A 115343-nucleotide genomic window follows, 5' to 3' on the forward strand; every position below is an offset into this window, starting at 1 on the left:
AACTGCGCTATATCTGGGAGGTCGCCCACCATGACCTCAACGTTTCAGCCACAGCGCAGAGCCTTTACACTTCCCAGCCCGGTATCAGTAAACAAATTCGATTACTTGAAGATGAACTCGGTGTTGAAGTGTTTGCCCGCAGCGGTAAGCATTTGACGAGAATCACACCTGCAGGCGAAAAGATCATTGATACTGCCGGTGAAATTCTGAGAAAAGTCGAAAGCATCAAACAGGTGGCCCAGGAGTTCAGCGATGAACGTAAAGGGAGTCTGTCTATTGCCACGACCCACACTCAGGCCCGTTATGCGCTGCCTGACATCATCAACAAATTTATTGCCCAATACCCGGATGTTTCACTGCATATGCATCAGGGAACACCTATCCAGATTGCCGAAATGGCCGCGGATGGTACCGTTGACTTTGCCATTGCCACGGAAGCTCTGGAGCTGTTCAACGATTTGGTCATGATGCCCTGTTATCGTTGGAATCGTTGCGTCCTTGTACCCAAAGACCATCCTCTCACCCAGGTATCGGAGCTGACACTTCAGGATGTTGCCCGTTACCCGCTGGTGACTTATGTATTTGGTTTTACCGGTCGCTCCAAGCTGGATGAAGCTTTCATGAACGAAGGGCTGTCGCCCAGAGTCGTATTTACTGCGACCGATGCGGATGTCATTAAAACCTATGTTCGCCTGAATCTCGGAGTCGGCATTATTGCCGGTATGGCCTATGACCCGGAACTCGATTCAGATCTGGTTCCCCTGAATGCCAGCCATCTGTTCGAACCCAGTGTCACCAAGATTGGTTTCCGCAGAGGTACTTTCCTGCGTGGCTTTATGTACGATTTCATCCAGCAGTTTGCACCACACCTGACAAAAGAGGTGGTGCAGGATGCGATTTCCCGTCATAATAAAGCTGAAGTGGATGAACTGTTTTCCGGTGTGCAGTTACCGACTCATTAAACACAATTCATTAAAACAAGATATCAGGATAAAAACGGCGGCTATCAAGCCGCCGTTTTTTCAAGAACATCCTTTACCAGTTTGAAGTAAATGGTATAAATCCGTGCTTCTTTGCCTTCCTCTTCAACGATAAAGAAGGGGGCTTTATCCACCTGGTAATAGTCAGCCAGCAGAGCACCTTCGCTGCCTGCATCGTTTTCAACATAATCCGCAAAATGGGTTATCCGGCTGACAAACCCTGATTCTTCCAGTCGCTTTTGAACATCAATACATTTTTTGCAGTGTAATCCATCTGCCATTCTTTTTTTTACCATTGTGATACGCATAGTGACTCCTCATTTTTAATGAGAGATTTTAACAGCTACCGTTATGAGCTTATTATCTAAAGTTAGAATAACTTCATCTATTATTAGTCACTTGTGGTATATTCCGTCGATCAATAAACACAATAGCCGCAGGAAAGAAGAAGATGGAAGTGGTTTGTCTGGACCTTGAAGGGGTATTGGTTCCGGAAATATGGATCGAATTTGCCAAACATACCGGCATTGATGAACTGAAAGCGACTACCCGTGATATTTCGGATTACGATGAGTTGATGTCAATGCGTCTGGGTGTACTCAAAAAACACGGGCTGGGGCTCGCTGAAATTCAGCTGGTGATTGCTACGTTGTCGCCACTACCGGGTGCTAAAGATTTTTTGGACTGGGTTCGTGAACGTTATCAACTGATTATTCTGTCTGATACTTTTTATGAATTTGCTGATCCGCTGATGGTGCAGCTGGGACGACCCACCCTGTTTTGTCACAGGCTGGAGATTGACCAGCAGGGTATGGTGGCAGGCTACAGGCTCAGGCAGGAAGATCCCAAACGTTGTTCAGTCAAAGCACTGAAGTCACTTAACTATCGGGTGATTGCCGCTGGTGATTCCTACAATGACACCACCATGTTAAGTGAAGCCGACGCCGGTTTTCTGTTCCATGCACCTGATAATGTCATCAGGGAGTTTCCGCAGTTTCCAGCCATCCACAGTTATGAAGCGTTGCAGCAGGCATTTCTTGATGTGAAGTTTGGCTGATGGAACCTGACAGACCGGATCAGCGGTCTGTCGTTCATCACATGTTTTCCAACCCGTGCATCAGGTTTTTAACTTTGGTCACGGACTCCTGATATTCCTGTTCACAGTCAGAGTCAGCCACAATCGCACCGCCGCCCCAGCAGTGTAAACGATTGTTCTGGGCAATCAGTGACCGGATGGTAATGCTGGTATCCATCTGACCGTCAGTGCTGATGTAACCAATAGAGCCACAATAAATATTGCGTGCAGAGGCTTCCAGTTCACGAATGATTTCCATGGAACGAATTTTGGGTGCGCCGGTGATGGAACCGCCGGGAAAGGCGTGGAACAGAGCATCCAGAGCCTGATGCTCTTCATCCAGTTCGCCGGTGACAGTGCTGACCAGATGATGGACGTTGGCATAGCTCTCAAGCCCGAACAGCCTGGGTACTTTTATGCTGCCGGTTTTACAGATTTTGCCCAGATCATTGCGTAGCAGATCAACAATCATAAGATTTTCTGCACGATCCTTTTCACAGGCCAGTAGCTCCTCGGCATGCTGCCTGTCTTCCTGGTCGGAAGTTCCCCGTGGACGGGTACCTTTGATCGGATGAGTTTCCACATGTCGATCCAGCACTTTGATGAATCGCTCCGGGGAGTGACTGAGAATGTCAAAATCAGGGTGTGACAGATAGGCAGAATAAGGAGCAGGACTGACTTTTCGAAGTTTTTTATAAGCTGCCCAGCTTTGCCCCTGATAGCTGGCAGTAAATTCCTGAGTCAGATTCACTTCATAACAGTCACCGGCCAGAATGTAGTCCTGAATACGGTTGAAAGCCTGCTCATACTCAGCCTTGGTGATGGAAGGTTTAAAATTGCTGGTTAGTTTAAACGTCGCTGACTGGTTATCGGGCTGCTGGTCAATCAGTGCCAGAACTTTCTCTCTGTCGGGTTTTGAACAGTCCGGATGAAATACAATGTGTGTTTTTTTCAGTTCATGGTCCGTGATCAGTGCCCAGTGGTATAAGCCGACACTCATTAGCGGTGTTTGCATTTCGCGACTGGCGATACGCCTTGATTCCAGCACCGATGCCAGTTCGTAACCCCAGAACCCCATGGCTCCACCGGTAAAGGGCAGATGACTGCCGGAAACGGGTGTCATCTGTTCCAGCAGTTGCGAGAGCAGCTCAAAACAGCACTGCTGATCATGTCGGGTGACTGTATTGGTTTTGTGATATGTGACGTTTGTCTGGCCTTGATTATCGACCGCTACAACAGCCCAGGGGTTTGCAGAAATAATATCGTAACGACTGTGCGATTCTGAATAACCAGAACCGCCACTGTCGAGAAAGCAGGGCAGGCGCTCATTCAGAAAGCGTTCGAACCAGAGGCTGGAATCAGCCAGATAGTCCAGATCAACGATGATCAGTTCGTTCATATAGGCCATAAAGTAGCGTGAAAATGAGCTATCAAAGATAGCGGGCAAAATGTGCAGGCATTCTACCTGTAGTCAGGGCTGACCGCTACGGAGAATACCTGCCAGCGTGCCTGATCACGGATGGATACAGTCCCAACGTTTAAATGGGTTCAAAAGTAATATTGTCTACAATATTCTTGTAAAAGATGCTTTTCAGGTGTATAAAATGGCAAAAATTATAATAACTGTAAACAATATCCGTTTATATCTCCATGAATAGCCCTGTGACAGCTGATCAGCAGACTGCTGGCAAAACCATTGCTCAGGAAGTGACCACTGTACTTGTCAATGACATCGTGACAGGGGTATTGCCACAGGGCAGTAAAATTTCTGAACCCGATTTATCCAGACGCTATCAGGTAGGCAGAGGTCCGTTGCGTGAAGCGATACTGCGCCTGGAAGGCATGGGGCTGGTGGTGAGAGCAGCCCATATTGGTGCGCGTGTGGTCACCCTCACTCCTGCAGACCTGTCTGATATTTTTTCTCTTCGTGAAGCTCTGGAAGGTATGGCAGCCCGACTGGCCGCAGAGTCTATGTCACAACATGAGCTGGATGATCTCGAACAGTTGTTGGATAAACATGCCGACTATCTGCACCGGCATGACGGTCAGGAATACATCGAGCAGCAGGGAGAGTACGACTTTCATTACCGTGTCATTCAGGGGTCTGATAATCAGAGATTGATACAGTCTCTGTGCAACGAACTTTATCATCTGGTACGACTTTATCGACACTCCAGTGGTCGTAAAGGAAGGCCTGAACAGGCTCTGGACGAACATCGAATGATTTTGAAAGCCTTGCAGGATCGTGATGGCGAACTGGCCGAGATGCTGATGCGTCGCCATATTGCCCGTTCCCGAAAGGCGATTGAACAGGCTTTGGGTTCCGGCCTGGCGTAATTTCACAAAGGAATACGCACAAGCGGGTTCTGATCTTAACAATAACTATTCCGAGGAGAGCGTTTTATGTCAGTGACCGATAAAGACAACGCCCTGAATCGCCTGATTCTTGAGCAGGGTATTGTGACTGCCCCGGGCGTTTACGATGGCCTTTCGACCCGGCTTGCTGAAGAAGCGGGCTTTTCTGCCCTTTATGCCAGTGGTGGTGCCATTGCCCGCAGCACCGGAGTGCCCGATATTGGCCTGCTGACACTGACAGAAGTGGTGGACCGGGTTCGGCAGATTTGCGAAGCCACTGCATTGCCCGTCATAGCGGATGCCGATACCGGGTTTGGCAACGAGGTGAATGTAAAGCGCACGGTTGAGTTGTTTAAAAATGCCGGCGTGTCAGCCTTTCATCTTGAAGATCAGGAATTTCCCAAGCGTTGCGGTCATCTCGATGGCAAATCTCTGGTGTCAGCGGAAGAGATGTGTAAGAAGATTGAAGTCGCCAGCAAATACGCTGCTGATGTGATGGTCATTGCCCGGACGGATGCCATAGCGGTGACCGGTTTTGACGATGCCATTGCACGAGCCGTTGCCTATGTTGAGGCAGGTGCAGATATGCTGTTTGTTGAAGCGCCACAAACCGTTCAACAGATTGAAGCCATTGCAAAACAGGCTCCGGGTCCCAAGCTAATCAATATGTTTTATGGTGGTAAAACGCCTCTGGTACCAGCAGCAGATCTGAAGGCCATGGGATATCAGTTGATTATCATTCCATCGGATCTTCAGCGTGCTGCCATGACGGCAATGAAAGAAGTACTCGATGTCATCAGGCGTGACGGTGACAGTGGGGCAATTGCCGATGACATGCTGACGTTTCAGGATCGTGAGCGACTGGTTAAAACAAAAGACTTTTTAAATCCATAATAATCAGATAATTAAGATGCATTTTTAATGTGTTTTCTAGCTAATGTAATAACAACATCCATAACAAGAATGGAGTAACACCATGGCTGAGAAGAAACTGGGTGGCGCAGGTTTGCGTGGTCAGAGTGCAGGTTCAACAGCTCTGTGTACTGTGGGGCAATCCGGCACCGGGCTGACTTACTGTGGTTATGATATTTCCGAACTGGCCGAGCACGCTACGTTCGAAGAAGTGGCTTACCTGCTGTTCAATGGTGAGCTGCCTGATGCGGGTGAACTGTCCGGTTATAAAGAACGACTGAAAGCGTTTCGGGGTCTGCCAGAACCTTTGAAAATCTGTCTGGAACAGATTCCTGCGGATGCTCACCCCATGGATGTCCTTCGTACCGGCACATCGGTGCTTGGCAATCTGGAAACCGAGAAAAACTTCGGCGAACAACAGGATGTTGCTGACCGACTGTTGGGTGCTTTGCCGTCAATGCTTCTGTATTGGTATCACTTCAGTCACAACGGTGAGCGGATTGAAACTGAAGTCGGGGACGATTCCATTGCGGGTCACTTCCTCACCATGCTCCATGGCAAAGAACCTTCAGCGGATCATCGGCGTTGTCTGGATGTCTCCCTGATTCTTTATGCCGAGCATGAATTTAACGCTTCTACCTTTACCGCCAGAGTCTGCGCATCCACGTTGTCTGATATGCATTCCTGCGTCACTGGCGCCATTGGTTCTCTGCGTGGCCCACTGCATGGCGGTGCTAACGAAGCGGCCATGGATATGATTGAGCAGTTCAGCTCCGTTGAAGAAGCGGTGGAAGGTGTGAAAGGCATGTTAGCCCGTAAGGATAAGATCATGGGCTTTGGTCATGCCATTTACCGTGAGTCAGACCCTCGTAACGCGATTATCAAACAGTGGTCGAAAAAGTTGGGTGCAGAAGTGGGCGACCGGGTGCTGTACCCGGTATCGGAAGCCATTGAACAACTGATGTGGGACGAAAAGAAGCTGTTCTGTAATGCTGACTTCTTCCATGCTTCGGCTTATAACTTTATGGGTATCCCCACCAAACTGTTTACCCCGATCTTTGTCTGCTCAAGGGTGTCCGGCTGGACCGCTCATGTGATGGAGCAGCGTGCTAACAACAGGATTATCAGACCTTCTGCGGATTATGTGGGTGCAGAGCCTCGTAGCTGGATTCCTCTGGAAGACCGTTAACTGAAAACATGCCGCCATTGCATCCATTGTCATTCGCAGTGGCGGACTTCTTCTCTGCTATCCGGTGGATTCATTAGTGATGAGTACGGTCATGAACACTGCCTATCGAAAACCATTACCAGACACTGATCTGGATTACTATGACACTCAGGCTGCCATTGATGCGATTCAGCCGGGTGCCTATTCAAAACTACCTTATACCTCTCGCGTGTTGGCTGAAAATCTGGTGCGCCGCTGCGATCCTGCCACGCTGACAGACTCCCTTAAACAGATTATTGAGCGGAAGCGGGAGCTGGATTTCCCCTGGTATCCGGCCAGAGTTGTTTGTCACGATATTCTTGGGCAGACAGCGCTGGTGGATCTTGCGGGTTTGCGAGACGCCATTGCCGAACAGGGCGGCGATCCGGCAGAGATTAACCCTGTAGTACCCACCCAGTTGATCGTGGATCATTCTCTGGCGGTGGAGCACGGTGGTTACGACAAAGAAGCGTTTAATAAAAACCGTGCTATTGAAGACCGGCGCAATGAAGACCGCTTTCATTTTATTAACTGGACGAAAGATGCGTTTCAGAATGTGGATGTTATTCCGCCGGGCAATGGCATTTTGCACCAGATCAATCTGGAAAAGATGTCGCCGGTGGTTCAGTCCCGTGACGGCGTAGCCTTTCCGGACACGCTGGTGGGCACCGACAGTCACACACCCCATGTGGATGCGCTGGGAGTGATTGCCATCGGTGTTGGAGGACTGGAAGCCGAAAGTGTGATGCTGGGAAGAGCTTCCTGGATGCGTCTGCCCGATATTATTGGTGTAGAAATCGTGGGCAAACGTCAACCGGGCATCACGGCGACAGACATTGTACTGGCCATCACTGAATTTCTTCGCAATAAGAAAGTGGTGTCGTCTTATCTGGAATTTTACGGTGAAGGTGTTGCCGATCTGACGCTAGGGGATCGCGCCACTATTTCCAACATGACGCCGGAGTTTGGTGCCTCTGCGGGTATGTTCTATATCGATCAGCAGACCATTGACTACCTGAAGCTCACTGGTCGGGACGATAAACAAGTCAAACTGGTTGAGCATTATGCAAAAACGACGGGGCTGTGGGCGGACAGTCTGGAGCAGGCTGAATATGAACGGGTTCTGACGTTCGATCTTTCCAGTGTCGGTCGTAATCTTGCCGGACCTTCCAACCCTCATCGTCGTGTATCAACCTCGGATCTGGCGCAGCAGGGTATTGCCGGTAAGGTAGAAAACGAACCGGGTCTGATGCCGGACGGTGCCATTATCATTGCGGCTATTACCAGCTGCACCAATACCTCTAACCCAAGAAACATTGTGGCTGCCGGGTTGCTGGCGAAAAAAGCTAATGAGCTGGGGCTGGTTCGTAAACCCTGGGTGAAAACCTCTTTTGCACCGGGTTCGAAAGCGGCGCAGTTGTATCTTGAATCGGCGGATTTACTGCCTGAGCTTGAACAGCTTGGTTTTGGCATTGTTGGTTTTGCCTGCACCACCTGTAATGGTATGAGTGGTGCGCTTGATCCGGTGATTCAGCAGGAGGTGGTTGATCGTGACCTTTACGCAACGGCTGTTCTGTCGGGTAACCGTAACTTTGATGGGCGTATTCATCCCTTCGCCAAACAAGCATTTCTGGCATCACCCCCCTTAGTGGTGGCCTATGCCATTGCCGGTACCATTCGCTTTGATATTGAAAAGGATGTGCTGGGAACGGACGCTCAGGGCAATCCCGTGACCCTGAAGGATCTCTGGCCCACGGATGAAGAGATCGATGCCATCATCCGTGAGCATGTGAAGCCTGAGCAATTCCGTGAAGTGTATATCCCGATGTTTGATCTTGCATCAGACCGTACGGAGCGCATTGATCCGCTTTATCAGTGGCGTCCCCAAAGTACCTATATTCGCCGGCCTCCCTATTGGGAAGGTGCCTTAGCGGGTGAGCGGACCATGAAAGGTATGCGGCCTTTAGCCGTTCTGGGCGATAACATCACAACGGATCACCTGTCACCGTCCAACGCTATTTTAGCTGGCAGTGCTGCAGGAGAATATCTGGCGAAGATGGGACTGCCGGAAGAAGACTTCAACTCTTATGCAACCCATCGGGGCGATCACCTTACGGCGCAGAGAGCCACCTTTGCTAACCCCAAACTGCTCAACGAAATGGTGACGGACAAGGGCGAGGTGGTTCAGGGTTCATTGGCAAGGGTTGAGCCGGAGAGCAAGGTGACCCGTATGTGGGAAGCCATTGAAACCTATATGGAACGACAACAGCCGCTGATTATCATTGCCGGTGCAGATTACGGGCAGGGGTCTTCCCGTGACTGGGCGGCGAAAGGCGTTCGGCTTGCGGGGGTGGAAGTGATCGTTGCAGAAGGCTTTGAACGGATTCACCGTACCAATCTGGTGGGAATGGGTGTATTACCGCTGGAGTTCAAACCAGACGTTACCCGCAAGACGCTGGGAATAGATGGCACAGAAACCTTTGATGTGAAAGGGGACAGGACACCCGGCACAACATTGACTCTGTTGATCCATCGTCGTGATGGCAGTACTGAGGAAGTACCTGTGACCTGTCGTCTTGATACGGCTGAAGAAGTATCCATTTATGAAGCCGGTGGTGTATTGCAGCGCTTTGCCAGTGACTTTCTTAATAAGGAGAGTCTCAACAAAGAGAGTCTCAGTCAGGATGCGTCATCGGAAGATGCCGTGGCATAAGGAGGTTGTATGAGTTTTGTACCTCAGGTAAAAATACCGGCGACGTATATGCGTGGCGGAACCAGTAAAGGGGTGTTCTTCAGTCTTGAAGAACTTCCCGAATCGGCGCAGGTTGCTGGTGAAGCCAGAGACAAGCTGTTGTTACGGGTGATTGGTAGTCCCGATCCTTATGGTAAGCACACCGATGGCATGGGGGGAGCGACCTCCAGTACCAGCAAAACCGTCATTGTTGCCAGTAGTGAGCAGCCTGATCACGATGTGGATTATCTGTTTGGTCAGGTTGCCATTGATAAACCCTTTGTGGACTGGAGTGGCAACTGTGGCAATTTGACTGCAGCCGTGGGCTCTTTTGCCATCAGCAAAGGTCTCGTTGATCCTGACCGGATTCCGGAAAATGGTGTAGCGATCGTTCGGATCTGGCAGGTCAATATTCAGAAAACCATTGTTGCCCATGTTCCTGTCACCAATGGACAGGTACAGGAAACCGGTGATTTTGAACTGGATGGTGTGACTTTTCCTGCGGCAGAAGTGCAGGTGGAGTTTCTAAAGCCGGTGGATGCTTCTGAAGCCATGTTTCCAACCGGACGGCTGGTGGATGAACTGGATGTACCTGGCGTGGGTGTTCTACGGGCCACCATGATCAATGCCGGTATTCCTACCATCTTTCTGAATGCCGAAGAGATTGGCTATACCGGTACCGAGTTGCAGGCAGCGATTAATGGTGATGACGCAGCGTTAGCGCGGTTTGAAACCATTCGGGCTTATGGTGCTGTGAAAATGGGGCTGATAGATCAGGTTGATCAGGCGGCACAGAGGCAGCATACGCCAAAGGTCGCTTTTGTAAATAAGCCTGCAGACTACGAAACCTCCAGTGGCAAAGTGGTGCACAAGGACGATATTGATCTGCTCGTCAGGGCGTTATCCATGGGGAAATTGCACCATGCCATGATGGGCACTGCTGCCGTAGCGATAGGAACAGCTGCCGCGATTCCCGGAACGCTGGTAAATCAGGCAGCGGGTGGTGGCGAGCTTCAGGCCGTTCGCTTTGGTCATCCGTCGGGCACATTAAAAGTGGGCGCAGAAGCCATCATTGATGATGGTGAGTGGCGTGTTAACAAGGCGGTCATGAGTCGAAGCGCCAGAGTGTTGATGGAAGGCTGGGTTCGTGTTCCGGGCGATGCTTTCTAACGTTGCTTCTGAGTAACTCCCCATGAGCTCGCCGGTTAGCAAGCCCCTAACCGACAGCAGTTTCAACCGGCGTTAATGTGAAGCCCATATCTTTAGCCTTCTGCTTCAGGGTTTTTAAAACTCTTTCTCTGTAACGCTGCTCAAAGTATTCCTGACCTTCATCTACATACTGGCTCCCATGCTTGAGCATACTGTAAACCAGCCTTGCCAGCTTATGCGCTGTTGCCGTAATCGCCTTTGGAGCACCAAGCTTGCTTCGCATTCTTCGGTAATAAGCACCCAAAGCACTTTTTGATCTGGTCAGTGAATAAGCCGCCAACCTGAATGCTGTTGCGGCTGCGCCTGGCAAACGCTTGGTTTTCCGGTTCAGAACTTTACCACCGGATATTTTGGTTCCGGGGCAGAGCCCTAACCAGGAGGCAAAATGTTTAGCGGAAGGCCATCGACTCATATCCAGACCGATTTCTGAAACAATCTTCAGAGCCGTATTTTCGTCGATGCCGTCGATATCAGTCAGATCGACACCGCTCACCCGGTTGAGCTCTGAACGCACATCAAAGTCTGGAGCGCAACGGGACTTCCGTTTTTTTGAAGGCTTATCTGGCGTAGAAGGCTTTTGAGAGTCTTTATCATCTTTGCTGTCAAATGTGTTGAGCTTCTGTTCCAGAGCTTTGTCACAAGCCCTGATTTTTTCATCATAAGTATCGTAAAGTTCAACAGCTTGCCGCAGAGCAAATACATGCTCATCCCGGTAATGCCCCTTCAGGGATTTGGCGATTTCTTCCTCGGATTTTTTGCAGTGCTTGTCACGATATCTGGCCAGCTCCACAGGATTCCGCTGCCCATTCAGTATGGCGCGGATAATAGTCATACCGGTTTTTCCGGTAATATCAGTCACCACATTATCCAGTAACAGATTCATCTGTCGAAGTGCCTTTTGCATATGCTGGATGTGGGAAGCACGGTAGCCAACAAGAGTGTCACGTTGTCGTCTATAGGATCGCAATGAACAAACCTGTTCATCCGGGCGGAACGCGCCATTGAGCAATCCGTAAGTATGTAGCTGCAAAAGCCATTGGCAGTCCAGAACATCAGACTTACGTCCGGCAACATTCTTTACATGTCGTGCATTGACCAGCTTTACGTCAAGTCCCCGGGATTCCAGTATTTCAAACGCAGGTATCCAGTAAATCCCGGTTGACTCCATCACAACGGTGGTAATGCCAAGCTTTACGAGCCAGTCAGCCATAGCTTCAAGGTCTGCGGTAAAACAGCCAAATGAACGCACCGGTTGTTCATCTAACTCTTCTGGCACTGCAACAAAGTGTGACTCTGACCCGATATCAATACCGGCGGCAAAGAGATTGATTTTCTCCAGATGTCCAGCAATACGCTTTTTGACTCTGTCAGAATGGGAACGGTTGGATTTGCTGCGGCGAGACATGGTTTACCCTCTATACTTCCGTGCGAAGGCATATCCGGATATGGGGCTGTCGATGATTCGCATTCTTCCGAACGAGATCGCATATTGCGTCATCAGTGATGTTGTCGCCAGCTCCCCGACCACGCTTTCAAACGGGCAAAAGGCACCAGTGTGTTTACGGTCTCTGGTCCGGATATGTCTTCCTTTCTATCATAGGCATGTAGGCAGTAGTTGGGAGAAAAGTTACTCATAGATGTTCAGCCGGGGGCCCGGCTTGGAGCGCTTTCAAGATGCTACGTTGTTGTCGGCGTTCGCTCACCCCGATCACCTACTACTCGTAGGCTCACGGGGCTTCGTTCACTTGTCGCCTAGTAGCATCTTGAAATCCAATAGGTATATCCTCTACAGCTTTAACTTGAAGCCTTCATGGGAATCCACAAACCCCAGGTTTCGATAGAACTTCAATGCTTCAGGCCGTTGTTTGTCTGAAGTCAGTTGCACCAGATTGCACTGCCTTTCTCTGGCGCGTTCGATGGACCATTGCACAAATTCTGTGCCCAGACCCCGACCTCTGAAGTCACTGTGAACCCGCACACTTTCTATCAGACAGCGCCAGGAACCGGTATGGCTCAGGTAGGGGATAAAGGTCAGCTGCAGCATGCCTGCAATCCGCTGGTTGTATTCAACCACCATCAGTTCATTATTGGGGTCTTCAAGAATGGCTTTCAGTACCGCCTGATACCGGGGATTGACCGGTGATGAGGTGTCTTCCCGCAGTTGCCCCAGTTTGTCATCGGCCAGCATGGCAATGAGGTCAGGCAGATCGCTGGTTTCAGCATGTCTATAGCTAAGGCGATAGCTATGTTTTTCGCTCAATGTATCGTTCGGTTTCATGCGCGCTCCCTGTTACAGCCGGAACAGGTTACCTTTATTTCAACCGTCTTTCTAATTCGGTCAGCGCCATGATTCGGGTGGCGATTTCTTCTACCGAGTAATCCGTACTGTTGATGGATGGAATTCGTTCCTGACGGTACATCTGTTCAACGTTTGCCACTTCGAACTGACACTGTTGCCTTGAGGCATAACGGCTGTTGGGTTTTCGTTCGTGGCGAATGCCGGCCAGCCGACCGGGGTGAATGGTCAGCCCGAACAGTTTATGACGGTGGGGTTCCAGTGACTTTGGCAGCTGGGTGCCGGATTCAAGGTCTTCTTCGGTGATGGGGTAGTTCGCGGCATAAATGCCAAATTGCAGGCCCAGATAAATGCAGGTCGGGGTTTTGCCCGAGCGAGACACCCCCAGCAGGATAATATCGGCTTTGTCGTAACTTCGGGTTCGGCAGCCGTCGTCATTATCCAGGGCAAACTGCACCGCTTCAATACGACGATGATAACTGTTGTTGCTCTGGGTCGAACGTTTCTGTCCGGCCTGATACAGCGGATGCTGACCAAACTGTCGCTCAAGCCCCGGTAAAAAGGCCTGGAACAGGTCAATCACATAAGCACCACTGGCATGCATCATGCTACTCACTTCTTCATTAAGGACGGTCATAAAGAGTATGGGCTGGGTTTGCCCGTTTTCTCTTGATTGGTCAATCAGTTCCAGTGCCTGTTCGGCTTTTTTAACGGTGTCCACATAAGGGAGGGTGACATGCCTGAATTCAGGGCTGGTGAATTGCGCCAGCAGGCTCTGCCCAAAAGACTCGGCAGTGATGCCGGTGCCATCAGAAATAAAAAATACGTTGCGATGCACAAAAAATACTCTTTTAGTCGGTTCAGGGTATTTCAATTAATAACAAAATCGCACATATTATACCGATGTCGAGGTGCTGAGTGTAGATTCCGTTGCCTTAGAAGCTGTTCACGATCTTATTGAGGGCTGCAAATGTCGATAAATTGCCCCTGTTTTTTGATCTCATTCGTTGCGTAGCACCACTACGCGCCTCATGAGATCAAAAAACAGCAACAATTTCTCACCATTTTCGCTTTCCTCAAAAGATCATGAACAGCTTCTTAAAGGGTTGTTCGAGCGCATTTTTCTGTGGTTTGTGACTGGCAGAAACAAAGTGAACAGCGTTTAAGGCTTCTGGGTTGTATCGGGAATAAGTGAAACAGCAACCGCGTGTTTACAGGGGAAACGCGCCAGAGGAAAACGATTGTGGCTAGTTCTTCAAACAGTTCGATAGAGAGTCCATTTAATAATTTCGTTGCCAGTCTGGATTCATTGGGTGCCAACGATGTAGAGCGGGTGGGCGGCAAGAATGCATCACTGGGTGAAATGATCAGCAACCTGAGTGGTGTCGGGGTCAGAGTGCCGGGGGGCTTTGCCACTACTGCAGAAGCGTATTGTGACTTTCTTGAAAGTAATGGACTGTATGACCGAATCCATGACGTTCTTGATGACCTGGACATTAATAATATCCGGGCGCTGGCCACAGCCGGTGCACAAATCCGGCACTGGATTATGTCCGAACCATTTCGCCCTGAGCTTGAGCATGCGATTATTGAGTCTTACCAGTTATTGTGTGGTGAGCAGGCCGATCTTCCGGTCGCAGTACGTTCATCGGCAACGGCAGAAGATTTGCCGGATGCTTCGTTTGCCGGCCAGCAGGAAACGTTTCTGAACATCCGTGGCGCCAAAAACGTGTTGCACGCGGTAAGAGAGGTGTTTGCTTCCCTGTTTAATGACCGGGCCATTGCTTACCGGGTGCATCAGGGCTTTGATCATCGCAATGTCGCGTTGTCTGCGGGTATTCAGCGCATGGTTCGTAGTGAAACCGGTGCTGCCGGCGTCATGTTTACCCTGGATACCGAATCAGGATTTGAAGAGGCTGTATTTATTACGTCGTCTTACGGACTGGGTGAAACCGTGGTGCAGGGAGCCGTGAATCCTGACGAGTTTTACGTTTATAAAGAAGCGCTGAGAAAAGGTCGTCCGGCAATACTCAGACGTAATCTGGGCAGCAAGGCCATCAAGATGATTTATGGACGAACCGGTACGGCTGGACTGTCAGTGAATACCGTGGATGTTGATTTGTCCGACCGCGATCGTTTCTCCATCAATGATGAAGATGTGTTGGAACTGGCCCGTCAGGCTATGACCATTGAGCAGCACTACGGTTGCCCAATGGATATTGAGTGGGCAAAGGGCGGCGATGATGGCTTGCTGTATATCGTTCAGGCACGTCCGGAAACGGTTCAGAGTCGTTCAGGCAACCGGCTGGAAAGCTATCGTCTGCTGGAAAAAGCTGAACCATTGGTGGAAGGCCGCAGTATTGGTCAGCTTATTGGTCAGGGACGGGCACGGTTGATTTCCGACCTGAACGATATGGATTTGTTACAGGAAGGCGATGTACTGGTCACCGATATGACCGACCCGGACTGGGAGCCGGTGATGAAGCGTGCTTCAGCCATTGTCACGAATCGGGGTGGACGAACCTGTCATGCGGCCATTATTGCCAGAGAACTGGGTATTCCCGCCGTAGTGGGCTGTGGCGATGCCACCAGAGCGGTTGAAGAGGGTAAGGATATCACCGTGTCTTGTGCGGAAGGCGACATCGGATTTATTTATCCGGGGTTGTTGAATTTCGAACACAATGTGCGTGATCTTCAGCAGATGCCGGAATTGCCTTTTAAATTGATGATGAATGTGGGGAATCCGGATCGGGCATTCAGCTTCTCCCGTTTGTCTAACAGTGGTGTTGGTTTGGCAAGGCTGGAATTTATTATTAATAAAATGATCGGGGTGCACCCGAAGGCATTACTGAATTTCGAGACTCTGCCCGATAATGTGAAGCGAATTGTTTCCGAGCGCATAGCTGGTTACAAAGACCCTGTCTCTTTCTATATAGACAAACTGGTAGAAGGTGTAGCTTCTATTGCAGCCGCGTTTGCTCCGGAAAAAGTGATTGTGCGGTTGTCTGATTTTAAGTCCAATGAGTATGCCAACCTGATTGGCGGCTCTCTCTATGAACCCGATGAAGAAAACCCGATGCTCGGTTTTCGAGGTGCTTCGCGTTATATCTCCGAGTCTTTCCGGGACTGCTTTGAGCTGGAATGTATTGCCATGAAGCGGGTGCGGGAAGAGTTGGGGCTGGATAATGTCGAGCTGATGGTGCCTTTTGTTCGCACGCCGGATGAAGCCAGACAAGTGGTGGAGCTTATGGAAGGCTTTGGCTTGAAAAGGGGTGAGAATGGTTTGCGCCTGATCATGATGTGTGAATTGCCCTCCAATGCCCTGATGGCTGACGAATTTCTGCAATACTTTGATGGCTTCTCCATTGGTTCCAACGATATGACCCAGCTGACCCTCGGGCTGGATCGGGACTCCGGCTTGATCGCCCACCTGTTTGATGAGCGTAACAGTGCGGTGAAGCAACTGTTGTCCATGGCGATCAAGGCCTGTCGTGAGCAAGGCAAATACATTGGTATTTGTGGCCAGGGGCCGAGCGATCATCCTGATCTTGCCCGCTGGCTGATGGAGCAGGGTATCGAGACCGTTTCCCTGAATCCTGACTCGGTGGTTGAGACCTGGTTATATCTTGCGGGTCAATCGAACTAGGCGCCCTGTTTCAATCGTTTTCTTTTCTGGTCTTTTTTCAGCGTGTCCTCAGGGGCACGCTGCCTCTTAAAATCCCTCCCTATAAATTCTGCTTACGGTGCCGCTAATTTAGGTAAGTTCCTTCCTGCAGGTCAGACACCAATGAAAGGTGTGATATTTACTGAGTTTATGGAAATGGTCGAAGACCGTTTCTCGGTAGAAGTGGCAGAAGAGATTCTTTCGGCTGCGAATCTTGAATCCAATGGTGAATACACTTCTCTGGGTACCTATTCCCATGAGGAAGTGTTGAATCTGGTGACGTTGCTCAGTGAAAAAAGCGGGCTTGCAGTGGGGGATCTGGTACTGGCCTTTGGTGAGTATCTGTTTGGTCGTTTTGCAACGATCCATGCAGAGTTCTTTGATGGTGTTACTTCCGGTTTTGATTTCATGGAAAAAGTGGAGGATTACATTCATATTGAAGTTCAGAAACTTTACCCGGATGCTAACCCACCCAAGCTGACATGCACCCGTGATGATGATAAGAAAATGCAGCTTCACTATCGCTCTCATCGTCCTTTTGCGTCAGTGGCTGAAGGTCTGATTAAAGGCTGTGCTGTTCATTTTAAAGAAGATATTGCGATTGACCGTCAGGATCTTCCGGGCACAGGGCCGGGAACGGAGGCGGTGTTTGTGATGGAAAGACGATCCTGATTCCTTGCGCAGGAGCGATACTTGGTCATGGATGCTGAAGCCTGGAAAAAACGTTATCAGCGTGAAAAAACTGCCCGCAAGGCGGCTGAAAGTATTGCCGAAGAAAAAACACGGGAAATATTCTTCCGAAATCAGGAGCTGACGAAACTGGCAGCCAGCCTGGAAGAGGCCGTTAAAGAAAGAACCAGTGAGCTGGAAGAGAAAAATATTAATCTGGAAGAGCATCGGGATAAACTGAAGAAGCAGCGGGAAATGTTGCAGGAAGCTAATCAGGCACTGGAAGAAAAAGCCGCTGAACTGGAAAAAATCAGTCGATATAAGTCCGAGTTTCTTGCCAATGTCTCCCACGAGTTACGAACGCCATTAAACAGTACCATCATTCTTTCCAAACTGATGGTTGAGAATGCCGAGGGCAGCCTCAGTGCCGAAGACCAGCAATCTATATCAATCATTTATAACAATGCCAATGAATTATTGGAGATCATTGAAGACATTCTGGACATGTCAAAGGTTCAGGCGGGTGAGTTGAGTATCCATATGGAAGACGTTTCTATCAGGGAGTTGTGTCAGGCGCTTGAAGACCAGTTCAGACCGCTAGCCGACGAAAAGTCACAACAATTCAGTATTGACGTTGATGAGAATCTTGGGGAATGGATCAACACTGATCGAAAGCGATTGAAGCAGATTCTTAAAAACCTGCTGTCCAATGCCTGTAAATTTACGCCAGAGAAAGGGCAGGTGAAGCTTCGGGTTTTTAAAGATGTTTGGAATCCTGACACAGACTATACCTCAGAGAGTCTGAACTTTTCGGTCTCTGACACAGGCATCGGCATCCCTCTGGATAAGCAGAAAACCGTTTTCCAGATGTTTAAGCAAGCCGATGGCAGTACCAGTCGGCAGTATGGTGGTACCGGGCTTGGTCTGGCTATTTGTCGTAAACTGGCCGATTTGATGGATTCACAGCTGACTCTGGTCAGTGACCAGGGGCAGGGTGCAACCTTTACCCTTTCGCTTCCGCCTGGCTCTTTACTGCCTGATATTGATGAACATCGCTCTTTGGGCGGCGACAGTCAGTTTTTTATCAATGCTGATGAATTCGAGCCGGAAGAAGGGGTTGAATTCAACGAAGAAACAGTATTGCTGGTGGATGACGACCTCCGAAACAGCTTCGCACTGTCGCAACTGCTTCAGAAGTACGGGCTGAAGGTGTTGCTGTCCGAAAACGGGAAGCAAGCCCTTGACCTGATGGAAACGGAACGACAGGTTGATCTTGTGCTTCTGGACTTAATGATGCCGACGATGGACGGCTTTGCCATGCTGGAACAGTTAAGAGGTCGCTATGAATACCGGATGCTGCCTGTGATAATGCTGACGGCCAGCACCGATGATGCTGATGAAAAACGCTGCAGACTGGCAGGTGCAGACGACTACCTGACCAAACCAGTGGCTGTTTCAGAACTTCTTGATTGTCTCAATCGCTGGCTGAGTGTCTGATACCTACTTATTCATGAGTTCCAGAAACAGCCCCTTATCTATGTTACCTCCTGTTGCAATAACAACAACAGACTGCCCATTGAATTGCAGGGGATATTGCAACAATGCGCCCAGAGCGATAGCGCCACTGGGCTCGAGTACCAGTTTCAGTTCTTCAAACGCCATCTGAACGGCTTCAACAACATAGTGCTCTGACACTTGTAACCCTTTAACCCCGGTCTGACGAACCACCTCAAAATTAGCTTTTCCCGGGCTTCGGGACAGCAGTGCATCGCAATGACTCAGGTTTTTTCCCGGTGCGCGACTGAGCTGGTCAACCAATAGGGACTGATTCATGCCGGCGTAGCCCTCCGGTTCAATGCCATAGACCTGTGTTCCCGTATTAAAGGTATCAAACAGAAGGCTGCAACCAGCGACCAGACTGCCACCACCCACCGGACAGAGTAAACTTTGGCACCGGGCCTGTTTTTCCTGAAGCTGATGCACCAGCTCAACACCTACTGCACTCTGTCCCTTGATGATTTCCGGGTCATCAAAGGGGTGCAGTAACACCGAACCATTCTGTGCTGCGATGTCTTCCGACAGTTTCTGAGCTGCTTCTTCTCTGGAGGGTTCAATTTGTTGGCAGAGAACGACCTGAGCACCGAGTTTTCTGGCACTGCAGATTTTATTCTCGGGAGCATCGGCAGGCATGACCAGTGTGACTTTGACGTTGAGTATTTTACCTGCGGCTGCCAGCCCTCTGGCAAAATTGCCGGATGAATAGGCGGTGACGCCCTGTTGCCTCTGCTCGGGTGTCATTTGCAGTAGTCGATAAATGGCACCTCTGAATTTGAATGCACCTGTTTTCTGCAGTGATTCTGCCTTAACCAACACTTCGCCATGGATCAGTTTTGACAGTGACTCTGCGACCAGTAGTGGTGTGACGCGGGTATAAGGCTGTTGCTGTTGATAGATCTTTCTAAGCAAGTCTGATGCTGGCAGAGCAATTTGTGTTGAAGATATAGTTGAAGGCATAGTTGGAGGCATAGTGCAAACATTGGAACAAGCATTGGAACAAGATGAATGAAAGATAGACCCTGATGGAGGTAAATGAATGTCTTCTGACCAGAAACATGAAATCAATGTAATTGCTCAACAACATGGTTGATTGAAAATGTTATAGGATGTTAATATGTGTTTGCGTTCAGTCGGTGTTCTTGAAAGTTTAAAGTAGTACTTCTGTTTAAGATGGCTGGGTAAGTTGTTGAAATAAAACCAGAGAATCAGCCTGGATTTTAAGGCAGTCAATCAAGTTCCACCGAAAGGTATAGAAAAATAATGAACTGGCTCACAAACCTGAACAAGGATCATTCGCTGTACAAAGTAGCCGATGAGTGTCTGCAAAGGGTAATGGAAAGTTACTATCTGATTCAGACTGAGCAGAAAGAAGTGCAGGACAAGAAAGAGGACTGAGAGGATTTATTGTCTGTTGTCCCTCATTATGAAGAAGGCTGCCTGATGATTCAGGCAGCCTTCTTGCTGTTCAGACTTTACCAATTATCAGATAGCGTTGGCCTGATCAACCGCGTTGCCAATGTAAGTGGCTGGCGTCATGGCTTTCAGCTCTTCCTTCACAGTCGCTGGAAGTTCCAGACCGTCAATAAAGGTAGCCAGTGTGGCTTTGGTGATACCGTCTTGACCGCGAGTCAGAGCCTTGAGTTTTTCGTAAGGCTGGTCAATACCATAGCGACGCATAACGGTCTGAATTGGTTCCGCCAGAACTTCCCAGGCGTTGTCAAGATCCGCATTCAATACGTCGGCATTAACCTGTAGCTTGCTGATGCCTTTCAGGCTGGAAGCATAGGCAATAAGGCTGTAGCCCAGACCAGTGCCCAGATTGCGCAGAACGGTTGAGTCGGTCAGGTCACGTTGCCAGCGGGAAACGGGCAGTTTTGCTGCCAGATGTTGCATCAGTGCGTTGGCGATACCCAGGTTGCCTTCAGAGTTTTCGAAGTCAATGGGGTTTACCTTGTGCGGCATGGTGGAAGAACCCACTTCACCGGCAATGGTTTTCTGCTTGAAGTAACCCAGTGAGATGTAACCCCAGACGTCACGATCAAAGTCGATCAGAATGGTGTTGAATCGACAGATAGCATCGTACAGTTCGGCGATGTAATCATGAGGTTCAATCTGGGTGGTGTAAGGGTTGAATGTCAGCCCCAGACTGGTCACGAACTGCCTGGCATGTTCCTGCCAGTTGATTTCAGGGTAGGCAGACAGGTGAGCATTGTAGTTACCTACGGCTCCATTGACTTTACCCAGTGGGGAAATAGCCTTGATCTGCTCAACCTGACGACGCAGACGATAAGCAACGTTAGCCATCTCTTTGCCCAGAGTGGTTGGTGAGGCAGTCTGGCCATGGGTGCGGGACAGCATTGGCTGAGTTGCATGCTCGCGCGCCAGCTTTTCAATATCGGTGACCAGCTCTTGCATTACAGGCAGAACGGCTTCTTCCATGCCGGCCTTCAGCATCAGGCCGTGAGACAGGTTGTTGATGTCTTCCGAGGTACAGGCGAAGTGCACGAATTCGCTGATAGCAGCGAGTTCTGCATGGTCCTGCATCTTTTCCTTGATCAGGTATTCAACGGCTTTTACATCGTGGTTGGTAGTACGTTCGATACCCTTGACGCGCTCGGCATCTGCCAGAGAAAAATCGTCAACCAGCTGATTCAGAACCGCATTGGCTTCTTCAGACAGGGCAGGAACTTCGGTGATTTGAGGATGAGCCGCCAGAGCCTGCAGCCACTTTACTTCAACAGTAACGCGGAAGCGGATCAGGCCGTACTCGCTGAAAATGGTTCTGAGACTTTCGGTTTTAGACCCATAACGACCGTCGATTGGGGATACGGCAGTCAGTGCAGTCAGCTCCATGTTTAAACGCCTTATGATCGCAGAAAGGGCGCATCATACCGGAAAAACGGCAGTGTTTCAGGTGTGATGCATGAAAAAAAGAGTAGAAATCGGTCAGTATTCTTAGGAGCCTGTCGGACTTAGCCGACCGTAGCGAGAAAATGTCCAAATCCGGCTTTTTCGCAGTAGGTCAGTGGTAAGTCCGACAGGCTCCTAGACGCGCGTTAAAGCTGCTTCAGACCTTCGAGCAATTTTTTGCGGCTCAGTAGCAGTTGCCAGCGGCTGCCGCCGGTCTGACGCCACAGAATGGCAGAACGGATGCCCGCCAGCAGGATGGCCCGGATTTTTTCGGCATTGCTTTTGATTTGCAGATGGCGCATATCACCCGACACCTGAACCCGGGTTTTGAAGGTGCTGATGGTATCGAGATAGATCCCGGCCAGGCCGGCAATGACATTTTCGTGCAGCAGGCCAAAATGTGACACCTGTTCTCCGGCACGGGACAGGCGTTGACTGATTTCCTGCAACATATTGCCATTCCGACTGAGCTTTCGCTCAAGATGAATCAGGGTGAGAGCGTAACGAACGGTGTCGCCCTGAATGGCATCGCTCTGACGTTCCAGTACGCTTTTCAGGGTTTTGCGCCCGAGAGCCAGCGAGTCATAGCCCTGAAAGATATCCTCGACAGAATCCGGATTAGTCACGAATACGCTGTGGATGGAAGGTGTTATGTCTTCATCCGTCAGCTGGCCGGTTCTTGCCAGTTGTTCAACTAACGCGGCTGCCTGAAAAATGCCGGCCAGCGCAGCGGCCTGTTCCTTTGCTGTGTATTGCACCAGTAATTCTCTGTTCCGTTCAGCGGGTCTGCAGCCTGGTTGGTGAGACATTGAGTGACCACAGACCCATTGGCTTATGCAGCTCTGGCGTCTTCTACGGTCTTGTGCCGTCCGTCAATCACGCCACCACCCAGACAAATATCATCGCTGTAGAATACCACGGACTGACCCGGAGTGACGGCTCTTTGTGCGTCGTCAAACACCACAAGATAGCGACCATCGTCCATTTTAGACAGAGTGCAGGCCTGGTCCTGCTGGCGATAACGAACTTTGGCGGTCAGTTGTGCAGGCATTTCAGGCGCTTTTCCTGAAATCCAGAAAATGTCACTGGCGGTTAAGGCCTCAGAAAACAGCAATGGGTTGTCGTTGCCTTGGCCAACGATCAGCACATTATTTCTCAGGTCTTTGTCCACCACATACCACGGCGACTCGGAAGCCCCTTTCAGGCCACCAATACCCAGACCCTGACGCTGACCAATGGTGTGATACATCAGGCCGGAATGCTTGCCAATGGTTTCACCTTCTTCGGTGATGATGTCACCGGGCTGAGCAGGCAGGTATTGCTTCAGAAAGTCACGGAAACGGCGTTCGCCAATAAAGCAGATACCGGTACTGTCTTTCTTGTTGTGGGTAATAAGGTCGTGCTGTTCAGCCAGACGGCGGACTTCCGGTTTTTCCAGTTCTCCGACTGGAAACAGGGTGCGTGCCAGTTGTTCTGTACCGACCTGGTGCAGGAAATAGGTTTGGTCTTTATTGTTGTCGAGACCTTTTTTCAGAACGGCCTGACCGTCAACCATGCCGCCTCTGGCGTAATGTCCCATGGCAATAAAATCGGCATCCAGGTGTTGGGCGTAATCGAGGAATGCCTTGAATTTGATTTCTTTATTGCAGAGGATATCCGGGTTCGGAGTACGGCCGTTGCGGTATTCATTGAGGAAGTGTTCAAAGACGTTGTCCCAGTACTCTGCCGCGAAGTTGGCCTTGTGCAGTTTGATGCCCAGCTTGTCGCACACTGCCTGCGCGTCAGCCAGATCTTCCATGGCGGTACAGTATTCGGTACCGTCATCTTCTTCCCAGTTTTTCATGAACAGACCTTCTACCTGGTAGCCCTGCTGTTTGAGCAGAAGCGCAGAGACAGAAGAATCGACACCGCCGGACATACCGACAATGACTCTGGTATCGGAAGGTTGTTTCATAGGACCTTGTTAGTCAGGAAATAGTAGCTTGTAAGCTATGAACGTAGGAATCTGCTTCGGCGTTTTCATTATAAAAGACGAAGCGGTTTCCATGATAAAAAAATAACTGGCGGCTATTCTACCTTTGGTCGGGTGCGACTTCTATATCCAGCCGGATGCGGCAGTGGTTGAGATGTTACTTACAAAAATAAGTAAAATTACACTATCGTCGCATTTATTCCCTGCCCGTGTTGGTATATCTTAGTAGCGCCTTTACACGGGGAATGGTTTTTCACTGGTTGCCCGGTGACCATAAGTAATAATAACGCCAAATGATGATCTTTTTTCTCAGGGTTACCACCCGGAATATGACAGTGAGAGTCTTACGTTGACAGGCTCCATGTGTCAATTGGAAGTGTCTTTTGGAGTCAGGAATAAACTATGACAACAGCCAAGATTATTTATACCGAGACTGACGAAGCCCCAGCCCTTGCTACTTACTCACTCCTTCCCATCGTTCAAGCCTTTGCCTCTGTTGCTGATGTCACCGTTGAAACCCGCGACATTTCTCTGGCCGGACGTATTATTGCCAATTTTCCCGAAAACCTGACGGATGGTCAGAAGATGGGTGATGCACTGGCAGAGCTGGGTGAAATGGCAAAAACGCCGGAAGCCAATATCATCAAACTGCCGAATATCAGTGCCTCGATACCACAGCTTAATGCAGCGATCAAAGAACTGCAGGCACACGGGTACGATGTACCTGATTACCCTGAAGAGCCCAAAAATCAGGCAGAAGAAGCGATAAAAGTCCGCTATTCCAAGGTGCTGGGCAGTGCTGTGAATCCGGTTTTACGAGAAGGTAACTCCGATCGTCGGGTGGCCGGGCCGGTTAAGGAATATGCAAGAAAAAATCCTCACTCCATGGGGGAGTGGAACCCGGAATCAAAGTCCCATGTTGCACACATGAGTGATGGGGATTTTTACAGCAGCGAGCAGTCTGTAGTGATGGAAGCAGCTGATAGCGTTTCTATCCAGCTGACGGATAAGAATGGCTCGGTTACGGTTCTGAAAGACGGGTTGTCTTTGCAGGCAGGCGAAGTGATTGATTCGGCGGTGATGAGCAGCGCGGCTCTCTCTGCTTTTTATGAAGCTCAGATCGAAGAAGCAAGGAAGCAGGGGGTTCTGCTCTCTCTGCATCTGAAAGCCACCATGATGAAGGTGTCTGATCCGATCATGTTTGGGCTGGCTGTTGAGGCGTACTATAAAGATGTCTTCACAAAACATGCTGAACTGTTTGAGTCTCTGGGGGTGGATGCCAGTAATGGTATTGGTGACGTTTACGCCCGCATTGAGAGCTTGCCTGCTGATCAGAAGGCTGAGGTAGAAGCGGATCTGATGAAGGTGTATGACACCCGCCCGTCTCTGGCGATGGTCGATTCAGATCGCGGTATTACCAATCTTCATGTGCCCAGCGATATTATTATTGATGCCTCCATGCCTGCTGCGATTCGCTCATCAGGCAAGATGTGGGGACCTGATGGCAAGCTTCATGATACCAAAGCAATGATTCCTGATCGTTGTTATGCCGGTGTTTATCAGGAAGTGATTCAGTTTTGCAAAGAACATGGTGCCTTTGATGTAACCACCATGGGTAATGTTTCCAATGTTGGCTTGATGGCGCAGAAAGCAGAAGAGTACGGCTCCCACGACAAAACGTTCAGGATTGCACAGGCAGGTACTGTCAGTGTTGTGAATGCTTCTGGTCATACCTTGATGGAACACAAGGTAGAGAAGGGCGATATCTGGAGAATGTGCCAGACCAAAGATGAGCCGGTTCGGGACTGGGTGAAACTGGCCGTTAACCGTGCCAGAGCAACGGGTTCTGTTGCGATTTTCTGGCTGGACGAACAGCGGGCGCACGATGCCAGCCTGATTGCTAAGGTCAATCTCTACCTCAAAGATCACGATACTGCCGGTCTTGATATCCGCATTCTGCCACCGGTTGAAGCCGTTAAAACCAGCATGGCACTGATCAGTACAGGTAAAGATACCATTTCTGTGACGGGTAATGTGCTCAGAGACTATCTGACCGATCTGTTCCCGATTCTGGAACTGGGTACCAGTGCCAAGATGCTCTCCATTGTGCCTCTGTTGGCCGGTGGTGGCCTTTATGAAACCGGTGCAGGCGGTTCAGCCCCGAAGCATGTACAGCAGTTCGTTAAGGAAAATCACCTGCGTTGGGATTCTCTTGGTGAGTTTCTGGCGCTGGCTGTTTCTCTGGAAGATCTTGCCAGCAAAACCGGTAACAGCCGGGCAAAAGTGCTGGCGTCGGCTTTGAATAAAGCGAATGGTCAGTTCCTTGAGTCCAACAAGTCTCCATCGAGAAAAGTTAACGAGCTGGATAATCGCGGTAGTCATTTTTATCTGGCGCTTTACTGGGCTGAAGCCTTGGCTGAGCAGGATGAAGATGCTGCGTTGAAAGATCGTTTTGCAGCTCTTTCTGGTAACCTGAAAGCCAATGAAGCTCAGATTATTGAAGAGCTGAATGCTGTTCAGGGTGTTACAGTCGAAATGGGTGGCTACTACCATCCCGATCCTGAACTACTGGCAAAAGCCATGCGTCCTTCTCAAGTGTTTAATGAGACGCTGGCGGCTTTATAGCTATCAGGCTGAATAGTCATCAGGCTAAACAGTCACCAGATAAAAAGTCATCAGATTAAAACGAACCCGTCTATTTCTCCCCGCAAAGCCGATACGTAACAGTATCGGCTTTTTTTCAGGCAACATCGGACTAAAGCCGATCGCACAGGCAGAACTGATTCACAGCTTCCCAAGATTAATGAAGCGCATCCGTCAATTCCTGCCAACTCTCCATTGTTCTTTTCTGCAACTTATTTAGAATGGATAGGTGGCGTTGTGCTTTTGACATACTTATTTAGTATTATTTTGTCGTTTAATGCCTGTGCCGGATTATACCGGGTCTAATGAAATACGCTGTAATACACGTGGAAAACAGTGCTATGCAGCAGACAGCAGTTCATCAATCTATGAGTAAATTTGAGCAGTTTCGTCTAAGCTTAGAGAAGGAAGGCAGAGAGCTGGAAGGTGACCATGATGTCGCTTTGCTCCCTGAGAAAGTACAGCTGAAGCCGCCTTCAATGTATCAGGTAATCATCCTGAATGACGATTTTACACCAATGGATTTTGTAGTTGAGGTCCTGGAGGTTTTTTTCAATATGACCACTGAACAGGCTACACAAGTCATGTTGAAAGTTCATACGCAGGGAAAAGCAATATGTGGCACGTTCAGCAAAGATGTTGCTGAAACCAAAGCGTCACAGGTGAATGAATACTCCAGAGAATTCCAGCATCCCCTGTTGTGCAAAACAGTTAAAGCCGATTAGCGTTCTCAGGGTACATTTTTATGCTCAATAAAGACCTCGAACTCACACTCAACAGTGCCTTCCGTGATGCGAGAAGCAAGCGTCATGAATTCATGACAGTAGAACACCTGCTTCTGGCACTGCTTGATAATGAATCCGCTTCCAGAGTGCTCGTTGCCTGTGGTGTTGACCTGGAGCGGTTGCAGCGGGAACTGAGTGAGTTTGTCGATTCTACGACCCCTCTTATTGCTTCCGAAGATACAGAACGGGAAACCCAGCCCACACTGGGCTTTCAGCGCGTACTCCAGCGTGCCGTTTTTCATGTTCAGAGTTCGGGTAAAAAAGAAGTCACCGGTGCGAATGTTCTGGTGGCTATTTTTAGTGAGCAGGAAAGTCAGGCTGTTTTCTTTCTTAAACAGCAGGATGTGGCCAGAATTGATGTTGTGAATTACATTGCCCACGGTATTGCAAAAATGCCGGGGCAGGAGCTTGAGGAAATCAGCAATGAGCTGGTGGAGGATGGCGAGTCCGAGTCATCCGGTAAAGACCCGTTAAAAACCTATGCTGCGAATCTGAATGAACAGGCTCGTCAGGGTAAGATTGATCCGCTGGTGGGTAGAGCTGAAGAAGTAGAACGTGTTTGCCAGATTCTCACTCGTCGCCGTAAAAATAACCCGTTACTGGTGGGAGAAGCCGGGGTTGGTAAAACAGCCGTTGCAGAAGGCCTCGCGAAACGGATAGTGGATGGAGAGGTCCCCGAGGTTCTTTCCAAGGCGGTTGTTTACTCTCTTGACCTTGGATCATTGCTGGCTGGTACCAAGTATCGTGGTGATTTTGAGAAGCGTTTCAAGAAGTTACTAAGCGAACTTAAACGTCTTGATAATGCCATTCTGTTCATAGACGAGATCCATACCATCATCGGTGCAGGTGCTGCTTCCGGCGGTGTAATGGATGCTTCCAACCTTTTGAAGCCATTGTTAACCTCCGGTGAGTTACGCTGTATCGGCTCAACCACCTTTCAGGAGTTTCGTGGCATTTTTGAAAAAGACAGGGCGCTGGCTCGTCGTTTCCAGAAAGTGGATATCATTGAGCCTAACGTTGAAGACACCATTGAAATTCTCCGCGGCCTGAAGCAGCGATTCGAAGAACATCATGCCATTAAGTATGAAGATGACTCCCTGCGTGCAGCCGCTGAGCTGGCGGATCGTTATATCAATGACCGGCATATGCCCGACAAGGCAATAGACGTTATTGACGAGGCGGGAGCCTATCAGCAATTGCAGTCTGAGGAAGATCGTAAAGAAGTCATTGAGGTCTCTGATGTCGAGACCATCGTTGCCAAGATGTCACGAATCCCTCCAAAGTCTGTCTCCTCTTCGGATAAAGAGCTTTTGTCCAAGCTGGAACGCAATCTTAAAATGGTCGTGTTTGGTCAGGATGATGCGATTACTTCCTTGTCTACAGCGATTAAATTGTCGCGGGCAGGTCTGAAAGCGCCAGAGAAGCCCGTGGGTTCCTTCCTGTTCTCGGGGCCTACCGGGGTCGGTAAGACAGAAGTTTGTAAACAGCTGGCGAAATCACTGGGTATCGAGTTAGTTCGCTTTGATATGTCGGAGTACATGGAAGCGCATACTGTATCGCGTTTGATTGGTGCGCCTCCGGGTTATGTGGGATACGATCAGGGAGGGTTGTTGACCGAGGCTATCAATAAAACCCCTCATTGTGTGCTGCTGCTGGATGAGATCGAAAAAGGTCATCCCGATGTCTTTAACCTTCTGCTCCAGGTCATGGATCATGGCACACTGACGGACAACAACGGCCGGAAGGCGGACTTCCGTAATATCATTCTTATTATGACCACCAATGCCGGTGCAGAAACCATGACCCGCAGTTCTATTGGTTTCACCGAGCAGGATCATACCAGTGATGGTATGAGCGTCATTAAGAAGACGTTCACACCAGAGTTCCGAAATCGTCTGGATTCCATTATTCCGTTTGAGGCACTCAAGGAAGACACCATCAAGTTCGTGGTGGATAAGTTCCTGACGGAACTGCAGGCTCAACTGGATGAGCGCAGGGTTCAGCTGGACGTTGATGATAAGGCCAGAGAGTGGCTTGCCGAGAAAGGTTATGATCGTCAAATGGGTGCCCGACCCATGGGCAGAACCATTCAGGAGCATCTTAAAAAGCCGATGGCCGAGCAGATTCTGTTTGGTAAACTGGCGGAGAATGGCGGTTTTGTTCGCGTGACTGTGAAAAAAGATGAGTTACATCTTAAGTTTGAGGCGGCCAAGAGCAAAACGTCTGATCTTGAAATTGTCGATGGGAAGTAATTCAGGATAAAAGCTGGCAGGGGCGTTTGCCCCTGATCAGACAAACCTTTCAGTTAACATTTCTTCAGGTCGTCTACAGGGGCACGCTGCGCACTTAGCGGGAGCGGTAGGTGATACGACCTTTGGTCAGATCGTAAGGGGTCAGTTCGACCTTAACCTTGTCACCAGTCAGAATACGGATGTAGTTCTTGCGCATTTTGCCGGAGATGTGGGCAGTCACGACGTGACCGTTTTCCAGCTCTACACGGAACATAGTGTTAGGCAGGGTGTCGATCACCACGCCTTCCATTTCAAGGCTTTCTTCTTTCGCCATTAAGTATTGACCTCAGGGCAAACGATGTTGGAGGAATAGAAATTTGGCTGGCATTCTGCCCTAAATCCAGCGTCAAAGCAAAGGTAACTGCTTGTTATCAAGCCAATTTGAGCAACAATCAGCAGATCACTGCTCATTTCAGGGTAACCCATCGATTATTGATGTAAATCTCCAACGGCCGGTATTGAATTTTATAATTCATCTTCTGGCAGTCTTTAATCCAGTAGCCCAGGTGCAGGTAGTCAAACCCCATTTTGCGTGTTTGCTCAATCTGCCAGAGGATGCAGTAACGACCGAGACTGCGTCTGGGGTGGTTCGGGCTATAAAAGGTGTAGATGGCCGAAAGTCCGTGCTTGAGCTTGTCTGTCACTGCTACTGCCACTAACTCATCGCCCAGCCGGAATTTATAAAAAGTACAAAAATCAGGACATTGAACCAGAAATGACTCAAACTGCTCCTGACTGGCAGGGTACATATCGCCGTCTTTATGCTGGGTATTAATGTAGGACTGATAAAGCCGGTAGGTTTCATCATCATTGACTGCCTTATGAGCGGTTACCACCAGATCCTGATTTTTATTCCAGTTTTTTTTCTGGGTTCGCCTGCGATTGAACTGTTTAACGGCGACACGGGCAGGTATGCAGGCGTTGCAGCCATTACAGCGTGGGCGGTAAATATGTCTGCCACTGCGTCGGAAACCGATATCGGACAGGTGGCTGTAAAGGCCGGAGTCCAGCTCTGTGGCCGGATCCATAAACAGAGTAATGGCCTGTCGATCCGGCAGGTAGCTGCATGCATGGGGCTGGGTTGCGTAGAATTTAAGATCTTTCAGAACACTCATTGTGTCTGGCCATCCATTGCCATTCTTAATTCCAGTTTGCAACGGATTCTGTGCTTCGGCAATATCTTTTCAAATATTTCATGAACAGGTGTCGGGGTATTCGAATTGCTCCCAGAGACTCCAGATGCGGGTTGGGAACCTGGCAGTCCAGTATCTTTATTCCCTGTTCGGCCAGAAAGCGACAGAGGTAGATAATAGCGAGTTTGGAGGCGTTGGTTTTTTTACTGAACATGGATTCACCGAAAAACATCCGGTCCATCGCCAGACCGTAAATCCCGCCAACCAGCTCTCCGTCATCCGTGATTTCAACAGAATGCGCATAACCTTCCCGGTGTAACTGGTTGTAGGCGGCCTCCATCTGGTTCGTAATCCAGGTGCCTTCTGCATGCTCCCGAAGCACCCTGCATTGATGCATGACTCCGGAGAAGTTCTGATCGATGGTTATCTGGTAATTGTGTCGGCGCAGCTCTTTTTTCATAGATCGGGAGATATGAAGGCTCTCCGGCCGGATAATCATTCTGGGATCCGGGCTCCACCACAGAATGGGCTCGCCTTCATTAAACCAGGGAAATATACCCTGCTGATAGGCAGTGAGCAGAGTAGGGGTATTGAGAGTGCCGGCAAAGGCCAGTAAGCCATTAGGTTGCTCCAGTGCTTCACTGACCGGCGGGAAGTCAGCTTTAACAGGGTTTAACTGGTGTAAGAAAATATCCATACTCAGCTTTATATTACAGAGTGACTGAAAGTTTTGAACTTTAAAAACGATAAGGTGTATTGTATTCAGGAGCAAACATTGATCCAGATGCTTGCAATAAGTTCCATTTATATCTGTGTTTAGTGGTATGCCTCAAAAAAAAATGGCAATGCATCAGCTAATGATGTAAATTTAACTTTTCTTCAGGGAGATGTTGTATTAGGATGCGACCCCGTCTACCGTCAGTCTGCTTCTACCAGTCGTTGAATGAAGAACAATTCAGTTCAAAAATCAAAACTTCGATCTCATTGTAGTTACTCAATGTGTAGCTCCACATCTTGTGGTTACGCATCTTGTGGTTACGCTTTGTGGGTGGGAGCTGCTTCTATTAAACCTTTCATTACCTTTTTCAGAGGCTAGTATATCTATGGGTACCCTTAACGTGGGAGGCCATTTCGCTAATACCGAAGAGATGGACATTATCGAGCAACAGCGTCTTGCTGCTCTGATTGAAATCACCGAACAGCACACTAAGGAAGTGACTCAACTGAAGTCTCGTCTGGATGCTGCTGAACAGAAAGCAGAGAAGCTCGACAAGCTGGTTAAGAGTTCTGAAAACGAACTGAAAAACCTGCGTGCCAGCAACCCTGATCGTCTGAAGAAACAGGTTAAGCGTCTGCAAGAGCAGAACCGTGGCCTGACCGGTGAAAACAACACCCTGAAGTCCAAGCAGAAGCAACTGACTCAGCAGCTGAACAGCAGCAAGCAGGAAGTTGAACAGCTGCAGGCAGAGCTGAAAGACAAAGAAGAGAAGAGCAGCGAAGACTAAACGCTTCGGCCTGATCCTTTTTCTTATGGCAGGCGTTCTTGCTCTGTAGGCATAGGGCTGTGCAGCACAGCGTACTGACCGCTTTGATGGCACCTTGAGTGCACAAACTGTATGGCCACTGCCGATCAACCTGGTAATATTTCAATCCATATATCATCAGTAAAACCTTTCGGGGGCGCTCTGACGACACTGACCGATTTATTACTGTCTGGCTCTTATTCAGCCGCCCGTGACTTACGTTATTTCTGCTATTTTTCTACACTGTCTCTAGCTTGTCGAGAACAGCTGTTTAACAGGAGATATCCATGAGCGACTGGACTGTCTGTATTTACGACGGTGTTGAGCATATTGAAAAACGTTTCCCGTTCAAAAAATACTCCAGATCACTGGCGTTTTTTAATGCCGTTGCCGGTTTGGCTGAAACCTATATTCACCATCCTCGTATGGTGCTGGAATGGGGCAGCCTGACAATTGCCTGGGGAACACACGAGTCAGAGGATGGTTCTGGTGTTTTTGCAGTCGATCGTGAGCTGGCTGAAAAGTGTGATCAGCTCTATGAGTTGTTGAAAAAGCAGAGCTAACTGTCTAGCTTCTGAGCCTGCCTGCTCGCTTTCTGGGCAGGCGCTTCCCTGTATTCTGTCAATTCAGAGGCAGTGTAAACCAGAACGTTGACCCTACTGTCTGATTTTCCAGACCGACCTCTCCTCCCATCAGCGTGACCAGCTGTTTCGCAATACTCAATCCAAGCCCTGAGCCTTCACTGTCCTGAAATCGAGTCCGGCTTCCCTGTGCAAAAGATTTAAACAGATACTCCTGTTCGTTGGGGTTTATGCATGGTCCGGTATCACGGACGGAAATTATAAGAAATGGCTTTTTCTCGGCACTGATCCGTTGGGCGGACACATAGACAAAGCCACTATCGGTAAATTTAATAGCGTTGCTGAGCAGGTTGATTAGCACCTGTTGAACCCTTGTAGCGTCCCCTGAAATCGAGGCCGGGATTTCCGGACTTATTGCAAAGTCCAGCTCCAGCCCCTTCTTTTTGGCTGCGGGCTCAAACATTCTTACGGTATGCTGAACAACCTTATGGGGTGAAAAGGGCTCATGGTTAATCGTCAGTTTTCCGGTAGTCAGTCTGGAGTGATCGAGAATATCATCGAGTATTTTTAACAGGCTTTCTCCGGACTCCTGCATAGTGTTGACATATCGGTGCTGGGTTTTGTCGAGTCGGGATTCCGCCAGCAGCTCTGCCATCCCTAATATTCCATTCAGTGGCGTCCGTATTTCATGGCTGACCCGGGCAAGAATGGCGCTTTTTGCCCGGTTCTGGCTGCGTGCTTCTATGGCTTCCTGCTGAAGTTGTACCTCAGATAAGTTGTACAATCCTGAACTGGTTTAGGGCAAAAAAGCGTATTCCAGCGGCATTGTTGAGGGTCTGAATACCAAGATAAAACTCACTACGAGAAAATCTTACGGTTTCAGAACCTATAAATGTGTAGAAATCGCTTTATATCATGCACTGGATAAGCTACCCGAACCGGAAATGACCCACAGATTTTACTGACGAGGCAATCAAGGAGGTTGAGAAAATTCAGGAGCATTTTCAGGAGACTCAGGCAATTTCTCCAGCAGTGTTGAATCAATGGTAAATGTCGTATAAGAGGGATACATTGGCGCATAGTCATAGACTGCCGCGACAGAATAAAAGTAGCTTAACATATAATACAAATAGTCAAGATATGATGAGGAGTTTTTATGGAAAGCGTAAAATCTTTGAGCGCTTCGCCTTAAGCTTCCCTTTTTATTATCTGAATAACCCTTTCTGTACATAACCTGACTTATTCTTGGGCTTTTACTCCGGGCATCGCCAAGCTTGGCATAATACCGGGCCTCAGAGTTGACTGATTTGTCTAACTCCTTCTCTCCAGCCCATTTAGTTGACGAGCCTCTGACCACCCGAGTCATCATTTCAGGGTTAAAAGAATTGCTGCTGATATGAGAGACGGCAATCATTGGTTCCGTATATGATATATGACGCTCCAATGAGGGCTTTATTCCTTCTTCCATACAAATGTCCCAATTATTGCGACCAACCTTCAAATTCAAAGGATCAACCCCTTGATCCGGGCTGGCAGCAATCATCATTTTCAAACCGACATCATCAAAACGTACAGTTAAAAGCATTGAGTGATAAAAATTTAAATTCAAGTCGTCATTTAAATCCAAGTTGTCATCAGGACTTCGCATATTACAGGCTCTATATTCATTTGGAACGGGGCGCAGAAACCGGATGGGTAACAGGCTGATAACGGCAATTTCATCCATGTGGATATAGTGACTGAATGTGTATGGAGTTGAAACCCCCGTCTTTTCTCCTAAAAAGGCAGAATTTTGACATCTTTCATTGAGTGGAAGGAGTTGCTCAGGGTCTCCCAGTTCATTGGTAATGGCTTTACAGAAAGACTGCCATTGTTTTTGATTTTTGCTTTTAAGTTCAAAAAATTCCGTACCTGTAAAAACCAGTATGTTAGGATTTAATTTATTGCTACGCAGGTGACTTGTCAGATCTGATTGAATATGTTCCAACTGGGCGCTTGCACTTTTATATGAGCTGCCAGAGGCAAGATGCCAGTGAAAAAGTCGAACCCTGACCTTATCATTCTGCTGACTGAGGGAACCGGGGGAACCGGTATCAGTGAAAGTATCAGTTGATTTGCAGGTCCGATGGCAAGCAATCATGTTTAACAATTGCGATAACATGGGATTAGCTGAGTTATGGGTGGGGTAGCAATGATGGATATTAGCGTGCTCATGAGGGACTATTTTGTCTTTTACCAACACCCAGCCCCGTTTAGGTTCAGCGCAGGGGCCTTCATAAAAAACATCCCAAAAAGCTTTGTCTGCAGCCTCCTGGTCTGTTGCAGCTGAGATACCAGCGTACCCCCTTGAGCATAAGCAAACTATTAACAGAAACCCCGTTAGCAACACTACTTGAAACATTATCAAACGCTCCTACTTTGACATCCACCCATCGCTAAAGCGATGAGATTCCTTCTACAAGACGGCGATACCCCGCGCAGTTTATAACAATTCCATCTTTTAAGTAGGTAAAGCACTGCACAAAATACGTCGTAAAGATCAATGGTACGGGGCTTGGTTATTTTACGAGCACTTCTGAGTAACTCCCCATGAGCTCGCCGGTTGCTAAAACAACCCTAACCGACGGCGGTTTCAACCGGCGTTAATGTGAAGCCCATATCTTTAGCCTTCTGCTTCAGGGTTTTCAAAACTCTTTCTCTGTACCGCTGCTCAAAGTATTCCTGACCTTCATCTACATACTGGCTCCCATGCTTGAGCATACTGTAAACCAGCCTTGCCAGCTTATGCGCTGTTGCCGTAATCGCCTTTGGAGCACCAAGCTTGCTTCGCATTCTTCGGTAATAAGCACCCAAAGCACTTTTTGATCTGGTCAGTGAATAAGCCGCCAACCTGAATGCTGTTGCGGCTGCGCCTGGCAAACGCTTGGTTTTCCGGTTCAGAACTTTACCACCGGATATTTTGGTTCCGGGACAGAGCCCTAACCAGGAGGCAAAATGTTTAGCGGAAGGCCATCGACTCATATCCAGACCGATTTCTGAAACAATCTTCAGAGCCGTATTTTCATCAATGCCATCGATATCAGTCAGATCGACACCACTCACCCGGTTGAGCTCTGAACGCACATCAAAGTCTGGAGCGCAACGGGACTTCCGTTTTTTTGAAGGCTTATCTGGCGTAGAAGGCTTTTGAGAGTCTTTATCATCTTTGCTGTCAAATGTGTTGAGCTTCTGTTCCAGAGCTTTGTCACAAGCCCTGATTTTTTCATCATAAGTATCGTAAAGTTCAACAGCTTGCCGCAGAGCAAATACATGCTCATCCCGGTAATGCCCCTTCAGGGATTTGGCGATTTCTTCCTCGGATTTTTTGCAGTGCTTGTCACGATATTTAGCCAACTCCACAGGATTCCGCTGCCCATTCAGTATGGCGCGGATAATAGTCATACCGGTTTTTCCGGTAATATCAGTCACCACATTATCCAGTAACAGATTCATCTGTCGAAGTGCCTTTTGCATATGCTGGATGTGGGAAGCACGGTAGCCAACAAGAGTGTCACGTTGTCGTCTATAAGATCGTAAAGAGCAAACCTGCTCATCAGGGCGGAACGCGCCATTGAGCAACCCGTAAGTATGTAACTGCAAAAGCCATTGGCAGTCCAGAACATCATACTTACGTCCGGCAACATTCTTTACATGTCGTGCATTGACCAGCTTTACATCAAGTCCCCGGGATTCCAGTATTTCAAACGCAGGTATCCAGTAAATTCCGGTTGACTCCATCACAACGGTGGTAATGCCAAGCTTTACGAGCCAGTCAGCCATAGCTTCAAGGTCTGCGGTAAAACAGCCAAACGAACGCACCGGTTGTTCATCTAACTCTTCTGGCACAGCAACAAAATGTGACTCTGACCCGATATCAATACCAGCAGCAAAGAGATTGATTTTCTCCAGATGTCCAGCAATACGCTTTTTGACTCTGTCAGAATGGGAACGGTTGGATTTGCTGCGGCGAGACATGGTTTACCCTCTATACTTCTGTGCGAAGGCATATCCGGATATGGGGCTGTCGATGATTCGCATTCTTCCGAACGAGATCGCATATTGCGTCATCAGTGATGTTGTCGCCAGCTCCCCGACCACGCTTTCAAACGGGCAAAAGGCACCAGTGTGTTTACGGTCTCTGGTCCGGATATGTCTTCCTTTCTATCATAGGCATGTAGGCAGTAGTTGGGAGAAAAGTTACTCATAGATGTTCAGCCGGGGGCCCGGCTTGGAGCGCTTTCAAGAATCGGAAGAATAGGCTCAAATTGCTTACGGCTGATATTGCTGGGGTACGTCTGTCTCATTAGTAAAATTATGACGGAGACAAAAGATCATGAACAGCTTCTAAATTTGCAACTCTGGTCATTAGCCTGATATTACTGTCGTTTATTGTAGCAACACTGAAGCGATATCTGGCTCATGCAACGGGATGCTGAAATATTGACCCATAAAGTGGCGAAATGTGGCACTCATCTTTTCGGAAATGTCATGAAGTCGCTAATGAAAAAAAGCCGGTGCTTGTCTCGTGACCTGAAAAACCTGATTTCATTCCGGGAGAAGAGTGCAAAGGGTGAACACCCGGCCAGAGATAGGCAAACCGGGTGTTCTGTATTAGGGTTGGTCTCAGGCGGTGCTGCTTAATGCCGTCCCTATGAATGAACAATAAACTGCAGTGCCTCATTCGATTATTGCTTTTGTTTTGTCTGTTAAACAGCCATCAGGCTGTAGCAGGTGACCTTGAACCCTTTACCTCGGACGGTTGTAGCTGGTTTCCGGATGGAAACCTCCGGCACAGAACACTGTGGCTGGATTGCTGTATTGCCCATGATTATGCCTACTGGAAAGGGGGCACCCGGGAGCAGCGGGCAGAAGCCGACAGGGCGCTGAAGTCTTGTGTTACTGATCTTGGGGAGCCGGTTATAGGCTGGTTTATGGAGTTCGGTGTTCGAATGGGCGGAACGCCGTTACTGCCGACCTCTTTTCGATGGGGTTACGGTTGGCCTTACCCAAGGCAGTACCGGGCTCTTACAGAAGAAGAATTGAAGCAGGTTAAGGAACAATTTAGGCAACAATCGCAGGGATATAAACCAAAGTAAAAACTGTCCGGAGTGATTTTCAGGACAGTTTTTATCGAGCCTTTGTTCAACCGTTATCGAGATTCAGTCCCGGCAGCAAACCCAGAACAGGTTCTGGCGGGTTAAACGCATCAATTTCCGGCAATAGTGGATCATCGGGTCGGTCATAGGGCGTCAGTTTGATCAGAACGCCTAACACCGGGCTGTCCAGATATTGAGTTTGTCGGGTATTACGAATCCGGCGACTTTCCTGCAAATGGAAATTGCGGGTAATCTTCATTGGTGTGCCGGAAGGGTCCATGATCAGCTGCAGATCACGGCGAATATCCGGTTTGGACTGACCATTCCCTTGTTTCTTACTGTCCTGACTGTCGTCCATCAGGCTTATCGACTGATCAGTCTCCATCAGTTGATTTGAAAGTGCTTCCCGACTCAGCTCGCTGTACCAGAGGTTAACATCTGCGTGTAGAAAACGGCTGGCACTGATGCTGACGGAACCTTCCAGGAGATTGGGGTTGCCTGTATTGTTGTAAGCTCGGATTTTGATGGGTTTACTGCGTGAGTCATCCTGCAGAGGCATTAACCACGCCATTCGGCTGATGACCTTATAGCCATTGGCCGCATCAATGGTATTGCCCTGCTTGAGTAGCACCTGGGCTTCTCGTGGCAGTGCAATAAAGGCATCCCGTTCAAGGTCGGGCAGAATATTTCTCTTTTCCCGCTTTTCCAGGTTCAACAGGTCACTGAGTCCCGGTGTGGAATTGGGAGCATCGGGATTGCGCAGTTTTATCGCATTGGTGGGTAGGGTGTGCGGGCTGATTTGCGGCCATTGCTCAGTCCCATTCATACTGTTTTGGTTAATAAAAACAACCATGTCAGCCTGAAACCACCGGGGTGGTTCGGCATCACTGGCATGGCCGATGGCTGGCAGTGAGGAGGCCAGTATCAGCAAAGGTTTCAGGGCAGTTTTGAACATTCGTATCATTAACGGGTTTCCGTGAGTTACTGCTGACAGGGTTAACCTGCCAGCCTCTGCAACAGACTTTCAACGCCAGCAAAACGTTGCTCAGGTTGTTCCATCGCTCCACTATTAGGGGCACTGTACTTGAAGACACTGCTTCCTTCCAGTTTGTAGAGGTGCGGATCGGCCTGAATCATCTGGATGATGGCCAGCGGGTCGATCTTGGGCTGTTCTTCAAACTCAATACGAATGCTGCCTTCGCCAGCATCCAGTTTGATAATGCCCAGTTTTTCGGCTGTCAGACGAAGGCGGGTTTGTCGAAACAGGTTCTTGGCCTGTTCCGGTAGCAGACCAAAGCGGTCTATCAATTCCACCTGCAGCGCTTTCAGATCGTTATTCGAGTTGGCAGCGGCGATGCGCTTATAAAGAATCAGTCGATTGTGAACATCGTGAATATAATCTTCCGGCAACAGGGCAGGGAGTCGTAAATTGACTTCGGTTCCTTGTTGCAGGGGCTTATCGAGGTTGGGTGTTTCACCACGGCGGATAGCATTCACCGCTTTTTCCAGCATTTCGGTATACAGTGTAAAGCCAACACTTTGAATCTGACCGCTCTGGTCTTCGCCCAGCAGTTCACCCGCGCCACGAATTTCCAAGTCGTTGGACGCCAGCATGAACCCGGCGCCGAGATCCTGGGCTTCGGAAATGGCATCCAGCCGTTTGGTGGCATCTTTGGTCATGGATTTAGGCGAAGGTGTCATCAGGTAGGCATAAGCCTGATGATGGGAACGACCGACCCGGCCTCTGAGCTGGTGCAGTTGCGCCAGACCAAACTTGTCAGCCCGGTGAATAACAATGGTGTTGGCGCTCGGTACATCAATACCGGTTTCAATAATGGTGGTGCACACCAGAATGTTGTAGCGCTTATGGTAAAAGTCGGACATCACCTGTTCCAGCTCCCGTTCGCGCATCTGTCCGTGACCAATACCAATTCGGGCTTCGGGGATCAGGGATTGTAAGTCTTCAGCGGCTTTTTCAATGCTGGATACTTCATTATGCAGATAGTAAACCTGTCCACCACGGAGCAGTTCACGCAGAACCGCTTCCTTGATTAGCTGATCATCGTGTTGGCGCACAAAAGTTTTGACCGACAAACGTTTGGCTGGTGGCGTGGCAATAATCGACAGATCACGAATGCCGGACATCGCCATATTCAGGGTTCTGGGAATCGGAGTAGCAGTCAGGGTCAGTATATCGACTTCGGAGCGCAGGGATTTCAGTTTTTCCTTGTGACGCACACCAAAGCGATGTTCTTCATCAATAATCAGCAACCCGAGGTTCTTGAATTGCAGGTCACCCTGCAGAATTTTATGGGTGCCGATGATGATATCAATTTTACCTTCCTGCAGTTTTTCTTTCAGTCCCTGCACCTGTTTGGCTGAACGGAAGCGGGAGACCACATCAATTTCCATCGGCCAGTCAGCAAAGCGATCCCTGAAGCTTTCATAATGTTGTTGTGCCAGCAAAGTGGTGGGAACCAGAATGGCCACCTGTTTGCCACTTTGAACCGCTATAAAGGCCGCCCTCATGGCAACTTCGGTTTTACCAAAGCCGACATCACCACAGACCAACCGGTCCATGGGCTGGCTGGCGGTCATATCGTTGATGACGGATTCAATGGCCTGTTGTTGATCCGGTGTTTCCTCGAACGGGAAACCGGCACTGAAGGCATGGTAGTGTTGGTCGGGGGAGTCAAAGGCAAAGCCTTGAAGGGCTTCACGACGAGCGTAAATATCCAGCAGTTCGGCTGCAGCATCCCGGGCTTTTTCAGCGGCTTTGCGGCGGGCTTTGCTCCATTGCTCACTGCCCAGACGATGTAAAGGGGCCAGTTCATCGTCGGTGCCGGTGTAGCGGGCGACCAGGTGCAAGGATGCAACAGGAACGTAGAGTTTAGCCTCACTGGCGTACTCCAGAGTCAGGAATTCGGCTTCCTGTGCATCAATAGAGAGTGTCTGTAAACCACGATAACGACCTACACCATGATCAATATGCACCACCGGTGCACCTTCCCGGAGTTCTGTCAGGTTGCGGATAACCTGATCGGACTGGTACTCACTGTCGCCGCGACGGCGACGTTTCTGCATCACCCGCTGACCAAGCAACAGGGCTTCGGGAATCAGGGCAATATTATGTTCTGCAAGGTGGAGGCCTGCTTCCAGCGAACCCAGAGTGATGCCCAGCGATTCGCTGTGACCCAGGAAGGTTGACCAGTTAGCAAATTCAACCGGTTTGATCTGGTTCTGTGCCAGCATTTCCAGAAGCACTTCGCGGCGACCGGCACTCTCTGCCACCACCAGAATACGCGGGCCTGAGGCAATAAAGGTTTCCAGCGGTGCTAACGGATTATCGGCTCTGGCATTTAATGTCAGCTCAGGCAACGGCAGGCGACTGAGGTTGTAACGACCCTGCTTAGCTTGTACTTCTGCTGTTTCTAAACGCGCTTTACCATAGTCAAGCAGCTTCGCGTTCAGTTCTTCCGGTGGCATCATCACCCGATGAGGCGGAAGCAAAGGACGGAGTGGATCTACTTTACGGTTTTCGTAACGGTCGTTGACGTCTTTCCAGAAATGCTGAAGGGCATCCTGAACCCCCTGGCACTGTACGACAATGGTTTTTTCAGGCAGGTGGTCGAGCAGGGTGGCTGTTTCTTCAAAGAACAGGGGCAGATAATACTCAATCCCCGGACTGGCCATGCCCTGACCAATATCCTGATACATCGGACATTCCCGGTGATCCACATCAAAGGTGTCGCGGAAACGACTGCGGAACTGGTCACGGGATGCTTTATCCATAGGGAATTCATGGCCGGGCAACAGTTCAATACTGTCTACCTGTTCCGTAGAGCGCTGGGTTTCGGGATCAAAAGCTCTCAGGGTGTCGATTTCATCGTCAAACAGGTCGATACGAAACGGTTGATCAGCGCCCATGGGGAATATGTCCATCAGCGCACCACGGATGGCAAATTCACCGTGCTCATAAACAGTATCAACGCAGCGATACCCTGCCTGCTCCAACTGTTGCCGACGTTGTTCCAGCAGAAACTGATCGCCCCGACTGATCATCAGGCAGTTGGATTCCAGATAGCTGCGCGGGCTCATTCGGTGCAACAGGGTGGTAATGGAAATGATCAGGATCGAGTGATGACAACGGGGCAGGCGATACAGGGTTTCGAGGCGTTGGGAAACAATATCCTGATGCGGTGAAAAGGCATCGTACGGCAAAATCTCCCAGTCAGGGAAATGCATGATTTCAACCTGGTTATTGCCGTTGAGAAAAAAATTCAGTTCTTCTTCAAGACTGTTGGCTCTGTTTGAGTCAGGGGTAATCACCAGCAGAGGCTTGCTACTGTCTCTGGCCGCACTGGCTATGGCATAGGCACTGGCGGTTTGATCGAGATTGGCCCAGATAATTTTGTCACCCGCGTGGGTGGGCAGAGGAAGGCTTGCCTGCGACATAAGTCTACGGTACGTCCTGATTGATATAATTGCATCGGTAAAAGCGCATTGTAGCTATTCAGTCGTCTTTGTCACAGTCTGAAGCATGGAATTTAATCAGGGCTGTTCAAGTTTGTGAAACGATGTTGCCAGAATATTGCTTATTAGCGTTGTGGTCAGGATAATAGCCACGAACAGTCTCATGGGAGCCTGTGGACTCCCAGAGACGCGATAAAGACAAGAAGTATAAACAGCAGGATCAACACTGTGGTAGATAAACATTTTCAGGACTGGAAGGAACGAGAGGCACTGGCGGAATCCATGATTCCCCTGATTGGCCATCTGTATCGTGATAAGAATGTCGTGACAACGGTGTATGGCCAGTCCATCATCAATCGTTCTGTCATTGAAATTTTGAAATCCCATAAGTTTGTCCGGCAGTTAAAAGAAAGTGGATTAACCGTCAGGGATACTTTTCCGATTCTGGAAGCACTTAGCGGGATGAGTCTGGCTCCTTGTCGTATTGATATTGGCAAGCTGGCCACCGGTTATAATAGTTCAGACCGTCAACAATCCGTTGCCGATTATATTCGTCGGGAACTGGGTGATTTAGCCACCAGTGGTCAACCTGCAGCAGCGTCCGGACAGGACGTCGTGTTGTATGGTTTCGGGCGAATTGGGCGACTGATGGCACGCATCCTCATTGAGCGTGCTGGCGGTGGTGTAGGACTGAACCTGAAGGCTATTGTCGTCCGTAAGGGCAAGGCCGAGAATGACCTGCAAAAGCGCGCGAGCCTGTTACGTCGCGACTCGGTTCACGGGTCTTTCCGTGGAACGATCACCGTTGATGAAGATAACGAGCGGATATACGCTAACGGTTTGGGCATTCAGGTCATTTATGTAAACTCGCCAAGCTCTGTTGATTACACCCGTTATGGCATTAAAGATGCCATTATTGTCGATAACACGGGCGTTTGGCGAGATGAAGCAGGTCTTGGCCAGCATCTTGAGTGTAAGGGCGTCAGTAAGGTGCTTCTGACGGCTCCGGGCAAAGGCAATCTGAAAAATATTGTTTATGGTGTCAACCATCACGATATTGATCCGGAAGACAACATTATTTCTGCGGCTTCCTGTACGACCAATGCGATCACACCGGTGCTCAAGGCCATCCATGATCAGTATGGTGTCGTTAACGGGCATGTGGAAACGGTTCACTCCTATACCAATGACCAGAATCTTATTGATAACTATCATAAAGGTTCCCGCCGCGGTCGCAGCGCTGCCCTGAATATGGTCATTACCGAAACCGGTGCCGCCAAAGCCGTTGCCAAAGCCCTGCCAGAACTGAAAGGTAAGTTGACGGGTAGCGCGATTCGGGTACCGACGCCAAATGTTTCTCTGGCCATTCTTAACCTGAATCTGGGGCAGACAACCACCCTTGAAGCGTTGAATGCCTATCTCAGGGATACCTCTTTGTATTCATCGCTGCAGAAGCAGGTCGATTTTGTGAACTCTACGGAAGTGGTGTCCAGCGACTTTGTGGGTAATCGCAAGGCTGGCATTGTCGATAGCAAAGCCACCATTGTAGACGACAATCGTTGTGTGCTCTATGTCTGGTACGACAATGAGTATGGTTACAGCTGTCAGGTGAATCGTATTCTGAGACAGATTTCCGGCGTGAATTATCCGATAGTGCCCGCCTGATTATTGCCCTTCCTTTTGAATACGCAGTTTCCATTGACGTTGCTCGATGGAAACTGCTGTCACGTTATTTGTATTGTCAGCTGCCTGAACGATTAATTTAAGTTTATGGCGAATGCTGAAGTTAGGTGCTATAAATTTTCCGCAATGTAACTGTTAGCCAGCTTTAGATTATGCCTCCCTGAACCATCAATTAAGAAAACAATACCGATCTACTGCTGAATGTCATGAGAGTAACGCCCGTATCTATGGCTGTACTCCATCTTTGTCAGCGTCATAAGCAGGTCGTAAGGCATTAAGGGAGTGACTAATTGAGCCGTGAGTGGTCATCGAACTAACAAAAAACATCCTGAGGTCATTTCTGTTTATGATCAGACGCCTGTTATCAATGTCAGTCTTCATCTGTAGTATTTTCACAGACGAAGGTCTTGCTGAATCTTTCAAGTTTATGGCAATACAAAGCTTGAAACATCCGAATGATATTATTATTTCTCACACGGGTCACTCAGGTGCAATCAATCAACCAGCTGCCATAATATCTTCAGCGGCAAAATCGCGAGCGGCGTTATTGTCAGAAGCACATGGCGATGCCACTTCTTTGTTCTCTGGCCAAAGCTGGTCAGCTGAATTATCAGACTTCAACTGGCAACCGTTTTTTCGTGTCAGTGGCCTGTTCGTGGGTTATTGGTTCCAAGTAGAAGTAAAAGAAGCGAAAGGAATTTCATACTGGATGGTAGCGGGCTTAGCAGCCATCAATTATCTGCTATCGACTAATTACAAGGTGTCTGATCAACCTGTTCAGGTACCGGCTACCGAAGGTGGAAGTGCCGGAGCCGGGAAGAGTCGTATTTGTGTAATTACTTCTGATAGAAATGGCGTGTCCCATCTCCGTATGATTTCACCACCGCTGTTAAAGAGACACTGGCTTGAAGATGATAAACCTCCTGAAGAAGATACTCATGGTCATTCCGGGGGAGATGTCTGCTCACATCCCGATTGCTTTGGTAAAGGGCGTTGCAAAAAGGCAGGTGAAATAGAACAACAGTTTGGTGGTCAGCAATACTATACCTCGCAGGATTTTTCTGGATATAACTTTGAAGGGTTTGAAATGATGGGAAATCCTTATGAAGGCCAGAATGATGTGTGTGGGGAGGTAGAGGAAAAGACTGGAACAAGCCAAAACTTTCCTGGGTTTAGATACGATGTTAACGGCGACGTAGGTATTGATGTTGATGGTCAGGAATCAAGTGGCTCATGGTGGCATTACGGTGAAAACGACCTTGCAGCAGAACTATTTCCCGAGCTTGGAGTCTTTTCGATCTGTGATCCCGGAAGTGACAATATGACTAGCACATTAGATCATGGCAGCGGCCCTGAATCACTGGAATCACTGGAATCACAGATCTCCGTAGATTCAGGATTCGGTGGAAATGCACCGGAGCCGATGGATCTTGCAACGGGACAGTCAGTGAATGATTCAACAAATCAGGTTTCACGTCTGGAACATGGAGAAGATCAGGGTTTCATTGATGTAGAAGGAGGTACTTTTAATCCTACAGAGCCTCAGGATCAAAGCTCTGGTGAAGAGGTGATTTCTGATGAGGATGGTATACCCGTAGCTTCAGGCGAAGTTAGCCAAAAAGAGCTACGCAATCAGCAAGAACGTACGCGCCGCAGTGAGATGAAACAGCTCTTTGCTGATCTGGCCGAAGAAGCCAAGCTGGAAAAAGACGGCTCTGGCCGAATGCCCGCCAAAAATTCTATACTGACAGAGGCGAAAGCGATAGTTGAAGAGTTACAAAGACAAGACAAGCAGCTTCAAAAACAAAAGGAGGAGGAAACTAATAAGCGCAGACTTTTACTTAATAGGGTAAAAACTTTAACACAATGGCTGCTTAGGCCGGAGCCAGTGAAAAATTAAAGTCTGATCATTGCTACTGCCGTTCTGGGGTGGAGTGTTTTCAGAAAGTTAACGGACTCATATTGGAGCCGCTAAATTGAATTTTTGGCGTTCAGGGCATGGCGCATCTGGTGCAGCAATGCTATACACCCCCAAAAGGATGGTAGGCAACAGTCTTAAATTCGAGTTTAACCCGTTCAGAAAGAGATTCTCAGAGGGCTATTGTTGCGTATGAACAACCTGTTGTTTCTGGTTATTTTTTCTGCCTTGTTATCGGAACAGGCTTTTGCACGGACTTTTGAGTTTTATGCTTTTCACGATCTGAGATTTCCAAATCACGTCCTTATTTCTCAGGAGGGCTACTCGGAAGGATTCCACAAAAGCATAGGGCAGTTGTCAGATTTGACCGGGACGAAGACAGCATCGATAGAAACCGAGAAAGATACATTCAGGTTAAAACAGCATGGGTTGAGCCGGGCTTCAGAGCTAAATGGCTTTGCATGGCATCAGATCTTTAGTGTTGATGACAGCTTTGTCGGATATAAGTTTCTGGTAGAGATAGGAGGTTGTGTAAACAGCCTTGTGCCAGAATGGTTGGCAGCAGGGCTCAGTGCTGCAGTGTTTCTGGTTGATTCAATGAGTAGTGACAAACCTGTAATGCCTGAAGACGAAATCAGTCATGCTCCGATAAGCAGCAGGAGTGGTCCCGGTTCTGCAGCTTCGGACAATACGGTCTATTTTACGCCTTACTCAGGCAACGGTTTATCGTCACCTCACCAGTTGACGATAAACCCACAAGGTTTTTATAACAATAACAACAGACCCCCGGAAGACAACCACCACATTCATACCAGAGGCAATGTTTGCCATCATTTGGACTGTAAAGGCAAGAGATGCATTGAAGCGACGGACATCACTGGTGAATGTCATATTCCCAGAGATTTACAGTCTGTACCATCAATTGCGATGGCGGCTGGCATTGGTACTTGGTATACCGACATTCCAGATGGAAAGTGGCCAGATATTCAACTCACCAATGACGAGTTACCCTGGTTGGGGCCTCATGACGCAGATATCGCAGAGCTTCTCGAAGGCGTCACTGATTTCCCGGACTTCTTGTTAACCTTCCAGAATGCGCAGGCTGCTGGCGATAAAGAAGACACTTCGGGTTCTCCGGATTCACTGAGATCGACGACATCGGAGGATCCAGGTTTTTTATCGGATGATCCTTTGGGCACAGGAAAAACAAACTCCTCATCAGAAAAAGACATCAGTCAAACTGAAAATGATGGAACAACCCCATTGGACGGGTGTGCTGCCTAATTAATGTACTGGAGGAAGGTTGTGTGTGACAGGGAATCCGTAACGGCTCATTTTTGACCAAAATGCATTCCAGGATCCGGATGTGCAAACCAGTGCCCTTAACGTCAGCAACATCGATGCTCCCTGCTCCTTCCAGCGCATTCCTGAACGGCACATTCTCTGTTTCACCAATGTTTTACAGCCTGCTTCAGTCACTCCCGAACCTATCGGCAAGTTCTGCTCTCTCGCTTGCGGATAAATCATCTGATGCCAATGATTTTTGAAATACGTTCTGGCACTGATTAACTTTTCCAGAGACGCAGTACGGTTGTTGCCTGGCTTTGCACTATCAAGCTCTTCCTGAAGTCTTTTGGCTGCACCCTTTTCATGTTTCAAGTCGTGTAGTTTCTGCTTCAACCATGCATGCCTCTCCTGTGATGCTTTTTTGCCGGGATAAAGAGCCTCAGCAGCCCCGGCAACATATTCAGAGACATGGTAAAAGTCCAGCACCTGCACGGTTGTAAAGGGCTCTAAAAAAGTCCAGTTATCCGCTGCTCCGTCAGCAATTCCCACATAAACTGCATCAGGATATCGCGCTTTAACCTTGTTGATTTCTCTTGAAAATCTGCTTTTAAAGGTTCCCTTGCCGTATTCTGGTGCCTCTGCACAATAGATGGTATGGAGCCGCTCCCCTTCGTCATCATAAAGGCTTATCGTGCCACACATGGCTTCACGATAGCCTTCGTAATAAAGAAGGTTGGCTCCATCAAGGCCGATGCCTATTGTTTTTACTGCCTTAGGCAAATCGGGTATGTCGTATGCCCATTTTTCTTCTTTTGCCTGAGCGATGCTTGCTACGACATCAGCCAGATCTCTAAGCGTCGAACGACTACTCTTGCGGCCATGGTTTTGTAGTAAGTCTTCTTCTACCTGGGGAGCAGCCATTTGTGCATATTTCCAACTGACGAGCCGGGCAAAAGCAGGAGTCGAGTTGACAATGATTCGCGCATTCTGATCCAGGGGACAAAAGGTTTCACCACCCTGACTGCTTTGATATACATAGCGTGCCAACTTAACGGAACCCCATGAAGTTTCATACACTTTGGGTTCTTTTTTGTGCTTGCTGCTCATGGTAATCCCGCCTACTTTTATAGGCGAACCATCGGTGTCCATGGCTTCAAGCTGTTTTTCTACCCCAAGCACGCCTGCTTCGTTGAGGCTACCCTGAAGAGCAGTCTCAAAGTCAAGCATTGAGTCACCATGCTGGATGGTAATCAGGATCTGCGTTTCGTTGTTTTCTGAAGAGATAACTTGAGCGGGCATATGGTGAAGGCTGTAAGATTTTCAATATCTTAAAATAGACAGAAAATGTTGTTTCTTCCTACATTAATTACCGCTTACACCCCATTGGACGTTGACAGTGATTTGGACACTGAGGTTGTGGATTATAAGGAAGATCAGGGTGCAACAGCTTCTTCTTCAAAACAAACTTATCTTAACGCTTCTGAGCGTTGGCGTCGCGCTATTTTGAAAGACAGTTTTGATCGTCTACGGGAGGAGCTAGAACTTGAACCTCACGCCACCTATAAAATGATACTTTATGTGGCCGTGCATCAAATTAAGTTACTGACCCAAGATGATACAAGGCTTGAGGCTGAAAAGGAAAGGCTTGAGGCTGAAAAGAAAAAGTTGCGTAAAGACGTTGAAAACCAAGGATAAACATCAGGACAGGTAATTTTTCACGCTAGGAGGCTGTCCGAGAATAGCGCCCGTAGCGAGGATGGCAGAAAATTTAGGATGAAAAAGCGGTTTTGCGAGGAGAATAGCGAGCTATTTGACGAACAAAAGTGATTTTTCAGACCAATTTGCTGCCACCGCACGACGGTATGGATGCCGGAGCTATAGGGCTACGCAGGAGCAATTGCCGGTAGGGCAGGCTATTCCAGGACAGCTTCCTAGTTACAAGATCAGCAACCACAACGTGACCAGTCCGTTTGTTATCGGTTTACACCACTTAACAACAGAGGGCTGGGACTGCATTTCATTAGAGCGTTTCCGACCTTCCGACCGTCAATTGTGTTTCAAAAGCCGCCGCCAGAAGCTCCTGAGTGTATGGCTGTTGTGGATGATGAAAAATATCATCGGTGTTGCCCTGTTCCACCACCTGACCGTCTTTCATTACCATAATCCGGTGACTCATGGCTTTTACAACCGCCAGATCATGGCTGATAAAGAGATAGCTCAGGTTGTATTTCATTTGCAGCTGTCGAAGCAGTTCAATGACCTGTGACTGCACCGTTCGATCAAGGGCTGATGTTGGCTCGTCCAGAATGATCAGCCTGGGTTTAAGTATCAGTGCCCGGGCAATAGCAATCCGTTGTCGTTGACCGCCTGAAAATTCATGGGGATAACGGTGCCTGAAGTCCGGATCAAGGCCAACGTCTTTCATAGCGGTAATCACTTCCTGTTTGCGCGCTTGCGGACTGCTGACACCGTGAATATCCAGACCTTCGGCAATAATGTCTTCAATGGTCATACGCGGGCTAAGACTGCCATAAGGGTCCTGAAACACCACCTGCATTTCCCGTCGGTAGGGCTGGCAGGCTTTTTGATTCAGGTTATGGAGCGCCTTGTCCATAAAAAAAATCTCTCCTTCACTGGACTGGAGGCGTAACAGTGCCATGCCGAGGGTGGTTTTACCGGAACCTGATTCACCCACTATACCCAGAGTTTCTCCCTGCTGAAGAGACATGCTGAGGTCGGTCACGGCTTTGACATGATCCACAGTTTTACGGAAAAAGCCCTGTTTAATGGGAAACCAGACTTTCAGGTTTTTGCACTGAATCAGGGTTTGCTCCGAATCCGGTACCGACTCCGGTGCGCCAGCAGGTTCTGCATTGAGCAGGTCTATGGTGTAAGGGTGTTTCGGGTTGCTGAACAACGTTTCAGTCTGCTCCTGCTCCACCAGACAGCCGTCTTTCATTACGCAGATGCGATCGGAAACATGTCGGATCAGGTTCAGGTCATGGCTGATGAACAGTATGGCCATGCCGAGTTTTTCCTGAAGCTCTGCCAGCAGTTTCAAAATCTGACGTTGTACCGTGACATCGAGCGCCGTGGTGGGTTCATCGGCAATAAGCAGTTTGGGCTCACAGGCCAGAGCCATGGCAATCATTACCCGCTGTCGCTGGCCGCCTGAGAGTTCGTGGGGATAAGCGTTGATTTTGCTGGTGGGCTGTGGAATACCAACCAGCTCCAGTAGTTCCAGAGCCCGGGTTTTCGCTTCGCCGTTGTTCAGCCCAAGATGCAGGGTGAGCACCTCGATAATCTGTTTACCGATGTTGTGCAGCGGGTTCAGTGCCGTCATGGGCTCCTGAAAGATCATACTGATCTGGTGACCACGGATCTGGCGAATTTTGTGATGATCAGCTTGGTTCAGGTTTTCACCATTGAACAGAATGTCGCCCTGATAACGGGCGTTGCTGGGCAGCAGTTTAAGAATACTCAGTGCAGAGATGGATTTGCCGGAACCCGACTCGCCGACCAGACCCAGTGTTTCACCGGGATGGATATCAAAACTCACCCGGTTTACGGCTTGATGGGTTTGCTCTCCCTGCACGAATTGAACCTGAAGGTCTTTAATGCTCAGAAGCGGCGGTTGAGTGGCAGAATGCATGTCGCTCATTGTTTACGCTCCTGTGTGGTATTTGCGTGGGTCGAGTGCATCACGGGTGGCTTCACCAATAAACACCAACAGTGTCAGCATGACAGACATAACCATAAAGGCTGTAATACCCAGCCAAGGTGCCTGAAGGTTGTTCTTGCCCTGGGCGATCAGTTCACCCAGGGAAGGTGATCCGGCAGGCAGACCAAACCCCAGAAAGTCCAGCGAGGTCAGTGTGGTAATGGCACCGGTCAGAATAAAGGGCATAAAGGTGACGGTGGCAATCATGGCGTTGGGCAGAATATGGCGGTACATCAGGCGTCCGTCGCTCATACCCAGTGCTCTGGCCGCCCGGACATATTCAAGGTTACGACCGCGTAGAAACTCGGCCCGAACCACATCCACCAGAGTCATCCACTGGAACAACAGCATAATGCCCAGCAACCACCAGAAGCCGGGTTCAACAAAACTGGACAGGATGATCAGCAGGTAGAGACTGGGCATACCCGACCAGATTTCAATAAAGCGTTGCCCGAACAGGTCAATTTTGCCGCCATGAAAACCTTGTAAGGCGCCGACACCCACACCGATGATGGTGCTGAAGAAGGTCAGTGCCAGACCAAAGAGTACAGAAATACGAAAGCCGTAAATGACTCTGGCCAGTACATCCCGTCCCTGGTCATCCGTACCCAGAAGGTTATCCAGTGAGGGTGGTGCTGGGGCAATACGGGCATAATTGATGGTATCGTAGCTGTAATGAATGGGTGGCCAGAGCATCCAGCCATGGGGTTCAATAAGCTCTTTTGCATAGTCCTGCCGGTAATCCATTTCCAGTTCAAACTCGCCGCCGAACGTTGTTTCAGGGTAGATATGAAATACCGGCGTATAGTATTCACCTTTAAACTGAATCAGCAGCGGCTTGTCGTTGGCAATAAATTCGGCACAGAGTGTGGTGAAAAACAGAAAGCCGAACAGCCACAGGGAGAAGTAACCCCGGCGGTTGCTTTTAAAATTCTCCCAGCGACGCTGGTTAAGGGGTGTCATAGCGAGTGGTATTGATAGTGCCATATTTTGTTAGCCCCGCGCCTCGAAATCGATTCGTGGGTCCACCATGACGTAGGTCAGATCACCAATCAGTTTGATCACCATGCCAATCAGGGTAAAGATGAACAGCGAGCCAAATACGACCGGGTAATCGCGGTTAATGGCTGCTTCGTAGCCCAGTAATCCCAGGCCATCGAGGGAGAAGATAATTTCAATCAGCAGTGAATTGGTAAACAAAATACCGATCAGCGCTGCCGGAAAACCGGAGATGACCAGCAGCATGGCGTTGCGGAAAATATGCCCGTAAAGCACCTTGCCTTCATCCAGTCCTTTTGCCCTTGCGGTTTGCACATACTGGCGATGGATCTCGTCAAGAAAGGAGTTCTTGGTCAGCATGGTCAGTGTGGCAAAGCCGCCTATTACCATACAGAAAATGGGCAAGATCATATGCCAGGCGTAATCCATGAGTTGCCCAAGGGTAGACAGGTCATCAAAGTTATCGGAGGTCAGTCCGCGCAGAGGGAAAATATTCCAGTAACTGCCACCGGCAAACAGGACAATCAGCAGAATCGCCAGTAGAAAGCTTGGAATAGCATAGCCGGTGGTGATAATGGCACTGGTCCAGATATCAAACTTTGAGCCATGGCGAACCGCCTTGCGAATCCCCATAGGAATAGAGATCAGATAGATAATCAGTGTGCTCCACAATCCCAGCGAGATGGAAACCGGCAATTTCTCAACAATCAGGTCAACCACTTTGGCATCCCGAAAAAACGAGTCGCCGAAGTCGAAACGCAGGTAGTTACCGACCATCAGGAAGAAACGCTCGTAGGCGGGTTTATCAAAACCGTAGAGCTTTTCGATATCTTTGATCAGTTCCGGGTCAAGACCACGCCGACCTCGGTATTCACCGGATTCATCCAGAGAAAACTGTTGCACTTCAGCACTGCTGGAGCCACCAATACGACTGATGGCGTTAATTTCAAACCCTTCCAGCTTGGCAATCATCTGCTCTACAGGGCCGCCGGGGGCGGCCTGTATGATGACAAAGTTCAGTAGCATGATACCAAACAGGGTGGGGATCATCAGCACCAGACGGCGCATTATGTAACTGTACATAAAAGAAACTCGTGTTAAGCGTTCTTCTTGCTCTTTCTCTTATTAAGAGTTTGTTTAAGAGTCCAGCCACCCAGTCCTGTCATCAGCAGAAGTACCAGCCACCAGAGTTTGTTGCCAGAGGTGTCGGTATCCGATGCGTCGGTATCAAAGGTGGTTTGCGTTTTATCGTCTGATGTTGCAACCGGCGTCACCTCGGTTCCCATCCACCAACTGTCGAGGTCAAAATTATAAAGCTCTGGTGCTTTGGAACCTTCAACAGTGGGTTTAAACGGGTGCTCCAATGGCTGCCAGTAAGCGACGCGGACGCTGGGGTAGTAGAATTGTGGAATCATGTACTCGCCCCACAGTAACACCCGGTCAAGGGCTTTGGTGGCCGTTTCCAGTTCTTCGCGGGAATCGGCATTGATCAGGGTTTCAACCAGCTGGTCCACCACCGGATTCTTGATGCCGACATAGTTTCGGGAGCCCGGAACATCGGCGGATTCACTGCCCCAGAAATCCCGCTGTTCATTACCCGGAGAGCTGGACTGTCCATAACGGGCGACAATCATGTCGTAATCAAATTTGCGCAGCCGGTTGATGTATTGGGAAGCATCGACGACCCGAATGCTGGCATCGATGCCGAGTTGTTCAAGGTTCTTTTTAAAGGGCAGTGCAACCCGTTCCATGGAGGACTGCATCAGCAGAATTTCAAACCGGAAGGGTTCGCCTGTTTCATTTTTAAGCACGCCGCCTTCAAGATTCCAGCCAGCTTCTGACAGCAGGCTTAAGGAATTTCTTATCTGGCTGCGAATCTGACCGGAACCGTCATAGACAGGTAATGTATAAGGTTCAGTGAACAGGGCTTTTGGTAATTGATCGCGGAAAGGTTCCAGAAGCGCCAGCTCGTCGCCTTCAGGAATGCCGGTGGCACTCATGGTGGAATTGGCGAAGTAGCTGTTGGTTCGGTAGTAAGAGTCGAAGAACAGGTTGGTGTTTAGCCATTCGAAATCCAGTGCGGCCATCAGGGCTTTCCGGACTTTGGGGTTCTGGAACAGTTCATGACGGGTATTGTAGGCAAACCCCTGCATACCCTGGGGTGAGAGTGTTTTAATACTTTCCAGTTTTAATTCACCGGCTCGTGTTGCGGGAATATCGTAGGCGGTTGCCCAGTTCAGCGCTGAGTATTCAAAACGCAGGTTGTATCTACCCGCTTTCATTGCCTGCAAAGCGACGTTTTCATCGCGGAAGTAGTCAAATTGTATCGTATCAAAGTTATACCGGCCGACATTGGCGGGCAGGTCTTTTGCCCAGTAGTCTTTCACGCGTTCATAAACAATACTGCGCCCGGAATCCACCGACCTTACCTTATAAGGGCCGCTGCCAAGGGGGACATTCATGTTGGCGGCTTCAAAATCGTTTTCTTCTTTTTCCCAGAAATGTTTAGGCAGAATGGTCAGCTGACTGATAATCAGTGGCAGTTCATAGTTGTCATTATGTTTGAACACAAAGCGGACGCTGTATTTGGACAAGGCTTCTGCTTTTTCTATATCGCCATAGTAAGCACGATAAAACGGAGCACCTTTTTCCAACAGAACATTCAGCGAAAACACAACGTCTTCAGCGGTGACAGGGTGTCCGTCATGAAAACGGGCTTCAGGGTTAAGATGAAAAGTGATGCTGCTGTTATCCGCAGCACGCTCGACGTACTTCGCCAGTAACGGGTACATGGTAAAGGGCTCATCGTAGCTGTTCGTCATCAGCGTATCGTAAAGATAACCCGTTGCCGCTACCGAGGTGCCTTTTTCAATGAATGGATTCAGGCTGTCGAAGGTTCCCATGGCCGACATGCGAAGGTCGCCCCCTTTGGGAGCATCCGGATTAACGTAATCGTAATGCTTGAAACCTTCCTGATATTTGGGCGAGCCGTGCATGATCATGCTGGTCTGGCTGCCTTCCGGCCGTTCAAGCGTTGCCTCTGCAGAAAAAGCTGACAGCCCCAGGGTAAGAGCCAGACAGGTATGCACAAGCGCATTCCTGATGGGCAACAACCGGAGTGGAAATCTGTGCCGATGAATCATAGTGGTCCTGAATGTATGGTCAGAGACATTTTGTCTTATATTGGAGAGGTTGTGCGTTAAAGAATGCCCTCTCGGACAGCTTCCCGGACAAGTAACCTCAATGATGTCTACGTATTAAAATGCAGTTCTAAGAATGCTTTAGAATGTGAGATGGTGCAAGCTGATAAGGGTTTCTCGCATGTAAATAGTGTTTACATTGATTGCCACCACCAGGTATCCAGACCACTTGCGTATTCTGGCGGTATTTTTGGATGTTTTAACCCTTTTTTATAGATAAAAGGCCAGTAGGGCAGATACCACTGGGGAATGGTGGCGTAATGCCACAGCACAACCCGATCCAGGGCGCGGACTATGTCGATCAGCTCGTTTCGGTTTTCGGCCTTGATGGCTTTTTCGATCAGCGCATCCAGAACAGGCAGGCTGATGCCGGAAATATTCTTTCCTGCATGGGCTTTGGCGCTTTCGCTGCCCCAAAAACTTTTTAACTCGGTGGTGGGGGATATTCCGGGATAAAACCCGTGTATCACCATGTCGAAATCAAATTCACGCAGACGGTTAATATACTGCGAGGTATCAATGGTGCTGATGCGCGCATGAATGCCCAGCAGTTTGAGGTTGTTGGCGAAAGGAAGGGCAAAACGCTCAAATTCCGGCTGTGAAAGAAGAATTTCAAACGTCATGGGCTCATTGGTTTGTCGATGCTTCAGTTTGCCGTCTTTTAATACCCAGCCAGCGTCCTTCAATAACTGTAACGCCAGTCGTTGATTATTGCGCCAGTTGCCACTGCCGTCTGTCCTGGCGGGTTGAAATACCCGGGTAAACACTTCTTCTGGCAATTCTTTATGCCAGGGTGACAGCAGTTTTATTTCATTGGCCGAGGGCAGGGCATCGGCGGCCAGTTCGGAGTTAGAGAATAAGCTGTAAGCCTGTTTGTAAGTATCGTAATACAGGTGCTTGTTAATCCATTGGAAGTCCAGTGCCAGACTGATGGCCTGTCTCAGGCGCCGGTCGGCAAACTTTGCTTTTCTCAAATTGAACACAAAGGCACGCATGCCCAGGGAACTGTTTGGGACCGCTTCCTGAATGATTTCTCCTTTGTCCAGTCGCTTGCCTTTGTAGCCTTCCACCCAGTTTTTCGGGTTGCCATCCACCCTCAGGTCATAGGCTCCCTGTTTGAATGCTTCCAGAGCTATCTGATCGTCACGGTAATAATCGATGCGGACTTCATCGAAGTTATGGCGGCCTTTGTTAACGGGCAAATTTGCAGCCCAGTAATGTTTCACGCGCTCATAAGTTACCTGATGTCCTGCCTGAAAGTCTTTGATTTTAAAAGGACCACTGGCTAATGGAGGGTTAAGGTCGGCAATGGCAATATTATTGTCTGGTCTAGTCCAGAAATGCTTTGGCAGCACCCTTAACTGGGACAATCTCAACAACAATGGCTTGCTCTGGGGACGGGAAAAACGAAACTCTACCCGGTGTCGGCTGGTGGCTTTTACGGATGAAACATCGGCATAAAGATGTCGGTAATGGGGAGGGCCTTTTTCTCTGAGCGTTTCAAAGGTATACACGACATCGTCCGCTGTTATTGGAGCATTGTCGTGAAATCGGGCGTCTGGATGAAGGTTGTAGGCGACCCAGCTAAGGTCTTGCGGGTATTCAATGGACTGAGCGATCAGCCCGTAAACAGTGTAAGGTTCGTCACCGGCACGCACCATCAGAGAGTCATAAAGAAAGTAGCTGTCGGCTGCCCAGTTACCTTTAGGGGCAAAGGTATTGAATGTATCAAATGAACCGGTAGCGGCTTTTCGCAGCGTTCCACCTTTGGGGGCATCAGGGTTGGTGTAGCCAAAGTGCGTAAAATTGGCAGGATATTTAAATTCATCGTACATACTCATGGCATGGGAACGAGTGACTTTTTCGTTTGCCTGCAATGTGTTTGGGACAAGGGCTGTTAACAATAGCCACCCATAGACCAAGGAGGCGGGTAGAAAAAAAACAATGTTCATTGGCAGAGTCCTGACCGGTGCGTTCAGGCTTTACATCGGCTTTCTGTGCGCATTTTGTAGAGAAACTTGTGATTCGTAGAAATACGTAACGCTAAAGGGTGATGTTGGTATCTGACGCAGCTTGTTGATCTGTGACAAATAAATATTTTCAGGTATGGGTAATGTTGAGCCCAACAAGAAAGGGAACAGAGGTTCTCTTTTTATAAAAGTTGAATGTAACCGGTTAGGCTGGCGTGGTTATGCAAAATTCGACGGTTTGCCAGAACATACCCGGTTTATCTGGCAGGTTGAAACCGGCTATGTTGATCCATCTTTCAGCCCAAGATCCGGTTCCTATTTTGGTGAGCGTGATACGTTTGTAGGCTTTGACAGTCAGAAATTCGGTCTGGTCCGCGCAGGTCGGGTGTTAACACCAATATACGAGCTGGTTGACTGGCCCGGATCAAACCCGGGTTTGGGTGATGTCTGGGACTGGGGTGGATACATCGGTGGTCGTAAGCATAATGATCGTCAGTCCGATACAATTCGCTGGATTTGCTCTGCGGCAAGCTGTTGAACTTTACGATACTTATGATGAAAAAATCAGGGCTTGTGACAAAGCTCTGGAACAGAAGCTCAACACATTTGACAGCAAAGATGATAAAGACTCTCAAAAGCCTTCTACGCCAGATAAGCCTTCAAAAAAACGGAAGTCCCGTTGCGCTCCAGACTTTGATGTGCGTTCAGAGCTCAACCGGGTGAGCGGTGTCGATCTGACTGATATCGACGGCATCGACGAAATTACGGCTCTGAAGATTGTTTCAGAAATCGGTTTGGATATGAGTCGATGGCCTTCCGCTAAACATTTTGCCTCCTGGTTAGGGCTCTGTCCCGGAACCAAAATATCCGGTGGTAAAGTTCTGAACCGGAAAACCAAGCGTTTGCCAGGCGCAGCCGCAACAGCATTCAGGTTGGCGGCTTATGCACTGGCCAACTCAAAAAGCGCCCTGGGTGCCTATTACCGTAGAATGCGAAGCAAGCTTGGTGCTCCAAAGGCGATTACGGCAACAGCACATAAGCTGGCAAGGCTGGTTTACAGTATGCTCAAACATGGGAGTCAGTATGTAGATGAAGGTCAGGAATATTTTGAGCAGCGTTACAGAGAAAGAGTTTTAAAAACCCTGAAGCAGAAGGCTAAAGATATGGGCTTCACATTAACGCCGGTTGAAACCGCCGTCGGTTAGGGTTGTTTTAGCAACCGGCGAGCTCATGGGGAGTTACTCAGAAGTGCGGGATTAGCTGATATATATAACTTCTTGCAAATTTTTAGATATTGATTTTATCCAATCATATTAATAGAGAATATAATCTTGATCCGTAACTTTCTTAAAATGATGGACTGATTGTTAATCAGTCCGCTATCTGGATAGAGGTTTTGAGAAACCAAATAGGCAGAGGGAATAGGCTTAGTGCCTGTGGGATCAGCATTATCCTGCTATTCAGTGGCTGTTATTGTGTGATACAAGTACGAAAGTCAAAACAAGTGTCATATCAGGTATTATTTTTTGAGCAATACCAAGCAGGTTGTGCAGCAAGGCTTTGTGCTTAACCGGAACAGCTGGGACAGCAAAGGACATACTGTCATCTCGCTGTGGGTCATTACTGACAGTGGGCCTGCCCGACTGGTGATAGAACATGAAAAACCAGTCTTCTTCATAGAATCCATCAATCAGAACACTGCGAGTGATGTATTGCAGACTGAAGGAACAGCTCATGATTCGAAGCCCCTGAGCCTGACCACCTTCGAACATCAGCCAGTCACAGCCTTCTATTTTTATACTCTCGATGCTTTTTATCGTGGACAGGAACACATCAAAAGAAACGGTATCACGGTGTTGGAAGGTGATATTCGTCTGCATGAGCGTTATCTGATGGAACGGTTTGTTTACGGCAGTCTTTGTTTTGTGGGAACTCCGGTTAACAGGCAAGATTTCACTGAGTACCGTGATGTACGCATCAAACCTTCCGAATACCGTCCGGCATTCAAGGTTATCTCGCTGGATTTAGAGTGTTCTGCAAAGGGGGAGTTGTATTCTATCGGTTTATCAGGCTGCCAGTCTGATAGTGGCATTACCCCCTGTGTCAGCATAGTTGTCACCTCTTCTGATTTTTAAAAATCTCACAGGGGACGGTCAGTGAGCAATCAATGGCCAGCTATTCAGAAGAGTTGAAGCAGTCCGTCATTCAGAAGATGATGCCACCTAATAATACGCCTGTATCGCAGTTGGTTCGTGAAACAGGTATCTCTAACTGGACTCTATACAGTTGGCGAAAAAAAGCGTTATCGCAAGGAGTGCCCGTGCCTGGCAACGGTAAAAATCCAGACCTATGGACACCTGAAAATCAGTTAGCTGTCATCATTGAAACAGCGGCATTAAATCAAGCTGAACTGGCTGAATACTGTCGTAAGAAAGGCCTGTTTGCTGAACAAATCCAACAGTGGAAAGAAGGCTTTATCAATCGTAGCCCGGCACAACCTGAAAGTCAGTCGAGTCAGCGTAAAAAGCTGTCTGACGAACACAAAAAAGACAAGCAAACGATTAAAAAACTGGAACGCGAACTCAAGCGCAAGGACAAGGCGTTAGCAGAGACTGCTGCCTTGCTGGTACTCACAAAAAAGGCCCAAGAGATCTGGGGGGAGCCAGAGGACGATTAGTTTCCCTTCCGGATCGACAGAACGCAGTAAAACTGATTGAGCATGCCGTCAGTGATGGTGCTCGCCAATCAAAAGCTTGTCAGGTTATCGGGCTGTCAGAAAGAACCATTCAGCGATGGACGCAGGAGGGTACAGTGATACCTGACAACCGAAAAAATGCCGACAGGCCAGAACCAGCGAATAAGCTTTCAGATGCTGAGCGACAGGCGATCATAGATGTCTCTAACAGCGAGCGTTTCAAGAGCCTTCCTCCCAGTCAGATTGTTCCTGCACTGGCTGATGAAGGTGAGTACCTTGCGTCTGAGCGGACATTTTACCGAGTGCTCCATGAAGCGGGCCAGCAGAATCGCCGTGGGAAGGCTGCCAGACCTAATCGACATAAGCCGACCTCTTATTGTGCAACAGGCCCTAATCAGGTGTGGACCTGGGATATCACGTATTTAAGGTCTCCGGTAAGGGGCCAGTTCTACTACCTGTATCTCGTGATAGACATCTATAGCCGTATGATTGTCACTTGGGAAGTTCATGAAGTTGAGTCAGCTGAGTATGCATCCGAAATGATCACGAAAGCTTGTATAAAACGGGGTATCGGGCGATGGAGTCACCGTTGGTTTTACACTCTGATAATGGCAGTGCAATGAAGGGCGGAACGATGCTGTCAACGCTGCAAAGTCTGGGCGTGGTGACCTCTTTCAGTCGCCCACGGGTCAGTGATGACAATCCATATTCTGAGGCTATATTCAGAACATTGAAGTACCGGCCTGGTTACCCCCGAAGTCCGTTTGCAGATCTGGAAGCTGCACGCAACTGGGTACATGGCTTCACTCAGTGGTACAACGAAGAGCATAAGCACAGCGGGCTGAAATTTCTGACACCAGCCCAGAGACACAGGGGAGAAGCGAATGAGCTTCTAAATAATCGTAAAGAGGTTTACGAACTTGCAAAGCAGCGTCATCCGGAGCGTTGGGGAAAGCGTTCAACAAGAGACTGGAATCTTGACTGTGAAGTCTGGTTGAATCCGGACAGGTCGATCACTGGTCAACAAAAGGAAGTTGCGTAAGATGAGGCGACAACTTTGTTGACAAATACCGATTATGGATAGTGGCATTATTGATCGTGTCATTATGATTGGTGAGCCACAACCGGATAGTCCGGACTGGATTCAATGGGTCAATGATGAATTATCTCTGCTGAAGTCCTTTGAGCAGGCTATTGAACAGCGTGACCCGGATATTATTATTGGCTGGAATGTTATTAACTTTGACTGTCGTCTGTTATTAAAGCGATCTGGAAAATACGGCATTACCCTCAAGATTGGCAGGAATCGACAGGCTGCCCGCTGGCGTGAACGTAGCGAAACACAGCAGGGGTTTATTACTGTTCCCGGGCGGATAGTCATCGATGGCATTGATGCCTTAAAGTCTGCCACTTACCAGTTTGATAGTTTCAGTCTGGAAGCAGTTGCAAGGCAGTTGTTGGCTAAAGGCAAGGATACGGAAGATGTTGATAACCGAATGGCTATCATCGAACACGACTTTCACCACAACAAAGTCAAACTGGCAAACTATAACCTTCAAGACTGTCGCTTGGTAGAAGAAATATTCGACCACACCCGTGTACTGGATTTTCTTCGCCTGCGTAGCCAGCTAACTGGACTGGAGCTGGATCGTTTGGGTGGCTCAGTAGCAGCATTTAGCAATCAGTACCTGCCCAAGCTACACAGGGCTGGGTACATTGCGCCCAATTTACCCGAAAACGGAGGACTCGCCAGCCCGGGTGGTTATGTGATGGATTCAAGGCCGGGTCTGTATAGAAATGTTCTGGTTCTCGATTTCAAAAGCCTTTATCCCTCCATTATCAGAACATTTAAAATTGATCCTGTAGGATTGGTCGAAGGATTAAAAAATCCTGATGATACGATTCCCGGTTTTCGTGGTGCCCGCTTTTCCAGAGATAACCACTTTCTGCCCGGCATCATTACTTCTCTGTGGCTACAACGAGACGAAGCAAAAAAACAAAAAGACTCCGCTCGCTCACAGGCAATCAAGATTCTGATGAATTCGTTCTATGGTGTTCTTGGTTCTGGTGGTTGCCGGTTTTACGACACGCGTCTAGCCAGTTCAATAACGCTGCGTGGGCATGAAATTATGCAGCAAACCGCTCGCTGGATAGAGGCGGCCGGATATCAGGTGATCTATGGCGATACAGATTCAACGTTTGTTTTACTTGAAGCTTCATTATCACCTGAAGAAGCCGAGAAGACAGGGCAATCTCTGGCCAGAAGTATCAATGATTACTGGCAACAGACAATCGGGATAGGGTGGAGCCTCGCGGCTCCACTCCTCCCACAACACCCAGCGTACGGGTCCGTACTGGGCGTTTCGGTTAGTTAAGCGTCTACCATCAGCACAAACATGACAATGGAAGGGTCAGTGATACAAGACATATGACTCACACCACCCGCCGGGCTTTTGTAATCCTGTAATGCCGATATAGTCTCAGCTCTTATGACCTTGCAGCTTTCGGTTCCGCCGTCACCGCTTGGCATGAGCACCAGTGTTTGCTGGCCTTTGTCTGCGTCCGATATATCGAGAAACAGAAACTAATCACCGCTCTAACCGTTCAGGCCTTCACTGACTTCGCCAGCTACTATGCCGTCTGCTGACTTCTGTATGGCGATCAGGACATCTTACGATGACCTCAGTCTGAAATATCAGACACCAGACAGACCTCCCGAGGTAAGTTACACCGCCTTCCCTGCACAACTGCCGGATTTACTGTCCGAGTGTCCGGATGAGTATGGGACTTCGTCATCACATGCTGACTCGTCCTCACGCAGACAGCCTCATATCCGATTTCTATTCGTCAGCTCGCAGTTTTGCTCCACACTGCCTTCAGTCTGCACCTCGCGATACAAACCTTGTGCTTCGCTAGCCCTTCGCCCTCATCTGGCTGGGCAGGGGACTTTCACCCCCAAGCTGTGCAACATGCTCGGCACACATGAACTACCCCGGAGCAAGCTCCGGGGTATCAAGTTAGCTCTTGAGTAGTTCGCAGCAAGCTGCGGGGAATTAGACCCAAGGCTTCGCATTAAGAGACGAATTCAACCTGGACTGTCATCTGGAACTGGAATTTGAAACGCTTTACTTGCGCTTCCTGATGCCGACGATTCGTGGCTCAGAGACTGGTAGCAAAAAACGTTATGCGGGGTTGAAGTACACTGGCGATGACGTGCAACTGGTGTTTAAAGGTCTTGAAACTGTTCGTTCAGACTGGACTCCATTGGCTAAAGCTTTCCAGACAGCGCTTTTTCTTCATGTCTTTGCTGATCAACCCCTCGTTAATCTGGTCAGGGATTTCGTACGACAAACCCTTGATGGTGAACGGGATGAAGAACTGGTCTACCGAAAGCGGCTCAGGAGGAAACTGGATCAGTATGTTAAAATCATCCCGCCTCAGGTACGGGCTGCCCGACAGGCAGATGAGCAAAATCGGAGGCAAGGCAAACCTTTGAAGTACCATAACAGAGGTCGGATCAGCTATGTGATGACAGTCAATGGGCCGGAAGCTATTGAATACCGGGTTAGCCCTATTGATTATCAGCACTATATTCAAAAGCAATTGAAGCCGGTTGCCGATGGCGTTCTGCCCTTTATTGGACTGGACTTTACGACACTGGTGGATGATCAGATAAACTTATTCTGAAATCGGCATCTATAAAGAGCGAGTTTTTCTGAGAGAAAAAGTGGCAGGCAAGGCCATCGGTTTCATTTTAACTATTCTGATGTTCTGATTATCCAGGTCGTTTAGTGAAGGGGGGCGAGTCTCGATGAACATAGCGGTGACTGGTGCAGGTCTGTCTGGCATAAAAGTAGGCAGTTTATTGCATAAAATGGGTCATAACGTCACTGTTTTTGAAAAAAGCCGTGGACTGGGTGGACGTCTGGCTCATCGTCGTCTGAACTGGGCGGATATTGATCTGGGTGCTCAGTATTTCACTGCCCGCGATCCTGATTTTATAAAAGAAGTTAATGACTGGTGTCGTCAGGGAAGTGCTTCACTGTGGAACTTCACCCCTTATTGTGTCCGTGATAATCAGTTGTCAGCTTCTCCAGATGACACTTTGCGCTACATTGGGCAGCCACTTATGAACCAACCGGTACATCATCTGGCAGCCGGAATGACACTCAAGCTGGGCGTTACAATTAATCAGGTGGTTCGCAAGGACAAATGGATATTATACGGTGCGAATGAAGCGCTATTTTCGGGTTTTGACTGGTTGATTATGACCCAACCTGCTGAACAGGCGCGGAAATTGTTGCAAGGAGTTTCTGATATTGTGACATCCATTCCTGATACGGTGCATGAACCCTGCTGGGCGCTCGGACTGGGTACTTTGGGCAATGTTCCTGAGGAGATTCAGGGTATTTTTGGTGACAGTACGGTTCGTTGGGCTTCTCGTCTTTCATCCCGGCCTGGGTTTCAAAACGGTGCAGGAGTTGATGATGTGTGGATGCTTCACTTTGCTTCTGAATGGTCGGAACGGCAGGGGAAGCAAACAGAGGTAAATATTGCTCAGGCAGGAACTTTATGGCTTCAAAACCTGTTGGGTCGTTCAGTAAAGCCTGTTCATGAATATTGCCATTTTTGGCGATACGCGAGCATCAAGAGTAATGAGCAGGCTACTGCTTATAAGGTTGATGAATCTCAGAAACTGGCCCTGATAGGCTCATGGTGTTCCGGGGGCAGGGTAGAAGGAGCGTGGTTATCAGCAATCAGTTTGTTTAACGACCTCTTTAGGTAATTATTACGATAAAACAGGCGCTCTCATAATGATCTATCTGGCTTGGCTCGGTGTTGTTCCCTTTATACTGTCCATCTTGTTGAACTTTTTTGATTATTCGCTGGGTGCCTATTCTGGTGCACAAATTTTTGTTTTTTACTCGGTCATCATTTGCTGCTTTATGGCTGGAACACTATGGGGTCAGGCGATAAAGGACAATGTTAACTGGTTGAAGAAAGCCTTTGCCAGTAACCTGATTGCACTGACGGTGTTCTTTTGTTTGATTTTTGGTGGAACAAAAACAGTACTGCTGACTATGGTGATCTGCTATCTGTTGCTGGTTATTTATGAATGTATTTTATACAGGCAGAGCGACGATAAAACGATGATGAGCAACTATATCAGGATGCGAATTCAGGTGACACTGACCGTTGTTGTTTTGCATATTGCTCTGTACCTATCGCTTTAAATATGGCTGAAGTGGAGCCTGTACACAAAAGATTTCATGCGAGCAAAAAGAACCCGACCATCCTTGGGAAAAGAAGTGACAGGCTAAGACTATTGCAAAGATAGCCGTAAAGATTCGATGGTGAAGGTTCAGAGTAGTTGATAGCTGAACTTCATCCTCAAAAATGGTAATCTTCGGCACTTTTGTTCTGTTGCTCCATGGCTGTCGTAAAAGTAGTTTGTATTCACTGTAACCAATCTAAAGATGTTGTTAGGAACGGCAAGGCCAAATCAGGCCTCCAGAGATTTCTTTGCCGCATATGTCACAAGAGCTTTCAACTGGATTATCTCTACAACGCTAACCAGCCAGACACCCATGAACAGATCGTTCAGCTGACTATTAATGGCTCTGGTGTCAGAGACATAGAGCGTGTTCTCAAAATTAGTCGAACCACTGTCATCGCCCATTTAAAAGACTATCGCCGCCTCAGGTAACTGAGCTTCCCTTTCACTCGATGCTGCAGTTTTTGATATTTGAGGGAGAGCAGGAAATGGCAGGGTGGCATAAGAGCAGACTACTACTGCAGCTCCGAATTCAAGCCTTGCGAGATTCCATCATAGCCACAGCAGCAGGTTGGAGGTAAGATCTCATAGGAACTTAATAACCGTCAAGTGTCGTATCTTGCTAATTCGCCCATTACCCGTTGTCACTGCCTTTCTGGATGCTTTGAATGATTCGCTCAAGTCCATCAATTCCTCTGCGCAGTTGAGTAGATCCCAGAAAGTGGCACTGGGCGTTTTTATCATGGGAATCGTGGTAACTAAAACTATTAACTGGGCTGCTTTTGAGCGCAGAAGCTTAGGCAGATTCAAAGCGACCCGTCTGTGCTGGATGTTTTATCAAGCAGAAATTGCATGGCAAAGCCTGCTACAGGCCAGCGTCAGAAATATTCTTCTACGCTATGGAATACAAAGTGGAACCCTTGCTATCGACGATACAGGAAAAAAGCGCACTAAAAGGACTTCAAAAATCGACGGTGCCCATAAGATAAAAGACAAATCAACAGGTGGTTATTTTAATGGGCAGGAACTGGTGTTTATGGTGCTCGTTACTGAAGTAGCTACCTTTCCAGTAGGGTTTCGCTTTTATATTCCTGACCCTGAGTTATCTGCATGGAGGAAGAAAGACAAGGCGCTCAGGAAGCAAGGCATTCAGAAAAAAGAACGACCGAACCGTCCTGAGCCAGATCATGTTCGTTACCCCACCATGCAGTCGTTGACGCTGGTTATGCTGCAAGAATTTGTTGATTCGTTTCCCAACATTACGATCAAAGCAATTCTCGCTGATGCACTGTATGGCACAGGAGACTTTATGGATAAGGCTGCGGAAATAACAGGCGGAGCCCAGGTTGTCAGCCAACTGCGCTCGAATCAGAAAGTATCCAACCGAAACCACTCGGAAGCGACTCTCAAAGCTTACTTTTCGCGCCAGAAAGGCGCTGAAACTCAACTCATAATACGCGGTGGCAAAGAAGAGCAGGTCACGATGCTGGCTGCTCGGCTGTATGTTAAGGCTCATGGGAAAAGACGTTTTGTTATTGCCCTGAAGTATGAGGGTGAAGAGGATTATCGCTATCTGGTGGCTTCAGATATGTCATGGCGGCATACCGACATAGCCAGGATTTACACCTTGAGGTGGTTGGTCGAGGTTTTCATTCAAGACTGGAAAGCTCATTGTGGCTGGAACAGGTTGAGCAAACAGCAAGGTGCTGACGGATCGCAGCGCGGCGTGATCCTGAGCCTGCTGTGCGAACACATGCTGTTACTGCACCCTGAGCAATTCGTCCTACTGAAAAACAAACAGGCCGGAATGCCCGCAGGCTGTCTGATCGAACGCCTCAATGCAGAAGCCTTGCTTGCTACGGTGAAATCAGTGGTTGAATCGGAAGATCCAGATACCGAGCTTAAGGCTCTGGCCTTAGCCTTAGAGCATACTTTGCCCAAGCGGGAGTCGAGCAGGCATATGGCTGGTAGAGACCTGGGAGAACAAAAGGCAACTGACTCACTCAAAGCACACGCCCGGAAGTTTAAACTTTTAGATGCAGCTTAGAATCGAGATAAATACGTTACTTGTTTAGGTAAAACTGCAGCATCGAGTTTCAAAATGCCAGGGTTCAACTGATCTGCGAAATGGATGAACAGTGGTCATTTGTTGGCAGTAAGAAAAATCAGCGGTGGCTCTGGTACGCTTGGGAACCAAGGTTTAAACGCATAATCGCACATGCCTTTGGTCGGCGAACGGATGCCACGTTGAAGAAGTTGCTCAAAGTGCTGGAACCATACTCGGTGTCCGGCCTGCAGAATTGCTTTTACGTCAGAAAAACACGCTAACCCGAATATTTCATAAAATGCATGCGCTATTGCTACATCCCTTGAAAACTCTCGCTTGTACCTGCAATGGCTTCGGACTGATGTGTCCGAAGCATTTTTGGTAAAAAAGCACTATTTCCATGGGCTGTTGACAGTTGGCAGCAAATTTATGAAATATTCGGGCTAAGTGCTTGATTTTCCATGTGATCTAAAAAATATGAAAGTCTGTCGTCGTATAGTGTGGAATTTTCTCAATTCCCAGCGTTTTCAAGAAGGGTTCAGCCTTGGCTGAGAGCCTGATGAACAAAGGGCTTCAGACTCTCAAAAACCATTCTCAGTAGATTTTTCTCAATTCACTGTGCCCTTATGGGTTTTGAGAAAATCTGACGTAAAAGCAATTTTGCAGGCCGAAGCCCGACTTGAAACATGAAAAGGGTGCAGCCAAAAGACTTCAGGAAGAGCTTGATAGTGCAAAGCCAGGCAACAACCGTACTGCGTCTCTGGAAAAGTTAATCAGTGCCAGAACGTATTTCAAAAATCATTGGCATCAGATGATTTATCCGCAAGCGAGAGAGCAGAACTTGCCGATAGGTTCGGGAGTGACTGAAGCAGGCTGTAAAACATTGGTGAAACAGAGAATGTGCCGTTCAGGAATGCGCTGGAAGGAGCAGGGAGCATCGATGTTGCTGACGTTAAGGGCACTGGTTTGCACATCCGGATCCTGGAATGCATTTTGGTCAAAAATGAGCCGTTACGGATTCCCTGTCACACACAACCTTCCTCCAGTACATTAATTAGGCAGCACACCCATAAACCGCATTGATGATCGATTTGATGCTTTGACAGTCAAGGATGTTGTAAAAGCCGTCCTTGGATTGATCTTGGCTTTCTTGTGGCTTAGCTCTCATGTTATCTTGGTTACAAGATGAACGAAAGCGAGGATGAGTAATGGAGATTATGCTGATTGGCTTTGTTTGCTTCATCGTTGTCGCTGCACCTGTTGCTTGGTGGTGTCTCAAAAAATCTGGCAGGCGCTCATAACAAAGCCTCATATCTAAAAAGTAAGATTAGTCATGCTTTGCCAGTAGGATGTTATCTGCTGGCGAGGATGATGTTTGTGTAATGAAGTGTGTGATTCATAGACATCGTTTCACTATTATTCGATGTCATGAATCACAAAAATGAAGATGTGTAACGGTTTTGACACATTTGCACCTTTTTAACTTTCTTTTTGTCCTTCCTGCCAGTGTTTAAACTGGGAGGGCCTTAAACCATACCGGTCACATTGCCACGATAGAGGGAGAGACTCTTCAGCACTGCGCGTTGCAGTGGATGCTAAACCTATGATTGCACGACAACCCGATAACCGTCTGTTTTCCATTAAAGGTTTCAAAATGAAAGACGCTAATCGTCCACCGCTGCTTGATGATGGCCTTTTGGTGGAGAAACCAAGTGCTCTGCATCCGGCAGTAAAAAACATAATAGCTTGACTTTCGAAACCACTGCTTCATTTCAATAATGATTGACGCTTTGCGTTGGGTAGAGCAAAGTCAGGCCCAACATTTTTTCAATATAGATTTTGCGCCGGCAAGGAATACAAAGATGACAATCGGAACCCCCAGAGGAAAAACCAAAAAGCAGGAAAACTTCCTGCTAAATATCCTGTTGAATGTCGCCATTCCATCCCTGATCCTGACCAAGCTTTCCGGAGAAGCCCATCTGGGCGCATTCTGGGGATTGATTGTAGCTCTGATCTTTCCGATCACTTACGGTATTTACGACTTTTGCACCAGAGAAAAAGTGAACTTTTTCTCTATCTTCGGTTTCATATCGACACTGCTGACCGGCATTATTGGGTTGCTTGAGCTGTCGAAGTCAGTACTCATTCTGAAAGAAACCTCAATGCCACTCTTGATTATGACCTCACTGATCCTCTTCAAAGATAAAGCCAGCAGTTTCATGAAAGAAGCTTTCAGTCAGGCCATTGACTTCAATAAAATCGAGGAGGCGATTGGCAGGCAACAGCTGGATAAAAAATTCTCCGACCTTATGCTTATTTTTAAGGGGGCTTTTTTAGTATCTGCCTCTTTAAACTTCTTTCTTACAAGCACCATTATCCAGAGCGAGCCCGGTACGAGCGAGTACACTGCAGAGCTGGGGCGTATGGTTGCTCTAAGCACTCCTGTTATTGCGATACCCTGTACGGCGATCATGATGATTGCAATCTATCGGTTCTTTAACTCCATATCAGCGGCAACAGGCCTTTCCACTAATGAACTGATTCAGCAATAAGACAGAAAGCCCTGTCACCACAGGACAGGGCCTTCTTTCAAATGATCTGAGGCAGTAAAAATAGACATGCGCCTTCTATTGGGTACCTCCCCCAGAAAGCAAGAGGAAGACGATATTTTCTCACTACCCCAGTGACACCAGCTCTTTGATTTCCTGATTCGAGAACTCTGTAAGCCATTACAAGCATATCGTCGTCCTCTAGGCGGGCGGTTGCTGTAATCAATGCCGTTAAAGGCTTTCAGTCATTGTTTGCCCCACCAGGTCTGACCGTAGTTTGCTGCCATGGATTACTGATCTCAATTATTCAGGAATGGCGCTACTGTAATGGATTTGATGGGGTGATAATCGTATCCAGATTTTATTGGATACAATAATGTCTATAATTTCGTAAAATTCATTAAAATAGCTATAATAGTATCTATATATGATGGATGTGATTCGCTATGAGCTTATTGTCGTTACTGACACCCACTGATGTCCAGGAGCAGCTGGCTGCTGCGGTTATAGCCAGAAGAAAGGCAAAAAAATGGTCTCGTCAGACTCTGGCAGAGCGGAGCTCTGTGCCAGCGTCCACGATCAAGAAATTTGAAACCACCGGACAGATATCGCTACGGCAGTTTATTTTGCTTTGGCAGGCTGTTGACCAACTGGAAAACCTGACTTTGCTGACTAAAGAAACGGAGGCAATGCCTGCCAGTATCAAAGAGGTGTTAAAAACATGAGAGTTCGCAAGCTTAATGTACACCGCAGATTCAGTGATGGCTCAAAGCATAAAGTCGGGGAGCTGGCGCAAAATCAGCAAGGCATTTTCTTTCAGTACGATGATCAATATCTCGCTGACTTTCATAGTCTGTCTCCTTTCACTCTGCCATTTGAATCTTCGTTAAACCTTGGACCCGGACAGCCGCACCAGGGATTACAGGGGGTTTTTGCTGACTCCTTGCCTGATGGCTGGGGCTTGCTGTTGATGGACAGAGTCTTTCGTCAACAGGGTATACTTCCACATCAGATATCCGCGATGGATCGCCTGGCATTTATCGGCGAGAGGGGGATGGGAGCTCTGAGCTATTCCCCTGCAATGGATCATTCATCCGGTGGGGACGACCTGTTATCGGACATCGCACTGCTGGGACAGGGAGCCCAACAGATTTTTGAGGGTGAGACTGACGACATATTGCCTGTTCTGGCTCAGGCCGGTGGTTCAGGTGGTGCCAGACCTAAGGTGTCTGTGTGGCTTGATCCGGATAATACCCGCTATGTCAGTACCCAGCCGCAAAGTTGCTTAAGCCCATGGTTGGTGAAGTTTACGTCGAAGAGTCTCCCTCTTGGCCATGAAGAAAGCTTGTGTGAAGCACTTTGGTTGACTCTGGCAAAGCAGGCCGGGCTGACGACACCACAATGGCAGCTCATTCATGATACCGGAAGCTCCGGTGCAAAAGTCTGGTTAGCACTGAAGCGATTTGATTGCTCAGGAAAACGTTCTGACAACCTGTCACAGTACGGGCGTCTTCACATGCACACCTTATGCGGTCTTATGGACGCCGACTTCCGGCAACCCTCAATGGATTATGATGATCTTCTGAAGGTGAGCCAGGTATTGTGTCAGAATCCGGCGGTGGCACAGGAGCAATTTGCCAGGGCTATGTTCAACTTGTTTGCAATGAATCAGGATGATCATACGAAAAACTGGTCTTTTTTAATGGATGACCATGGTCGTTGGTCATTGGCTCCTTTTTATGATGTCACGTTCAGCCCAACACCTTATAGCCAGCATATGACGGCCTATATGGGATACGGTTCACAGCCCCCACTGAAAGTCATTCAGAAACTGGCAAAACAGGCGAACTTTGCAAACTGGAATCAGGCCCGGCAAGTCATTGAACACGTTATAGATTCTGTACAAAGCTGGAGTCAGCAAGCCAAGTTTTTCGACATTAAACCTGAGACGCAAAAATTAATTGGCAAGCAGTTACACGAAACCTGGCAGGCCAACAAGGGCTTACTCAGTTGACAGGGTCTGATTTTCTGGCAGCCATTGTCGGGAAATAACGGGTTGCAGAGCAATGACCATGCAACCATTACAGCGAAAAATAATCTGGTTACCGACAGTCATTATCCAGCCTCTCTGGTTCCATTGTTTGAGTAGAATATCTGGCTCTGGCAGGTTCTTGGATTCAGCAGAATCAAGTCAGAGCAGCAGAAGACTTTTTTTGCCCACTTGATCTCTTCACTGTGGAGTTTGGATATACCCAAGTGAATTCAAGATGCAGGATTTAGCCTCTGAAAACTATCGTTAATTCTGCTGACTAACGAAGCACCAATTTCAGGTAACGTAACGTCCAGAAAATGATTAATCTTTTCTCGAAATTCTTTAGCCTTGGCAAAGTATTCATTATTCCGAGCATATTCATTCATCACCTTCCATAATCGCTCAATCGGGTTCAGATTTAAGCTGTAAGGTGGTAGGTAATGTAGTTTTATACCCAATTTTTCCGCCTCCTCTACCACCTCTTTTGAACGATGATAACCAGCACCGTCAAGCACTATATGGATGACTGTCATGGATGCGTAGGATGCCCGAACTGTTCTGAAAAACTTGATAATCGCTTCGCCGTTGACGGTCTTGAACTGATCGAAAACAGCGGCAGATAGATTGTTCAGTTCAATGGCGCCAACAATGTTTAATCGGGTACGGCTCCCCGTCGTGTTGATGATCTTATCAACCCCTTTGCGAATCCATCCTGAAGTGATTTTGGTGGCCTGTGTTGGATGAACTGCATCCATGAACAGCAACACTTCATCCTCTGGTAATGAGGCCTTCAGGGCATCATAGTGTTTGACAAATTCAGCTTGTTTGTCAGCATCAGCCTTGTGCGGAACGCCTTTTGGTTTTTTATAGGTAAAGCCTTTCTGATGCAGCCACTTGTTCAGACCTGATACGGTGTATTTGATGTCCCAGCGATCAGAAATGTAGGCGACGATCTGATGCGTATGAGCATAGGTGTGTTCAGAAATATGCTCGATTAGCTGCCGGGTTTGTTCATCATTCAAATAGCTTTCGCTACCACCGTTGTCAGGCTTGAGTTTTTCCTTTTTCAGATAGTCATCAAGGTGGCGACAAATAGTGAATTCACTTTTTCTCAAGGCTTGTGCGATAGAAGACGGAGTCCAACCTTCAGATCTGAGCAAAACTGCTTTTATACGGTCACAATCTCGGGCATCCTGCGACTTTTTATGGCGGGATTCCAGAGCTGCTTTTTGCTGATCAGTCAAAATGATTTTAGGCATGAGCGAAGGATGTTAAAAAAGTACTGAAAAATCAAGCATCTTCAATGGTCACGGGTATATAACCTGCTCAAGCCACTTCGGTTCATCATCTTCTCTAGCTTCTGGCTGAGCCTCAGCTTTAGCCGGTTTCATAATCTGATTGAGGGCTTCAGTGCGTACGAAATGCAGCTTGAGAAGAAAGCACATGATAATGTCTGAGTGCTAGCCCGGATATTTCATAAACAAGCAGCAACTACCATCCCATCCTCTTAATTTTGGACTTTTCCGCAAGCCTGTTGCTCTGTTAACCATGTGAAAGACATTGCAGCCCATACTTGCTTACAGATTAGACGCTAATCAACGAATCCTGCTATTTCAGGATAACGGAAAGCCCCAAAGCTCTTTCATCTGGTTGCTATGTACCTTGATTGAGTATTATGAAAGTTGCTACCCCGGTCGAAGTATCGGCATCTGGTAAAAGACTTCTGTCACATGCTGCAAAAGCCTCTTGAATGGGCAGCTACGCGGCAGATGAAGTTTAATTCGGTCTTTATATTCAACCACTTTGACTGCAACTTTACAGAGCTTCATGATCACCGTTGATGGCTGCGCTTTTTCCAGCTCCGTACCTTTCAAAGTCTTGGTTCTTAACTCATAGTGCAAAACATAAGCGGCACAGGCATAAAACATTCTCAAATGGTTAGCCAAAAAGCCCTGATCGGACAATCTGTCGCCGGACAGATCACTTTTCAGATGTTTGATGAAGTTCTCATCCTGTCCTCTTGGACAGTAAAGCTCTTCATAAATTACCTCTGGAGAAGCTTCCTTCATCGACGTCACAATGAAACGAGGGTTGTCGCCTTTTTGGTTGACCTCCGCCTTGTAAATTATCCGGGTATCGAGACCTTTCCAGCTCTTGGCCTGGTATTCTGCTTCCCCGTAAAGTCTGAGCCGATCAGGTTCTGGCATGTTGTTCAGTCTTGCCAGCTCAGTCTTGACCTTCAGAGCTTGGCGCGCTTCATCCAACAACTCTTTGGCTTTTGGCCGCAAAGCCGTTTTGTGGCCTGCACCTTTGCCCAAGACATAATCCGAATGAGGGGCATTCTGAACCACCCACATTAACTCTGGTTGAGCGAAGTGGCTGTCTCCCCGAACCAGTAGATGGGTCTTCGGCCACTTTTTCCGAAGCAGCCGAATGACCCGTTCGAGAATGGCTGCATTTTCCTTGCCCGTTGGGGTTTTCCCCGGACGAAGAATCGCCGTAATCAGCTTGCCGCTGAGTCCCTCAAAAATCATCAGGGGCAAGTAGCAGTAGTCCTGATATTTGGCATTAAACAGGTTCATCTGCTGGCCACCATGAGTAATGGCCGGTGTATGATCAAGATCGATAACGATCACCGGAGGTGGCAGCTTGTAACTGCTGATAAAGTGATGCACAAATGCTTCAGCCATCCTGTAAATGTCGGAGCGGGTCATAGATTGTCCCAGCCGGGTAAAAGTGGGCGCTGATGCGAGATGGTTATCGCTGTCCAACGGATTGCGACCAGTGGCCAGTTTGAACATAGGGTCTTTACGCAAACGGTTACTGTCGTTGGCATCTTCATAGCCGCAGGCCATTTGCAGAACCCGCTGAACCAGAAGTTCTTTCAGGGAGTGGTCGATATAGGATTGATGGCGTCTGTCATTGATGGCATCAGTCATTTTGCAGATAAGACCGCTCTGCAGAATGGTTTCCCGTAGCAGCAGAGTGCCAAAGTCAGAAGATAACTCCCCACCATTGAAGTCTGCCCGGATGGTTTTTCCATTTGAGGGATGAAAACGAAGCTGTTCTTGTGTAGATTTGGGCATGGCAAGTTCCGGTTTGCTTCTTCCGAAGCTTTCTTTTGGTCGACCCAATTATATCAAGTGATTGGGCGGAACTTGCCTCCTTTTATGAAATATTCGGGCTAGGTTCTGTTGACGTTTCATCGTAGCCACAACATGATAGCTACGATGGCCAGCATTCCTAAATAGTTGATGGCTTTTTTCTCAAAACGACTCGATACACGGCGATAATGCTTTATTTTTCCAAACATACACTCAACACCATGCCTCTCTTTGTATAGCCACCAGTCACAATCATGTGGCTCTCGACGATTTGCCTTTGGAGGTATAACTGCCTGTATATTTCGCTCTGCAAGCCACTGGACTAAGTAATCTGAATCATAGCCTTTGTCGGCAAGCAAAGCTTCTGTGCTGATGTTTTCCATAAGAGGTATAGCCTCTTTGATATCTGCCGCCTGACCTGGAGTAATGATAAACCGAACAGGTAAACCCAATGCATCAGTCAAAGCATGGACTTTACAGCTAAAACCGCCTTTTGAGCGACCCATGGCTTCATCTTCAGCAGTACTGTTTTTAGCCCCGGCAGCACAGGCATGTGCGCGGATAACAGTGCTATCAATTGAGACGTGCTGATAGTCTGCATCTTGTGCAATTGACTCTAAAAGCCCCGTCCAGATTCCATAGCCACACCAACGGGAGTAGCGTTTAAAAACAGAGTTCCACTGTCCTCTTTCTTTTGGTAACTGTCGCCATTGTGCACCCGTTCTGAGTATCCAGAGAACAGCTTCAATAAAAGCCCGACATTTGTCATGCTGACCAATGCGTACTTGAGGGAAGCTGCTGAGTAGAGAGAGGATATTAAGCCACTGATCGTCCAGTAATCGAGTTCTGTCCATGCCAAAAAGCGTGACATTCTACTTCCATCTGGCTTATGTCAACAGAACCTAACTGACCAAAACAACATAATAATATCAATGTGTTGTAAAAATGAGCAGCCAAAAAGAAACCCGCCGCTCTGGGGGAAGAGACGACGGGCTAAGACCATTAGGAGTGAAACATAGGTACACAATCCAAGTACCAGGGCCAAACTCGTGACCCAGGCTGACTGATCGTAGGGGGAAGTCGATCAAGTCAGCAGAGGTAATTATGGTGCAGATTTATCCTGCGTCCACTTATGTATAAGACCGTTTCCGAATAATCAGCTTTTGTGAGATCAGTATCTGGATTATGAAGGGGGAGTGTCTCTGTTTTCAGACAGCAAATCGGTACCTGTAACGTTAATGCCATCTATTTTAACCTGCTGCAACTCCTTGATTTTGCTAGGTGTCATATAAAATTCGGCTTCTTTTCCTTCCAACGCTCCATGACCATGCCAGGGCAGCAGTTTGTAATCAGAATGATGGGTATAGTCGAGGAACGGGTACTTAATAATGCGAAAATAAGGTGAGTAGTCAAAGTCCCTTGGCGTACAGAGCCTTGGATTGCGCTGAAATAGCTGTACACCATGTTGGCTGTCCAGTTTGACCAGAGGCAGAATCGGGAAATGAATAAAACTGAACGCTTCTGCAATCATGCTGGAACATACAGTTTTGGTTTCCTGTCCGGGTGAGCTTTCAAACAGACTGGATCGCCAGCGTCTGGGCAGTACGGCATAGGGGAAAAAGAAACGTGCAAGGTCAAGAATGTGACGGACATCATAATCAAGGCCGAGCCGACTTACTGCGTAGTGAACGACTTTCTGGCTGTCGCCATAGCTGAGCCCGTTGGGGCGGCAAATACGCAAATGGTTGCCTTCATAACGACTCAAGGGGTGTACTACTGTGCCGAAGCCAAGCTCGCTTTCGATGACCAGCTGTTCGTCCGGCGAACCGTCGTAAGATTCTTTAATAATTTCCCGGACGCGGTCGTCCTCAATATCATGTACACGACCAATGTATAACATGGCATGAGACCAGGGGCTTTGGGTAATTTGCTTAATGACATTGCTGACTCTTGATCGACCTTCAATCAGGAGTACATCACAGGGCTTTACCTCGTGGCGGATACGTTCGAAATCACACTGGGGGCTGGAGATGTCTTGTGATTCCTGCATTAGCCAGTTTGTTAACCAGCTGGCCAGCGTTTTTACGAGCTGCATTATCTGTCCCTGCAATTGAGCTACTCTATCAAAGGTTAGATCGGCGATTCTCACTCAGGGGTTGAGTACTCATATTCAATTTCCTGCCTCACTCACTACGGTTTGACGTTATAATGACCGTGTTACAACTTCATGTAATTTACCTTGCAGCTTTAAGTCATAAACCTGACGATAATAAAGACCGATAATAATGGAGCCGCCTGTGTCCGACGATCAATATTCCCCTGCTTCTCTGGCGGTCACCTTGCAGTCTCTGGAAACCAAAGGGCTTCCGCCGGTCAATGACTGGCACCCTGATTTCTGTGGTGATATCGATATGCGCATCTGTAGCGATGGGCACTGGGAGTATATGGGGTCACCGATTGGCAGGGAGTCCATGGTAAGGCTTTTTTCGACGGTACTCAGGCACGATGACGACGGGCACTTTTATCTGGTCACACCAGTAGAGAAAGTTCGCATTCGGGTTGATGATGCTCCTTTTATAGCGGTCTCGGTAGAGCAAATCAGCCACCAGCATGTTTTCACTACTAATGTCGGCGACAAAGTGATTCTGAATCCGCAGCATCCGTTAAGGTTGTCTGACGAGGGGGCTGGGGTTCCTTATATTCTGGTCAGGGATCGTTTAGAAGCGCGTATCCACCGTAATGTCTATTACGAGCTGGTTAATAGGGCGGAACTCCGAATGTTAGATGGTCAGGAACAATTATGCATAACCAGTGGGGATCACTATTATTCTCTGGGAATGATTCTGGAACAGGACTGACCTAATGAGTACCTGCATTATTATCGATACCGATCCGGGCATTGATGATGCTGTTGCCCTGTTATTAGCAGTAGCCAGCCCTGAGTTAAACGTGGTGGGCATCACAACCGTTGGCGGGAATGTGTCCCAGCAGCAAGCCTTCAATAATGCGCGAAGAATTCTCAAGGCAGCAGGAAAGCAGGTACCTGTTTATCGGTGCAGCGAACAGGCTATATCCAAACCGCTAAACCCAGAGACAGATGCTATTCACGGACAGAATGGTATTGGCGATATTGGCTGGCCAGAAGTCGAAGTGGTGTCTGCCCACCAGATCAGTGCAGTCGATTTTATTATCTCCAAGGCGTTGGAGCATGCCGATAACCCAGTCACCCTATGCATGTTAGGCCCCTTAACAAACCTTGCTCTGGCACTGGTCATCAATCCGAATATCGCTGTAGGCATTAAAGAAGTCGTGATCATGGGTAGGGCTCTGGATGTTCCGGGTAATATTTCGGCGGTTGCTGAGTTCAACTTTTATACTGATCCGGTTGCGGCAGACATCGTATTTCGCTCATCACTTAACTTGAAGCTATGCCCACTGGATGTCACTGAAACTCTGAAATGGAATAATGACTGGCTTCAGAAGTTGTTACGCAGTCAATCAAATACAGCCAGACTCACTGCAGACATGCTGGGTTTTTATCGGTCAGGCGAGGGCGGAGGTTTACACGATCCAATCGTTATTGCCTCACTGGTAAAGCCGGATATCATGAACGTCAGGTCGTGTGATATCCGGATAGAAACAAGAGATGAAGCGAAAGAGGGGCAAAGTAAAGTTGTCTGGTCTGATCAGGGTAAAGTCAGCGCTGTGGTATCTGCGGATATTGATGCCTTTTTCCATTTACTGGCAGCAAGGTTGGTGAAGCTGCCATAAATCAAAGTTCATTTTTATAAATGACGCCGTCTTTCATCACCATTTTCAGATATTTCTCCGGATGTTGCAGTACCCGAATGTCGTCCAGTGGATTCTCTTGCAGAACTAATAAATCGGCGCGGTAGCCTGGTGCTATTTGCCCAATTTCATCAGAAAGCATGAAAAGCTCTGCCGCTTTGATTGTTGCAGACTGGATCAGCCCGACTGCAGGAATCACTTCGCTACGAAGGGCAAACTCCTTAAGCTGTGCATCGTGCATGCTGCCTAACAGATCGGTACCAAACACTATATTCGCTTTTGCATTCCAGGCGGCTTCCAGAGCCTGAATGCCTGCATCCAGTACACTGAACACTTTTTGCTGCAATGCTTCAGGCATACCGGCTGCAATGCCTTTTTCAGCCAGCTGATCATAGGTTGACAATGTGGGTACCAGGAAAGCCTGCTTTTGCTTAAGCAACTCTATGCCTTCCTGCCCGATAAGATTACCATGCTCAATGGAACGAACACCTGACTTCAAGGCACGGACGATGGCCCGGTTCGTATAAGCGTGGGCCATCACATAGATGTTGGCAGCTTCAGCCTCGGCAACGGCTGCCTCAATCTCATCCTTTGAAAACTGAGTACTGGTAATTCTGTCGGTCGGTGAGGCAACGCCGCCAGACACCATCAATTTAATCTGGTGGGCGCCTTTGCGAATTTCATCACGGCAGGCGCGGCGAACTTCTGAAACCCCGTCGCAGACTTTGCCAAGCCCGGCACAGCAAAAGCAATGGTCGGTCTGATGGTCGCCAGCGACACGCATATCTCCGTGCCCCCCGGTCTGGGAAAGAGCATGGCCGCAGAAAAGTAGCCGCGGACCGATTAAAAGACCTTCCTCAATTGCCCGGACATAACCAAAATCAGCGCCACCCGCATCCCGCACTGTGGTAAAACCACGCATCAGCATTCCTTTCAATATATGCTTGGCATGGGCAGCTACATAGGATGGTGACCAATGACGCAGTGCAACAAAGTCAGGGGTGGCTGCAGTTATATGGACATGAGCATCGCACAGCCCGGGCATCACAATCCTGCCTTCAATATCCTGAATGCTATCCGCCGCCTGACCAGGAAGATCGCTGCCCATGGCTGTTATAGCCATCTTCAATAGAGATAGACTGTTCTTGCAGCAACACACCATTAACTACATCAAGCACAACAGCATTAATGAGCAGCATCGATGCCATGGCAAACCTCCGGGTCAGATATTTCAGAGCCTGCAGTATAGGCAAGGAATTTTAAATATCTGACCCTGAGGGGAATCAGGTTAGAAACTCACATGTTTGGATAGTTAGGCCCTCCGGTGCCTTCAGGGGTGACCCAGGTAATATTCTGTGCCGGGTCTTTGATGTCACAGGTCTTGCAATGCACACAGTTCTGGCTGTTGATCTGGAACTGCTTTTTCCCTGTGGTTTCATCTTCAATCACTTCGTATACACCGGCAGGACAGTAACGTTGTGCAGGTTCATCGTAGAGAGGCAGATTACTGGTGATAGGAATATCCGGATCAGTCAGTTGCAGATGACAGGGCTGGTCCTCTTCATGATTGGTATTCGACAGGAATACGGAGCCCAGACGGTCAAAGCTGATGTTGCCATCCGGCTTAGGGTATTCGATTTTCACACAGTCGGCGGCCGGTTTCAGCTGTTTATAATCAGGAACTGTGTCGTGCAGTGTAAGAGGTAATTTGCCATTGAAGATGTTCTGGTCAATAAAGGCAAAGGCTGCTCCGAAAATATTACCGAACTTATGCATGGCCGGACTGAAGTTACGCTGCTGGTGTAGTTCATTTCCGAGCCATGACTGATCAAACCGATCCTGATAAGTCGTCAGATTTTCATGGCCGTCAGAACCGGCTTTCAGTGCCTCAAGAACCGTATCAGCGGCTAGCATTCCCGACTTCATGGCAGTATGACTGCCTTTGATCTTGGCAGAGTTCAGAGTGCCTGCATCACAACCAAGCAGTAAACCACCGGGAAACGACATCTCAGGCAAAGATTGTGGGCCACCTTTGGTCAGTGCCCGGGCACCGTACGCAACACGCTTGCCACCTTCAAGATATTGCTTGATGACGGGGTTGTGTTTGTAACGCTGGAACTCTTCAAAGGGGCTGACATGGGGGTTGGAGTAACCAAGGTCGGTAATCAGTCCAACAACCACCTGGTTGTTTTCGATATGGTAGAGAAAGCCACCACCCATAGAATCGCTTTGCTGCAACGGCCAGCCTGCAGTATGCACCACCAGACCTTCTTTATGTTTGTCCGGTGCAATATCCCAAAGCTCTTTTATGCCAATGCCGTAGTGTTGTGGGTCTTTGCCCTTATCCAGATCAAACTTCTTGATTAATTGCTTGCCCAGATGACCACGGCTGCCTTCCGTGAACAGGGTGTATTTGGCGTGCAGCTCCATACCGGGCATATAGCTGTCTTTTTTATCGCCGTTTGCGGCTATGCCCATATCGCCGGTGGCAATACCTTTTACACTGCCGTCGTCGTTATAAAGCACTTCGGAAGCGGCAAAGCCGGGAAAGATTTCAGTACCCATGCTTTCTGCCTGTTCAGCCAGCCAGCGGCAGAGGTTTCCCAGGCTGATAATGTAGTTGCCTTCGTTGTGCATGGTTTTAGGTACAAACAGATTCGGTACCTTGATGCTTTTCTCAGCACTGCGTAAAACATAGATATCGTCGGCTACCACCGGTGTATTCAGTGGAGCACCTTTCTCTTTCCAGTCGGGAAACAGCTCGTTGAGAGCGGTGGGTTCAAAGACAGCTCCGGAGAGAATATGAGCGCCGACTTCCGAGCCTTTTTCAACAACGCAGACGCTGACTTCCTGCCCTGTTTCCTGCGCATTCTGCATCAAGCGACAGGCTGCAGATAATCCTGAGGGACCGGCACCCACAATGACTACATCAAATGCCATAGATTCGCGTTCCATGGTGATTTCTCCCTCTGCCGGGCACAGTGCCCGTTTTATTATTGTTGTAGAATTTCAAACAGTTGTTTTATTTTTTACGGATTATAATCACACGCGGTGCGAATATCATCTATAAATTAGACGGCTGTCACAGTTTGGATATTACTGAATTGTCGTTTTATAAAGTTCCGCTTTCTAAATATGATCATGAGCACGTGATTCAGAATGGCTGCGCAATTCATGTTTAGAAGGTGGAATTGTATTATCTGAAAGGCATAGCGCCTGCTGACTGACAGGCGTTATGAATGAATTGAATCAGTGTGATTTGGCTGAGACCGCTTTCTGAAGCCAGAAACCAGCCAGCATCGCCAGAAAGAACAGGATGATACTACCACTGCCAGTCAGCAGGCTTGTTAACGCAGGTCCGGGACAAATACCCGCTATTCCCCAACCGATGCCGAATAAAGCAGCGCCCAGAATAAGCGACTTATCGGGTCGGGTGCTCTCTGGCAGATGAAACTGTTCGGCGTTGACAGGCTTATTACGTTGCAATATCCACCAGCTTGCTGGCAGATTCACTGCAATGGCTCCGCCCATAACCAGCATCAATGTCGGATCCCACGAGCCTGTAATATCCAGAAAGCCAAGTACTTTTTCGGGACTGGTCATCCCCGAAAGCACCAGGCCGGCCCCCATCAGCAAGCCGGAAATCAGGGCTGTCACTGTTTTATTCATCATTGCATCCTTACAGGTGTCGCATAACAAAGACAGTCGCCATGGCGGACGCCATGAATACCATAACGGCTACCAGAGAGCGCAGAGAGAAACGTGATAAACCACAGACACCATGGCCGCTGGTGCAACCATTCCCCAGCCGGGTACCAAATCCCACCAGTAAACCGGCGATGATAAGACCTGAAGCAGGCAGCTGACTCTCGGGAGCAGGCAGGTTTAAAGCCTGATGCAAAACGGTACCGCTGATGAGTGCGCCAGCGATAAAAGCCAGTTTCCAAAGATTGTTACGTACCCTCAAACTACTGATGATGCCGGAAAAACCGGCAATCCTGCCATTGAACAGGAGCAACACTGCTGCTCCGAGTCCAAGCAGGGCGCCTCCTGCCAGTCCATGTATGGGAGTAAAATTAACAATTTCGTTCCATGGCATCATGCAACCTTCCTTTCAGTGTTCGAAACCGGCCTGCAATGCTTGCTTTGTTGCCACATATAATACCCGCCTGCAAGATTTCTGGTGTTATAACCGTTTTGACCCAGCACCCGGCAGGCAAGATAGCCACGCAGGCCGACTGCACAATAAACGATAATTGTCTTGTTCTTTGGAAGCTGTTGCAGATTCTGTCGCAGGCTATCCAGCGGTATGTTGATACTGCCCGGAATGGCACCTGACTGGGTGATTTCATCAGGGTTACGAACATCAAGAAGGATGGCTTGAGGATCTTCAAGCGCATCAGGCAGGTTTTCTGAGTAAAGCTGTGTCATGGATTTGTTGAGGACATTGGCAGCAACAAAGCCTGCATAATTGACAACGTCTTTTGCAGAACCGTAGGGCGGAGCATAGGTCAGCTCAACTTCTTCCAGATCATAAACACTCAGATCGGCCTGAATAGCCGTGGCAATCACATCGATGCGCTTATCGACACCACTCAGGCCAGTTGCCTGAGCACCGAGCACTTTACCTTCCGAGCTGAACAGCAGTTTGAAATTAATCTTGCTGGCACCAGGGTAATAACCGGCATGATTGTTGGCATGGATATACACCTTTTCATAAGCTGTTCCCTGACGTTTTAATGCTTTTTCATTGAGTCCGGTACTGGCAACGGTTAAATCAAACAGTTTACAGACGGCTGTGCCCTGACTGCCCCGATACTCGGCCTTCCCGCCAAGAGCATTAATGGCTGCAATGCGCCCCTGTCGGTTAGCGGGACCTGCCAGAGGGATGAGGGCAGGGTCTCCGGATACAAACTCATTAATTTCTACCGCATCACCAACGGCAAAGATATCCTGCTCCGATGTTTCCATGCGACGATTTACTGCTATGCCGCCCGTTTTACCGATTTCCAGTCCGGCCGAAGTAGCCAACGTGGTTTCCGGACGAACGCCGATAGCCAGAATGACCAGATCAACCTTCAGTAAAGAATCATCCATGAGGGTTAAGGTTATGCCACGATCTTCAAGGGTAAATCGTTTGACACCGGTGTTCAGCCTGAGATCCACATTTTGCTGACGCAGTGTGTCGTGTAAAGGTTCTGCCATTTCAGCATCCAGTGGAGCCATAACCTGTGGTGCCTGTTCAATGAGCGAGACAGACAAATTCCGGTGAACCAGAGCTTCAGCCATTTCCAGCCCGATAAAACCACCGCCAATAACCGCAGCGCGTCGTGTATGGGTGTTATCCAGTGTTGCCAGAATGCGATCCATGTCGGACATATTTCGCAAGGTCATGACCTCTGGACTTTCGATGCCTTCAATAGGCGGAATAAAGGGCGCGGCTCCGGGGCTTAAAATCAACCGGTCGTAAGTTTCTTCATATTCTTCACCGGTTAGGGTGTGCTTTGCCACTACGGTTTTCTTTGCCGGATTAATGTCGGTAATTTCAGTCTCAACCCGCACATCAATATTGAAGCGATGATGCATTTTCTCAGGTGTCTGAATCAGAAGGGCGTCACGATCCTGGATGTCGCCACCTATATGATAGGGCAGGCCGCAGTTAGCAAAGGATATCTGCTCACCGCGCTCAAAAAGGATGATTTCTGCGTCTTCAGACAGACGTCTGGCTTTTGCGGCAGCGGATGCACCACCTGCTACACCACCGATAATAACAATTTTCATAAATTAGAATAAACTTAATTAGCAATAACTAATATAATAATCTTATTTGTCTTTCATTAGCAATCTCTAATATTATTTTTGTTAAGAAAGATGAACGAATAACGATTGTTGGATTGATTTATAAAACCATGTCTGAAGTAATGACCATTGACATCAAAACCATGCGACAGAAAGTACGTAATGCTGCCGCGTTGCTGAAAAATATGAGTAATGAAAATCGACTACTGATTCTGTGTCATCTCAGTCAGGCAGAAATGTCGGTTTCACAGCTCAATGAACGTTTTGACTTGAGCCAGTCTGCTTTATCACAGCACCTGGCTCTTCTGAGGAAAGAAGGGTTGGTGCAGACTCGCAGAGAGTCCCAGACAATTTTTTATTCTTTGGACAGCGAACAGGCAGCCCGGCTGATTGAATTTTTACACCGTGAGTTCTGCGCCTGACAGGCTCTGAATGAGCCTTTATTTTATTATACGTTTGAACCCTTATTGACAGGCTGGTAGACTCCACACTCGCAGAGGATGTGAATTATGAGCGACATCTGTAGTTCATAGTACACATTCAGGTATCAAGCCATAGACAAATAATAAAGGGAAGGCTGCGAACCCATGAAAATTCTTGTAGCCGTTAAGCGAGTCATCGACTACAACGTCAAGGTCCGCGTCAAGCCGGATCATTCCGATGTTGATCTAACGAATGTCAAGATGGCCATCAACCCGTTCTGTGAAATCGCCGTGGAAGAAGCGGTACGATTGAAAGAGAAAGGGGTTGCCAGCGAGATAGTAGCGGTTTCTCTGGGCACGAAAGAGAGTCAGGAGCAAATTCGAACGGCACTGGCTCTGGGTGCTGACCGGGGTATTCTGGTCGAAACCGGTGAATCACTCAGTTCATTAAGTGTTGCCAAGTTGCTTAAGGCCATTGTTGACGAAGAAAAGCCGGATCTTATCATCCTTGGTAAGCAGGCCATCGACAGCGACAATAACCAGACCGGGCAGATGCTGGCAGCATTATCCGGATTGCCACAGGCAACGTTTGCTTCGGAAGTCAGTGTGGAAGGCGACAAAGTGACCGTAACCCGGGAAATCGACGGTGGTCTGCAGACGCTGGCATTATCTTTGCCAGCCGTTGTGACCACCGATTTGCGCCTTAATGAACCACGTTATGCATCACTGCCCAACATCATGAAAGCCAAGCGCAAACCACTGGATGTGAAAACACCCGAATCGCTGGGAATCAGTATCACTTCAACCATGACCACGCTGAAAGTTGAGCCACCTGCACAGCGCAGTGCCGGTATCAAGGTAGGCAGTGTGGATGAGCTGGTAGAAAAACTAAAAAATGAAGCGAAGGTAATCTGATGGCTATTCTCGTTGTTGCAGATCATGATAATGCAGCCCTGGGCGCAGCCACATTGAACACGTTTGCGGCTGCCGCGGCGATGGGTGGCGACGTTCATCTGCTTGTGGCCGGATCAGGATGTGCCGTCGTTGCAGAAGCGGCTGCCTCTGTTGCCGGTGTTGGAAAAGTGTTGCTGGCAGATAAGCCCTGTTATGACAACCAGCTGGCCGAAAACATCAGTTTACTGGTGGCAGAGCTGGGCAAAAACTACAGCCATGTCCTTATGTCTGCTGGCACGACCGGCAAAAATGTCATGCCCAGAGTGGCTGCATTGTTGGATGTTGACCAGATATCAGACATCATTCGTGTAGACAGTGAAGACACTTTTGTCCGCCCCATTTATGCAGGTAATGCGATTGCGACGGTACAATCTTCCGCCGCCATCAAGGTCATTACCGTACGAATCACTGGTTTTGATCCTGTAGCCACTAGTGGTGGTAATGCCAGTGTTGAGGCTCTCGACATTGTTCATGATGCAGGAACCTCCAGCTTTGTCAGTGAAGAACTGGCTGAGTCAGATCGTCCGGAACTGGCAGCTGCTAAAGTGGTGGTTTCCGGTGGTCGTGGCATGGGAAATGGCGAGAATTTTGAAATTCTCTACAAACTGGCTGACAAGCTGGGTGCCGCTGTTGGTGCGTCCCGTGCCGCTGTGGATGCCGGCTTTGTCCCTAATGACATGCAGGTGGGACAAACCGGTAAGATCGTCGCGCCCAACCTTTACGTGGCGATCGGTATCTCGGGTGCCATTCAGCATCTGGCGGGTATGAAAGACTCCAAGGTGATTGTTGCAATCAATAAAGATGAAGATGCTCCCATCTTTCAGGTTGCCGATTACGGCCTGGTGGCTGACCTGTTTGAAGCAGTGCCAGAGCTGGAACAAAAGCTGTAAGTGACAGAACAGGGAGCCTGGTACTCCCTGTTTTATATGACAGGGAACGTATATAGGCACAAGTATGGCAAAGCCGATTACAGCAGCAATACTCTTAAAACAAGAATAATAGTTGGGAGTTTTCAGTGATTCGTATTTTGATCGTCGATGACCACGACCTGGTACGAACCGGTCTTTCACGTATGCTCGCCGATATGGCAGAGATTGAAGTCGCTGCAGAAGCTGCCAGCGGTGAAGAAGCTATTGCTATCTGTCGGAAACAATGTGTTGATGTCGTCTTAATGGACGTGAGGATGCCGGGTATTGGCGGCCTTGAAGCGACGCATAAAATCCATCAGTTTAATCCGGATATCAAGGTCATTGCTGTAACCATTTGTGACGATGAATTGTATCCCACCAAGTTAATGGAGGCCGGAGCGTCCGGCTACGTCACCAAAGGGATCAATATTGAAGAAATGGTGACAGCGATCAAAACCGTTGCCAAAGGGCAACGTTATATCAGTCCTGATATTGCCCAGATGCTGGCATTAAAATCACTTCAGCCTGACGGCGGTTCGCCGTTTGATGCTCTTTCCACGCGAGAGATGCAGATTGCCCTGATGATCGTAGGCTGTGAAAAAGTGCAGTCGATTTCCGACCAGTTGTCGCTCAGTCCCAAAACCGTCAATAGCTACCGCTACCGGATTTTTGAAAAGCTTGATATTTCCAGTGATGTCGAGTTGACTCACCTTGCTATTCGTCACAGCCTGGTGGAAATGGCATAGTCTGGTTCAAGTGCTATAGCTTCAGGCAACTGCTCATGATCTGCCTGTAAGATCTGCCTGTAAGATCTGCCTATAAATTGTCGCAAAGCCACTTAGCCAGAATCCTTTCGAAGGGTATACTAGGTTGTTATCAAAACACCTATCTTCATCATCAGGCTATATGGATACAGGCGATCACTCCGAACGCTTTGACTACAAGACGTTTCTTGAACAGGCTCCCAATCGTCCGGGCGTATACGATATGCGCAACGAACAGGGCGAAACGCTGTACATCGGCAAGGCAAAAAATCTCAAAAGCAGACTGTCCAGTTATTTTCGACCGACAGGTTTAACCACAAAAACCATGGCGCTGGTCGGAAAAATTCACAGTATCAATCTGACTATTACCCGTTCAGAAACCGAAGCCCTGATTTTAGAGCAGAACCTGATCAAGGACAGGCGACCGCAATACAATATTCTGCTGAAAGACGACAAGTCTTACCCTTATATTTATTTGTCCAGTGAGGATGAATTTCCATCGGTGGCGTATCAGCGAGGTAAGCCGAAAAGCAAGAAGGGGCAGTTTTTCGGCCCTTATCCGAGTGGTTGGGCCGTCAGGGAAAGCCTCAACCTGATGCAGAAAGTCTTTAAATTACGACAGTGTGATAATAATTACTTTCGTAATCGCACTCGCCCATGCCTGCAGTATCAGATTAATCGCTGCAAGGCGCCCTGTGTAGGTCTGGTTGATAAGGATGAATACGATCAGGATGTTGCCGATACCCGTCAGTTTCTCGATGGTAAAAGTCAGCAGCTGATCCGTACACTGATCAAACGCATGGAGGCCGAATCGGCACAGCTTAACTTTGAGCAGGCTGCTGATATTCGCGACCAGATCAATCACCTTCGACAGGTACAGGAGGCACAATCTGCCGACAGGGGAGCCGCCAATGCCGATATTGTTGGTGTTGCCGAACAGTCGGGCAGCTTCTGTTTTGATGTACTGTTTGTTCGCGGGGGCAGGGTGCTGGGACATAAAAGTTATTTTCCGAACTTCAAGCTTGAAGCAGAAAAAGAAGACTACCTTGCCGACTTTCTGGGGCAGTTTTATATCAAGCTTCGCGACAGTCGTGATTTTCCTGCCGAAATTATTATTCCGGTTGAATACCCTGAAGCAGATGTACTTGCAGAAGCTGTCACGGAAGTCAGTGGCAAAAAAGTCACTATCAAACACCGGGTGCGGGGCGAGCGCAATGACTGGTTGGAACTGGCAAACAAAAATGCCAGTATGAGCCTGGAGAGTCAGCTGGCGAGCAAAACCCATAGCCTGCACCGGACGGAACAACTCACCTATTTATTGTCGTTACCAGCTACCATCAGCCGCATGGAGTGTTTCGACATCAGTCATACCTTTGGCGAGGAAACGGTGGCTTCCTGCGTGGTATTTGGCTCGGCGGGTCCGTTAAAAAGCGAGTATCGCCGTTTTAACGTGAAAGGTATCACTTCGGGTGATGATTATGCCGCCATGCACTTTGCCCTGCATAAGCGTTATAAAAACCTGAAAGAGCATCCGGAAAATACCCCGGATGTGATCATCATTGATGGTGGCAAAGGGCAGCTGGGTATTGCCGAAGATGTCATGCAGGAACTGTCACTGCAACATATTCCTTTGCTGGGGGTGGCTAAAGGTATCAGTCGCAAACCGGGTCTTGAGACTCTGCTTTACCAGGGCGTTGAGCTGAACAGTAAAGGCAACGAAGCGGCACTGTTGTTAATTCAGCAAATAAGGGATGAAGCACACCGCTTCGCGATAACCGGTCACCGACAACGGCGACAGAAAGCCCGGCAGAAATCTACACTGGAATCCATTCCAGGTGTAGGCGCCAAACGACGTTCAGCGTTGCTAAAATTTTTTGGTGGCCGGCACGGTGTAATGGAAGCACCCGTTGATGAACTGTGCAAAGTGGAAGGTATAAGCCGAAAACTGGCTGAACAGATTTACGAACATCTGCACCCGAACTGATCTGCCTGACAGGTATTTGATTGTACTTGTCACGGCATCTGTGTAAGTTATGCATATTTTTCCACTCACTGGTGACTGGGTTGTACCCTTCACACCAGTGGCGACAGAGATTCACGCTGGATTGTAATCCGAATTATGAATGTCCCGAATATACTGACATCCCTGCGCATTGTTCTGGTGCCATTTCTGGTACTGGTTTTCTACTTGCCTTATGAATGGCGCTACCTTGCTTCTGCTTCTATCTTTGCGGTGGCCGCAGTGACCGACTGGTTTGACGGTTATCTTGCCCGTCGCTGGAACCAGACAACCGCCTTTGGTGCTTTTTTTGATCCGGTGGCGGATAAAATCATGGTCGCTACGGCATTGTGCCTGTTGATTGAAGAGTTTGGTGCTTTCTGGATGACCGTTCCGTCGATGATCATCATTGGCAGAGAAATTGTGATTTCAGCACTGCGGGAGTGGATGGCAGAGCTAGGCAAACGTACCAGTGTGGCAGTGAACAGAATTGGCAAGCTGAAAACGGCTGCGCAGATGCTGGCTATTACATTACTACTGCTGACTCCGGTTCCGATGGCAGGGATCATTGGCTATATCGGTCTGATACTCTTGTACGCTTCAGCGGTTCTGACCTTGTGGTCCATGTATGTGTACCTTCGTGCTGCATGGCCAGACTTATCCCCGTTTTCTAAGGGCTGAACACAAATGATCTGCGCAAGGTGTTGACACAGCGGGAAAAATTCTTAAACTACGCAGCATCTTCAACGGGAACAGCTTCCCGACAAAGAAGAAGATTAAGCGGGAGTAGCTCAGATGGAAGAACACAACCTTGCTAAGGTTGGGTCGCTTCAGGGTTAAAGAGTGAGTCTCGTTTTCCAGACTTCGAAGAAGTCTTAAAAGATCTTCAAGCGGGAATAGCTCAGTTGGTAGAGCACAACCTTGCCAAGGTTGGGGTCGCTTCGGGGTTAAAGAGCGAGTCTCGTTTTCCAGACTTCGAAGAAGTCTTAAAAGATCTTCAAGCGGGAATAGCTCAGTTGGTAGAGCACAACCTTGCCAAGGTTGGGGTCGCGAGTTCGAGTCTCGTTTCCCGCTCCAGATTTGGTGTTGAGTGTTAAATGCAACCTTGTTAGGGTTGGGGTCGCCTTCTTATTGTAAGGGCGAGTCTGGTTTCACGCTTCAATCATCTAAAGATGATAAAAAGGCGAGTTAGCAAAGCGGTTATGCACTGGATTGCAAATCCACGTAGACCGGTTCGACTCCGGTACTCGCCTCCATATTTGAAAAGACAACATCTGTTGTTTTTTCAAAGCTTGAAGCGTTACAATGTTTCAAGCGCCCGGGTGGTGAAATTGGTAGACACAGCAGACTTAAAATCTAAAAAACGGGTAACTACATCAGATACCAATTGATTTTAAGTTTCTATGAAAGCCTAGAGCCATAAGGGTTTTAGTGATTAACAGTTTCGTTATGCAGCGGTGCCACAAAGGCGCCAACCATACGAAAAGTGGCACACGGTGCCACAAAGGTGCCACTCGATTGTTGTGGCACTACAAAGCAGATTTTTGCCCGAGTGGCGAAATTGGTAGACGCAACGGACTTAAAATCCGTCGGTAGCAATACCGTACCGGTTCGATTCCGGTCTCGGGCACCACTTTTAGGACATCTACCAGCCTAAAGTGTGCAAACAACAGATTAAGCCGACAACCCGCATGGTTCTCGGCTTTTTTTGTATCTGGAATAACACCGCACTGCCATTTATTGCACTTTGCTGCACAGTTGGCAGTAAGTACATTGCTGCAAGTCCCCAGTAATGGCGGGCTTCACGCCTACCATTGCACCCACCCGCAGCGTGCACAAAAACAGACCAAAAACACCGCAGGCGTGGGGTGGAGGAGTGCGTTTTCTTGGTCGCTGGCTTTTTGTTCAGGCGTTAAATTCTCTCCGGGTTCTCTGGTGGCAGTCCGGCACGCGGTGCGGGATTGGTTCATGGTTTGCTGGTATGATTCAGGGTCTTATATGACGTTCGTCATATATTTTATTCTATCGTCAGTGTGCAGCGGGTTTTCCTTCTCGTTATGATAGGAACGTCGTGTCTGTTTTGTTGTCCTGGGGGCTTTGTATGTTTGCTTATTTGTTAATGGGCGTTGGTGCCATTCTTGCGCTGGGTACTGTGTTGATTATCGTCAACCCTGAAAAGTTCGGGCAGCCTGATATGGGGCGTAAGCGTGCGGTTAAGTTTTTAGTAGGTGCCTTGGTTATGGTTGGGATCGGTTACAACCTGAATCTGGATAAAGTAGAAGGTCCAGCACTTTCTGCGGTACTGGAAACTATCCCGCAGGGTGATGCCCATAGTTGGCAAACAGGGCAGATTAATAATGGTGTGGCTGTTGTGGTGAATAACCATGCAGGCTATTGGGTTAAGAATGATGAAGTCTATGCCGTCAATGGTATAGCCAAAGGCTTGTCCAGCTTGTCAGATGTTGATTATGCACCTGCGGGTATTGAGTGGGGCGATATACAAAAAGCAGTTCAGTAATAAAAAAGCCGGGATCTCACCCGGCTTTTTTATTAATCCAGCTCAACCACTCCCGCATGTAACAGCAACAACCGCCAGGCTGAATAAGGAATCGGTCTTTATGCACCCATCGTTTTTACTTCCGGTTAGTGCCGGGCGGTGTGCCCTTGCGTTGATTGATATATCAGGGCATATTGCCCTAATATACAAGTACTTAAAACGAGAAACCTTCCTGCGAAACCTGCCCGTCCAGATGTTCGTCCTGTTCCCAGTTTCCATAAACCAGCTCGACACAATCGCTGGCATTTTGCGCTCCGCCTACCGTGTATTTGTAATCGATCTCACGAATAAACAGGCCATCAAATACCCGGCGTATGTCGGGGTGGTCGTTGATGCTGATAATCATCCGGCCTTGAATGGTTTTAGCCAGTTCTGCCATGCGTTCGTAATTCTCAAATGGGAAACCAACGCCATAGCCTTCGGTCTGCCAGTACGGCGGATCGCAATAGAAAAGAGTGCCGGGCCTGTCGTATTTCTCGATGGTCTTTGCCCAGTCCAGATTTTCAATGGTCGCATTCGCCAGGCGAAAATGCGCGTCGGCGAGATCCTGCTCCAATGTGAAAATATTAAAACGTGGTCGGCTTGTAGCACTGGTGCCAAAGCTCTGCCCTTCCACTTTTCCACCAAAGGCTAATTTTTGCAGATATAAAAAGCGGGAGGCTCGCTGAATATCGGTTAATGTTTCCGGCTTTGTTTTTAACAACCATTCATAATTCTGGCGGCTGGTCAGAGTCCATTTAAATTGTTTATACAATTCTTCCAGATGATGTTTTACCACCCGGTATAAATTCACCAGGTCACCATTTACATCATTTAAAACTTCGACCTTTGATTCTTCTTTCAGAAAGAACAACGCGGCAGCGCCACAAAATGGCTCGACATAGCAGGTGTGATTAGGAAACAGCGGCAGGATATGCGGGGCTAATTTACGCTTGCCGCCAATCCATGGAATTAGCGGCTTGAAGTTACGGGACATGAAAAAACAACTACTCCGTGATGGGATCCAGTCTGCTGGATTTAATAGAGCCAATCTGGTTGGCGGCTCCGCTAATTATGCCGGATTGATCCGGCTTAGGCGTACTACCACCGTTATGGGTATGGTTGGCTATAGTGGTCAGGGCGGTTTCCATTACGGTTAAAGCATCAGACAAAATCCGCAGCACATTCTCGCTGTCACTGCCCAGCCAGGTCTTGGGGCTTTTTAACAGCTGCTTGACCTTGGCCTGGCATTCCGGATTTTTCCGGCGCTGTCCTTGATATTTTCCGGCGTTGCCCGATGCCAGTTGTCGTCTGAATCATAGCCCTGGTAGATTGCTGCCGATTTTTGCCAGCGGGCTTCGTCCTTGTCTACCGTTGGCAGTTTCAGGCCGATGGGCAGGGTGGAGCGCACATAGGGCTGGTCGGGTCTGCCAAAGGCAAAAGTGTATTCAACAATAGAGCCGGGATCGGGCAGGTTGTAAAAGCCGCGATGGTTGCCAGCGTAGGGGATGGCCACCGGAACGTCGGGCAACAGTTCGCCCTGTTCTTCACCATGCTGGTTTAATGGCTGGATATCCACGGCAAAACGGGGGCGATCCATTGTGCAGTCGCCACCGTCTTTCGGTGCATCCGTAATCTTGATTACCCGGGCCAGCATGGGCAGGTGGTAGCCGTAGTTCAGCTCTGGCCAGAGTCGCATCACAATTCTTTTAATGGCGTCCATGTAATCACCATGCTGTCGTTGCTGCAGGTCAGGCAGTTGATAATGCCGCGATTGAATTGCACACCCGGGCGCAGGCTGGGTGCCATCATCATGCGGGCGCTGTTGAAGGCCAGGTGTTCGGTGAAAAACTTGTCGGGGATCTGCACTGGTCTTGATGCCCAGCGGCTACCACTCCAGCTGCCCACATAGATCGAACCATCGCCCTGTTGCTGCCAGATATATTGGGGGATATTGAACACCTGCCCGATAGCGTCCATGGCCATATACCCACCTCCGATATGATGGAAATGGCTGGCCTGTTTCCGGGTATAGCTGGCGCTGGAAGTCACAAAAACCAGTTCGGTCTGCTGGCTGATTTTTGCCAGAACATCCTTCAGGGAAACATGGCGCAGCCCCATAGGCAGCGGGCGATTCAGGGCGGCAGACAACTCCCGGCAAAACAGCAGCTGCTGTTTAGCGTTGACAGTGGTGGGCGGCTTGTCGATATAGCCAACAAACAGCCGGTACAGCTCCATACCCGACCAACCCACCGAAAACTGCACGACTCCCGTCAATGGTTTATCAGATTGCACTAAAAAACGGGCGCGTCCCGGGCTGGACAGTTCCAGCCGGGTCTCATCGCTGATCAGTCCAACCTCTTCACCATTAACCAGTAACTGCTTGATGATTTTCATGGCAATCCTTTGGCGTTATGCCAGTGCGTCGTCCAGTCGTTGCAATATCCGAATAGCCAGAGACTGCTGTTCTTCCTGGTTAGTGGGTGGAGGTACATCGCCCACGGTTTCACCATCGGCACTCTGGTCACTGGCGGTTTTCTGGGGCTGTCGTTGCTCGGTCTTTTCCGGGATAGACAGGTATTCTGCAAGGGTAAAATTCACCTGCCAGGCTTTCAGGTTATCAGCCTGGCTTACGGTGAAATTATCCATAAACGTCACCTGCCGCACCTTCATGGCGGCGGCGGTTTCGTTGACGATATCGTACACCTGCAAATTGCCCGCACTGTCCAGGGCAGTGGCCAGCTCCCGCAGGCGGGTCAGATCGGCGCTGTTGTCGAAAGGAATCTGCAGACTGACGGATAGTGTGCAGGGTTTAATGCCTTCCTCCGAACGGGTGGAGCTGCTGGTCTGGCCAGACAGCTCCTTGGTTTCTATTCGGAAATTGGCTCTGACAGTTAAGTTAAATCCTGACAGGTTATTATTGTTTAACAAAATCATAGTGATGCCAAAATAAACATGCAAAGTTCATCATAGCGAATAGAATAACGATCTCCGGCCTCTGCAATTATATGGCCCTCGTCATCAACGTCTTCATCCCATTCATCAAAGCAAAGAATCCCGTACTCAAACGCATCAAGCCCCGCATCTGAAAATGTTTTTTCAACTTCCTGAGCAATCACACCAATATGAGTTCTAGCCTTATTGCCTTTAATTTTTACTGCATGCTTGAAACGGTAAGCTTTAATTATTCCTTTGATTTTTTGAGCCACATCTTTTTCAATTACAGAAATGTCTCGTAAATCCTGCTTGTTTCTTTCATCTGATGTTTGAATTATACCGCTGACAGTGTATACGTTATTCCAACGTGAACCGCTATTGCCTAAGTTAAAACGTGTGTCAGTAGGTGCTACATCCCTAGTCCTAAAAGCAACTCTGTCTCCACTAGCATCATGAAAACGGATAGTGAAGTCCGCAACAGGGTCATAGCAGTTAACAAACAGCACAGTACGGGCACTATTGGATGCCAAGAATGGAAAAGCCATTAAACAACCCTCTTTATAGATACGAATAAATTCAAATTGGAACTATGCTTGTTTATCATTATCAGGTTCGGTCCCTTCTGATATATATTCACAAATCCGTCTTTAGGCTCTGATAGCTCATTGCTTTTCAATGGATAAACTCTATTGGTGTTAGCAAAGCCAAGAGGTGACTGATCACCTGAGTTCCCTGAAACCTCATACAAAACAACTGATGTTGCAATAATTCCGTTATTCTCTCCTACTATATCGACAATAGAGCATGTAGCAGCGCCATTGTTAAATGGTATCTCTATTGTGTTATTGCTGCTTATGTTCACAAAATATTGGTTTTCACCCGTTATGATGTAATCATTTACAACTTTGAATGTTCGATTAGGTGTAGCAAACCCATACCATCCGGTATTAACTGTGTCATCTGCCGCAGACGTATAATGAACTATATTCCCTGATAGTCTGCATTTAGAAAGTCTGACACTTGTAGTTGTACCAAATATTCCAACCTTTTGGCTTTTGGCTTTGTTGAAATGCACAGTGTTTCTTGTGACGTGTAGATTTTCTAGCACTGTGTCATCAGTTACTGTTATAAGTCCTATAAAAGCACCTTCTAATTCATAAGCGATATTTTCGCTAATAATTAGAGGCTCTTCTGCATTATAAATCCCACCTCGCAACTCTACGAAATGTTCTCCTTTTGTAATAGGTTTAAAAATATTTCCTTTGAAAATTCCTCCACGTATTTGCTGTAAATAGAAGGAATATTCCATCGAGCCTGTATACTCATTTTTCAAAACGGAGGGCATATAATCTCGATAACTACCTCCTGTGTGGCAGTCATTTACATAATTATTAGAATATATAAGGTGGTATGCATTACCATGCCCGCCAAACCCATAAGATACCTGATCTCCATGGGGGTGTATGCCTTCGCCAGTGTAAGATACCCCTCCACCTGTGATTCTGTTATCTCGTACTACAGAATATACAGAAAGAGCTGCTGCACCGGCTGTCGTAAACCCACACCTGCAAAATGAAATATCATTGTTCAGGTATTGACACCTGTAGCTGGACACATCCAGCAGTCCATAACCAGTACCTCCATACCCACTGTGAAGTCGATTGGCTCCTTTGCTTTTACAGTTACGAATAACTGATTTATATGAGTACATATATTTAAAGTTGGTTTCTGAAAAATTTTCAAAAGACCAATCTTCAACTGTGCTATCAGCGTTTTCTTGAAGCTGCAAACCTAAAAAACCGTCGTCTCCTGCATTTGCTGTTAAATGCTTATCTCTTGTTAATGTCACTCCCCCGGATAGAGACACAGTTAATGGCCTGCTGATTCTAACTTGGGTTAACTTATCTAACCGAAAAACATCCCCAACTTCTGGAGGTGTCAGCCATGTCGATTCACAAGTAACGATATTGGTTGATGGGTCATAATCTGTAATATTCCTGACTTCTCCTGAGTTGTTTCCGCTAATCCCTGTTATTGGATACATTGATCCTCGGCGGTCAGTTAATCCAGATACTTTGAATTGCGATGCGCTTATTTTCTCTGTAACGGTAATGTTGAATGACTCTTCCGAAGGAAGCCATACAGGAGGAGCATCTTCGAGTGTAACTTTATTGCCTGAAATGGATGAAACCCTGCCCACAAACCCCATTTTCCAGAAACCACGATGATCGGTATCAATTAACTGATTTGAGCTAAAGATCGCTAAATCTCCGGGCTGTACATCGGTTGTGTCTTCCATGGTTACAGATGTGTCGTGTCTGTTAACTCCGTTTTTGACTAGGCTAAAGTCTTTGATTGAGCTTCCAGAAAGACGAATAGCTGCTTTATTAGAATCAGGCTCACTTAATGTGCTATGCAGTATGGTATTTGAATCTCCTTTTATGGTCAGTTCTCCCGACATATTTAGAGATATTCTAGAGAATTCGTATACGCCTCTGGGAATACGAACCGTATACTTGTTACGTATTGCGAACTCAAAACACGCTTGCAACGCTGCTGTATTATCGGTAATGCCATTACCTATGGCACCAAAATCACGTACATCTATCTCACCTAAAACTCTTTCAGTAAATAAACCATTTGTCCGCAACACCATGCGATCATCTGAAACAACTGAATTCGATGAGATGCTCGAAATTTTTTCTAAATAATGCTGCACTCCAGAATCATCAATATAATCCACCTGTTCCTGATCCGAAACCATCACATTAACCACCGGCTGAATGTCAGACATGGCATTTCCCTGCTGGGAAACATCCAACCAGATAGAAGTCGGCGTATCAGAAACCAAAACAGACTTACCAGGATAATCAAAACGAATCCCAGCCACATAGCCTTCACCCGGCAGCAGCTCATAATACCCACCGGAGCCTTTAACTACTTTACATGCATCCCCATAAAACAGCTGTCGCCCAATTACATCCTGCGTCATCTGCCGGGATCGCCCGTCAGTACCATCCATACGCTGGGAAAAATCCACCATCCAAGATTCAGCAGGGATATGAATATCCCCTGTTTCCTGCGCTCCGGAATACTCCAGCAATAAGTTGCGGGTCAAGGCCATGGACGGGTCTTTGCCCTGGGTAGGCATGTAATTAATAGCGACCACGGTGTCGTCTGCGGAGCAGTACAGCCCCAGCCAGTTAAACTCGAAAGGATCACCACCAGTACCCATGTGCAGGGCATAAACAACAAGGTTCGGGTTAATGTAACCATGCTGGGAGACAGGTTCGTCCAGGACAATATGCTCCGCAGGCGGCAGCTGCTCGTTGCGGTCTACCGGCTTGCCCGGATCCAGACCGGGGATATTAGCCAGGATAACCCGGTCTATATTCATTACCTCGCCATTGGCCTGCTTGGTGGCGATCAGGCTTTCCCCTTTATATGTAATTGCTGCCATGTTTCTCTCCCTAATCGTTCTACTGGCTTCGGCTTCAGTTCTTTATCAAGCTGGCGACGACGGTTGCCGTGTTCAGCGCCACTTCGTGCGCCTGAGATCTAATGCCGGGGTTCGGCATGGAGGCCACAGCAGTGCTGGCGGTGTGGGAAAATTCGCCACAGCGCATATACGCCAGTACCGGGGTCTCCAGAATAAAGTTGTACCGGCGGCAGGTGCGGCCATACATGCGGATAATCTCCCGCAGCAGGTCGGGGTTGTCTGCCAGCTGGTTGTCGTCTAAATAAATATTGATGATGTCCCAGTCCCAGCCTTCCTGCCGCTCCTGGGTGGTGATGTGCCCGATTCCGAGCCGTTCACAAATACGGATAAAGCCAGCGGTGCTGCCTGCATCTTTGGCGTTGATGTAAGCGAAGCTCACCCGCTTGCGGTACAGCCCCATGGGTTCACCGGCATAACGGGTAATGTCCCGTTGCCAGGCGATCAGCTCCAGAATGCCGGGGGAACAGGTCAGCGGATCCAGCTGCTGCAATGGCCAGGCTGTCCAGCTGGCCACACGCTCGAACCAGGTTTGTGCGCTGTTCTTCAGCTTTGTCAGTTCTTCACCGGACAGCCAATGTGGCAACTGGAGCTTGATCATGATCAGTACTCCAGCTTCACAGTCAGTTCGCCTAGTGTCGCCAGCTCAATGGCGGTGACAATATCGCGGTTTTCAAAGTCCAGGCTTTCAATCTCCGGAAAGGTGCGGTGCAGCTCCTGGGTCAGTTTGGAGAATGAAAAGCGGCTTTGTGGCCATGTCTGGGTCGGGCTGTATTCGTTGTTCTGGCGAAAGGCGGCGCGGATGTAATTTGCTACACCTTCCTGCAGGCCGGTGCGCTCCTGCGCGTTTAGATTGGCAACAGGCCAGACGGTGACAACCACATCGGTTTCCACATCGGGCATCGGGTAGCAGATCATGCTGTCGCCGTGACCGTGATAGCCGTTGTCGTCTACGTGCTGGTTGATATCGTCGATAAAGTCCTGGGGCGGTATGCCTGATTCGATCATGATGTAACAGTTGGCAGTGCCGGGGCCGCGTGGGGCTTCGTGCTCAAAATAGAGATAGTCGGTGCGGATCCCGGCAAATTCGCTGATGATTTGTTTATAGGCTGCGTCGTGGTGGAACAGCCCCACGGCAGTAAACTGGTTGCGGCAGCGCAGGCGCAGTTCGTCGTCGCTCTCTTTATCTGCGCCTGGTGTGGTTAGCCATTCCTGCCCGTTGTTGACTTCGGTCACTCCGGCAATGTCTTCTGGCAGAACGGAGTAATAGCCCGGTGCCAGATTGTAGTTTTCGCCTGCTTCCCTGGCTTCGGCATTTACATCAACGGTCAGCTCGCCTTCGGGGAACTGGGTATCGGTCAGGGTGATCAGTTCGTACACCTGCCCGTTGATCGGCGTGGACTGCACGACAGTTCCCGCAGGGATGGAGACTGCGGTGCCGGTGCTTTCCCGGGTAAAGGTCAGCATGCCGATGGCTTTGGTGGCATCCTTGCGGATCAGGTTCAGTGCCCAGGCGAGGATGTCCAGAAACATGCCTGTGGCTGTTTTGATAAAGCTGTTGGGCAGTAGCTGGTTAATCAGGAATTGCACCGTCCACAGTGCGGGCTTGGTGACAATTTCAGAGATTAAGCGCCAGAAGGGTGACCAGCGGGAGTCGTTGCTGATCTGGCTGCCGTTGTCTTCGTTGATCTGATCCCATTCGGCACGCATCTCTTCTTCGGTGGTTGGGATGCCTGCGGCCTGGACGATTTGTTCGAAGTCTTCCTGGTGGTTATTGATAGGCATTAATTTCCTCCAGGGTAAACGGCCAGAGTATTGGCCCCATGGTTGTGTTTGCGGTCAGGTTGATCACTTCGGTGCGGGGGCGCTCGATCTTCACGGTGCCAGGAACAATCCGCACGTCTTCTTCCACCATCAGCTCCAGCCGGTTCATATTGTTCAGCCAGTTCTCACGGCTGCGATCTGCGACCAGTTCAATCAAGATTCCGGTTTCCAGAATCATGTGCTTAATGTCCTGGGCGATGCTGGCGCGGTCATCGGTGTAGGCAGGCATACCCGCAACATCCAGTGCGATGTCGCGGTCTTTAATTAAAATGTCGATCCACTGTTGTTCTGACATTACCCACCCCACTGCCACATCATTTCTTCGATGTTGTGGCTGTTGATCTGCTGGCTGGTTGTTACGTTGACGGTATTGCCACCGCGATTGCTGTTGTTGGTGACAGCGTTGTTGATGGTCTTGGAAATACCGCCAGCAGGTACTGTGGAAGTTTTCGGAGTGTCCAGGCTGGCTACTGTTGGTGCGCTGGCTCCATCTTCGCCGCCGATATTTATACCGGGGATTCGGTTCAGCATGCGGATCACCCAGCCTGCGGCATCGCCCAGAAGTCCGAAAACGCTGATATCTCCCAGAGATGCTTTAAATTTGTCCCAATCAATCACAGCGGCTGCTATGCCAGCAGACAGAGCTGCAACAAGTCCGACAAATAGCCCGATGGGGTTGGCAAACATCACAAGGTTTACCGCCAGCATCACTGCCCGGAAGGCAACCAGGGCACCTTTCATCAAATTAATGGCTCCCATGGCAATGGCAGTGGCAGTGCCATAACCCATCATTGCAATCTTGGCGATACCACTGGCCAGAGTCATGGCACCCAGCGCGGCGGTCATAGCGGTAATGGACAACACGCCATAACCAATCCAGCGGGTGATATTGGGGAATGTGCGCGTCCACTGGGTAAGTACACTGGCACCGTCGGCCATCTTGCTAACCAGCGGATTAATAACGGGTAACAAGGCAGAGCCAAAACCAATCCGCACCGCATTAATACCGGCGCTTAATTGCTCCCAGGGATCCACCATTGCGTCGGCCATCAACATGGCCTGCTCCATTCCCTTGGTTTTGCCCAGCTGGTCGATGCTGCTGCCCAGTGCGTTGGTCTGGTTCATTAACAGAGTGACCATCGCAACGGCTTCAGAGCTGCCGAATGCTTTGGCCAGCTCGTCAGTGTCAGCCACTGTCAGGCTATCGCCATAGCGGTTTTGCAGCTGGGTCATAATGTCCATTACACCCAGCAGCTTGCCTTCGGAATCGGTAAACGACATACCCAGTGCATCCTGAGCCTTGCCCACACCAGCCAGAAACGCCTTGTATTTAGTGGCGGCTTCAGAGCCGGACATGGTGGCCTGCATGGTGCCCAGAATCGCCATCTGTTCCGACATTTCGATGCCCATTGCAGTAGCCGACTTACCCAACGCACCAAAGGCGCTGGACATTTCGTTACCGTTGGTTTTGAACATCTGCACGGCGCTGGCGGTCATGCCTGCCACCTGTTCTACCCATTCGGCTTTGCCCATCTTGTTGGCGGTATCGGAGAAAATTCCGTACATGGTGCCCATGTAGTTGGTCACGGTAGCGGTGTCGGCTTTGGTGGCAGCAGCCAACACGCCAGAGGCTTCGGTAAAGGCCGACAGCTCACGGCCAGACAGCCCAGCAATAGCGGACTGGATATCATAAGCACTGCTGACAAATTCGGCGGCGCTCTTGCCATAACTGGTGCTGAAATTCAGGGCGGTATCGGCCAGTTGATCCAGGGCATTCTGCTGGACTCCCAGACTGGCCACTTCACCCATGGCGCGGTCTAACTCAATGGCAGGCATTAACATCTGCTGCATGGCAACACCGGCACCGGCCATACTCAGGGCACCGGCACCAATATCACCAAAGGCGCTTTTTGCGCTCTGGGATACGGAATCCAGTGTTTTCTGAATCTTGCCAGCTGGCTCGGTTACCTGATCCAGCAGGCTGATGCTAAACATCAGTTTTTCCAGCTTGGTTGCCATTGATTACGCCTTGAGTGCTTTACCGATTCCATTGCCGATGGCGGTAGCCATCTTTTCCCAGTGATCTTTTTCCAGATAGAGTGCTTCGCCCATACTCCGCGAATCCGGCACCCGATCTGGAAACCATTTGCGCGACAACAGGCAAATACGCTCCAGATCGTTGCCTTCGATTTGCTTTGCTAGGCGCTCGGCTTTCCCAGGTCGATTTGGATATCCGGCAGAAAGTCATCAATGACCTTGCTGGCCAATTGCATTTCTACACCTGGCAAGGCCAGCAGCTCTGTTACATGCTTTTTACTGGCTTCATCAACGGTACGTACCAGAAAGTTCTTGGCTGGCCCGATCTTGTTATCAGGCATCAATTCGTTGACGTACTTGTTGTAATCTTCAGTGGTGACATTGAACGTAAGTTCATTTCCGTTCACGGTTACATTGATTTTCTTTTCCATCTCTCACCCCTTAATGGTCTTGATAAAGCTGGCCAGCTGTTTCTCCAGTCGGCTTTCCATGCTGGTCAGCATTTCTTTCAGGTCTTCCTTGCTGGTGTAGTTCTTGGCTACAGACAGCTCGAACTTGCTTTGCTGGCGCTCGTTGTCCAGCGTTCGCTTAAACAGATACACGTTCCAGGTCACCAGAAACCCAACAACGTACATCAGCAGCTTGAGTACAGTGTCCTGATCCATGCTTGCTTCCTTACTTGATTTTTGGCAGATCAGGGCGCTTAAGCCCGTCGATCATTGCTTCAGCCGCTTCCCGGGTGAAGTCGTTAGTGCTTTTAGCCGCGATCTTGCGCAGTCCCAGACAAACCATGCGGGAAAGGAATCGCTCGGATACCACTGAAAACATCATCTTGCCCACCATGGCTTTCATGGCTTCAAGCAGCATTTTTAGAAAGATTGTGGTCATGTGCAGTACCTCCGGTAAGCGTCGGCGTAGTCTTCCCAGATAGCTTTGCCGGAGTCTGTGTTCCAGTGTTCCTTGGCGTATCTGGCCAGCCCTTCAATGTCATCAGCACAGGGCAGTGGTTCAGGTTTTGCCATAAAGAACACCCGGGCACAGGCAATTGCTAGCTGGGCATCGAATATCAATTGATCCAGGTGCAGGGCTTCAGCCTTTGGCATCTCCCGGAATTTTTCAGGCCGCAGCTTCAAATAGCGCTGTACTTCTTTCAGCCCTACGGGCTCCATCTGCAGGAGTCCTTTAGCCGGGCCATTCTTCAACTGCTGGACATATCGAAATCCACCGGATTCATGGGCGGCAATCATGGCCAGTAACCGCACTGCCGCAGGGCTGCATGGCAGCCGGTAAAGCTGCAGTGTGGTCTGGGCAAAGAATGAAAAGTGTTGTCCTACTTTCATTAGATCAGCCCGTCCGTGTCGGCTTTGGACAGATACCGCACACCATTAATCCGCACAAAATCAGGGCTGGTAACATCAAACGGAATAGTGGTCAGGTGCTTCTCGCCGCCGTTGGTGTCGATATCCAGCAGGCTGGAAACCTTCAGCTTGCAGCCAAACGCCTGCACCTTGATTTCGTTGTTTGGGGTCTTGGCGAAAAATGTAATGTCAGAAGGTGCCAGGCTGCGGAAACTGCCAGCCTTGCCTGCGGCTTCCACAATCAGCTTCAGGTTGCTGGCATCCACCTGTAATTCACCAGAGGCTTCCACATCACCGTCCACCCAGCCATTGGGCACACCGGAATCTTTTGCAACGGCGCTGTTGTCGGTGATTTCCAGACTGGCCTGGGCAACACGCACAGAGAAGTCGCCCACAGTAATATCAAAATTCTTGCCGCTAATTCGTTGGGTCATTGTTTTCTCCTTAAACCAGATCCAGGGCAATGTTGGCGGTGATGGACTTGGCGCTGTTGTAAGGCCGCACCACCACAAACAGCTCTACCGCATCACGGGTAGGCCAGGTGATGGTGATGTCTTCGTCCTCGGGTGGTTGCACTTCACCAGGGAACACTGTGCCCAGCACTTCGGTGCTGTGGCTCATCTCAAACAGCGGGCGCATAAAATAGGTTTTGTTTGATGCTTCACTGGCAGGTGTACTGTTCAGCTTGCGGTCTGCGATTCGGGCGATAGCCAGCGGGCGGATCCGGCGCATAACCTTCTGGACTACCCGCAGGTTTTCCACGGTCTGGTAGTCACCATCTTCCACATCCAGCATATTGCCGTCAGCCCAGTACATGCCGTCGTAATCCGGGTACCACTGGGGAACACTGAAGCGGGCAGAGTCCAGCTCGCGCAAAATGCTCATATCAATTTCGCGGTCGTCCATATCCACTGGCTTCTCACCCCATTCACCAATCAATGGCCCGGTGGCCACCCGCATGGGGGAATCTGCAACAGTCACAGCACGGTTGCAGAGTCGTCCGGCCAGAGTGCCCTGGTCATGTCCCCACAGGGTGGGCACCACCATTACCTGGTTACCTGCAATGCCATCAGTCAGCTTCTTCTGTTCGGTGACGTAGGTGCTCCAGTCCTCGGAATCTGTATCAATTTTTCTTGATGCAGCAATAAAGAACAGTGGGCGCTGGTATTCGCCCATAATGTCCTGGGCTTTGGCGTGCATCGCTTCCAGATCGGTCTTGGCGCTGATGGCTTCAGTGACCACAATGGTTTCCACCGTTACCTGTGGCATACAGATATCCACTGCCTTGTCCCAGTCTTCACCGGTAGCGAGCACATAAACCACTGCGCCCCAGTTCTGCCCGGCATTCTGGCGGGCGGCAATCAGCTGGGTTTTCAGGGTGCTGTCTTCGGTGCCCAGCAGCTCGTCGAAGTCAGTGCCGTTATCGACGGTTAAAACCTTGCCCTGGTTCTTGGTACCCGCACCGATATAGAGGAAGTAACGCTCTACCTCATTTAATGGGCCTTGCATCAGGTTCAGGTTGTTGATTTGTACGCCACCAATGGCCATGTTTTGCTCCTGGTCTTAATTGCTGTTCCCTTACCGGGCTCCCTTCGCCCGCAATCCGGCCAGCGACTCTTTAGCCAGCTGGTGCAGCATCTGGTCAACGTTATCCGGGCTGGCACCTAAAAACGGGCGTGCCGGTGTGCGAATTGTCCAGCGCTGTTTTTTCTGACTATCCCGCAGAGCCTTCAATACCAACCCGGCCTGCCCGATGGTCATGGTCTTCATAATTTGCTTCTGGCTGGCTCGCTTCAGCCGGGTGCGGCCATTCTTGCCTTTCACCGGCTGGCGATAACCTTCTGCCAGCAGTGCCCTTGCCATATCGCGGGAGGCAGGGGCGTTGTAATTGGGCTGGCCATGTATCCGTTTCATCTTTGAAGCGGTCATGGTTTCCGGCACGCCATGCTGTTGTTGGTAGGCAATCCTGCCGGTCAGGGTGTTTTTCCACGTTACGTCGGCCTGCGCCTTGCCCCTGGGGAATACCGCCATTTGCTTGCCCATATTGCGCAGCATCTTGCGGCGGTTCCGGGTGTTCTTTCTCGCCTTCATGGGCGAACCGGATACGGTTTTCTGCTGGCGGATGTTCTGCCTGCCGCGATTGCGGACTTCAGTGGCCATCCGCTTCACCAGTTTTCTCTGGCGATGGGGAGGCATGGTCAGAACGTCCAGCTGCTCAAACAGTGTCAGCCGGGCTTTCTGGTCTTCCGCAAACTGGAAGGGATCAGCCGATGCCGCCATCCGTGATGCCCTCCATGTCATCCAGCTCTTCTGCTATATCGATTGGAACGGTATCCACTCGCCACTGCTGCCCGTAGGCGCTGATGGAGCCTTCCGGATCCGGTATCAGCTGGATGGGTTCGTCAAACTCCACCACCAGTTCAATGTCTGCGGTTGTGCGGTCATTCAGATCGATATTGATTTCCGGCTCTGCCAGCTCCAGGTGCTCCCGGTCAGTGTCGTGTTCTGACAGCCAGCCCATCACCTGCGCCATGATTTCAAAGGCATCACCGGGGTAACGCTCAATCTGGATAACACCGTCGTATTTAAACCGGGCCAGCTCGATGCCGTTGCCCAGATGCTTGCCGGTCAGGGTCAGTTCGCCCTTGTCAGCCAGAGCATGGAAGTTTTCCCGCTTCAGTCTGCTTTTGCCCAGCAGGTGTGCTGATAGTCCTTGCAGCAGTTTCACAGGTCATACACTCCTATGCGGCACAGCCCCAGAAAGTCGGTAATGGCATGGCGGGAAAACTCCAGAAACTTGTCTTCGGTCTCTTCGCTTTCCTTGGCTTCGTTGTTGGCGGCTTCCCGTCGGTCTGTGGTGGCAAACTGTTGCAGCAGCAGCGCCTTGGCATGGCAGAACACCGCACGGCGGTAATAGATCAGGGTCAGTTTGTCGCCGCCGATCTGGTCGCTGGGTACGGAGTCCATAGAGTCGTGCCCGGCTTCCTGTTGCTCTGCTTTCCACTTGCGCAGGGTATGGTTTACCGATGCCATGCCCAGCTGCAGGTTGTCTTCCACCATGCCCAGCTCATACTCAGCGGGCAGACGGTAATTTTTCTGGAATTCGCCAGTGTCCAGGTCTGGCCAGAAACCGTCGTTACTGACGGTGCTGTCCACTGCCTGGTCGGGAAGGCCGCTAAAACTCATTCGGCCTCTCCCTGCAGGTAGGCTTCGGAAGTTTCCATAAAGCTGCCTGCGTCAATTAGGGTGGGCTCGCCCTGGCTTTCAGGTGTTTCCAGGCTCTCAGCCTGTGCACCGCCAGCCAGGGTGCCCACGGCGGGGGGGGAGACATCACCAGAGCTAACCGCCGATTCAGCTCTGTCTAATTTCTTGCGAATCTCATTGATTCGGGTAATACACTTGGCGCGGCGTGGATCCAGCTCCATCGCCCGCACATAAAAATTCAGCGCCTGCTGGAGTTGTCCAGCTTCCATGGTCAGATCGCCAGCCTGCTTGTGGTACTTTGCCTGCACCGCAGCAGGTACCGGCCAGTGGTCGTCCATCAGGCGCTGAAACACCTGGGAGAAATAGGGTTCGATACCATCGCCTCTGGCTTTCTGCATCTTGCTCCAGTCAAGAACACAATCCGCCACAAAGGTTTGCAGGCTTCGGTTGAATCGTTCCGGCATAGGCTGCTTCTGTTCAATCGCCAGCAGTGCCCAGTCGATAGCCTGGTGAATTTGTCCGGTATCAAAAAACCAGATCACCAGCTGCACCAGTACCGGATTTTTGAAGACTTCGCCTTGTTCCCGGTATTCGGTCACATAGGGCAGATAACGGGGGATCAGTTCGTCACGCTTGATGGTGTCTCTGGGTTCACCGGTTGGGTGAGCAGACAGGCGCTTGAGGTCTGACTCCAGACTTGCCAACAATAATTGAAATTGTTGGTAATCCTTCGCAGTCACTTGCAAGGTTTCCCGTGCAGCGGCCTCGATGCGCTGTTGTTCCTTTGCAGCCTTTTTCTTTTGCTGCATGCGCTGTTTAAAATCCCAACCGTAATTCATCTGATCCCCCTTTAGCCTCAAGCCGGTGTTGCTTCTTCGTCTTTGATCACCACATTGGCTGCGTCAATGGCAGCAGCGGCATCAAAGTCTTCCAGCATGTAGGCTTCATTGGAGCTGATAAAATCCACGACCTGATCGGATGCGGACTGATCTTCAGACTTACGACGCATCCGGCCTTCCTGATAATACAGATGCAGGTTGTCCAGATCGGTCACCATCACACCGTTTGCAGGGAATCCGGGAACGACAATAGACGGATAGCCGCCATAGGATTTCTCCAGCACCATGATGTTGGATTTCTCGGTGGGCTGTTGGGCAAACTTTGCCAGTGCCTTGCCACTGTCGTGAGCAATCAGGCCGCGACCAACAATCGCCACTTCATCACCGCTTTTGCTGGCATCACCGATCATGGAGCCAACGCTGTAAACCAAATGATCCAGATTCTTAAAGTCGCCCGCTGCGCCCAGCGTGATTTGACCGGAGTCTTCCTGTGACTCGGTCATGAAGTTCTCAGGGTGATGGGTTTCCAGCAGGTGCAGCCAGCCTTTGTTTACATCCTGTAGCAGTGGGTTGGTTTCGCGGTCAGTGTTTTTTTCAGCACTGGAACCATTAAAACCAATCAGAATACGATCCAGCCCGATACGCTGGTAAACCGCATTCATATACAGTTCCATGAAATTGTCGAAACGTGCCCAGGAGTCCAGTGTTTCGTAATCAAACGCCACGTCAAAGTTGGTTTGCTCCAGACGGTATTCGATACCTTCCGGGGCTTTCATCTTGGTGGGTTTCCGTTGTTTGGTGCCATCACTGGTGTCGGTTCGGCTGGCCAGTGTGCTACTGATCCGCACTCTTGATGGCTTGCCTACCTTGTCCACTTTGGGCAGGGTAGTAATGCGATTCAGAAAATCATTAGAATCCAGTACTGCCTGATTTAGTGAAATCTCCATCGGAATGGAAACGTTAAAACGACGGGTAACGTCTGTTACTCCGTAGGCTTTAGCCATGGCCTGTTGCAGCATGGCGAATTGTTTGACTGTGCGTTCCAGCATGTTTGCCTCTCGATTGTTATGACCTTATTTCCCACCCCGGACAGAAAGAACTACACAAAGCCCTTTTCAAGTGCAGCTCCACGACCAGCCGGTGGCTTTTGTCCTGCTGGAACTTCTTGTTTCAAAGATTGAAAAGATGCAGAGAGATCCTGAATAGCAGCTAAGGTTTGCTCTGCAATTGTTTGTTCAGATGGTTTTTTAACTTCCTTTCCATCAGGTTTTTCTGAAAAACCTTTGATAGTTTCGTTTAGCTCTTTAATTGCAGCTAGTGTCTGAGTTTGGAGATTATCTTCTTGTGATTTTTCGCTTTTAGGTTTTTCCTTTGCACCTTCACTGCTTTGTTTGGGTGCGGAAAAAGCAGTCATGGCTTCAAATGCTTTGGTGTGAATGCTTTTTAGCTCTTCAAATTGCTGATTGTCCATGTACTTATTGTCCTTCTCAGGTAGATTGGATTGATTTGCCAGTTTTACAATTTGGCGGGCTGCTGGATCATTTTTAAGAAATGCGCTGAACATGCGGGAAAAAAAGCCATCCATGGCCTTACCCTCTGCACTGCTCTCTAAATCAAGGAAGAGTTCTTCCGGCTTAGAAAAACGAACGTCGTTGTCTTTGTGCTTGCTGGAAAACTTCAGAATGCTGGTGCCCAGGCTGGCAGGCTGGTCGGTCAGGGCAAGTCCGGAAAGGTAGGTTTTCCCGGTGCCTGCAAAGTTGTCCATTAATTCCATACTGAAAAATACGCGCTGATTCTGGCTGTTCATTTCCAGCAGTCGTTTATTCGGGGATAGTTTCGCTTGCAGAATGGTGCGGTCTTTCTTGTCTTTACTTACACGTACCTGATGGACATGACCAAAGCTGCCATACCACGACAGGGCATGATCGGAATTTAAAACAGCGGTGTATTCGTCGGTGTCGTAGGTTTCTGCCGCGTCTTTTAAATCCTGTTCGGAAATTTTACGACCGTCTATGGTGTCACCAGCCGTGCCGATTGTTTTCCATTCTGTTAATAGCATTGATTCATCCCGACCAACTGATTCAAATTTAAAAATCATTACTGTCAGGGTGACAATAAGCAGGATTTAAACACCTAACAACGAATTAAATGCCGATCCATTCCGTTATTAATTGAATCAGAAACAGAACGAATCAAAGTTAATTAAAAGCGGTCTTTAAATCTTTAAGCTGCACTGTATGAGTTATACCGATGAAGTGCGCAATGCTGTAAAAAGCCTGTTTTTAAAAAAGTACCGGGTGGCGGAAATAGTCCGCCAGACTGGCGTGCCTCGTCGTACCATTTATTTCTGGATAAATAAGTACAGCTGGGATGATCTGCTCTCCGATGAAGAGCCGATGCAGGCGCTTGCCCGGCGCATGGTGCTGCTGGCTGATATGGAAGATAAACAGCCGGGCGATCTGGACGAAATGGAGCGCATTGTCGGTGTTATGGAGCGCATGCAAAAGCTGTATGACCATCAAAACAAGGTAGTGAAGCCTGCGCCAGCCCTGAAGGATTCAGAGGATGAAACCGTTGTTTTATCCGAAGGTGACGAACAGAAACCGCAAAGACGCAGACGAAAAGCCAAAGGCAAACGCAGGAATAATGACTTCAGGGGTTTATCCGAAGAGGAAATACTGGAGCCGTTTCTCGCTGGCCTGTTCTCCTATCAGCATGAGTTATGGCTGAACCGAAACCAGCGCACCCGAAACATTCTTAAATCTCGCCAGATTGGTGCTACTTATTATTTTTCGGCTGAAGCCTTTGTGGATGCCCTGACCAGTGGCAGGAACAAAGTCTTTTTATCCGCATCAAAAGCGCAGTCTGATTTATTCCGTGAATACATTGTCGGGTTTGCACAGGAATGGTTCGGTGTTGAATTAAAGGGTAAGGATAAGGTCAAAATCATTTCTGATTATGGCACTTCTACTCTTTATTTTCTTTCTACTAATTCGGCAACGTCACAGGGTTATCATGGTGACGTTTATGTGGATGAGTATTTCTGGATACCGAACTTTGAAAAATTAAACAAGGTTGCGTCAGCGGTATCGACTCATAAGCATTGGCGAAAAACCTATTTTTCAACGCCTTCTGCTAAATCACATCAGGCGTATCCGTTCTGGTCGGGTGATATTCATAACGAACGCCTGCGCAGAAAGAATCAGCCAGAAGATAAATTTCCCGACCATAAAGCACTGGAAGCGGGGCTGGTGTGTCCCGATGGTCAGTGGCGCAAAGTTATCACCATTCACAATGCTGAATCAGGTGGTTGTGACCTGTTTGATGTTGAACAGTTGCGCACTGAATATGATCCGGATGCGTTCGCCCAGCTGTTTGAATGCCGGTTTATTGATGACACTGCCAGCATTTTCAAACTGTCGGAACTGGAAAAGGCACTTTGTGAGATTAGCGACTTCCGTGATTTTGATCCTGAAAGTGACCGGCCTTTTGGTAATTATCCGGTATGGATTGGTTACGACCCCAGCCGTACAAGGGATGGTGCTTGTATAGCGATTATCGCACCGCCATTAAAGCCGGGTGGTAAATTCAGAGTGCTGGAAAAAATCACTCTAAAAAATGTGGCGTGGCAATACCAGGCGGCGTGCATTCAGGATCTTTGTCAGAAGTACAATGTGGAGTATATCGGCATCGATGTCACCGGACCAGGCTCCGGTGTGTTTGATCTGGTTCAGCAGTTTTACCCGGCAGCGACTCCCATTATTTATTCCATCGACAGTAAAACCCGTCTGGTGTTGAAAGCGCAGGATGTTATCACCTCGAACCGGATTCAATGGGATGCGGTGCATTCGGATATTGCTGCAGGGTTTATGACCATTCGACGCACCACCACTGGCAGTGGCCAGATTACTTATGTCGCCGACCGATCCGAACGAACCGGACATGCCGATGCAGCCTGGGCGGTGATGCATGCCTTGATTAATGAAGGGCTCGACTATCGGCAGCAGCGTGAATCCACTTATATATTCTCGGATGATTAATCATGGCCAGAAAACGGAACAGACAAACGCAGACTAAAAAGGTTCGGCCTGAAAAGCAAAGCAACGGCAGTGAATTCAGTATTACTTTTGGAGAGCCGGAACAAGTACTTTCCGGTAATTTGCTCGACGGCCTTGGCTCTATTCTTCATCCATACAATGGTTATTATGAACCGCCTATCTCCCGATCCGGTTTGTCACGAATGCGGCATGCCAATGCCCACCATGGAAGTTGCCTGATATTCCGGCGCAATATGTTGGCTAATTTCTTTGTGGAGAATCCACTGATAGCTATTAGTGACTTTAAAGCGGCGGTGCTGGATTACCTGGTATTCGGTGAGGCGTATTTTCAGATCCATACTAACTATTTCCGTGAAGTCACCCGTATCTCGCACCTGCCTGCGTTGAATATGCGGCGCATGCCGGATACCAACGATGGGCAGGAGCAGTATTTAATGCTTGATCCTGTGGGTACCGGAAAGACGGAGTTTTATCCGGGTTCTGTGATTCGTGCCGCAGAATACGATACGGGTCAACAGATTTACGGGGTTCCGGACTGGCTGGGTGGTTTGCAGTCTGCATTGCTGAATGAAGATGCAACATTGTTCAGGCGCAGGTATTACAAAAACGGGTGCCACATTGGGTACATTCTCTATACCACTGATCCATCCATTAAGCCGGAAGTGGAAGATGAGATCCGTAAGAAAGTCTCCAGTGGAAAAGGTGTCGGTAATTTTAAATCCCTGTATATGAATATCCCGAACGGAAAAAAAGACAGTGTCCAGGTAATACCTGTGGGTGATATCAGCCAGCGTGATGAATTTGAACGGGTTAAAAATCTGTCGGCAAAGGATGTCATTGTGGCACACCGGGTGCGGGGCGAGCTGTCGGCGGTGATTCCTGAAGAAACCAATTCAGCCGACATTGAAAAGGTTAGCCGTGTGTACGTTCAGAATGAAACTAAACCACTGGCGCAGTCCTTTATGGACTTGAATAAACACTTTCGTCGGGTAACGCCATTTCAGTTTGATTTTCCGGCACTGGCTCAGGTGGCACCTGAGTAACGTTACCCAAACACCTGTAAAAGATGCAATTGATGGATAGAAGGCTGTAGAATGTCTCATGTAGGTACAACGGATTATGAAGAGCGCCCCATGCGAGTTACTTGCCCACACTGCCGGTCTAAATCACGAATAACCGACACGAACACAATCAGTGATTCAGTGCGCGAGTTGTACTGTATTTGCCAGAATGCGGACTGTGATGCCCGGTTCAAAATGAGCCTGGCACACATGAATGATATCCGGCCTCCTAAAACTGAAACAGATAATTTATTGATAGAGTTTTTCCGTCGTATGCCACTCGCTGAAAAGCAGCGACTACTGGCGCAGACCTAACAAACACTCCATACCTTTGGGGCTTTCATAGCCCCTTTTTTTATGGATCCAGTTTGTACTCGGTGTACTGGGTATGGATCAGGTTCCGGATCCGCATCAATGTTTGACTCATGCCCGCCAGAGTGCCTTTACTGAGAGTTATCTGTTCATGTGTAGCTGCCGCATCGATCAGAGTGTTCACCATCTCAAGTAAGTTCATCGCCTTTTCCTTTCGTTCTTCATCCGAAGCAGCTTCTGAGACGCAGTCATGACACGGCATCTGTATCAGAATCAGTTTTTTATTCAAAGGGTCATAGTTTAACGTTGTGCCCGGTTCTTTCATTGGCTCTTTCAGCGTGTTAATAAGCCACTTTGCTTTGTCGTCTAATTTATCGTTCGACATTGTCCTACCTGATTTTGTATCGGATTTTTTTTTGACCTGACAGTAAGTTAGCAGTTTTTTGATTAACTGCACGGTGCAGTTACCCGTAAGACTGGGATAGCTAACACAATATGTGTTAGCACGGTATACATACGGGAGGCTGCAATGAGCAGGTCATGGCCTGTCTACAGCCTGCGGGTACCTGAAGAGGTGCACGAAAAAATTAGCAAGGCTGCAAGACAGAATAAACGTTCGATCAACAGTGAGTACCTTCATCGGGTAGAGTCGTCACTGGAGCAGGAGAGCACGCTGGCGCAGGTGTTGGTGGAGCTTCAAAGGCTGAGTGAAAAAATTGATGCGCTGGAAGGTAAAAAGCCAGATTGATGTCTGGCTTTTTAATCGGTTACTTCTGATTATTCACCTAACTCTATAGCCAGTTTTACGGGTAGTCTTTAACAATCTCCGGGTAATCGTCCATAGTGTAATGAACGCATGCCGGTTCATTATTATTGACTGTGATTTTCTCAAACATTCTGAAAATCTCTTGATCGTTATTTTCCTCATACCTTGGATATTCTTTCAGGAATGCTTGTTTCGGTGTTAAGCCTTGTTCGTAGTATCTTCTCCATGGTTTATCACCACGGTAAGGTTCTATATGGCTGTGTGATGTATCAGCCACCTGTTGCAACCATTTTCGGTACTTATTGTTTTCTTCCATTGTCTTTGCTCCGTTGAAAAAAGCCAGATTGATGTCTGGCTTTTTATTAAAGGTTATTTGATTTTCAAGTGAACACCACTGTCATGACAATAACTAACCTCCAGTGTCTTTTTCCTAAACTTTCCATTCTTGGTAAATAAGTCATTCCTAAAAACTCTGTTGGTGTCTTCTTTTTGAAAACCTTCAGCACTAATTTCTAAATGGCTTAAATACCCTTTTGAACCATGCCAGTTTACACTGAATTTACTACCTGTTTGGTTATATGCTTCTGCTACGAAAAAGGAAACAAGCTCAATCATCCCAATGTGCTGAAGAGGAATTTCCATTATTTGAATCACATCTGACTCCTAGCCGCTTGGCTGTTGGTTTGTTCTACATAATTAATAACGCTGATCAGTTCACCAACTGCGGTAATTTGCTCTCTTCGGCTTCGGTGTTCTTCAGGTGTTCTTGGTTTTTGCCGTTGTAGGGCTTTTAATTCTATTGATAGTTCCAGCAGTGCTAGTTGATTGATATTGTTGTCTTGCATCTGCTTACACCTTCAATTCCAACTGCTTACAGGTTCTGGTGATAGTCATAGCATCACTCTGGCTGCACTTGAGCAGATCCCGAACTTGTCTTACTGAGAGTCGCTCAATTTTACCATTGTCCAGTGCTTCAATAACGCTTTGAACTTCAGGAGTAACGCTGATAGTAACGGGGGGTTGCTCTGTTACTTCATGGGTTACGGGTGCCTGTGGTGCTTCGGAATACAGTCGGTTCGTTACTGGCTGAGTGCTACGGGATAGCAGTATCACCAGCCCGTCCAGCATTAATGCCACCAGAACAATAAAGCCATTGACTACAGTAACGCCCGGTAACGGTGTTACTTGCTCAATTCTTACAGCGGCAGAGTACAATCCGGTGGGCTGGATAACAGGCAGCGCGTCCAGTTCTTTCTGTACTTCCAGTGCGCGGGTGACATAGTCCCTTGCCATATAACCGTTGATGGCACTTTGCAGGGTTTCCCGTTGCTGGCGGATTTGCATGTCGCGGTCTTCGGCGGCCGACAATGTGGCTACGCTCGCCATCACACTGAAAGCAACCACAGCAACAACGCTGCCACCACACACCAGCATTCCCCAGCCTGAATCCTTGCGCTTTTCTTCCTGAAACATCGCAGGCAGTTGCAGCAGTGCAGCAGCCTGCATGGTGACCAGTGTTAAGGCAAACAATCCACCCTGATAACCGGGAGCCAGTGACCAGCCGAAACCGAAGGTCATAATTAAAGTGATGGTCAGTAACGTGTTACGGAGGTGTTTTTGTGTATTCATGGTGTTACTCCGTTAAGCATTAATCGTGGCAGGTGTGACGTTTTTGGCTTGTTCCCAGGCTTCTTCGGTG

General features: G+C 48.7%; 113 protein-coding genes, 4 tRNA genes and 3 pseudogenes (2 of these 120 running past the window's edge). 55 read left to right on the plus strand and 65 right to left on the minus strand.

The genetic code is table 11. The features are described from left to right. On the plus strand, positions 1-962 hold the 3' portion of the coding sequence (cysB, locus tag EZMO1_RS11995) for an HTH-type transcriptional regulator CysB (RefSeq protein WP_034873855.1). Its footprint begins 13 nt before the window's first position; only the last 962 of its 975 coding nucleotides appear in the window; its start codon lies off the left edge, out of view; the stop codon is at positions 960-962. Between the two features lie 44 nt (positions 963-1006). Here the strand turns inward: cysB and EZMO1_RS12000 are convergent, their stop codons facing one another. After that, a complete protein-coding gene (locus EZMO1_RS12000; RefSeq protein WP_034873857.1) occupies positions 1007-1288 on the minus strand; it encodes a hypothetical protein in 282 nt (93 codons plus the stop codon). 143 nt (positions 1289-1431) lie between these two features. Here EZMO1_RS12000 and thrH point away from each other — a divergent pair, with 143 nt between their 5' ends. After that, positions 1432-2037, plus strand: coding sequence for a bifunctional phosphoserine phosphatase/homoserine phosphotransferase ThrH (gene thrH / locus EZMO1_RS12005; protein ID WP_034873859.1), 606 nt, complete (start codon positions 1432-1434; stop codon positions 2035-2037). Between the two features lie 37 nt (positions 2038-2074). On the opposite strand, the gene pabB is transcribed toward thrH, so the two are convergent. After that, on the minus strand, positions 2075-3454 hold the full coding sequence (pabB, locus tag EZMO1_RS12010; RefSeq protein WP_034875243.1) for an aminodeoxychorismate synthase component I: 1380 nt from the start codon (positions 3452-3454) through the stop codon (positions 2075-2077). A gap of 263 nt (positions 3455-3717) precedes the next feature. Between pabB and EZMO1_RS12015 the strand changes: the two genes are divergently transcribed. The 5 genes from EZMO1_RS12015 to prpF all read left to right on the plus strand — a co-directional run bounded on the left by EZMO1_RS12015 (position 3718) and on the right by prpF (position 10430). Next, a complete protein-coding gene (locus EZMO1_RS12015; protein WP_236631964.1) occupies positions 3718-4392 on the plus strand; it encodes a GntR family transcriptional regulator in 675 nt (224 codons plus the stop codon). A gap of 66 nt (positions 4393-4458) precedes the next feature. Beyond that, a complete protein-coding gene (locus EZMO1_RS12020; RefSeq protein ID WP_034873864.1) occupies positions 4459-5304 on the plus strand; it encodes an isocitrate lyase/PEP mutase family protein in 846 nt (281 codons plus the stop codon). A gap of 82 nt (positions 5305-5386) precedes the next feature. Beyond that, positions 5387-6511: a bifunctional 2-methylcitrate synthase/citrate synthase gene (gene prpC / locus EZMO1_RS12025; RefSeq protein WP_034873866.1), complete on the plus strand. Its 1125-nt coding sequence runs from the start codon at positions 5387-5389 to the stop codon at positions 6509-6511. A gap of 91 nt (positions 6512-6602) precedes the next feature. Beyond that, on the plus strand, positions 6603-9242 hold the full coding sequence (gene acnD, locus EZMO1_RS12030; RefSeq protein WP_051789878.1) for a Fe/S-dependent 2-methylisocitrate dehydratase AcnD: 2640 nt from the start codon (positions 6603-6605) through the stop codon (positions 9240-9242). Positions 9243-9251: 9 nt separating this feature from the next. Beyond that, positions 9252-10430 carry a 2-methylaconitate cis-trans isomerase PrpF gene (gene prpF, locus EZMO1_RS12035; protein ID WP_034873867.1) on the plus strand — a complete coding sequence of 393 codons (1179 nt, stop codon included), beginning with the start codon at positions 9252-9254 and terminating at the stop codon, positions 10428-10430. Between the two features lie 46 nt (positions 10431-10476). On the opposite strand, the gene EZMO1_RS12040 is transcribed toward prpF, so the two are convergent. The 3 genes from EZMO1_RS12040 to ppsR form a co-directional block, all read right to left on the minus strand. Further along, positions 10477-11874 carry an IS110 family RNA-guided transposase gene (locus EZMO1_RS12040; protein ID WP_061509430.1) on the minus strand — a complete coding sequence of 466 codons (1398 nt, stop codon included), beginning with the start codon at positions 11872-11874 and terminating at the stop codon, positions 10477-10479. 381 nt (positions 11875-12255) lie between these two features. Continuing rightward, positions 12256-12747, minus strand: a complete 492-nt coding sequence (locus tag EZMO1_RS12045) for a GNAT family N-acetyltransferase (protein ID WP_051789570.1) — start codon at positions 12745-12747, stop codon at positions 12256-12258. 34 nt (positions 12748-12781) lie between these two features. Then, positions 12782-13603, minus strand: a complete 822-nt coding sequence (ppsR, locus tag EZMO1_RS12050) for a posphoenolpyruvate synthetase regulatory kinase/phosphorylase PpsR (protein ID WP_034873869.1) — start codon at positions 13601-13603, stop codon at positions 12782-12784. 405 nt (positions 13604-14008) lie between these two features. Between ppsR and ppsA the strand changes: the two genes are divergently transcribed. The 3 genes from ppsA to EZMO1_RS12065 all read left to right on the plus strand — a co-directional run bounded on the left by ppsA (position 14009) and on the right by EZMO1_RS12065 (position 18595). After that, complete coding sequence (gene ppsA / locus EZMO1_RS12055; protein ID WP_413783204.1) at positions 14009-16411, plus strand: phosphoenolpyruvate synthase; 2403 nt, start codon at positions 14009-14011, stop codon at positions 16409-16411. Between the two features lie 141 nt (positions 16412-16552). Continuing rightward, positions 16553-17101, plus strand: a complete 549-nt coding sequence (locus EZMO1_RS12060; protein ID WP_034873871.1) for a heme NO-binding domain-containing protein — start codon at positions 16553-16555, stop codon at positions 17099-17101. A 27-nt stretch (positions 17102-17128) separates the two neighbouring features. Continuing rightward, the gene (locus EZMO1_RS12065; RefSeq protein ID WP_051789572.1) at positions 17129-18595 is read left to right on the plus strand and encodes an ATP-binding protein; all 1467 of its coding nucleotides are present in this window, start codon (positions 17129-17131) and stop codon (positions 18593-18595) included. Between the two features lie 3 nt (positions 18596-18598). Here the strand turns inward: EZMO1_RS12065 and EZMO1_RS12070 are convergent, their stop codons facing one another. Further along, positions 18599-19564: a threonine ammonia-lyase gene (locus EZMO1_RS12070; RefSeq protein WP_187300069.1), complete on the minus strand. Its 966-nt coding sequence runs from the start codon at positions 19562-19564 to the stop codon at positions 18599-18601. A 351-nt stretch (positions 19565-19915) separates the two neighbouring features. On the opposite strand from EZMO1_RS12070, the gene EZMO1_RS27790 reads away from it, so the two are divergent. Continuing rightward, the gene (locus tag EZMO1_RS27790; protein WP_269077859.1) at positions 19916-20050 is read left to right on the plus strand and encodes a hypothetical protein; all 135 of its coding nucleotides are present in this window, start codon (positions 19916-19918) and stop codon (positions 20048-20050) included. A gap of 87 nt (positions 20051-20137) precedes the next feature. On the opposite strand, the gene purB is transcribed toward EZMO1_RS27790, so the two are convergent. The 3 genes from purB to mnmA all read right to left on the minus strand — a co-directional run bounded on the left by purB (position 20138) and on the right by mnmA (position 23519). Then, positions 20138-21508, minus strand: coding sequence for an adenylosuccinate lyase (gene purB / locus EZMO1_RS12075; RefSeq protein WP_034873875.1), 1371 nt, complete (start codon positions 21506-21508; stop codon positions 20138-20140). A 203-nt stretch (positions 21509-21711) separates the two neighbouring features. Then, positions 21712-22374 carry a high frequency lysogenization protein HflD gene (hflD, locus tag EZMO1_RS12080; protein WP_082211751.1) on the minus strand — a complete coding sequence of 221 codons (663 nt, stop codon included), beginning with the start codon at positions 22372-22374 and terminating at the stop codon, positions 21712-21714. A 23-nt stretch (positions 22375-22397) separates the two neighbouring features. Next, complete coding sequence (gene mnmA, locus EZMO1_RS12085) at positions 22398-23519, minus strand: tRNA 2-thiouridine(34) synthase MnmA (RefSeq protein WP_034873877.1); 1122 nt, start codon at positions 23517-23519, stop codon at positions 22398-22400. 420 nt (positions 23520-23939) lie between these two features. Between mnmA and EZMO1_RS12090 the strand changes: the two genes are divergently transcribed. The 3 genes from EZMO1_RS12090 (at position 23940) to clpA (ending at position 29217) form a co-directional block, all read left to right on the plus strand. Next, positions 23940-26162: an NADP-dependent isocitrate dehydrogenase gene (locus EZMO1_RS12090; RefSeq protein ID WP_034873879.1), complete on the plus strand. Its 2223-nt coding sequence runs from the start codon at positions 23940-23942 to the stop codon at positions 26160-26162. Positions 26163-26548: 386 nt separating this feature from the next. After that, entirely contained in the window at positions 26549-26905 is a 357-nt protein-coding gene (clpS, locus tag EZMO1_RS12095; RefSeq protein ID WP_034875257.1) for an ATP-dependent Clp protease adapter ClpS, read from the plus strand. A 20-nt stretch (positions 26906-26925) separates the two neighbouring features. Continuing rightward, the gene (gene clpA, locus EZMO1_RS12100) at positions 26926-29217 is read left to right on the plus strand and encodes an ATP-dependent Clp protease ATP-binding subunit ClpA (RefSeq protein ID WP_034873882.1); all 2292 of its coding nucleotides are present in this window, start codon (positions 26926-26928) and stop codon (positions 29215-29217) included. Positions 29218-29311: 94 nt separating this feature from the next. On the opposite strand, the gene infA is transcribed toward clpA, so the two are convergent. The 3 genes from infA to aat form a co-directional block, all read right to left on the minus strand. Next, positions 29312-29530 (minus strand): translation initiation factor IF-1, encoded by a 219-nt coding sequence (gene infA, locus EZMO1_RS12105; protein WP_034842760.1) that lies wholly within the window; start codon positions 29528-29530, stop codon positions 29312-29314. Between the two features lie 133 nt (positions 29531-29663). Continuing rightward, a complete protein-coding gene (locus EZMO1_RS12110) occupies positions 29664-30371 on the minus strand; it encodes an arginyltransferase (protein WP_034873885.1) in 708 nt (235 codons plus the stop codon). A 25-nt stretch (positions 30372-30396) separates the two neighbouring features. Continuing rightward, the gene (gene aat, locus EZMO1_RS12115; protein ID WP_051789574.1) at positions 30397-31086 is read right to left on the minus strand and encodes a leucyl/phenylalanyl-tRNA--protein transferase; all 690 of its coding nucleotides are present in this window, start codon (positions 31084-31086) and stop codon (positions 30397-30399) included. A 406-nt stretch (positions 31087-31492) separates the two neighbouring features. On the opposite strand from aat, the gene EZMO1_RS12120 reads away from it, so the two are divergent. Both EZMO1_RS12120 and EZMO1_RS12125 read left to right on the plus strand, forming a co-directional pair. Next, positions 31493-31894: a hypothetical protein gene (locus EZMO1_RS12120; protein ID WP_034873887.1), complete on the plus strand. Its 402-nt coding sequence runs from the start codon at positions 31493-31495 to the stop codon at positions 31892-31894. Between the two features lie 305 nt (positions 31895-32199). Next, positions 32200-32475, plus strand: a complete 276-nt coding sequence (locus EZMO1_RS12125; RefSeq protein WP_051789575.1) for a 4a-hydroxytetrahydrobiopterin dehydratase — start codon at positions 32200-32202, stop codon at positions 32473-32475. A gap of 58 nt (positions 32476-32533) precedes the next feature. Here the strand turns inward: EZMO1_RS12125 and EZMO1_RS12130 are convergent, their stop codons facing one another. Then, a complete protein-coding gene (locus EZMO1_RS12130) occupies positions 32534-33277 on the minus strand; it encodes a sensor histidine kinase (RefSeq protein WP_051789577.1) in 744 nt (247 codons plus the stop codon). Between the two features lie 64 nt (positions 33278-33341). On the opposite strand from EZMO1_RS12130, the gene EZMO1_RS28125 reads away from it, so the two are divergent. Next, on the plus strand, positions 33342-33458 hold the full coding sequence (locus EZMO1_RS28125) for a hypothetical protein (protein WP_420809942.1): 117 nt from the start codon (positions 33342-33344) through the stop codon (positions 33456-33458). A gap of 8 nt (positions 33459-33466) precedes the next feature. Here EZMO1_RS28125 and EZMO1_RS12135 read toward each other — a convergent pair whose 3' ends face one another. The 3 genes and pseudogenes from EZMO1_RS12135 to EZMO1_RS12140 all read right to left on the minus strand — a co-directional run bounded on the left by EZMO1_RS12135 (position 33467) and on the right by EZMO1_RS12140 (position 36507). Then, entirely contained in the window at positions 33467-34894 is a 1428-nt protein-coding gene (locus EZMO1_RS12135; RefSeq protein WP_145912577.1) for an outer membrane protein assembly factor BamD, read from the minus strand. A 98-nt stretch (positions 34895-34992) separates the two neighbouring features. Then, positions 34993-35076, minus strand: a pseudogene (locus EZMO1_RS26210) (IS5/IS1182 family transposase); the annotation flags it as partial. Between the two features lie 33 nt (positions 35077-35109). Next, positions 35110-36507: an IS110 family RNA-guided transposase gene (locus EZMO1_RS12140; protein WP_061509476.1), complete on the minus strand. Its 1398-nt coding sequence runs from the start codon at positions 36505-36507 to the stop codon at positions 35110-35112. Between the two features lie 680 nt (positions 36508-37187). Here EZMO1_RS12140 and EZMO1_RS12150 point away from each other — a divergent pair. After that, positions 37188-37628, plus strand: a complete 441-nt coding sequence (locus tag EZMO1_RS12150; RefSeq protein WP_034873895.1) for a hypothetical protein — start codon at positions 37188-37190, stop codon at positions 37626-37628. Between the two features lie 46 nt (positions 37629-37674). Here the strand turns inward: EZMO1_RS12150 and EZMO1_RS12155 are convergent, their stop codons facing one another. Continuing rightward, positions 37675-38592 carry a CsiV family protein gene (locus tag EZMO1_RS12155; RefSeq protein WP_082211754.1) on the minus strand — a complete coding sequence of 306 codons (918 nt, stop codon included), beginning with the start codon at positions 38590-38592 and terminating at the stop codon, positions 37675-37677. Positions 38593-38624: 32 nt separating this feature from the next. Further along, positions 38625-42083 carry a transcription-repair coupling factor gene (gene mfd / locus EZMO1_RS12160; RefSeq protein ID WP_034873900.1) on the minus strand — a complete coding sequence of 1153 codons (3459 nt, stop codon included), beginning with the start codon at positions 42081-42083 and terminating at the stop codon, positions 38625-38627. Positions 42084-42383: 300 nt separating this feature from the next. Here mfd and EZMO1_RS12165 point away from each other — a divergent pair, with 300 nt between their 5' ends. The 3 genes from EZMO1_RS12165 (at position 42384) to EZMO1_RS12175 (ending at position 46986) form a co-directional block, all read left to right on the plus strand. Continuing rightward, positions 42384-43766 carry a glyceraldehyde-3-phosphate dehydrogenase gene (locus tag EZMO1_RS12165; protein WP_236632006.1) on the plus strand — a complete coding sequence of 461 codons (1383 nt, stop codon included), beginning with the start codon at positions 42384-42386 and terminating at the stop codon, positions 43764-43766. Between the two features lie 364 nt (positions 43767-44130). After that, positions 44131-45684 (plus strand): basic helix-loop-helix domain-containing protein, encoded by a 1554-nt coding sequence (locus EZMO1_RS12170; RefSeq protein ID WP_145912578.1) that lies wholly within the window; start codon positions 44131-44133, stop codon positions 45682-45684. Positions 45685-46065: 381 nt separating this feature from the next. Beyond that, the gene (locus tag EZMO1_RS12175; protein WP_145912579.1) at positions 46066-46986 is read left to right on the plus strand and encodes a hypothetical protein; all 921 of its coding nucleotides are present in this window, start codon (positions 46066-46068) and stop codon (positions 46984-46986) included. Here EZMO1_RS12175 and EZMO1_RS12180 read toward each other — a convergent pair whose 3' ends face one another. Then, on the minus strand, positions 46987-48288 hold the full coding sequence (locus EZMO1_RS12180) for an ISKra4 family transposase (protein ID WP_034874099.1): 1302 nt from the start codon (positions 48286-48288) through the stop codon (positions 46987-46989). It lies immediately after the preceding gene. 45 nt (positions 48289-48333) lie between these two features. Between EZMO1_RS12180 and EZMO1_RS12185 the strand changes: the two genes are divergently transcribed. Then, positions 48334-48684, plus strand: a complete 351-nt coding sequence (locus tag EZMO1_RS12185) for a basic helix-loop-helix domain-containing protein (RefSeq protein WP_034873911.1) — start codon at positions 48334-48336, stop codon at positions 48682-48684. A 325-nt stretch (positions 48685-49009) separates the two neighbouring features. Here EZMO1_RS12185 and EZMO1_RS12190 read toward each other — a convergent pair whose 3' ends face one another. The 5 genes from EZMO1_RS12190 to EZMO1_RS12210 all read right to left on the minus strand — a co-directional run bounded on the left by EZMO1_RS12190 (position 49010) and on the right by EZMO1_RS12210 (position 56861). Further along, a complete protein-coding gene (locus EZMO1_RS12190; protein WP_236631965.1) occupies positions 49010-50650 on the minus strand; it encodes an ABC transporter ATP-binding protein in 1641 nt (546 codons plus the stop codon). A 3-nt stretch (positions 50651-50653) separates the two neighbouring features. Next, a complete protein-coding gene (locus EZMO1_RS12195; protein ID WP_034873914.1) occupies positions 50654-51697 on the minus strand; it encodes an ABC transporter permease in 1044 nt (347 codons plus the stop codon). Between the two features lie 6 nt (positions 51698-51703). Further along, the gene (locus EZMO1_RS12200) at positions 51704-52792 is read right to left on the minus strand and encodes a microcin C ABC transporter permease YejB (protein ID WP_034873916.1); all 1089 of its coding nucleotides are present in this window, start codon (positions 52790-52792) and stop codon (positions 51704-51706) included. Between the two features lie 14 nt (positions 52793-52806). Continuing rightward, a complete protein-coding gene (locus tag EZMO1_RS12205) occupies positions 52807-54798 on the minus strand; it encodes an extracellular solute-binding protein (protein ID WP_201772154.1) in 1992 nt (663 codons plus the stop codon). Positions 54799-55043: 245 nt separating this feature from the next. Beyond that, entirely contained in the window at positions 55044-56861 is a 1818-nt protein-coding gene (locus tag EZMO1_RS12210) for an extracellular solute-binding protein (protein WP_034873918.1), read from the minus strand. Between the two features lie 154 nt (positions 56862-57015). Between EZMO1_RS12210 and EZMO1_RS28130 the strand changes: the two genes are divergently transcribed. The 5 genes and pseudogenes from EZMO1_RS28130 (at position 57016) to EZMO1_RS12240 (ending at position 61949) form a co-directional block, all read left to right on the plus strand. Then, positions 57016-57417, plus strand: coding sequence for a porin (locus EZMO1_RS28130; RefSeq protein ID WP_034873920.1), 402 nt, complete (start codon positions 57016-57018; stop codon positions 57415-57417). Continuing rightward, complete coding sequence (locus EZMO1_RS12220) at positions 57365-58084, plus strand: IS110 family transposase (RefSeq protein WP_061509478.1); 720 nt, start codon at positions 57365-57367, stop codon at positions 58082-58084. Before EZMO1_RS28130 ends, EZMO1_RS12220 begins: the two co-directional genes overlap by 53 nt. Before the next feature lie 321 nt (positions 58085-58405). After that, positions 58406-59014 (plus strand): hypothetical protein, encoded by a 609-nt coding sequence (locus EZMO1_RS12225; protein ID WP_034873922.1) that lies wholly within the window; start codon positions 58406-58408, stop codon positions 59012-59014. Positions 59015-59046: 32 nt separating this feature from the next. Further along, positions 59047-60616 (plus strand): annotated as a pseudogene (locus tag EZMO1_RS12235) (IS3 family transposase). A 34-nt stretch (positions 60617-60650) separates the two neighbouring features. Further along, complete coding sequence (locus tag EZMO1_RS12240; RefSeq protein WP_082211762.1) at positions 60651-61949, plus strand: DNA polymerase II; 1299 nt, start codon at positions 60651-60653, stop codon at positions 61947-61949. Here the strand turns inward: EZMO1_RS12240 and EZMO1_RS26790 are convergent. After that, complete coding sequence (locus EZMO1_RS26790) at positions 61946-62104, minus strand: hypothetical protein (protein WP_160173990.1); 159 nt, start codon at positions 62102-62104, stop codon at positions 61946-61948. The two genes, EZMO1_RS12240 and EZMO1_RS26790, sit on opposite strands and share 4 nt — an antisense overlap. A 611-nt stretch (positions 62105-62715) precedes the next feature. Between EZMO1_RS26790 and EZMO1_RS12245 the strand changes: the two genes are divergently transcribed. From EZMO1_RS12245 to EZMO1_RS12290, 11 genes and pseudogenes are all read left to right on the plus strand, one after another. Next, entirely contained in the window at positions 62716-63261 is a 546-nt protein-coding gene (locus tag EZMO1_RS12245) for a DNA polymerase domain-containing protein (RefSeq protein ID WP_034873925.1), read from the plus strand. Positions 63262-63385: 124 nt separating this feature from the next. Further along, positions 63386-64360 carry an NAD(P)/FAD-dependent oxidoreductase gene (locus EZMO1_RS12250; protein WP_034873927.1) on the plus strand — a complete coding sequence of 325 codons (975 nt, stop codon included), beginning with the start codon at positions 63386-63388 and terminating at the stop codon, positions 64358-64360. 28 nt (positions 64361-64388) lie between these two features. After that, complete coding sequence (locus EZMO1_RS12255) at positions 64389-64808, plus strand: DUF3429 domain-containing protein (RefSeq protein ID WP_034873930.1); 420 nt, start codon at positions 64389-64391, stop codon at positions 64806-64808. 197 nt (positions 64809-65005) lie between these two features. Next, entirely contained in the window at positions 65006-65281 is a 276-nt protein-coding gene (locus EZMO1_RS28135; RefSeq protein WP_082211991.1) for an IS1-like element transposase, read from the plus strand. Positions 65282-65468: 187 nt separating this feature from the next. Further along, a complete protein-coding gene (locus EZMO1_RS12260; RefSeq protein ID WP_145912468.1) occupies positions 65469-66896 on the plus strand; it encodes a transposase in 1428 nt (475 codons plus the stop codon). A 38-nt stretch (positions 66897-66934) separates the two neighbouring features. Beyond that, positions 66935-67138: pseudogene (locus EZMO1_RS12265) on the plus strand (IS1 family transposase); the annotation flags it as partial. A gap of 437 nt (positions 67139-67575) precedes the next feature. After that, a complete protein-coding gene (locus EZMO1_RS12270; RefSeq protein WP_061509483.1) occupies positions 67576-67950 on the plus strand; it encodes a hypothetical protein in 375 nt (124 codons plus the stop codon). A gap of 549 nt (positions 67951-68499) precedes the next feature. Then, positions 68500-68646 (plus strand): hypothetical protein, encoded by a 147-nt coding sequence (locus EZMO1_RS26795; RefSeq protein ID WP_187300070.1) that lies wholly within the window; start codon positions 68500-68502, stop codon positions 68644-68646. Positions 68647-68758: 112 nt separating this feature from the next. Continuing rightward, entirely contained in the window at positions 68759-69448 is a 690-nt protein-coding gene (locus EZMO1_RS12280) for a VC0807 family protein (protein ID WP_034880343.1), read from the plus strand. A 443-nt stretch (positions 69449-69891) separates the two neighbouring features. Then, the gene (locus tag EZMO1_RS12285; RefSeq protein ID WP_034880338.1) at positions 69892-70170 is read left to right on the plus strand and encodes a helix-turn-helix domain-containing protein; all 279 of its coding nucleotides are present in this window, start codon (positions 69892-69894) and stop codon (positions 70168-70170) included. Beyond that, the gene (locus EZMO1_RS12290; protein WP_034880334.1) at positions 70167-71459 is read left to right on the plus strand and encodes a type II toxin-antitoxin system HipA family toxin; all 1293 of its coding nucleotides are present in this window, start codon (positions 70167-70169) and stop codon (positions 71457-71459) included. The genes EZMO1_RS12285 and EZMO1_RS12290 overlap by 4 nt, the downstream gene beginning before the upstream one ends. 248 nt (positions 71460-71707) lie before the next feature. Here EZMO1_RS12290 and EZMO1_RS12295 read toward each other — a convergent pair whose 3' ends face one another. The 4 genes from EZMO1_RS12295 to EZMO1_RS12310 form a co-directional block, all read right to left on the minus strand. Next, on the minus strand, positions 71708-72736 hold the full coding sequence (locus EZMO1_RS12295) for an IS630 family transposase (RefSeq protein ID WP_061509485.1): 1029 nt from the start codon (positions 72734-72736) through the stop codon (positions 71708-71710). 426 nt (positions 72737-73162) lie between these two features. Beyond that, positions 73163-74563, minus strand: coding sequence for an IS1380 family transposase (locus tag EZMO1_RS12300; RefSeq protein WP_034873155.1), 1401 nt, complete (start codon positions 74561-74563; stop codon positions 73163-73165). Between the two features lie 116 nt (positions 74564-74679). Beyond that, entirely contained in the window at positions 74680-75435 is a 756-nt protein-coding gene (locus tag EZMO1_RS12305) for an IS5 family transposase (RefSeq protein WP_034873242.1), read from the minus strand. Between the two features lie 329 nt (positions 75436-75764). Further along, complete coding sequence (locus tag EZMO1_RS12310) at positions 75765-76676, minus strand: YiiX/YebB-like N1pC/P60 family cysteine hydrolase (RefSeq protein ID WP_034873935.1); 912 nt, start codon at positions 76674-76676, stop codon at positions 75765-75767. A 202-nt stretch (positions 76677-76878) separates the two neighbouring features. Between EZMO1_RS12310 and EZMO1_RS12315 the strand changes: the two genes are divergently transcribed. Next, positions 76879-77439, plus strand: a complete 561-nt coding sequence (locus EZMO1_RS12315; RefSeq protein ID WP_236631967.1) for a DUF1285 domain-containing protein — start codon at positions 76879-76881, stop codon at positions 77437-77439. Positions 77440-77443: 4 nt separating this feature from the next. Further along, positions 77444-78352 carry a nucleoside hydrolase gene (locus tag EZMO1_RS12320; protein ID WP_034873936.1) on the plus strand — a complete coding sequence of 303 codons (909 nt, stop codon included), beginning with the start codon at positions 77444-77446 and terminating at the stop codon, positions 78350-78352. 1 nt (position 78353) lies between these two features. Here the strand turns inward: EZMO1_RS12320 and EZMO1_RS12325 are convergent, their stop codons facing one another. The 6 genes from EZMO1_RS12325 to EZMO1_RS12345 form a co-directional block, all read right to left on the minus strand. After that, positions 78354-79478 carry a metal-dependent hydrolase family protein gene (locus EZMO1_RS12325; protein WP_236631968.1) on the minus strand — a complete coding sequence of 375 codons (1125 nt, stop codon included), beginning with the start codon at positions 79476-79478 and terminating at the stop codon, positions 78354-78356. Further along, a complete protein-coding gene (locus tag EZMO1_RS27795) occupies positions 79444-79578 on the minus strand; it encodes a hypothetical protein (RefSeq protein WP_269077861.1) in 135 nt (44 codons plus the stop codon). Before EZMO1_RS27795 ends, EZMO1_RS12325 begins: the two co-directional genes overlap by 35 nt. 88 nt (positions 79579-79666) lie before the next feature. Further along, positions 79667-81325, minus strand: coding sequence for an electron transfer flavoprotein-ubiquinone oxidoreductase (locus EZMO1_RS12330; protein ID WP_034873938.1), 1659 nt, complete (start codon positions 81323-81325; stop codon positions 79667-79669). 294 nt (positions 81326-81619) lie between these two features. Beyond that, positions 81620-82042, minus strand: a complete 423-nt coding sequence (locus EZMO1_RS12335; protein ID WP_236631969.1) for a YeeE/YedE family protein — start codon at positions 82040-82042, stop codon at positions 81620-81622. A 7-nt stretch (positions 82043-82049) separates the two neighbouring features. Continuing rightward, positions 82050-82472: a YeeE/YedE family protein gene (locus EZMO1_RS12340; RefSeq protein WP_236631970.1), complete on the minus strand. Its 423-nt coding sequence runs from the start codon at positions 82470-82472 to the stop codon at positions 82050-82052. Next, positions 82469-84151: an FAD-dependent oxidoreductase gene (locus EZMO1_RS12345; RefSeq protein WP_034873943.1), complete on the minus strand. Its 1683-nt coding sequence runs from the start codon at positions 84149-84151 to the stop codon at positions 82469-82471. The genes EZMO1_RS12340 and EZMO1_RS12345 overlap by 4 nt, the downstream gene beginning before the upstream one ends. A gap of 128 nt (positions 84152-84279) precedes the next feature. Between EZMO1_RS12345 and EZMO1_RS12350 the strand changes: the two genes are divergently transcribed. From EZMO1_RS12350 to EZMO1_RS12405, 11 genes are all read left to right on the plus strand, one after another. Then, positions 84280-84591 (plus strand): ArsR/SmtB family transcription factor, encoded by a 312-nt coding sequence (locus EZMO1_RS12350; protein WP_236631971.1) that lies wholly within the window; start codon positions 84280-84282, stop codon positions 84589-84591. Between the two features lie 165 nt (positions 84592-84756). Next, a complete protein-coding gene (locus EZMO1_RS12355; protein WP_034873945.1) occupies positions 84757-85506 on the plus strand; it encodes an electron transfer flavoprotein subunit beta/FixA family protein in 750 nt (249 codons plus the stop codon). Continuing rightward, the gene (locus EZMO1_RS12360; protein WP_034873947.1) at positions 85506-86435 is read left to right on the plus strand and encodes an electron transfer flavoprotein subunit alpha/FixB family protein; all 930 of its coding nucleotides are present in this window, start codon (positions 85506-85508) and stop codon (positions 86433-86435) included. Before EZMO1_RS12355 ends, EZMO1_RS12360 begins: the two co-directional genes overlap by 1 nt. Positions 86436-86560: 125 nt before the next feature. Then, positions 86561-87199 carry a UvrY/SirA/GacA family response regulator transcription factor gene (uvrY, locus tag EZMO1_RS12365; RefSeq protein ID WP_086936412.1) on the plus strand — a complete coding sequence of 213 codons (639 nt, stop codon included), beginning with the start codon at positions 86561-86563 and terminating at the stop codon, positions 87197-87199. A gap of 160 nt (positions 87200-87359) precedes the next feature. Further along, entirely contained in the window at positions 87360-89201 is a 1842-nt protein-coding gene (uvrC, locus tag EZMO1_RS12370; RefSeq protein WP_061509488.1) for an excinuclease ABC subunit UvrC, read from the plus strand. Positions 89202-89336: 135 nt separating this feature from the next. Further along, positions 89337-89897: a CDP-diacylglycerol--glycerol-3-phosphate 3-phosphatidyltransferase gene (gene pgsA / locus EZMO1_RS12375; RefSeq protein ID WP_034873950.1), complete on the plus strand. Its 561-nt coding sequence runs from the start codon at positions 89337-89339 to the stop codon at positions 89895-89897. Positions 89898-90108: 211 nt separating this feature from the next. Next, a tRNA-Gly gene (locus tag EZMO1_RS12380) sits at positions 90109-90187 on the plus strand. 30 nt (positions 90188-90217) lie between these two features. Further along, positions 90218-90293 (plus strand) — tRNA-Gly (locus EZMO1_RS12385). 105 nt (positions 90294-90398) lie between these two features. After that, a tRNA-Cys gene (locus EZMO1_RS12390) sits at positions 90399-90472 on the plus strand. Between the two features lie 290 nt (positions 90473-90762). Beyond that, positions 90763-90849 (plus strand) — tRNA-Leu (locus tag EZMO1_RS12395). A gap of 468 nt (positions 90850-91317) precedes the next feature. Continuing rightward, positions 91318-91734, plus strand: coding sequence for a hypothetical protein (locus tag EZMO1_RS12405; protein ID WP_034873956.1), 417 nt, complete (start codon positions 91318-91320; stop codon positions 91732-91734). A 193-nt stretch (positions 91735-91927) separates the two neighbouring features. Here the strand turns inward: EZMO1_RS12405 and EZMO1_RS12410 are convergent, their stop codons facing one another. The 24 genes from EZMO1_RS12410 to EZMO1_RS12515 are packed head-to-tail and all read right to left on the minus strand — an operon-like array spanning position 91928 to position 109545. Beyond that, the gene (locus EZMO1_RS12410; RefSeq protein WP_051789344.1) at positions 91928-92749 is read right to left on the minus strand and encodes a DNA adenine methylase; all 822 of its coding nucleotides are present in this window, start codon (positions 92747-92749) and stop codon (positions 91928-91930) included. A gap of 10 nt (positions 92750-92759) precedes the next feature. Next, the gene (locus EZMO1_RS26800) at positions 92760-92924 is read right to left on the minus strand and encodes a hypothetical protein (RefSeq protein ID WP_187300018.1); all 165 of its coding nucleotides are present in this window, start codon (positions 92922-92924) and stop codon (positions 92760-92762) included. A 50-nt stretch (positions 92925-92974) separates the two neighbouring features. Next, the gene (locus EZMO1_RS12415; RefSeq protein ID WP_061509490.1) at positions 92975-93475 is read right to left on the minus strand and encodes a hypothetical protein; all 501 of its coding nucleotides are present in this window, start codon (positions 93473-93475) and stop codon (positions 92975-92977) included. Further along, a complete protein-coding gene (locus EZMO1_RS12420) occupies positions 93451-94149 on the minus strand; it encodes a hypothetical protein (protein ID WP_034873006.1) in 699 nt (232 codons plus the stop codon). The genes EZMO1_RS12415 and EZMO1_RS12420 overlap by 25 nt, the downstream gene beginning before the upstream one ends. A gap of 15 nt (positions 94150-94164) precedes the next feature. Then, on the minus strand, positions 94165-94689 hold the full coding sequence (locus tag EZMO1_RS12425; RefSeq protein ID WP_034873005.1) for a baseplate complex protein: 525 nt from the start codon (positions 94687-94689) through the stop codon (positions 94165-94167). Next, positions 94686-95234 carry a tail fiber domain-containing protein gene (locus tag EZMO1_RS12430; RefSeq protein WP_034873004.1) on the minus strand — a complete coding sequence of 183 codons (549 nt, stop codon included), beginning with the start codon at positions 95232-95234 and terminating at the stop codon, positions 94686-94688. Before EZMO1_RS12430 ends, EZMO1_RS12425 begins: the two co-directional genes overlap by 4 nt. Then, entirely contained in the window at positions 95234-98149 is a 2916-nt protein-coding gene (locus EZMO1_RS12435) for a phage tail-collar fiber domain-containing protein (protein WP_061509492.1), read from the minus strand. The genes EZMO1_RS12430 and EZMO1_RS12435 overlap by 1 nt, the downstream gene beginning before the upstream one ends. Before the next feature lie 34 nt (positions 98150-98183). Further along, a complete protein-coding gene (locus EZMO1_RS12440; RefSeq protein ID WP_061509493.1) occupies positions 98184-98786 on the minus strand; it encodes a phage tail protein in 603 nt (200 codons plus the stop codon). A gap of 2 nt (positions 98787-98788) precedes the next feature. After that, the gene (locus EZMO1_RS12445) at positions 98789-99970 is read right to left on the minus strand and encodes a baseplate J/gp47 family protein (RefSeq protein ID WP_061509496.1); all 1182 of its coding nucleotides are present in this window, start codon (positions 99968-99970) and stop codon (positions 98789-98791) included. Continuing rightward, complete coding sequence (locus tag EZMO1_RS12450; protein WP_034873002.1) at positions 99957-100304, minus strand: DUF2590 family protein; 348 nt, start codon at positions 100302-100304, stop codon at positions 99957-99959. The genes EZMO1_RS12445 and EZMO1_RS12450 overlap by 14 nt, the downstream gene beginning before the upstream one ends. Then, positions 100304-102028 carry a phage tail tape measure protein gene (locus EZMO1_RS12455; protein ID WP_051789336.1) on the minus strand — a complete coding sequence of 575 codons (1725 nt, stop codon included), beginning with the start codon at positions 102026-102028 and terminating at the stop codon, positions 100304-100306. Before EZMO1_RS12455 ends, EZMO1_RS12450 begins: the two co-directional genes overlap by 1 nt. 3 nt (positions 102029-102031) lie before the next feature. Then, positions 102032-102166: a DUF6890 family protein gene (locus EZMO1_RS27800; RefSeq protein ID WP_269077844.1), complete on the minus strand. Its 135-nt coding sequence runs from the start codon at positions 102164-102166 to the stop codon at positions 102032-102034. A gap of 41 nt (positions 102167-102207) precedes the next feature. After that, a complete protein-coding gene (locus EZMO1_RS12460; RefSeq protein WP_034873000.1) occupies positions 102208-102477 on the minus strand; it encodes a putative phage tail assembly chaperone in 270 nt (89 codons plus the stop codon). 3 nt (positions 102478-102480) lie between these two features. After that, positions 102481-102711: a hypothetical protein gene (locus EZMO1_RS12465; RefSeq protein WP_034872999.1), complete on the minus strand. Its 231-nt coding sequence runs from the start codon at positions 102709-102711 to the stop codon at positions 102481-102483. Positions 102712-102721: 10 nt separating this feature from the next. Next, positions 102722-102934 (minus strand): hypothetical protein, encoded by a 213-nt coding sequence (locus tag EZMO1_RS12470; RefSeq protein WP_034872998.1) that lies wholly within the window; start codon positions 102932-102934, stop codon positions 102722-102724. Continuing rightward, entirely contained in the window at positions 102931-103386 is a 456-nt protein-coding gene (locus EZMO1_RS12475) for a hypothetical protein (RefSeq protein WP_051789335.1), read from the minus strand. The genes EZMO1_RS12470 and EZMO1_RS12475 overlap by 4 nt, the downstream gene beginning before the upstream one ends. Further along, positions 103386-103838, minus strand: a complete 453-nt coding sequence (locus EZMO1_RS12480; protein WP_034872997.1) for a phage protein — start codon at positions 103836-103838, stop codon at positions 103386-103388. Before EZMO1_RS12480 ends, EZMO1_RS12475 begins: the two co-directional genes overlap by 1 nt. Positions 103839-103848: 10 nt before the next feature. After that, entirely contained in the window at positions 103849-104952 is a 1104-nt protein-coding gene (locus EZMO1_RS12485) for a DUF2586 domain-containing protein (RefSeq protein ID WP_034872996.1), read from the minus strand. Between the two features lie 30 nt (positions 104953-104982). After that, the gene (locus EZMO1_RS12490) at positions 104983-105684 is read right to left on the minus strand and encodes a hypothetical protein (protein WP_051789333.1); all 702 of its coding nucleotides are present in this window, start codon (positions 105682-105684) and stop codon (positions 104983-104985) included. Beyond that, positions 105668-106132, minus strand: coding sequence for a phage tail protein (locus EZMO1_RS12495; protein ID WP_034872995.1), 465 nt, complete (start codon positions 106130-106132; stop codon positions 105668-105670). The genes EZMO1_RS12490 and EZMO1_RS12495 overlap by 17 nt, the downstream gene beginning before the upstream one ends. Beyond that, entirely contained in the window at positions 106129-106590 is a 462-nt protein-coding gene (locus EZMO1_RS12500; RefSeq protein WP_034872994.1) for a head completion/stabilization protein, read from the minus strand. The genes EZMO1_RS12495 and EZMO1_RS12500 overlap by 4 nt, the downstream gene beginning before the upstream one ends. Beyond that, entirely contained in the window at positions 106587-107447 is an 861-nt protein-coding gene (gene gpM / locus EZMO1_RS12505) for a phage terminase small subunit (protein ID WP_051789331.1), read from the minus strand. The genes EZMO1_RS12500 and gpM overlap by 4 nt, the downstream gene beginning before the upstream one ends. Before the next feature lie 17 nt (positions 107448-107464). Next, positions 107465-108496, minus strand: a complete 1032-nt coding sequence (locus tag EZMO1_RS12510; protein ID WP_034872993.1) for a phage major capsid protein, P2 family — start codon at positions 108494-108496, stop codon at positions 107465-107467. A 50-nt stretch (positions 108497-108546) separates the two neighbouring features. Next, positions 108547-109545 (minus strand): GPO family capsid scaffolding protein, encoded by a 999-nt coding sequence (locus tag EZMO1_RS12515; protein WP_051789329.1) that lies wholly within the window; start codon positions 109543-109545, stop codon positions 108547-108549. 139 nt (positions 109546-109684) lie between these two features. Here EZMO1_RS12515 and EZMO1_RS12520 point away from each other — a divergent pair, with 139 nt between their 5' ends. From EZMO1_RS12520 to EZMO1_RS25540, 3 genes are read left to right on the plus strand one after another with little or no spacing between them, the layout of a single operon-like run. After that, positions 109685-111487 carry a terminase large subunit domain-containing protein gene (locus tag EZMO1_RS12520; RefSeq protein WP_034872992.1) on the plus strand — a complete coding sequence of 601 codons (1803 nt, stop codon included), beginning with the start codon at positions 109685-109687 and terminating at the stop codon, positions 111485-111487. Between the two features lie 2 nt (positions 111488-111489). Continuing rightward, a complete protein-coding gene (locus tag EZMO1_RS12525; RefSeq protein ID WP_082211609.1) occupies positions 111490-112548 on the plus strand; it encodes a phage portal protein in 1059 nt (352 codons plus the stop codon). Between the two features lie 51 nt (positions 112549-112599). Beyond that, on the plus strand, positions 112600-112881 hold the full coding sequence (locus tag EZMO1_RS25540) for an ogr/Delta-like zinc finger family protein (protein ID WP_082211607.1): 282 nt from the start codon (positions 112600-112602) through the stop codon (positions 112879-112881). A gap of 40 nt (positions 112882-112921) precedes the next feature. Here EZMO1_RS25540 and EZMO1_RS12530 read toward each other — a convergent pair whose 3' ends face one another. Next, positions 112922-113263: a hypothetical protein gene (locus EZMO1_RS12530; RefSeq protein ID WP_034872991.1), complete on the minus strand. Its 342-nt coding sequence runs from the start codon at positions 113261-113263 to the stop codon at positions 112922-112924. Between the two features lie 144 nt (positions 113264-113407). On the opposite strand from EZMO1_RS12530, the gene EZMO1_RS12535 reads away from it, so the two are divergent. Beyond that, positions 113408-113626, plus strand: coding sequence for an Arc family DNA-binding protein (locus EZMO1_RS12535; protein WP_034872990.1), 219 nt, complete (start codon positions 113408-113410; stop codon positions 113624-113626). Positions 113627-113681: 55 nt separating this feature from the next. Here EZMO1_RS12535 and EZMO1_RS12540 read toward each other — a convergent pair whose 3' ends face one another. The 5 genes in view from EZMO1_RS12540 to EZMO1_RS12560 are tightly spaced (at most 53 nt apart) and all read right to left on the minus strand, a layout consistent with a single transcriptional unit that may run on beyond the window. Beyond that, complete coding sequence (locus tag EZMO1_RS12540; protein WP_034872989.1) at positions 113682-113960, minus strand: hypothetical protein; 279 nt, start codon at positions 113958-113960, stop codon at positions 113682-113684. Positions 113961-114013: 53 nt separating this feature from the next. Then, positions 114014-114298, minus strand: coding sequence for a hypothetical protein (locus EZMO1_RS12545; RefSeq protein WP_145912580.1), 285 nt, complete (start codon positions 114296-114298; stop codon positions 114014-114016). Continuing rightward, complete coding sequence (locus EZMO1_RS12550; protein WP_034872987.1) at positions 114295-114489, minus strand: hypothetical protein; 195 nt, start codon at positions 114487-114489, stop codon at positions 114295-114297. The genes EZMO1_RS12545 and EZMO1_RS12550 overlap by 4 nt, the downstream gene beginning before the upstream one ends. 4 nt (positions 114490-114493) lie before the next feature. Then, positions 114494-115273, minus strand: coding sequence for a hypothetical protein (locus EZMO1_RS12555; RefSeq protein ID WP_034872986.1), 780 nt, complete (start codon positions 115271-115273; stop codon positions 114494-114496). A 12-nt stretch (positions 115274-115285) separates the two neighbouring features. After that, a protein-coding gene (locus EZMO1_RS12560) for a hypothetical protein (protein ID WP_145912581.1) crosses the window boundary here: on the minus strand, positions 115286-115343 show its 3' portion. Its footprint extends 713 nt past the window's final position; 58 of the gene's 771 nt are visible here — the last part of the coding sequence; its start codon lies beyond the right edge, outside the window; the stop codon is at positions 115286-115288.

This window comes from Endozoicomonas montiporae CL-33, assembly GCF_001583435.1.
Classification (GTDB): domain Bacteria; phylum Pseudomonadota; class Gammaproteobacteria; order Pseudomonadales; family Endozoicomonadaceae; genus Endozoicomonas_A; species Endozoicomonas_A montiporae.

Bases quoted from the DNA above. Each gene is read 5' to 3' on its own strand.
- EZMO1_RS12220 (WP_061509478.1), top strand. From the start codon at position 57,365: ATGATCGTCAGTCCGATACAATTCGCTGGATTTGCTCTGCGGCAAGCT.
- pabB (WP_034875243.1), bottom strand. From the start codon at position 3,454: ATGAACGAACTGATCATCGTTGATCTGGACTATCTGGCTGATTCCAGC.
- EZMO1_RS12445 (WP_061509496.1), bottom strand. From the start codon at position 99,970: ATGCCTATCAATAACCACCAGGAAGACTTCGAACAAATCGTCCAGGCC.
- EZMO1_RS12430 (WP_034873004.1), bottom strand. From the start codon at position 95,234: ATGGCTTTTCCATTCTTGGCATCCAATAGTGCCCGTACTGTGCTGTTT.
- EZMO1_RS12060 (WP_034873871.1), top strand. From the start codon at position 16,553: ATGAAAGGTGTGATATTTACTGAGTTTATGGAAATGGTCGAAGACCGT.
- EZMO1_RS26795 (WP_187300070.1), top strand. From the start codon at position 68,500: ATGATTGCACGACAACCCGATAACCGTCTGTTTTCCATTAAAGGTTTC.
- EZMO1_RS12320 (WP_034873936.1), top strand. From the start codon at position 77,444: ATGAGTACCTGCATTATTATCGATACCGATCCGGGCATTGATGATGCT.
- EZMO1_RS12125 (WP_051789575.1), top strand. From the start codon at position 32,200: ATGAGCGACTGGACTGTCTGTATTTACGACGGTGTTGAGCATATTGAA.
- EZMO1_RS12040 (WP_061509430.1), bottom strand. From the start codon at position 11,874: ATGTCTCGCCGCAGCAAATCCAACCGTTCCCATTCTGACAGAGTCAAA.
- prpC (WP_034873866.1), top strand. From the start codon at position 5,387: ATGGCTGAGAAGAAACTGGGTGGCGCAGGTTTGCGTGGTCAGAGTGCA.
- EZMO1_RS12120 (WP_034873887.1), top strand. From the start codon at position 31,493: ATGGGTACCCTTAACGTGGGAGGCCATTTCGCTAATACCGAAGAGATG.
- EZMO1_RS12415 (WP_061509490.1), bottom strand. From the start codon at position 93,475: ATGGACGCCATTAAAAGAATTGTGATGCGACTCTGGCCAGAGCTGAAC.
- EZMO1_RS12045 (WP_051789570.1), bottom strand. From the start codon at position 12,747: ATGAAACCGAACGATACATTGAGCGAAAAACATAGCTATCGCCTTAGC.
- EZMO1_RS12555 (WP_034872986.1), bottom strand. From the start codon at position 115,273: ATGAATACACAAAAACACCTCCGTAACACGTTACTGACCATCACTTTA.
- EZMO1_RS12405 (WP_034873956.1), top strand. From the start codon at position 91,318: ATGTTTGCTTATTTGTTAATGGGCGTTGGTGCCATTCTTGCGCTGGGT.
- hflD (WP_082211751.1), bottom strand. From the start codon at position 22,374: ATGTCTCACCAACCAGGCTGCAGACCCGCTGAACGGAACAGAGAATTA.
- EZMO1_RS12180 (WP_034874099.1), bottom strand. From the start codon at position 48,288: ATGCCCGCTCAAGTTATCTCTTCAGAAAACAACGAAACGCAGATCCTG.
- EZMO1_RS12355 (WP_034873945.1), top strand. From the start codon at position 84,757: ATGAAAATTCTTGTAGCCGTTAAGCGAGTCATCGACTACAACGTCAAG.
- EZMO1_RS12190 (WP_236631965.1), bottom strand. From the start codon at position 50,650: ATGAGCGACATGCATTCTGCCACTCAACCGCCGCTTCTGAGCATTAAA.
- EZMO1_RS12525 (WP_082211609.1), top strand. From the start codon at position 111,490: ATGGCCAGAAAACGGAACAGACAAACGCAGACTAAAAAGGTTCGGCCT.
- EZMO1_RS12245 (WP_034873925.1), top strand. From the start codon at position 62,716: ATGCCGACGATTCGTGGCTCAGAGACTGGTAGCAAAAAACGTTATGCG.
- EZMO1_RS12455 (WP_051789336.1), bottom strand. From the start codon at position 102,028: ATGGCAACCAAGCTGGAAAAACTGATGTTTAGCATCAGCCTGCTGGAT.
- EZMO1_RS12000 (WP_034873857.1), bottom strand. From the start codon at position 1,288: ATGCGTATCACAATGGTAAAAAAAAGAATGGCAGATGGATTACACTGC.
- EZMO1_RS12065 (WP_051789572.1), top strand. From the start codon at position 17,129: ATGGATGCTGAAGCCTGGAAAAAACGTTATCAGCGTGAAAAAACTGCC.
- EZMO1_RS12305 (WP_034873242.1), bottom strand. From the start codon at position 75,435: ATGGACAGAACTCGATTACTGGACGATCAGTGGCTTAATATCCTCTCT.
- EZMO1_RS12255 (WP_034873930.1), top strand. From the start codon at position 64,389: ATGATCTATCTGGCTTGGCTCGGTGTTGTTCCCTTTATACTGTCCATC.
- prpF (WP_034873867.1), top strand. From the start codon at position 9,252: ATGAGTTTTGTACCTCAGGTAAAAATACCGGCGACGTATATGCGTGGC.
- EZMO1_RS12465 (WP_034872999.1), bottom strand. From the start codon at position 102,711: ATGGATCAGGACACTGTACTCAAGCTGCTGATGTACGTTGTTGGGTTT.
- EZMO1_RS12185 (WP_034873911.1), top strand. From the start codon at position 48,334: ATGTTGTTTCTTCCTACATTAATTACCGCTTACACCCCATTGGACGTT.
- EZMO1_RS12335 (WP_236631969.1), bottom strand. From the start codon at position 82,042: ATGATGAATAAAACAGTGACAGCCCTGATTTCCGGCTTGCTGATGGGG.
- EZMO1_RS27795 (WP_269077861.1), bottom strand. From the start codon at position 79,578: ATGGCATCGATGCTGCTCATTAATGCTGTTGTGCTTGATGTAGTTAAT.
- aat (WP_051789574.1), bottom strand. From the start codon at position 31,086: ATGGATATTTTCTTACACCAGTTAAACCCTGTTAAAGCTGACTTCCCG.
- EZMO1_RS12340 (WP_236631970.1), bottom strand. From the start codon at position 82,472: ATGATGCCATGGAACGAAATTGTTAATTTTACTCCCATACATGGACTG.
- EZMO1_RS12520 (WP_034872992.1), top strand. From the start codon at position 109,685: ATGAGTTATACCGATGAAGTGCGCAATGCTGTAAAAAGCCTGTTTTTA.
- EZMO1_RS28135 (WP_082211991.1), top strand. From the start codon at position 65,006: ATGGCTGTCGTAAAAGTAGTTTGTATTCACTGTAACCAATCTAAAGAT.
- EZMO1_RS12420 (WP_034873006.1), bottom strand. From the start codon at position 94,149: ATGAAAATCATCAAGCAGTTACTGGTTAATGGTGAAGAGGTTGGACTG.
- EZMO1_RS12330 (WP_034873938.1), bottom strand. From the start codon at position 81,325: ATGGAACGCGAATCTATGGCATTTGATGTAGTCATTGTGGGTGCCGGT.
- EZMO1_RS12140 (WP_061509476.1), bottom strand. From the start codon at position 36,507: ATGTCTCGCCGCAGCAAATCCAACCGTTCCCATTCTGACAGAGTCAAA.
- EZMO1_RS12410 (WP_051789344.1), bottom strand. From the start codon at position 92,749: ATGTCCCGTAACTTCAAGCCGCTAATTCCATGGATTGGCGGCAAGCGT.
- EZMO1_RS12135 (WP_145912577.1), bottom strand. From the start codon at position 34,894: ATGTTTCAAGTAGTGTTGCTAACGGGGTTTCTGTTAATAGTTTGCTTA.
- EZMO1_RS12250 (WP_034873927.1), top strand. From the start codon at position 63,386: ATGAACATAGCGGTGACTGGTGCAGGTCTGTCTGGCATAAAAGTAGGC.
- EZMO1_RS12195 (WP_034873914.1), bottom strand. From the start codon at position 51,697: ATGGCACTATCAATACCACTCGCTATGACACCCCTTAACCAGCGTCGC.
- EZMO1_RS12295 (WP_061509485.1), bottom strand. From the start codon at position 72,736: ATGCCTAAAATCATTTTGACTGATCAGCAAAAAGCAGCTCTGGAATCC.
- EZMO1_RS12110 (WP_034873885.1), bottom strand. From the start codon at position 30,371: ATGAGTGTTCTGAAAGATCTTAAATTCTACGCAACCCAGCCCCATGCA.
- EZMO1_RS12490 (WP_051789333.1), bottom strand. From the start codon at position 105,684: ATGGCGGCATCGGCTGATCCCTTCCAGTTTGCGGAAGACCAGAAAGCC.
- EZMO1_RS12550 (WP_034872987.1), bottom strand. From the start codon at position 114,489: ATGCAAGACAACAATATCAATCAACTAGCACTGCTGGAACTATCAATA.
- EZMO1_RS12150 (WP_034873895.1), top strand. From the start codon at position 37,188: ATGAACAATAAACTGCAGTGCCTCATTCGATTATTGCTTTTGTTTTGT.
- EZMO1_RS12485 (WP_034872996.1), bottom strand. From the start codon at position 104,952: ATGGCCATTGGTGGCGTACAAATCAACAACCTGAACCTGATGCAAGGC.
- thrH (WP_034873859.1), top strand. From the start codon at position 1,432: ATGGAAGTGGTTTGTCTGGACCTTGAAGGGGTATTGGTTCCGGAAATA.
- clpS (WP_034875257.1), top strand. From the start codon at position 26,549: ATGAGTAAATTTGAGCAGTTTCGTCTAAGCTTAGAGAAGGAAGGCAGA.
- EZMO1_RS25540 (WP_082211607.1), top strand. From the start codon at position 112,600: ATGTCTCATGTAGGTACAACGGATTATGAAGAGCGCCCCATGCGAGTT.
- EZMO1_RS12450 (WP_034873002.1), bottom strand. From the start codon at position 100,304: ATGTCAGAACAACAGTGGATCGACATTTTAATTAAAGACCGCGACATC.
- EZMO1_RS12500 (WP_034872994.1), bottom strand. From the start codon at position 106,590: ATGAGTTTTAGCGGCCTTCCCGACCAGGCAGTGGACAGCACCGTCAGT.
- EZMO1_RS12285 (WP_034880338.1), top strand. From the start codon at position 69,892: ATGAGCTTATTGTCGTTACTGACACCCACTGATGTCCAGGAGCAGCTG.
- EZMO1_RS12535 (WP_034872990.1), top strand. From the start codon at position 113,408: ATGAGCAGGTCATGGCCTGTCTACAGCCTGCGGGTACCTGAAGAGGTG.
- EZMO1_RS12530 (WP_034872991.1), bottom strand. From the start codon at position 113,263: ATGTCGAACGATAAATTAGACGACAAAGCAAAGTGGCTTATTAACACG.
- EZMO1_RS12480 (WP_034872997.1), bottom strand. From the start codon at position 103,838: ATGACCCAACGAATTAGCGGCAAGAATTTTGATATTACTGTGGGCGAC.
- EZMO1_RS12475 (WP_051789335.1), bottom strand. From the start codon at position 103,386: ATGAAAGTAGGACAACACTTTTCATTCTTTGCCCAGACCACACTGCAG.
- EZMO1_RS27790 (WP_269077859.1), top strand. From the start codon at position 19,916: ATGAACTGGCTCACAAACCTGAACAAGGATCATTCGCTGTACAAAGTA.
- EZMO1_RS12470 (WP_034872998.1), bottom strand. From the start codon at position 102,934: ATGACCACAATCTTTCTAAAAATGCTGCTTGAAGCCATGAAAGCCATG.
- EZMO1_RS12170 (WP_145912578.1), top strand. From the start codon at position 44,131: ATGATCAGACGCCTGTTATCAATGTCAGTCTTCATCTGTAGTATTTTC.
- EZMO1_RS12540 (WP_034872989.1), bottom strand. From the start codon at position 113,960: ATGGAAGAAAACAATAAGTACCGAAAATGGTTGCAACAGGTGGCTGAT.
- EZMO1_RS12240 (WP_082211762.1), top strand. From the start codon at position 60,651: ATGGATAGTGGCATTATTGATCGTGTCATTATGATTGGTGAGCCACAA.
- infA (WP_034842760.1), bottom strand. From the start codon at position 29,530: ATGGCGAAAGAAGAAAGCCTTGAAATGGAAGGCGTGGTGATCGACACC.
- acnD (WP_051789878.1), top strand. From the start codon at position 6,603: ATGAACACTGCCTATCGAAAACCATTACCAGACACTGATCTGGATTAC.
- EZMO1_RS12510 (WP_034872993.1), bottom strand. From the start codon at position 108,496: ATGCTGGAACGCACAGTCAAACAATTCGCCATGCTGCAACAGGCCATG.
- EZMO1_RS12515 (WP_051789329.1), bottom strand. From the start codon at position 109,545: ATGATTTTTAAATTTGAATCAGTTGGTCGGGATGAATCAATGCTATTA.
- EZMO1_RS12155 (WP_082211754.1), bottom strand. From the start codon at position 38,592: ATGATACGAATGTTCAAAACTGCCCTGAAACCTTTGCTGATACTGGCC.
- EZMO1_RS12425 (WP_034873005.1), bottom strand. From the start codon at position 94,689: ATGATTTTGTTAAACAATAATAACCTGTCAGGATTTAACTTAACTGTC.
- EZMO1_RS12280 (WP_034880343.1), top strand. From the start codon at position 68,759: ATGACAATCGGAACCCCCAGAGGAAAAACCAAAAAGCAGGAAAACTTC.
- EZMO1_RS12345 (WP_034873943.1), bottom strand. From the start codon at position 84,151: ATGAAAATTGTTATTATCGGTGGTGTAGCAGGTGGTGCATCCGCTGCC.
- EZMO1_RS12360 (WP_034873947.1), top strand. From the start codon at position 85,506: ATGGCTATTCTCGTTGTTGCAGATCATGATAATGCAGCCCTGGGCGCA.
- clpA (WP_034873882.1), top strand. From the start codon at position 26,926: ATGCTCAATAAAGACCTCGAACTCACACTCAACAGTGCCTTCCGTGAT.
- EZMO1_RS12200 (WP_034873916.1), bottom strand. From the start codon at position 52,792: ATGTACAGTTACATAATGCGCCGTCTGGTGCTGATGATCCCCACCCTG.
- uvrC (WP_061509488.1), top strand. From the start codon at position 87,360: ATGGATACAGGCGATCACTCCGAACGCTTTGACTACAAGACGTTTCTT.
- pgsA (WP_034873950.1), top strand. From the start codon at position 89,337: ATGAATGTCCCGAATATACTGACATCCCTGCGCATTGTTCTGGTGCCA.
- gpM (WP_051789331.1), bottom strand. From the start codon at position 107,447: ATGAATTACGGTTGGGATTTTAAACAGCGCATGCAGCAAAAGAAAAAG.
- EZMO1_RS28130 (WP_034873920.1), top strand. From the start codon at position 57,016: ATGGGTAATGTTGAGCCCAACAAGAAAGGGAACAGAGGTTCTCTTTTT.
- purB (WP_034873875.1), bottom strand. From the start codon at position 21,508: ATGGAGCTGACTGCACTGACTGCCGTATCCCCAATCGACGGTCGTTAT.
- EZMO1_RS12350 (WP_236631971.1), top strand. From the start codon at position 84,280: ATGTCTGAAGTAATGACCATTGACATCAAAACCATGCGACAGAAAGTA.
- EZMO1_RS12435 (WP_061509492.1), bottom strand. From the start codon at position 98,149: ATGGCAGCAATTACATATAAAGGGGAAAGCCTGATCGCCACCAAGCAG.
- mnmA (WP_034873877.1), bottom strand. From the start codon at position 23,519: ATGAAACAACCTTCCGATACCAGAGTCATTGTCGGTATGTCCGGCGGT.
- EZMO1_RS12290 (WP_034880334.1), top strand. From the start codon at position 70,167: ATGAGAGTTCGCAAGCTTAATGTACACCGCAGATTCAGTGATGGCTCA.
- EZMO1_RS12300 (WP_034873155.1), bottom strand. From the start codon at position 74,563: ATGCCCAAATCTACACAAGAACAGCTTCGTTTTCATCCCTCAAATGGA.
- EZMO1_RS12020 (WP_034873864.1), top strand. From the start codon at position 4,459: ATGTCAGTGACCGATAAAGACAACGCCCTGAATCGCCTGATTCTTGAG.
- EZMO1_RS12165 (WP_236632006.1), top strand. From the start codon at position 42,384: ATGATTCCCCTGATTGGCCATCTGTATCGTGATAAGAATGTCGTGACA.
- EZMO1_RS12090 (WP_034873879.1), top strand. From the start codon at position 23,940: ATGACAACAGCCAAGATTATTTATACCGAGACTGACGAAGCCCCAGCC.
- EZMO1_RS12325 (WP_236631968.1), bottom strand. From the start codon at position 79,478: ATGGGCAGCGATCTTCCTGGTCAGGCGGCGGATAGCATTCAGGATATT.
- mfd (WP_034873900.1), bottom strand. From the start codon at position 42,083: ATGTCGCAGGCAAGCCTTCCTCTGCCCACCCACGCGGGTGACAAAATT.
- EZMO1_RS12460 (WP_034873000.1), bottom strand. From the start codon at position 102,477: ATGGAAAAGAAAATCAATGTAACCGTGAACGGAAATGAACTTACGTTC.
- EZMO1_RS26790 (WP_160173990.1), bottom strand. From the start codon at position 62,104: ATGCCAAGCGGTGACGGCGGAACCGAAAGCTGCAAGGTCATAAGAGCT.
- EZMO1_RS12440 (WP_061509493.1), bottom strand. From the start codon at position 98,786: ATGATCAAGCTCCAGTTGCCACATTGGCTGTCCGGTGAAGAACTGACA.
- EZMO1_RS12210 (WP_034873918.1), bottom strand. From the start codon at position 56,861: ATGAACATTGTTTTTTTTCTACCCGCCTCCTTGGTCTATGGGTGGCTA.
- EZMO1_RS12310 (WP_034873935.1), bottom strand. From the start codon at position 76,676: ATGCAGCTCGTAAAAACGCTGGCCAGCTGGTTAACAAACTGGCTAATG.